A 111,251-nucleotide genomic window follows, 5' to 3' on the forward strand; every position below is an offset into this window, starting at 1 on the left:
GCCCAGGGTCTCGGCGACGAGCTCGGAGCTCTCCATGTACTCGAGAGCGTGGTCGAGGCTCGCGGGCAACGCCGCATAGCCCAGAGCGCGTCGTTCCGCATCGCTGAGGGACCAGACGTTGTCCTCGGCCTCGGGAGGGAGCTCGTACTCCTCCTCGATGCCCTTGAGACCCGCCGCGAGCATGAGCGCGTACGCGAGGTACGGGTTCGCCGCTGAGTCGAGAGCGCGGTACTCCACGCGAGACGATCCGCCCTTGTTCGGCTTGTACATCGGCACGCGCACGAGAGCCGAACGGTTGTTGTGGCCCCACGTGACGAAGCTGGGCGCTTCGTCACCGCCCCACAGACGCTTGTACGAGTTGACGAACTGGTTGGTCACGGCCGCCATCTCGTTGGCGTGGCGCAGGAGGCCGGCGATGAAGTGCCGACCGGTCTTCGACAGCTGGTACTTCGCGCCCTCCTCGTAGAAGGCGTTGCGCTCGCCCTCGAACAGCGACATGTGCGTGTGCATGCCGCTTCCGGGGTGTCCGCTCAACGGCTTGGGCATGAACGTGGCGTACACGCCCTGCTCGATCGCGACCTCTTTGATGACCGTACGGAACGTCATCACGTTGTCGGCCATCGTCAGAGCATCCGCGTACCGCAGATCGATCTCGTTCTGCCCGGGCCCACCCTCGTGGTGGCTGAACTCGACCGAGATGCCGAGGTCTTCGAGCATGCGCACCGACCGCCGACGGAAGTCGTGTGCGGTGCCGCCGGGGACGTTGTCGAAGTATCCGGCGGAGTCGACCGGGACGGGACCCTCAGGGCCGAACGACGACGACTTGAGCAGGTAGAACTCGATCTCGGGATGCGTGTAGAAGGTGAATCCGGCGTCGGCGGCCTTCGCGAGTGTGCGCTTGAGCACGTGCCGCGGGTCGGAGACGGCGGGGCGTCCGTCGGGCGTCGTGATGTCGCAGAACATGCGCGCCGTGGGGTCGATCTCGCCGCGCCACGGCAGCGTCTGGAAGGTGGTCGGGTCGGGCTGGGCGAGCAGGTCCGACTCGTAGCTGCGAGTCAGCCCCTCGATGGCCGAGCCGTCGAAGCCGATCCCCTCGGCGAATGCGCCCTCGACCTCGGCCGGAGCGATCGCGACCGACTTCAACGTTCCGATCACATCGGTGAACCACAGTCGCACGAACTTGACGCCGCGCTCTTCGATCGTCCGGAGGACGAAATCCCTCTGCTTGTCCATCGTCACTCGGCGCCCGTGCCGGTACCGGAGTCCCAGCCGTTCTCGGCGGCCTCCTCGTCGGCCCAGGCGCGGGAGCGCTCCTGCAGCTTCTCCGGCGCGTGCGCCGCCTCGGCCTCGGTGTCGAAGGGACCGACACGGTCGGCGGACGCCGAGATCATGCCGAACTCGACCTGACGGGTCTCCAGGTTGTACCAGTACTTCTCATCGCCGTTCGACATGGCCGTTCCCCTTCATACGTGTGTCATCGATCCTACTGGCGCTGGCGGCGGTCGCTAAGCTATCGACCATGGCAAAAGCGATCGGCGTCGACATCGGCGGCACGGGAATCAAGGCGGGTCTGGTCGACCTCGAACACGGCACCATGGCATCGGACCGGGTGAGGGTCCCCACCCCCGCGGGCGCATCTCCGCAGGATGTGCTCCAGGCGGTGCAGACCGTGCTGAAGACCCTCGACGTGAAGGACGCGTCGCTTCCGCTGGGCGTGGCGTTCCCCGCGATCGTCAAGCGCGGCAAGACCCTCTCCGCCGCCAACGTGTCGAAGGAATGGATCGACTTCGACGCCGAGAAGTTCTTCCGCGACGGACTCGGCCGCAACATCGTCTTCGTGAACGATGCGGATGCCGCGGGCGTCGCCGAGGCCCGGCACGGCGCTGCCCGTGACGTGCGCGGCTTCACCCTGCTCACCACGCTCGGCACCGGCATCGGCTCCGCGTTCCTGAACGACGGCGTGCTGCTTCCCAACACCGAGCTCGGGCACCTGAACTTCCGCGAGTACGAGTCGGTCGAGACCTTCGCCGCCACGTCTGCTCGCGAGCGCGAGGGCCTCAGCTGGTCGGAGTGGGCCGAGCGCCTGCAGGCCTTCTACTCGCACATCGAGTTCCTCTTCAGCCCCGACCTGTTCGTGGTCGGCGGCGGCGTCTCGAAGAACGCCGGCGACTTCCTGCCGCTGCTCGATCTCAAGACCCCGATCGTCCCGGCGATCCACCGGAACAATTCCGGCATCATCGGCGCAGCGTCGCTCGCTGGCGACTGATCCGCCACTCGGGGAACGGCCGGGTCGGGCTCCTCACGATCAGATCGCGAGGCCCTGCGAACCTCGGACTTCCCTTTAGTTAGGTAACCTAGTAACGTTCCCAGTAAGCAACCCGATCCCCCATTCGGGTGCGGGAACGATCCTTCCGACATCGCACAGCGCACGGTTCCCCAGACCGTCGTCGGACACATCGTTTACAGAGATCCGGCCCGGACCCCCCAGTGTCCGGGCCGGATCGCATTCCGAGGGAAGGCGTCTCGGACCTTCGGACTGTCGTCTCGCATCTTCGGACGCGCAGAGGATCCGTCACTCCGCCGTCGAATCGGGCCGGATGATGCGAATGGGCCGACCTGTACGCCGGGTTCTGTTCCGGGGTTCTTCGCCCCTTCGACGGCCATCTCTCTCGGCGACACGTTGCCGTGGCACTCTAGCGGTCTACCCGAGGACTCGGCGAGCCGCGTCAACATCCTCTGTCTGACCTTGCTCCGGACGAGGTTTACCTGGCGGGCCATGTCACCATGGCCCCCGGTGGTCTCTTACACCACCCTTTCACCCTTACCCCTTGCGGGGCGGTCTGCTCTCTGTGGCACTTTCTCGCGGATTGCTCCGGGTGGGCGTTACCCACCGTCCTGCCCTGAGGAGCCCGGACGTTCCTCGGTGCGGTTGCCCGCCACGCGGCCGTCCAGTCGACCCATTCGCAGCTCCAGTCTACGACCAGGCCGCGCTATTTCTCCGCCGACTCCGCGATGCGCAGGTCGAGCGGCACCTCGATCGGGAACCCTCCGAACATCCGCCGGGTGGCGACGTCGGCGGCCTCCCGCACCGCGTCGGCCGCCGCCTCCGCCTGCTCCTGCGGAACATGGAGGATCACTTCGTCGTGCAGGAAGAACGCGAGATGCGCGCGCGACCCGAAGACCCCGGATGCCGGTGCATGCCGCTGCGCCTCGGGGAGCCTCAGCAGCCGGTGTCTGATCTCCGCCAGCCAGATCAGCGACCACTCGGCGGCCGTGCCCTGCACGACGAAGTTGCGCGTGAACCTGCCCCAATCCCTCGCACGGCGACGCGCCAGGGCGACATCGGTCGGGTCGGCATCGGCATCCGTCGCTCGCGCCTGCATGTCCTCCCACTCGGTCGAGGGGCGCGGGGACGACCGTCCGAGCCAGGTCGAGACGACTCCCCCGTCCTCGCCGATCCGCGCGGCCTTGTCGACGTGCGCCATCGCCCGCGGATACACCTTGCGCAGTCGCGGCACCAACCGCCCGCTGTCCCCCGTCGTGGCGCCGTACATCGCACCGAGCACGGCATACTTCGCCTCTTCCCGCGTCGCCACCGCCCCCGAATCGACGACGCCGGCGTAGAGGTCCTTCCCCTGTGCAGCTCGGGCCATCGCCCGATCACCGGCCATCGCGGCCAGCATCCGGGGCTCCAGCTGCGCGACATCCGCGACGACCAGCGTCCATCCCTCATCCGCCCGGACCGCCGCACGCAGGTTCCTGGGCAGCTGGAGCGCTCCCCCGCCGGCCGATGCCCAGCGGCCCGTGACGACGCCGCCGGTGATGTAGATCGGACGGAACCGCCCCTCGTACACCCACTCGGCCAGCCACGCCCATCCGTTGGCGCTCAGCAGACGTGAGAGCTTCTTGTAGGCGAGCAGCGGCTCGACGACGGCGTGGTCGTGCTGCGCGAGCTCCCACCGTCCGGTGGACTCGACCTGCACTCCCACCCGGTGCAGCGCCCTCAGCAGCTTCGGCTGGCTCTCGAGGTTCAGAGTCGCATCGCCGAGGATCGAGCGGATGCGCTCCCCCTGCGCGACCATGCGGCTCGGGAGCCCGCCACCGGCCGGGCGTGCGCCGAGGATCTCGGTGAGGATCTCGTCGTGCGCGGCCTCGTTCCACGGCAGACCGGCGACGCGCATCTCCTCGGCGATCAACCCGCCGGCCGATTCCGCGGAGGCCAGCAGAGTCAGCCGGCCGTCCGTCCCCGCGCGCAGGACGCGACGCTGCTCCCGATACTGCTCCAGCAGCTCGGCCACGGGATCGTCGACCTCGCCGCCGTCGGCGAGGTCGAACAGGGCCGGAGCCTCATCGACGGGGTCTCGGCGCAGCCAGGCCGGCGACGGCGCCAGGGGCCGGGCCACCGTGTCCGTGTCGCGGAGGATCGCATGGCACAGCAGCAGATCGTGTGAACGGCCGATCTGCACGTCGGCTGCCAGGAGGACCGGGTAGATCTCGCGCGCGCTGCGGATCACCCATCGAGGTCGGGCGTCGCGCTCCTGCCGCGCGACCCAGTCGGGCATCTCCGCACCGGTCAGGACGGTGCGGCCGGCCTCGGCGTCGTCGGCGTCGAGCTCCACGGCGGCGTACTGCGACGCCCCGCCGCCGGAGCCGAGAGCGGCGAGAGCGATCCGGCGTTCGATCGGTTTCCGCGAGCTCACCGTCTACGTACGCGCGGCGCGGTGCTCACAGCCCGGTCTCGTCGGTGCGGACCAGGATGCAGCCGCACTCGGGGCACGACACGACGAGGTCGTCCGGCGCGTTGCGAATGTCGTTGATGTCGGTTCCCGGGAGCAGGATGCGGCATCCCTCGCAGGTGCCGCGGGTGAGCAGCGCGGCCCCCGCACTGTTCGAGGCCCTGCGGGTGTACTCCGCGAGGAGCGGAGCGGGCACCGCCGCCGTCACGGCGTCGCGGTCACGCGCCAACTGGGCGGCGAGATCCGTCGCCGCCTGCACGTCGGCCTTCGCCTGCGCGGTGAGCGCCGTGCCCTCCGCCGTGGTCGTGGCGAGCAGCGCCTGCTGCGCGGCGACCGCGGCATCCGCATCCTCGACACGGCCCATGACGTCGAGCTCGATGTCCTCGAGGTCGCTCTGGCGCCGGGTGAGGCTGGCGATCTCGTGCTCGAGCGCCTGCGCGTCCTTGGGGTTGGTCGATGTGGCGAGACGGTCGGCATCGCGAGCACGGCGCTGCTCGACGAGCTTCACATCGGACTCCAGACGGGTGAGCTCCGTGCGCACATCGTCGCGGGTGCCGGTCAGCGCGGTCAGCTCACGCAGCTGCTCCTGGCGGATCGCGACGAGCTCGGCGATCCGAGCGGCCTGGGAGGGCTTGGTCCGCGCGCGCTCCGCCTGCGCGATGCGCCGGTCGAGATCGGCGACGTCGAGAAGGATGCGCTGGTGTTCGGGGCTCGCGTTCACGCTCTCAAATCTAGTCGCTGACGGAGCGGCTCATCACCCGATCCGACCGTCGAGGTACAGCCAGCGTCCGTCGTCGCGGACGAAACGGCTGCGCTCCCGCAACGACCCGCGCTCGTCGCCCTCTCGCCAGAACGCCTCGAACTCGACGACCCCCTCGCGGTCGAAGGGTCCGCCCGCGACACGATCGACGATCAGCAGACGACGCCAGACGAGGGCGGGATCGAGATCCAGCTCCGCCGGCCTCGTCGACGGATGCCAGCTGGCTCGGAGATACTCGGCGTCGTGCAGCGCGAACGCCGTGTACCGCGAACGCATCAGCCGCTCCGCCGTGGGGGCGGCGGCACCGCGGAGCAGGGGCCCACAGCATCCGCCGAACACGTCGCCCGATCCGCATGGGCATCGGGCGGCATCATCGGGGATGCGGGCTTCACGCGCCATGCTCTCCGCCGGGGTCATCGCTCCAGCGTACGCTGGCGGCATGACGGCACTCGCGCACTTCACCGCACACAACGGCTTCGCCCTCCCGGCCCTCGGTCTCGGCACCTACGCCCTCGACGGCGACGCCGGAGCGGAGGCCGTCGCCGGCGCGATCGGCGCGGGGTACCGCCTGATCGACTCGGCCTTCAACTACGAGAACGAAGGGTCCGTCGGCCGCGGTGTCCGCGCATCCGGCCTCGAGGCGTCGGAGCTCATCGTGACGACGAAGCTCCCCGGCAGACACCACCGCCGCGAGAAGGCACGCACCAGCATCGAGGAGAGTCGCTCGCGACTGGGCGTCGACGCCATCGATCTGCACCTCATCCACTGGCCGAACCCGCACCAGGACGAATACCTGCAGGCCTGGGAGGCGCTGGTCGAGGCGCAGCAGCGAGGCACGGTGCGCCAGATCGGCGTGTCGAACTTCCTGCCGGAGCACCTCGAGCGCATCGAGCGAGAGACCGGCGTGCGGCCGGTCGTCAATCAGATCGAGGTGCACCCGTACTTCCCCCAGGACGAGCAGCTGGCGTACCACCGCCAGCACGGGATCCTCACCGAGGCCTGGAGTCCGTTGGGACGCGCGAAGGAACTCCTGCAGGAGCGGGTCATCGGCGAGGTCGCCTCGGCGCATGGGATCTCCCCCGCGCAGACGGTGCTCGCCTGGCATGTGGCACGCGAGACGGTCGCGATCCCCAAGGCCTCGTCGCTCGCTCACCAGCAGTCGAACCTCGAGGCGGGCGCGGTGTCGCTCACCGCCGACGAGGTCGCCGCGATCACCGCTCTCGGACGCGCGGACGGCCGCCTGTTCGATGCCGACCCGGCGACCCACGAGGAGTCCTGAGCCGCACGCTCATAGACTGGCGGGCATGCCCGTCATCGCTGGGATCCGCATCACTCCGATCACGGCACGGGTGTACTTCGCCGTCCAGGCGCTGTGCGGTGCGCTGTGGTGGGTGGCCGTCGCCCTGTCCGCAGAGGTGCGCGACGCCACGCTCGGCGGCCTCCCCGCCCCGGTCATCGCGGCGTTCGACATCCCGCTCTTCGTCGGCGGCTCGGCACTGGCCGCAGCCGGCGTGCGCGGGGCGCTGTGGGTGGTCACGCCGTGGACGGCGCTCGTCGCCCTCGGGATGGCCGTCTATGCGACGGCGACCACACTCGCCGGCTGGGGCGCCCTGCTCATGGCGATCGCCGCCGGTGCCAGCGTCGCCGCGGCGATCGTCGTCCTGTGCGGGCGCGCACCGGTCGAATGGATCGTGACCGGTCCCTTCGCATTCCGCCCCGCCGACCGCGTCGGCACCCGTGGACTGCTGGCACGCACCGGTCAGCAGACTCTGGTGTTCTGGGGGACCTTCCTCATCGTCGTCCCCCTCATCGCGGCAGTGGTCGAAGCACGGTGGGGCCTGCGCATCGACGCTCCCTCTGCGGTGCACATCGCGGGCGGCGTACTGCTCGTCGTGGCGACAGCACTCGGGGTGTGGTCGGCGGTGTCGATGTCGGTCGACGGCGAGGGGACGCCGCTGCCGTCGCAGATGGCTCGACAACTGGTCATCACCGGCCCCTACCGGTACGTGCGCAACCCCATGGCCGTCGCCGGGATCGCGCAGGGAGTCGCCGTCGGGATGCTGCTGGGGTCGTGGATGGTCGTGGCATACTCGCTCGTCGGCTCGCTGCTGTGGAACACCCTCGTCCGTCCGCTCGAGGAGGCCGACCTCGAGCAGCGGTTCGGCGCCGAATTCGTCGCCTATCGCGACCGCGTCACCTGCTGGATCCCGGCCTCGCCCGTCTCCCGACAGGTCTGAGTCTCCCGACAGGTCTGAACGGGCGTCGCGCCCCTCAGAGCGCGGAGTCGACCGCCTGCCGCGCCGTGCGGTGCGTGAACTCGAACCCCGACGCCTCCAGCACCGTCGGACGCACGTCGGCATCGGAGAGCAGCAGCGAGTCGGCGGCCTCCGTGCTCAGCGCCAGCCGCAGCGCGAAGGAGGGAGCGGGCACCCAGAACGGCCTGTGCATCTTCTCGGCCAGCGCCCGGCCGATGTCGTTCGCCGAGGCCGGCGTGGGTCCGGTGAAGTTCACGGGACCTTCGAGGCCCGCGTCGATCACGTGACGGATGCCGCGGACCTCGTCGTCGAGCGAGATCCAGGGCCAGATCTGACGACCGGGACCGATCGGACCCGCGAGTCCGAACCGGGTGAGCTGGATCAGCGGCTTCAGCACCCCTCGGCGGTGGATGATCGGTGCCGTTCGCAGCAGCGACACCCTCGTGTGCTCCCCCGCCCGCCGCGCCTCCTGTTCCCAGCGGACGCAGAGCTGAGCGAGGAAGGTGTCGCCGGGAAGCGAGTCCTCGGTCAGCGTCTCACCGGGCGCGGAGCCGTAGTATCCGACCGCGGATGCCGAGACGAGCGCCGGAGCCGCGTCTCTGAGCGCGCGCACCGCCGTCGCGATCGTGCGCGTCGTCGTCAGCCGGGACTCGACGAGTTCCCGCCGGTAGCCCCGCGTCCAGGGAAGCCGACCGACGCTGGCGCCGCCGAGCGCGACCACGGCATCCGCTCCGTCGAGCACATCGGGATCGAGCTCCCGCTCGCCCGGCGCCCACTGCACCTCGGTGGACACCCGGGGCGGGCGCCGCACCAGCGTCGTCACGTCGATGCCGTCGGCTCTCAGCGACGACGCGAGCGCCGTGCCGATCAGGCCCGATGCTCCGCTGATCACGATGCGCTGCGCCATACGAGCTCCCCTGTCCGACTGCCGTCGACGACCGTCCCCGAGATTCTGTCATGCCGGTTGCGCTTCGGCGATGTCGGCGCCCCCGCGTAGGTTCCGAGCGTGCCTGATTCCGTGCCGACGTGGTGGGCGAGACGTCAGTTCTCGCGCGGACTCGACGTGCCCTACGAGAAGGGAACCTACCGCGCCGGGTGGGCCGCCTACCCGGAGCTCATCCGCCAGTACCATCCCGAGCTCAATCACGGCATCGCGCTCTCGCAGGTGCCCCTCGCCGCCGACGTGCTGCTGTGCTGGGAGTGCCGCGTCGGACACCGCTTCGCCGCGACACCCACCGAACAGCGCGAGCGGCCGGGACGGGTCCGACGCCAGTCCGCATGGTGTCCGGAGTGCTCCTCGCTCGCCCGCCCCCAGCCGGTGGTCCTCGGCGAGGCCCGCGCGATTCCCCGTCGCGCCCGCACGCCCTCGACCCTGTGCGGCAAGACACCCGACCTCCCGACCGGCGAGGCGTTCGCGAGCGTGTGCGCGCCGACGCCGGCGTCGGCATCCGAAGCGAGGCTCCGCGCAGCGCTGCATGAGCGTCTCACCTTCGCCGCCGGTTTCAACGCGGTAAAGGTGTCGCGCCCGTTCTTCCGGCACACCGAGGTGTGGCCCGACATCCTCCTGTCCGAGCTGCGAGTCGCCATCGAGTACGACACGGTCGGGCGTCACGGGCTCGAGCACGTCGGACGACGACAGGAGGCCGACGAGCGCAAGGACCGCGCGCTCCGGGCTGCGGGTTGGGAGGTCATCCGCATCCGCACGGGTGCCCTGGAGCCGATCGGACCGCACGATCTGCCGATGTCCGGCATCGGCCGGCGGGGCGTCGACCGGATCGTGGACGAGCTCCGCGAGATCCGCGGGTCACTCCTCGTCGACGCCTACCTCGTCTGAGGGAAGGAGTCGGGCCGCTCGGCGACGGCATCCCACTCCGAACGGAGGAAGCGGGCCTCACCCGCCGCGACGATCTGCGCGTTGTCGTTCGGCCCCACCTCCGGCCGCATCGTCAGCCCGTCGACCGTGAGGCTGGGGATGCTCCGTCTGATGCACTCGATGCTGCCGCGCACGAGCAGATCGGCCGTCTGCTCCGGCGTCGTCGCCGTGGCGATCACGGCATCGTCGTGCGCGATGATCACGGCCTGCCAGATCGGCGTGCGCGCCTCGGGGTCCAGCGTGTACTGCATCAGCCCCTGCGGTGCCGCCTCGACGACCACGATGATCCCGCCGACGATCGGCTGCTCGCCCCGCTCGTGTACACCCATGCCCCGGTTCCCCTGACCCGAGCGTCCCCACGCCCGTCGTGCGAACAGGCTACTGCGGAAACTGCTCTCCCGATCGCCTTACGGTCCGTCGATCCCAACCGATATACACAACGGGGAGCGAAGGAGGAGGACTGTGACCAGCACCTACATCGAGACGGGTGGGCACGTGCGCGTCTACGACGACGCCGTCCGCACGCACCTGGAGTTCCCCCTCGGCACCTACCGGGTGCACTTCACCTCGAAAGAGGGATTCAGCCTGATCAAGATCGACGACCTCACCGTCGGCACCGAGCGGGTGTACGGAGGCCGCGACAGGAAGGTCGACAAGATCTTCCGCTCCTACGCGCTCAGCGACCGCAGTCTCGGCGTGATGCTCTCGGGCGACAAGGGGATCGGCAAGACACTGTTCCTGCGCATGGTCGCCGAAGAGGCCAGAGAGCTATGTCTGCCGGTGGTCATCGTCTCGGAGGACAACGACGGCATCGTCGAGTTCCTGGAGAGCCTGGACGAGTGCCTCATCATCTTCGACGAGTTCGAGAAGACCTTCCCCGCAGGCCGTCGCGGATCCGCCGACGGCACCAACCGTCAGAATCAGTTCCTGCCCCTGTTCGACGGGCTCTCCTCGGTCAAGCGTCTCTACTGCGTCACGGTGAACGACATCGCCGACGTCAGCACCTACATCGTCAATCGCCCCGGCCGATTCCACTACCACATGCGGTTCGAGTACCCGGGCCCCGACGAGGTGCGCCAGTACCTGATCGACCAGGCGCCGCGGGCCCACCGCGACGAGATCGAGAACGTCGCGCTTTTCTCGCGACGGGCCCGGTTGAACTACGACCACCTGCGGGCGATCGCCTTCGAACTCGACCAGCCGGACACGCTCTTCGCCGAGATCGTGGAGGACCTCAACATCAAGGCGGTGGAGCCGAGCACGTACCGCATCGAGGCCAGGTTCCCCGACGGCAAGGTGTGGGCGGAGGAGGTCGAGATGAACCTCTTCGAACGCGGCGACGTCGCACGCACGTTCGAGCTCCGCAACGCGAACCGCTCGATGTTCGCGACCTTCGTGCCGCGGGACCTCCTCTTCGAGGCGGACGGCGGCATCTTCGTGCCCATCCACAAGCTCGAGCTGATCGACGACGAGGACGAGCAGCCCGAGGTGTACCCGACGACGGTGGCGCTGATCCTCGTGGGGCAGCCGGCCTACGGGTTCGGATTCTGACGGTCGTCCGACCCGGATGCCGGGCGGCGGCGACCTTCAGGCGCTGACGGCGTGCGACACCACTGCGCGGGTGAATCGCCGTCCGCCCGCGACGACCCGGTCGACGTAGGCGTCACAGGTCGATGTGGACGAGCGCGACGCGGTCTGCGCCTCGTGCCGAGATGCATCGGTGTCGGGCCGTGGCGGGTGGGCGTCGTAGCGCGGCGTATCGGCGTCATGCCGTTCGAGTGCGTCCCTGAGCATCCGCACCGCCGCCGCTCGCTGCTGCGAGACGGCAGCATGCGAGACCCCCAGCTCGTGGGCGATCTCGGTGACCGTGCGATCCTCGAAGTAGACCGCCCGCACGATCAGCCGTTTGCGCTCGGGCAGCGCGTCGACGGCGCGCCGGAGGAACTCGTCCCGCTCCGCGGCGATGACGAGCTCCTCCGGCAGGTACCCCGTCCAGACGATCTCGGGAGCGTTCGGCGCATCGAGGCTGGTGAGCATCAGCTCCGCGTCGGCGAGCCCCTCTCTGACGTCGTCCGTGGCCACGCCCATCGCCGCGGCGATCTCGCCGACCGATGGCATCCGACCCAGCGCGGCGGCGAGAGCCTGCCGCACCCTGGTGGTCTCCTTGGCGTGCGCCCGCACAGCACGCGGTGCCCAGTCCATGGCCCTCAGCTCGTCCTTCAGTGCCCAGTCGACCCGGCCGCGGGCGAAGGCTCCGAAGGGGACGCCGAGACCGGCATCGAACTTCTCCGCGGCCCGCACCAGTGCGAACGCTCCGGCCGCGGCGAGATCCTCTCGGGACACCTGCGTGAGGCGAGCGGCGATGCGGGCTGTCGCCGCACCGACGATGTGCAGGTGATCGACCACGAGCTGATTACGCGCACGCATCGTCATGGGGGTTCCGTCTCTTCCACCGTAGGGGCGAGTCCTCCCCGATGACTCACAGCACGACCACTCCCCAGAGGTCAGGACTTCGTTTCTGACTACATGCTACGTCCGCGGAGGCACGAAAAAACCCCGGAGGCCGAAACCGTCGGGGATTCTCGTTTACGTTCAGATAACGATGACTAGTCGTTCACCTTGACGCGCCGGTTCACCTCACGCGTCGCGGAGAACTTCAGGACCGTGTAGTCGTTGACCTCGGCGTCGCCCTCACCCTTCGCGAACTGCACGCGGTGCCCCTTGTGCGTCTGCGGATAGAACTTGCCGAAGTTGGTGAGCGTGACCGTGTTCCCGCGGCCCACGAGGTCGAGCAGTTCGTCGATCATCGCGTTGTAGGCGGTCTGCGCGGCCGGAACCGAGATGCCCCCGCGTCGCGCGAACCTCTGCACGAACTCCCGCTTGCTGACCCTGTTCGTCTCGAGCGTCCTTGATGTGCTCATGTCTTCATCCGTCCCATCGAATGTCGCTCGTCACCGAGCGATGTGCGCTGTACCCCTACCAGCCATCCACGGAACGCCCAGGCCCCACTCTTCTGCGCCGTCCCCTGGATCTGCCAGTACCCCAGCCTGTGCACTCAGAGCGTAGACGATGTTCCTTGGTATATGCGGTGAATTCGCAAATATTCCGCGCAAGCGCGACGGGCGGCGTCAGGGAGCGAGCAGTGCGCGCACCGGATACGCGGGGTCGTCGAGGATGATCTGGGTCGCGCGACCGGTGTCCAGATGGATGAGGACGGGCGCCTTGAGGTTGACGCGGATGCCCTCGGACGAGGGATTCGCGATCACGAAGAGCGCGACCTCGGCATCGTCGGCGGCTCCGATCAGCGCGCGGGCATCCGCGGGGATGCTCGGGGCGTACCCGTAGGAGCCGGTGCGCGGATCGAGCAGGAACAGTCGCACATCGGCGTCGGCGGCCCTGAGCGCGTAGAGCCCGCTCCCCTCTCCGATCCGGGCCAGGGTGAACGCGGTATGCGGGGCGAGCCCGGGCATCGGCGAGACGAACTCCACCGCGCTGGTCGTCTCGACGGCAGCAGCGGGGGCGGGGGTGGCGGCAGCGGTCATCGCAGGAACTCCAGCAGGTTGGTCTGCAGCGACCGGGCGGTCACCTGCAGCGCGGATTGGAAGACGAGTTCGGCCGACTGCAGTCGCACCAGCACCTCGAGGCTGTCGACGTTCTCGACCTCGGCACGGCGAGCCTCGAGGTCGATGGACGTCGACAGGTTCTGCGACGCCGCACGCTCCAACTGCACCTGCCGCGCACCCGTCGCGCCTCGGGCGGCGACGAGACCGTCGAGTCGCGCGTCGATGTCCGCGAGTCGTGGTCCGACCTCGGCCCCGCTCCGGAGCTCCGCGGCGATGTCTCCGAGCATCGCGAACACGCTGTTCGCGCCGTCCCCGAAAGCCTGCGCGCCGTCGGCGTCGACACGCACCGTCTCGTTGTCGCTGATCCGCCTGCGCACGCCGTCTCCCGGACTGCCGTTGAAGGTGAACGTCCCCGGGTCGAAGGCCGCTCCCGCATCGCTCGTCCCGGCGAAGACGCTGCGACCGAGGACGGTGGTGTTCGCCTTCGCCAGCAGCTCGGCGCTGATCGATTCGAGCTCCTGCGCGATCGACTCGCGGGCAGCCGGACTGAGCGCGCCGGAGTTCGCCCCCTGGGCGGTGAGGTCCCTGGCGCGGTTGAGCAGATCGACGCTCGCGCCGAGGGCCGTGTCCACCGTGGTGACCCACGCCATCCCGTCGCTCAGATTGCGGGAGTACTGCGCCACCCGCGATTGATCGCCGTGCACGCCGAGCGTCGTGGCGGCGGCGGCCGGGTCCTCGCTGGGAGTCCGGAAGGCGCGCTGCGAGGCGGCCTGATTCTGCAGCCGATCGCGGTCGGCGAGGTTGGTCTGCAGCGTGCGCAGCGACTGCTGCGTCATGGTGCTGCTCGTGATGCGACCGATCATGTCACTCTCCCCAGAGTCAGCGGCCGACGAGGCCGGTGCGGTTGATCAGGATGTCCAGTGCCTCGTCGACGGCTGTCAGCACACGGGCCGCCGCCTGGTAGGCCGTCTGGTAGGTCAGGAGGTTGATCGTCTCCTCGTCGCCGTCGACCGACGCGTTCGACTGCTGCGCGGTGACCGCGGCGACAGCTCCCATGTCGGCGATGTCGGCGCGCTGCAGATCACCGGCGACGCTCACGGCGAAGCCGGTGACGAAGCTCGACCACGTCGCGCTCGGTCCGGTCGTCGACGTCGCTAGAGCGCCGATGCGGTCGGCGACGGTCGTGTCCTTCGCCCCGGCACCCGGTGCCGCGAGTGCGAGGTCGGCGAGCCCGACGGGCACCACGCGCAGGCCGAGGGCCGCGGGGCCCGTCGCCGACAGCGCGAAGAAGTCGCCCCCGGGTGCGCCGGCCGACGTGACACCGGTGCGGTGGACGTCGTTGACGGCGGTCGCCAGGGCGGTCGCCGTGCGGTTGTACGCGGCGGCGACGCCTGCCAGCGTTCCCCCGTCTGCCGCGGGCGCCAGCGCACTGATCGTCCCGCCGACGAGTCCGCCGGTGACCGTCACCGGCACGCCGGGGCGGTCCGCCCACGCGATGCCCACCCGTCCGCCGTCGGCCACGTCACGAGGGCCTGAAGCCACCAGCGACCTGCTGCTGTCGCCGGAGACGAGAGCGTTCCCGTCGACGCGCAGGGTCAGAGTGCCGTCGGCCTCGACGATGCCCGTCGCTCCGACCGCCGTGGACAGCTGCTGCGCGAGCACCGTGCGCTGATCCATCAGCTCGTTCGCGTTGCGTCCGGACTGCAGAGCCTCGCGGATCTGTCCGTTCAGCGCGGCGACCTGACCGGCGACGGCGTTCACGTCGGCGATCTGGCTGTCGACCTGACCGCGCAGGTCGCGCCACTGCGAGGCGATCGTGCCGTAGCCTGCGGCGATCTGACCGATGAGCACGCCGGCATTCGTGAGCACGACCTGTGCCGCCGCGGTGTCGGGGGTGTTGGCGAGATCGGACCATCCTGCCCAGAAACGGTCGAGGTTCGCCGCGAGCCCGTCCTTGGTGGGCTCGGCGAGGACGTCCTCGGCCTGGCTCGCGGCGGTGGCTCGCGCCACCCAGAACCCGGAGGTCGCGAGGGCGTCACGCACTCTGGCGTCGAGGATGTCGTCTCCGAGCCTGGCGATGCCGGTGACGCCCACTCCCCCGCCGACGGCGAGACCCGACGGCCACAGTCCTGTCTGTCCGGGTGCCACGATCGACGTCTGGTCGACCCGCTGCCGCGTGTATCCCGGCGTGGTCTGGTTCGCGATGTTCTGACCTGTCACGGTCATCCCCGCGCGGGCGGCGCTGAGCGCCGATTGGGCGAGCCGGAGTCCTGCGAACGACGACATCGTCCTCACACCCTGGTGTCGAGCAGTCGGGCGTCGCCGTCGCGGACGACACCGCCCTGCGGGTCGTACTCGCCGGTGGGGACGCCGAGCCCGGCGATGGTCTCCTGGGTGATGCGGATCGCGGTGCGCAGACGCTGCTCGTTGACCTTCTTCATCTCGCCGATCTCGTCGGCGAGAGTGACCATGGCCGTGAGGTGTCCCGACAGGATCTCGCGCCAGGCATCGGTCGGCGCGGCATCGATCAGGTCCTGGAGCGTGGTCGCCTCGGGGACGCCCCACTCGTCGGCGACCGAGATGACCAGCGTGTCACGGGAGAGAGCGACCGTCGGCATGGCCGCGAGGACGCGCTCGATCTCGTTCGCCGCGTGGTGGATCCAGCGATTGCGTCCCGTCGCGAGCAGCATCTGCTGTTCGTCGAGCTTGAACAGCAGCACCTCCAGCAGGTCGCGCTCTCGCATCAGTTGCATGCTCAGGTCGTGAGCGGCCACGATTGGTCACCTCGTCATGTCGCGGTTTCCGCGAGGGGGAAGCCCGTCGCACGTCCGACTATCGCGACAACCGGGAGCGCCAGTAACTCCGCAGAGGGGAGCGCGTGCGGCATCCGTGGTTCGCGCTGTGCCTTGCTCGCGCTCAGCTGCCGGAGCCCGGACGTCGCAGAACGTCGAGCAGCAGCGATTCGGCCGTCTCGTCGGCCGCGGCCTGCAGCGCTTCACGATTGGCATCGCTCACGGCGACGACGATCTCGGCGCGGTTGATGCGCTTGTCCCGCGGGGCATCGATGCCGACCCTGACACCGCTCGGAGTGACCGCGAGGATGGTGATGGTGATGTCATCGCCGATCACGATGCTCTCGTTGGCGCGTCTCGTCAGTACCAGCATGCGTCGTCTGCCTTCCATGGCTGGGCACGGTCGCGCCTCTGTGCACAAATGTATCGCACTCATCTCGTAAATGAGCAGAATTCGAGATCAGAGGGTGGCAGCGGGCAACGCCGGGTTTGTCATGCGCACCACGCCGACGACATCGGTGGCGAGCCCGCCTGACGCCGCCTCGTCGTAGGAGAGCACGGGGAGGCCCCGCACCTGCGACGCGACAAGCCGTCGCACGGCGTGACGCAGCGTCGGGGCGCACACCAGCACGGGTTCGGAACCCGACGGATCGAGCTCCTCGACGGTGCGGCGCACGTTGTCGAGGACCTGCATCGTGGTCTCGGGGGTCAGCACGATCTGCGGCTGCCCCTCGACCACTCTCATGCCCTCGAGCATCTGCTGCTCGAGGATGGGCTCGAACATCACGACCCGGATGCGCCCCTCCTCGGCGAAGCGGGCGGCGATCGCCGGTCCGAGCGCCGCGCGCGCCGCGTCGATGAGCCCCGCGGTATCGGCCGAGGCCTTGCCACGAAGGGCCAGGGCCTCGTAGATCCGGGCGAGATCGTTGATCGGCACCCTCTCGGCGAGCAGTCCGGCCAGCACGCGCTGGATGGCGGCGAGCGACAGCACGGCCGGGGTGAGCTCCTCCACCGTCGCGGGGCTCGTCTGCTTGAGGTGCTCGGTCAGCTGGCGGACGTCCTCGAGCGAGAGCAGCCGATCCGCCTGCCCCTGCACGATGTCGGAGAGGTGGGTGATGATGACGCTCGCTCGGTCGATCACCGTCGCGCCGGCCATGTCGGCCGCGTGCGACATCTCGGCCGGGACCCATTTGCCCTCCAGGCCGAAGACCGGGTCGACGACCGCCGTGCCCGGCAGCTGCTCGAGCCCGGAGCCGATCGCGAGCACGTGGCCGCGGGGAACGGATCCTCGTCCGGCCTCGACGCCGGCGATGAGGATCGCGTAGGTCTGCGCCGGCAGGTCGATGTTGTCGCGGGTGCGCACCGGCGGCATCAGGATGCCGATGTCGAGGGCGAGCTTGCGCCGCAGCGACTTCACACGGGTGAGCAGATCACCCGCGCCCCCGGACGCGAGATCCACGATGTCGGGCGAGAGCGAGATCTCCAGCGCATGCACACGCATCCGATCCATCAGCTCCTCCGGACCCTCCGCGCTCGCGTCCACCGCCTCCTGCTGCAGAGCGTCGGCCTCGAGGGCGGCATCGCGATCCTCGTTCGCCTTCACGCGCGACGCCGCGAACAGCAGTACCGAGCCGATCACGAGGAACACCAGCAGCGGCATGCCGGGGATGAACCCCATGGCGATCGCGGCCAGCCCGGTGATCACCAGCGCATTGCGGGACTGCATGAGCTGGCGTCCCGCCGCCTGACCCATCTCGGTCTCGGCGTTCTCGCGGGTGACGATCATGCCGGTCGACACCGCCATGAGCAGCGCGGGGATCTGCGTGACCAGACCATCGCCGATCGTGAGGATGCTGTATGTCTCGAGCGCATCCCCCATCTCCATGCCGTGCTGCACCATGCCGATGATGATGCCGCCGACGAAGTTGATGACGACGATGACGATGCCGGCGATGGCGTCGCCCTTCACGAACTTCGACGCCCCGTCCATCGCCCCGTAGAAGTCGGCCTCCGCGGCGACCTCGGCGCGGCGCCGGCGCGCCTCGACGTCGGTGATGAGCCCCGCGTTCAGGTCGGCGTCGATCGCCATCTGCTTGCCGGGCATCGCGTCGAGCGTGAATCGCGCGCCGACCTCCGCCACGCGCTCGGCGCCCTTGGTGACCACCACGAACTGGATGACCGTGAGGATGAGGAAGATGACGGCGCCGATCACCAGGGACCCGCTGATGGTGATCTGCCCGAACGCCTGGATGACCTGACCGGCGTGCGCTTCGCTGAGCACCAGGCGGGTCGAGGCCACGTTGAGTCCGAGTCGGAAGAGGGTGGCGACCAGCAGCAGGCTGGGGAAGACCGAGAAGTCCAGCGGCTTCTTCACGAACATCGCCGTGAGCAGGATCAGCAGCGCGAACGAGATGTTCAGCACGATGAGCACGTCGAGCAGCGGCGTGGGGATCGGCACGATGAGCAGCAGGATGATGCCCACCACACCGACGGGCACGGCGCCCTTGGACAGCAGCTGACCGAACATGTGCTTCTCGTTCTCTCTCGACGGGGGACGGGGGCTCAGAGACCGCGGTCTCGAGTGCTGGCGAACGGCATGGTGTGCGTGCCACGCGCGGTACCGCGACGCTTGAGGTGCTCGATGAACGCGAGCACCTGCGCCACCGCGGTGTACAGCTCTTCGGGGATCTCCCGGCCGAGCTCGCAGGCGGCGTGGACGGCGCGCGCCAGGGGGATGTCGCGAATCATGGGCACTCCCGCCTCCTCCGCGCGTTCGCGGATCTTCTGCGCGACGATGCCCGCGCCCTTCGCGACGACCCGCGGCGCCGACTTACCCGGTTCGTAGCGCAGCGCCACCGCGACGTGGGTGGGGTTCACGAGCACGACATCGCTCTCGCCGACCGCGGCGATCATCCGGTTCCGGCTCATCGCGAGCTGCCGCGATCGGCGCTGCGACCGCAAGAGCGGGTCGCCCTCGCTCTTCTTGTGCTCGTCCTTCGCCTCGTTCTTGGTCATGTGCGTGTGCTTGCGGTTGCGTCGCATGACGACGGCCACATCGATCGCCGCGAGCAGGATGCCCACCGCCACCGCGACCTGCAGCAGCGCCACCGCTCCCCCGGCCGCCTGCTCCAGCAGCCAGGTGATGTTGTGGCTGCCGCTCGCCATGAGCACCGGGACGAGACCCGAGACGACGATCCACAGTGCGAGTCCGATGGCGACGGTCTTGAGCAGCGCCTTCGCCCCCTCCCAGAGCGCCTGCTTGCCGAACACCCGCAGGATGCCCGAGACGATGTTGAACTGCTCCGTCCGCATCGTCACACCGCGCAGGTGGATGCCGCCCTGCGCCACCGCGGTCGCCGTGGTGGCGAGGAGCACCACGACGAGCATCGGCATCATGATGCCGCCGAGCGACGAGAGCGCCGCGCCGAGGACGTCCAGCGCGGCGCCGTCGCTCGGGTCCTTCGCCACCGGCGCCACCGCGAGGAACAGCTCGGTGAGCACCTGCGTGCCCGACGCGATCGTCGGCACCATCATGACCGCCGCCGCGGCGATGCAGACCCAGGCCGTGAAGTCCTGACTGCGCCCGATCTGCCCCTTCCTGCGCGCCTCCTTGAGGCGACGATCCGTGGCCTTCTCGGTGCGCTCCCCGCTCTCGGCCTGGCTCATCGGGTCACTCCCAGCAGCAGCCGTGCCGCATCCTCGGCGATCACGGCCACGACACTCGGCAGCGCGGCGTACACGAAGCCGACGAGCAGCAACGTGAGGCCGATCTTGATCGGGAAGCCCATCGCGAAGGCGTTCAGCGCGGGTGCCACGCGACTGACGAGCCCGAGACCCACGTCGGCGAGGAAGAGCACGATCAGCAGCGGGCCGGCGATCTGCACGGCGCTGAGCATCATCTGCCCGGCAGCGCCGACGAGGGCTTCGGCGGGGGTGCTGAGGTCGATCATCCCCGTCACCGGGACGGCGTCGAACGAGCGGAACAGCCCGCCGAGCACCAGCTGGTACCCGTCGGAGGCGAACAGCAGCATGATCGCCGTCATCTGGAACAGACGCGTGAACTGCGCCCCGTTGATGGCCATGCCGGGGTCGAACGCCTGCGCCATCTGAAAACCGCCGAAGGTGTCGACCAGGTGGCCCGCTCCCTGGATCGCACTGAAGAGCACCATGACCAGGAATCCGAGCAGAGCGCCAGTGATCGCCTGACCGACGAGCGCGAACAGGAACCCGCCGGTGTCGAGGCGTTCGTATCCTGCGGTCACGACGGGCGAGACGGCGAGGGCCAGCCCCACCCCGAGCATCGCGCGGATGCGCATCGGGATCGTGCCATGGCTGAACGGCGGGGCGAGCACGAGGAAGGCGGTGATCCGCACGCAGGCGAGTGCCGTGGCCTCCAGCCACCCGAAGTCGAGGGGGATGTTCATCATCCCCCGTTCAGGAGAGTGGGGATGCGGGCGAACATCTCGTTCGTGAACGCGATCATCTCGGCGATCATCCAGTGCCCGCTCACGAGCAGGGCGATGCCGACGGCGACGAGCTTCGGCACGAACGAGATGGTCATCTCCTGCACCTGGGTGATCGACTGCAGCAGCGAGATCGCGAAGCCGACCACGAGCGCGGTGATCAGCATCGGCGCACACAGCTTCGCGCCCACGATCAGGGCGGCCTGACCGATGTCGATGACGGCCTCGGGGTTCATCCGCCGCCCCCGTTGTAGGACTGCACGAGGGCGGTGATGACCATTCCCCAGCCGTCGATGAGCAGGAAGAGCAGGATCTTGAACGGCAGCGAGATCATCACCGGCGGCAGCATCATCATTCCCATCGACATCAGCGCGCTCGCGACGACCAGATCGATCACGAGGAACGGCACGAAGATGATGAAGCCGATGAGGAAGGCGGCGCGCAGCTCGCTGATCATGAAGGCGGGGACGAGCGTCAGCAGCGGGATGCCGGACGGATCGGACGGGTTGTCCATCTGCGCCGCCCTGTGCATCAGCGCGATGTCCTCTTCGCGCGTGTACGAGAGCATCCAGTTCCGCAGCGGCTCCTGGGCGAGCTCGAACGCGCGCCCGAACTCGATCTGCCCGTCGGTGAAGGGGCTCACCGCGACGGTGTTGATGTCGGTGAGCACCGGCCACATGATGAAAAGGGTCAGGAAGAGGCTGAGCCCCGCCAGCACCTGGTTCGGCGGGATCGAGGGCAGCGAGAGCGCGTTGCGGGTGAGCGCCAGCACCACGAAGATCTTCGTGAAGCTCGACATCATCAGCAGCAGTGCAGGGGCCACGCTGAGGACCGTGATGCCGAGCAGCGTCATGATGCTGTCGGACGGCGACCCGTTGATGCCGTTGATGGTCACGCCACCGCCGTCGCCGTCACCGGTCTCGGTCGCGAGCAGCGCAGGGGTCGCATGAGCCCCGGTCGCGTCGATCAGCACCAGCACGGCGATCAGGCAGAGGGCGACGGCGAGCATCGCCCACACCCGGCGCGCGCGGCGCGGCAGAGGCGCGGGCAGCACGGCGGCGGCGGATACGGGCACGGCGGCACTCCGAAGGTGGGTGTCGTGGCCGATCCGTAGCCAGAGGGGCGAGCTATCCGTGCTCGCTGTCGACTATCGCGACGCGGGGCCCTCCCGGTAACCCTTCGACGGCGAGGTCGTCGTCGAGGCGGTTCGACGTCAGGCGACGGACTTCAGTGCGCGATCGACGATGTCGTTCTGCAGCTCGTCCGTCTCGGCCGCGTCGCGCTCCGCCGGTTCGTGTCCGCTCGCTTCGTCGTCGAGGAGCGGAGCCTCCTGCGTGTCGACGACGTTGATCCCGTGCTCGGTCACGCCGAGCACGTAGCGGATGCCGCCGAACTCGGCCACGACGAGCTGGGCCCTGGCGCCGATGCCGGATCTCGCGACGACCGTGATCTTCTCCTGGCGGGCACGAGGCGGCGCCGTCGTGCGCGTCGGCCGCAGCTCCGCGAGTCTGCTCAGACGTTTCGGCAGGAGTCCGGACAGCGGGCTGACGCCCTTCGCCTGCGACTTCTGCAGTCGACGGCTGAGGAAGAGCAGCAGGCCGAGCACGGCTCCGAGCGCGACGATCGCGCGCAGGGCGATGAGGATGTCGTCCATCGTTCAGACGGCCTCTGCGCCGTCGAGGATGCGCTCCACGCGGATCGCGAAGTCGCCGTCGGCGACCACCACGGTGCCGTGGCCGATGAGACGGCCGTTCAGTTTGATGTCGGCGGGAGATCCCGCCGCGCGGTCGAGCTCGACGACGCGTCCGGGTTCGAGCGACAGCACGTCGCGCACCGGCATCCGTGTGCGTCCGATCTCGACGACCAGCTCCATCTCGACGCCGGCGATGCGACTCAGCCGCTGCGGTCCGGGAGCGACGTCGGCCCGCGCACCGTCGATCCGCACGGCGGCCCTGGCCACGACGCTGCCCGCGGCGTCGACCATGTCGAACACCTGGGTGCCCGCATCGGTGAACACCTCTGCGGCGTCGACCACCTCGCCCCCGCCCAGCGATCCGCTGCCCAGCACGGCCACGGCGGCCTCGAACACCGGATGCAGGCGATCGACCAGCGGCGCGCTCTTCGAGCCGTCCTCGAGCCGCGCGGGGTCGACCACCTGGATCGCCAGGCGGGCACCCGGGCTGCCGGCGAACGCGACGACGACCGCGTCTCCGGACGCACCGGGGTCGGTGGACGGCGCCGGGATGACCGGGAAGGCGAACGGCAGCCTGCCGGCTATCGCGGCGGCGACGGCGGTGGCGTGGAAGGTGCTCATCAGTGGGTCTCCTCGGAGGTGCTCGTGATCATGCAGGTGAGGCGGGAGCCCCTGCTGCCCGGTGTGGCGAGGCCGATCGGCGTCTGCCCTGCCACGAGTTCATACGGTCGCGTCTCGGGATGCGGCAGACGCAGAAGGTCTCCCGGCGCGAGATCGAGGATCTCTCCGGCACCGATCGTGAGCGGCGCGAGGCGCAGCGTGATCTCCAGCGGAGTGCTGCGGACCTGCTCGAGGGTCTGCCCGGCCGAGTGCCCCGAGTCGGCATCCGAGCCCGTGGCTGCGAGGCGGTCCACGACCGCGGAGGCCGGGAGCATGACCGTCGCACTCGTCTCGGAGTCGCCCAACCGCATCGTGAAGCGCGCGACGATGACCGCGGCCGTCGCGGCGACGACCTGGAGGTACTGCGGGTTGTAGTGCACCGCACTGAACCGCGGCGCACCGGGCAGCAGGGCGTCCAGACTCGCATGCAGGTGCTCGAAGGTGCCCTCCATGAGATTGCGCACCAGCGCGAGTTCGATCGGGGTGAAGGTGCGCGGCTCGGGCAGCGCCGTGCTGCGGCCGCCCATCATCTGCACGACCCACAGCAGTGCGCCGTCGAGGCCGAACTGCACCACGCAGGGCTCGTCGCGGTCGACGAAGGAGCCCGCGACCATCGCCGTGGTGCTGGGCAGGGTGTCGGAGTACTCCTCGTAGCTGATCAGCTCGACGCGATCGAACGCGAGGTGCGCACGCACCCGGATCTTGTCGGTCAGCTGCGACGACCACAGACGGGCGAAGGACTCGAATGCCGCTTCCAGGTGTCGGGTGCTCTCGCGCCCGAGCTGTGCAGGACGGCCGAAGTCGTACGCGGGGTGGCGCACGGAGGCCGGCTCGAGCACGGTGTGTGCGCTGACGACGGTCGACTCGGCGGTGGTGCTCATATCTCCTCAGTCCTTCGACGCGGCAGCGATGGCGGGGATCAGGGCCCGCACCTGCTCGGCCTCGGTCGATTCCACGACGATGTCGACGCGACGGTTGCTCGCCAGCGCCTGCGGGCTGTCTCCCTGCGCGATCGGGCGGGTGTCCGAGTACGCCGTCGCCTTCACCCTCGGCCCTCCGACACCCTCGTGCTCGACGAGGAACCGCGCGACCTGGGTCGCCCGCCCGCCGGACAGCTCCCAGTTGGTGGGGAACGGCAGCGCCGACACGCGATGGTCGGCATGCCCCTCGACGCTGACCTGGTTGTCGACCGTGGTCAGGACGTCGCCGATCGCGTCGAGCACCGAATCGGCCTTGGCCGAGAGCTCCGTGCTGTTGTCGGCGAAGAAGGTCTCGGCGCCCACCAGACCGACCTGCAGACCGCGATCGTCGATCACGAACTGCACCGTGTCCTGCAGGCCCTGCGTCGCCAGGGACGCGGTCATGCGGTCACGCAGCTGCTCGAGCGACTCGAACTCGGCCTCGGCCCTGGCGGTGAGATCCACCACCCCGTCGTCGTCCTGCAGTTCCTCGGGGACGACGATGCCCTCGGCGGTGTCCGCTCCCCCCTCGGTGCTCTCCTGCCCGAACCCGGTGGCCAGGCTGTTGGCGAGGAGCTCGAACTTCGTCTTGTCGACGTTCGACACCGCGAACAGGACGATGAACAGGCACATCAGCACCGTCACCATGTCGGCGTACGAGACCGCCCAGCGCTCGTCGGGCTCGTCGTGCGCGTCGTCGTCGTGCCCGCGGCCGCGTGTCCGGCGGGCCGTGCTCATCGGGCCTCCTCGGCGGCCGGTGTCTGCTCGCGCTTCGGCTTCTTCGCCTTCGGCTTGACGGTCGAGAGCGCCTCGAGCCGCTCCTGCAGCAGGTGCGGAGCGCTTCCCGCCTGGATCGCCAGCATGCCCTCGGAGACGAGGGTCATGCGCTCGAGCTCCACCGCCCCGATCCGGCCGAGGCGACCGGAGATCGGGTTCCAGATGAAGTTCGCCGACAGGAGTCCCCACAGCGTGGCGACGAACGCCGCGGCGATCATGGGCCCGAGGTGATCGGGCTCGTCGAGCTTCTCGAGCACGTGGGTGAGCGAGACGACCGTGCCGACGATCCCGATGGTCGGCGCGTAGCCGCCCAGAGAACCGAAGAACTTCGAGGCGACGCGAGTGCGCGACGCGGTCGCGGCGATCTCGTCATCCATCACCGTCTGCAGGTCCTCGGGGTCGGTGCCGTCCGCGAGCGCCTGCAGCGCCTGCCGGGTGAAGGCGTCGGGGGCGCTGTCGAGCTCCTGCTCGAGCGCGAGCAGTCCCTCGCCGCGTGCCTTCTCGGCATACCCGACCAGGAACGGGATCACGGCCTCGGGGGTCATCTTCGGACCGCGGACCATGCGTCCGAGACTCTGCACCGCGAGGATCGTGTCGCGCAGGGTGTGACTGGCGATGCCGACGCCGATCGTCGAGCCGAGCACGAGGATCATCGGGGCGGGGATGAGCAGCGCCTCGAAGCTGGCGCCCTCCATCGTGATCATCGCGACCAGGGCGCCGAACGCCAGGACGACGCCGATGAGGAATGCGGGATCCACGATCAGATCCGATCCTGCGCGGCGAGCGAGCCCGTGGTCAGGGACTGCGCGACCCCGAGCACGCGTGCGCGATACGCGACGATGCGCTCGATGACCTCGTCGAGGGACTCCACGACGACATGCACCTTGCCGTCGACCATGTGCAGGGTCGTGTCGGGAGACGAGAGGATGCGTTCGATCAGGTCCGGGTTCACCGCGAACCGCGTGCGGTCGAGGCGGGTGACGATGATCATCGAGAAGGCTCCGGGCGTCGGGCGAGTGGGAGGTCCGTCCGACTATCGCGACGCAACGCGCACCGGGTAACCAGGGCTGCCTGCAGACGGGCACCGCCTCGGGACCCGGCGACCGGGGCCCGAGGCGGTGGCACGACCTCAGCGCTTCAGCTGCGTGAGCTCCTGCAGCACCTCGTCGCTGGTGGTGATGATGCGGGCGTTCGCCTGGAACCCGCGCTGCGCGACGATGAGGTTAGTGAACTCCTGCGACAGGTCCACGTTGCTCATCTCGAGAGCGCCCGAGACCAGATCGCCGAATCCCGCATCTCCCGGCTCCCCCACGCGTGCCCCGCCCGAGTTCACCGACACCCGGTACGCCGTGCCGCCGGCCTTCTCGAGTCCCTCGGGGTTGGCGAAGGTCGCCATCGCGATCTTGCCGAGAGTCTGGGTCGCCCCGTTGCTGAAGGTGCCGACGATCGATCCGTCGCCGGTGATGCTGTACGACTTCAGTGTTCCCGCGGCAGCGCCGTTCTGCTCCGACACGGCGACGGTCGACAGCTCGGCGTAGCCCGTGACGGCACCGAGGTCGACGGTCACGGCTCCGGCGACGAGAGTGAGACCGGGAGCGGCCTGAACTCCGTTCGTGAACGCGAGTGCACCCGTGGCACCGCTGGCGGGATCCGTGACGTCCCAGCCCGCGGCCGTCCTGGTGAACGTCAGGCTCAGGGTCGAGGGTGTGCCCTGCGCGTCGTAGACCTTGACGTCGCGCACGAGCTCGTCGCCCACCGCGGCAGTCGAGGGCAGGTTGCCGGTGACCGAGGCCGCCGTCGTGGCGCGCGCCGGCGCCACCGCGTCGAGGGGAAGCACGATGTTCCCCGTCGCCTGGCCGGTGTTGACGACGCCGTTCTGCGCCGACCAGCCCTGCACGACCGCGCCGTCGGCGGTGACCATCTTGCCCGTGGGGTCGAACGAGAAGGCCCCGGCGCGGGTGTACAGGGTCTCCCCTCCCGCGCGCACCGCGAAGAATCCGTCGCCGGAGATCATCAGGTCTCCCCCACGGCCGGTCGCCTGCGCGGAACCCTGCGCGAAGTTCGTGCGGACTCCGGCGACCTGCACACCGAGTCCGACCTGGGCGGGGTTGCGGCCGCCGACCTCGTCGTCGGGGATGCCCGGATTGCCGACGAGCTGCGACAGGGAGTCCTGGAACAGCACCGAGGACCCCTTGAAGCCGGCCGTGTTGACGTTGGCGATGTTGTTGCCCGTGACATCGAGCATGGTCTGGTGCGAGCGGAGTCCGGAGATGCCGGAGTAGAGCGAGCGGAGCATGAGGGTTCTCTCTTCCTGTGGGAGACGGAGGTCAGAGGGCGGCCGGGGCGGGAGCCGCGGGGGTGGTCGGGGTGGTGACGCCGGTGATGGCGTCGAGGGAGACGGTCTTGTCGCCGATCGTCACCTGCGGGATGGGACCGTCGAACGACACCTTGGTGACGATGCCGGAGACGGTCGCGCCGTCGGCATCCTTGTAGCTGGCCTGCTGGCCGATGAGCGCGCTCGCCGCCTGGCGCATGTTCAGGGCGAACGCCTCGGCACCGCTGTCGGCGAGGGCCGTGAGCTGCTCCATCATGGCGAGCTGGGTGGTCTGCGAGATCATCTCGTTGGTGTCCATCGGACTCGACGGGTCCTGATGGGTGAGCTGGGTGACGAGCAGTTTGAGGAACACCTCGCCGTCCAGCACCTGCTTGCGTGCGGCCGGGTCGATGGTGCTGCCCGTATGGATGGCGCTCGGTGCGCCCACGGCGTCGACGGTCATGTGGTCCTCTCAGGCGAAGATGTCGAGACCCGCGCCGGCGGCGATGGTCGTGGTGGGGATGACTCCGGGTGACGTCCGACCGGGGTCGGATTCCGGATGCTGTCTCGGTCGCCCATCGCTCTCACTCGCACTCGGGTCGCCGGCCGTTCCCCCGGCTCCCGGCTGGCCTCCGCGGTCCGAGGGCGGCTCGGCCCCGGTGCCGACGCCCATGCTGAGGGTGGCGTGGGGCATGACACCGGCCAGATCCCGCCGCAGGTCCACGAGCATGGTCCGCAGAGCCTCTCGTCCGATCTCGGTCGCGCCGCTGAGCTCGACCTGCACGTCGCCGGCCGCGCTGATGTGCGCGCGGAGGGTGACGGGTCCGAGATTGTCGGGGTTCACCGTGAGGGTGAGGTGATGCGTACCCGCGGGGCGCTGGGCGATGCTCACGACGACCGGCGACACCTGGGCCGCCACGGCCCGAGTGCTCGCGTCCGCCGCATCGGGGGCGGCGAGCGGTGCGGTCGAGGGCACGGGAGCGGGTGCCGTGGCAGCGGTCGGCGTCGCCGAGGCGGAGGGCTGAGCGCGCTCGACAGCGATGGCAGGCGCGTCGTCCACCGCGGCCGACGCGCCTGGCGATGCCGCCGCATTGGGCGTGGCGTCGACGGTGTCATCGACGGCGGCAGAGGTGGAGGCCAGGGCGGCGGAGGTGGACGCAGTGTCGGGAGCCGTGACGGACGCGGAGGGTGCGACCGTGGCCGGAGCGGTGGACGACATCGTGGCCTCGGCCGATACGCGCGACGACCCTGCCGGGGTGACCGCGGTCTCGTCAGTGCCGCGCGATCCCGCCGGTCTGACCGCGGTGTCCGATCCCGACGCGGCCTGCGGGGTCCCGACGTCGCCCGCATTGGTGGTCGCCGGTGTGCCGGCCGTCGTCGGGATGCCGATCATCGTCGGTGTGCTGGTCGACGTCGACGCACCCGTCGCGGCCACGCCGGTCGGCGCAGCCGCCCCCGCCGTGCCGGTCATCGTCGGTTCGGTCATCGTCGGTTCGGTCATCGTCGGGTCGGTCATCGCCGAGTCGGTCGGCGAGAGCGGAATCACCGGCACTGACGACGCCGGCAGATCGCCGCCATCCGCCTCGGACGATTCCGGCACCGTCATCGCTTCGTCGGCAGGCGTAGAGGCACCGACCGGCGGCGTCGTCACGGCATCGGCCGACGACCCCCGTTGCGCCGCGAGCTGCAGCAGCAGCGCTCCCGTCGTGTCCGCACCGACCGGGGTCGACCCCTCGGAGTCGCTGTCGGAAGGAGCACGCGACGCGTCCTCCTCGCGGAGGCGGAAGTGCGATTCGCAGAGCCGAAGGTCCTGGTCGGAGAGCACGGATGCGAACTGCGCGACCGAGCCGCCTGTCGCACCGCGATCGACCTCCCGCTCCGGTGTGACTCCCGGCACCGGTCCCAGCAGGCTCACGGCGCTCATCCCGCCATCTCGATGATCGTCCGCAGTGAAGCCGAGGTGCCCCCGAGTGCCGCCGAGTCGGTGGACCCGGCCGCGAACAACGTCTGCAGAGCGGCGACGAGATCGGCGCTGCCGGCGGGTGTCGTCGGATCCGCAGCACCCGAGACGGCTCCCGGCGTCGCGCCCGGTGTCGTGCCGGAGACCGTGCCCGGTGCCGTCGCGCCCGGTGTCGCCGTCTGGGCACCCGATGCCGCCTGCGCCGCCTCGAGCACGCCCGCGAAGGTCGCCGCGCTCGTCTCTCCGGTCGCGGCGCTCGTCTCCGTCGGCGCCTGCGCGGCCGCGGCTCGCGCCGCCGGGTCGAGCGAGACGATTCGGCTCTCGATGACCTCGACGCGGGCGATCGCCGCGTCGATCCCGCTCACGCGGCGCTCCCCGCGTGCCGGGTGGTGCGGCCCACGGCGATCTCATCGAGGGCGGTCTGCTCCGCCGCGAGGTCGACCCTCGCGGCCTCGGTGCGATGAGCGTCCTCGAGACGCTCGAGCCCCTTGAGCTCGCGTCGCGCGTCGATGTGGGCCGATCGTGCCGACGACTCCTCGATCCTGCGCATCTCGACGAGTGCCTGCAGATCGCTCAGCGTGCTGCGACCTGCGGCACGCGCCGCGGCCATGGCCATCAGCGCGCGAGGATCCTCGATCTGCGCGCTGATCTCGGAGAGGCTCGACACGGCGTCGGTCACGGCGTCTTCGGCATCGGTGCGCTCCGCGCTCGCACGCGAGAGGTGCTCGGCGGCGACGCGCTCCTGGGCGCCGCGCACCCGAAGCAGTCCGGACAGGGTGAAGGTCATGGGGCGAGCCCTCCGAAGTCGGTGGTGAGCGCGGCGAGCTGCCGCCAGGAGTCGTCGGACGCGGTGAGGTCGTCCATCCGCTGCGTGAGAAAGCCCGAGATCGCCGACTCGTGCGCGAGAGCGGCGTCGACCAGCGGGTTCGCACCGGGCCGATAGGCGCCGATGTCGATGAGATCGTTGGCGCTGCGGCGGGCAGCGAGCACGCTCCGCAGTGTCACCGCATCCTGTCGCTGCGCCGGGGAGGTGATCTTCGACACGACGCGCGAGATCGAGCCGAGCACGTCGACGGCCGGGAAGTGCCCGCGGATCGCGAGCCCACGGTCGAGCACGACATGCCCGTCGAGGATCCCCCGCGCGGCATCAGCGATCGGCTCGTTATGATCGTCGCCGTCGACGAGCACGGTGTAGAGGCCGGTGATCGATCCGGTCGGGCCGGTGCCGGCCCGCTCCAGCAGCCGCGCGAGAACAGAGAACGTGGAGGGCGGATATCCCCGGGTCGCAGGCGGCTCCCCCGCGCTGAGGCCGATCTCGCGCTGCGCCATGGCGACACGGGTGAGCGAGTCCATCATCAGCACCACGTCGAGTGCATCGTCGCGGAAGCTCTCGGCGATCCGCGTGGCGACGAACGCCGACCGCAGACGCGCCATCGCCGGCTGATCGGATGTCGCGACGACGACGACCGAGCGCGCCAGTCCGTCAGGACCGAGATCGTCTTCGAGGAACTCGCGCACCTCGCGTCCGCGCTCTCCGACCAGCGCGATCACGGTGACATCCGCCGTCGAGCCGCGGGCCACCATCGACATCAGCGACGACTTGCCGACGCCCGACCCCGCGAAGAGTCCGAGACGCTGCCCCGTGCCCACGGGCGTCATGGTGTCGAGCACGCGTACGCCGAGTCCGAGCTGGCGGTCGATGCGCTGGCGATCCATGATGCTGGGTGCGTCGTGATCGAGCGAGACGAAGGACGCGCCGGGCCCGAGCGGGCCTTTGCCGTCGATGGGGCGGCCGAGCCCGTCGAGGACACGACCCAGCAGAGCTCTGCCGGTCGGCACCTGCAGGGGCGCTCCCCCGTGACGCACCCGAGCCCGAGCGGTGATGCCGTCGACCCTGCCGAGGGGCATGCACCGGGCGGACGTGCCGTCGATCGCGACGATCTCCGCATCGACCGCTCGCGAAGTCCCCGCGTCGATGCGCACCCGGTCGCCGACGGCGCCGTCGAGACCGGCGATCTCGACTCCGAGTCCCCGCACCGACGTCACCGTGCCGAGGCGTTCGGGCCGCGCGGCGTCGAGTGCACGCCGCCATGCTGCGGTCGCCGCGCTCATGCGATCGCCTCGAGGTCGTCGTCGCCGCGGAGCGCGGAGCTCGCACGTGCCAGCGCCCCGGCGACGCGGGTGTCGACGGCGCCGTCCTCGACGCGGACGATCGCTCCGCCGGCGTCCACCGTGTCGGAGGCCGTCGCCGGGATCCGCTGCAGGGCCGGAGGCTCGTCGTCCTGCAGCGTCTGCAGGTCGCGGGTGCTGAAGGTCACCCCGGTCCACCGGTCGACCGGGACCTCCGCGAGCGCCCGACGCAGGGCGTGGGCCGCGGATCGCGCAGCATCCGAGAGCTCGACCCCGAGGATCACCCGGGCCAGGTCCACCGCGAGCTCCTCGAGACGATCTGCCGAGAGCGCACTCACCTCGTCGACCCGTCGCAGGTATTCCGCCCGTGCCGCGTCGAGAGCGGCGAGTGCCGATCCGCGCTGGTGCAGGTAGGACTCCCGGAGCTCCTGCATCCGCTGCCACTGAAGGCCCTGCTCGTGCTCCGCCGCGTCGAGCGCGATGCGACGTCCCTCGGCGAACCCGTCGGCGTAACCGCGGGTTCGCGCCCGATCGGCCTCGCCGCGGATGTCGATCGGAGTCTCGCCCACGCGCGGAACCGCCAGAGGCGTGAAGGCGGAGTCGAGCACGATGGACACCTCGGGATCAGAAGACGAGGCCTGTCCGTGGCCCGAAGGTCGAGCAATCCGTGCTCTGTGGGAACTATCGCGACGGTCATCCGCTCCCGTAACCACGGCGGCTCGATCCGTCTCGGACGCACTCACTCGATGAGCTCGTCCTCGTCCTCGCGGGAGATCGTGATCTCCTCGGCGGCTTCGAGCTCGCGGATGACGCGGACGATCTCGGCGCGGGCTTCGTCGACCTGCCGCATCCGGACCGGCCCGAGCACGCGCGTCTCCTCGGCCAGGTTCTCCTGGTTGCGCTCGGTCATGTTGCCCTTGACCTTGTCGAGGATCTGCTCGTCCGCGCCCTTGAGCGCCAGCGCGAGCATCCGCAGGTCGATGCCGCGGAGCACGCGCTGGGCGTCGCGATCCTCGAGCCTGGCGATGTCGGCGAAGGTGACCATACGGCTGCGGATGTCCTCGGCCAATGCCAGATCACGTCCCTCGAGGCTCGCGAGCAGCGACTTCTCCAGCGCGGTGTCCGAGCGGTTGATGATCTCGACGAGCGGCTGCACCCCGCCGATCGACTCATGGTTGTCCCGCATCGCGAACACGCCGGTGCGTGCGCGCAGCGAGTCGGCCACGATGGAGATCGCCTCCTGCGTCGCGGTGCCCATCGTCGCGATCGCCTGTGCGACGTCGGTGCGCAGCGGATCCTGGAGGGCGGCGAGCACGGCGGCAGCCCTGTCGGCTCGGAGATTCGCCAGCACGACGGCCACGGTCGTCGGCAGCTCGCCCTCGACGATCGTGGCGAGCTGGGCAGGATCCGCCGCATTGAGGAAGTCGAACGACACAGAGCCCTGCGACATCACCCGGCCCACCATCCCCACCGCCTTCTCCCGCCCGAATGCGGTCTCCAGCAGCCCGGTGGCGAGCTCCTGGCCGCCGCGCGAGGGCACGGAGCCGCCGGTGGCGATCCGTCGGAATTCGCCGAGGGCGCGGGCGGTCGAGGCGAGATCCACTCCGCCGAGCTGCGTGAGCTCCGCCGCCAGCATCTCGGCGCGCTCCTCGCCGAGATGACGCAGCACCTCGGCGCTCGCCTCCCTGTCCATGTTCATCAGCACGATGGCCGCCTTGCGCAGCCCGGTCATCTGCTGCACCGGCATCGGCGCGATGGGGGGCGACGCGGTCGACACCTCCACGGTGTCGGCCTGAGCATCGAGCATCTCGGTGAGCAGGCTCATACCGTCGCCTCATCCATCAGGTCGGCGAGAGCCGTGGCGATCGCGTCGGGCTCCCGCTTGGCGAGGTCATCGATCTCGCGGCGGCGGCGCTCGACGAGCACCTTGTCGGGCTCGGGCTCGTCATCGAGATCCACCGAGGCCGAGGGCAGCAGGGTGGTCGGTGCGGGCATCGGGATCGCCTCGGCGTCTTTGAGCCCCCGGAGGGACTTGAGCTTCTGCTCCTCGCTCTCGGTGACGGTCGCGAAGTACTCGATCGGCCCGTCGTCGGTGTACATCACACGTCGCTTCATCCGGCGACGCACCACGAGATAGACGATCAGGATCACGACCGCGAGCAGGATCGAGCCGCCGATGATCGCCGACCGCAGCAGCTCCTGCTGGAACTGCTGCTCCCTCTCCGCCTCCGCGGCCGCGAGGGCGGTCTGCGCCGCCGTCGCTCCGGCCTGGGTGAACTCGACGAACTCGACCGCGATCTCATCGCCGCGTTCGACGTCGATCCCCGCCGCCGACGCGACCAGCGATTCGATCTGGTTCGCGGTGACCCCCGTCACCGCCCCGCGGTTGAGAGCGATGCTCACCGTCTGCCTGGTCACCTCGCCGGCGGGAGTGACGGTCTTCTCGGTCGACTTGTTCACCGCGTTGCTGCGAGATGTCTCCTCGAACTCGTACGCCCCCTCGCCGTCTCCCCCATTCGGCACGGCGATGTTGTCGGGCCCCAGGACGCCGGCCCCGCCGGCCTGGCCGCCGTTGTACGTCTCGGTCTTCGTCTGCTCCGAGGCGCTGAGGTCGCCCTCCGGCGCGGAATAGGTCTCATCCATCCGCTCGGAGGTGGAGTTCGCGACATCGGCAGACACGGTGACGGTGGCGTTGCCGGGGCCGACGATCGTCTCCAGCATCCGGCTGACCGAGGCCGCGACCTTCGCCTCGTGCTCGGTCGCCTGCTTCGACGAGCTGCCGGTGAGACCGGTGCCGACCGCCGAGAGCACCCGACCGTCCTGATCCGTGACCGCCACGTCCTCCGGGGTCATGCCGGGGATCGATGCGCTCGTGAGATGGACGATCGCCTCGATCTTCTCGTCGCTGAGGGACGCACCGCTGCGGGTCTTGACGAACACCGAGGCGGTGGGACTCTGCTGCTCCGAGACGAACACGCTCTGCTCGGGAATCGCCAGTTGCACGGATGCCGTCGAGATCCCCTCCATCGCACCGATCGTTCCGGCGAGCTCGCCCTCGATCGCGCGCTTGTAGGTGACCGACTGCTGGAACTCGCTCGCCGTCACGCCCATCTTGTCGAGCAGCGTGTATCCCGCGCTGGTGTCGCCGGGCAGACCGGCGGATGCGGCCGCGAGGCGTTGCGCGTAGACCTGGTCGTCCGGCACGAGGATCGTCGCCCCGCCCTCGGTGAGCTCGTATCCGACGCCGGCGGACTTCAGCTGCTCGACGACCGCCGACGCATCCCCCGCACTCAGTCCGGTGAAGAGGGGGCTCATCTGCGGCCGGGTCAGCCAGGAGCCGAGCGCGACCGCGCCCATGACCAGCAGCGCGACGCCGATGACGGCGATCGTGCGCTGGGCCAGAGAGAAGCCGCCGACGACCCGCTTCGCGCGGTCGTAGTAGCCCGTGAGCATCGTGGGCATCAGGCCTGCATCCTCATGATCTCGTTGAACGCCGAGACGCTGCGGTCTCGCACGGCGACCACCAGATCGAGGGTCACCGAGGCGCGGGTGGAGGCGATCATCGCCTGGTGGATGTCCTGCAGGTCTCCGGTCACGGCCTGCACCGCGAGCTCGTTGGAGGTCGACTGCAACTGCTGCAGACTCTCGACGGCTCCGGTGAGCGAGGTCGCGAAGGCACCGGCGGATGCCGGGGCACCGGCCGCGTCGGGACCCGTCTCGAAGCTCAGCGCCGACAGCGGCGCGACACCGGCGGCGGACACCGCGTCGATCGGACCGCTCATCAGCCGCGTCCGATCTGCAGCGCGGCCTCGTAGGTCGTCTTCGCGCGGTCAACGACCGCGGCGTTCGCCTCGTAGCCGCGCTGCGCGAGGATCAGCATGCTCATCTGATCCCCGAGCTCGACGTCGGGGTACTGCACGTAGCCGTCGTCGTTCGCGTACGGATGCTCGGGGTCGTAGACGAGTGTGCCCTCGGCCTCCGATTCGACCACGCCCGCCACGTACACCCCGGGGCTCTGCGTGCCCGCCTGCACGGCGACGTACTTCTCGCGGAACCCCTCCTGACCCGGAGGGGTCGCGGTGTTGACGTTCGCGATGTTGTCACTGAGCGCATCGAGCCATTTGCGGTGCGCGGTCAGCCCGGTGCCGGCGATGCCGATCGCATCGAACGTCATGCGGATGCCTGACCGATCGCCTTGCTGATCGACGAGGCCTGGCCGCCGATCGCCTGACTGGCGAACTGGAAACGCAGCACCGTGTCGATGTTCGAGAGGGTCTCGGTGTCGAGGTTGACGTTGTTGCCGTTCAGCCGGGTGGGCTCAAGCGACCGCTCGACCGTGGCGGCGACCGAGCCGGAGCCGTTCGCGACGGCCGTGCGCAGCTCGTCCTCGAACTGCACGCGCTGGGCCCGATAGCCGGGGGTGTTGACGTTGGCGATGTTCTCAGCGATCGAGCGTTGGCGCAGCGCCAGCCCGTCGAGGGCGCTGATCAGCGCGGAGGAGGTGACGGATTCGAGCACGGGGGCACTCCGGACGTTGGTGGAGAGGCCGATCCGTGGCCAATCGTCGAGCGATCCGTGCTCGGAGCGGACTATCGCGACACCGATGCTCCCCCGTAACCCTCGCGGTCACCCTTCGATGTCGAGGTACGCGGGACGATCCTGCCGCCCTGTCGGCACCCGACGCAGTGCGGCGATCTCCCGCGCGACATGCGCGCGCGACGCCGTCAGCGCGCCGATCATCAGCTGCTGCCGCGCGAGCACGGCCTCGGCCCGTTCTCTGAGTTCGTCGGGAACGGGTCCGGGCGGCGCGTCGAGGGGCCGATCGTCGAGCGTCTCGTCGGCGGCGTCGAGCGCACGCTCGAACCTGTCGAGCACCGCCATCCAGGCGGTCAGCGCCTCGGTCATCGCGCGTCAGCCCAGGGCCGAGACACGCGGAGCGGCCGCGGCGGTCAGCTCGGCCGCCTCGTGCCACGCCTCGCGCAGGGGCGCCACCAGCTGACGGCACTCGAGGGTGGCGGCGCGATCGCGCGAGACGTTCGCCGAGATGAGGCGCCCGGTGAGGTACGTGTAGACGCCCCGCAGCTCCGCCGCGGCATTCCAGGCGTCGGTGAGCGAGCCGTGCAGCTCCGCGACGATCGACTGGGCATGCGTGAGGTGCGTGTTCGCCGCGTTCCAGTCCCCGGCGTCCTGCGCGGATGCCGCCCGGTCGATGTCGACGAGCAGGCGGTCGTACAGCAGGGTGAGCAGGCGTTCGGGCGTCGCGGACGCGACCTGCTGCTCCAGGTACTGCTGCTTGGCCCGGTCGAGGGAGGTGAGTGCCATGATGTGCGAGCTCCGGTGGGTGGTGGTCGGAAGGACGGGTCAGTCGCCCGAGGACGGCGAGAGGCCGGCGAGCTGGCTCGTCAGCCACGAGGACTGCGACTGCAGCTTCGAGAGCTGGACCTCGAGCTGGGCGTAGGTGCGCTCCAGCGTCGCGCGGCGCTGGTCGAGACGGACATCCCAGCGCTCGACCTGGGTCTTGAGCGTCTTGACCTCGTCCTCCTGGCCGGTGATGCGACTGGTGAGCAGCCCGTCGTACTTGTCGGAGTACTGGGTGGTCACGCCCTCCAGCCGCGCAGCCACGCCGGAGAACAGCTCCTGCGTGCCCTCCGCGTCAGTGGCGAGGGCCGCGGCGAACTTCTCGGCGTCGAAGGACAGCACGCCCTTGTCGCTGACGGTGATGCCGATCGTCGAGGGAGAGATGCCGTCCACCGGATGCTGCACGGCGTTGGCCAGCGCACCCCGCAGGTTGCGTACGGTGCTGTCGCCCGTGAAGACACCGAGGGTGGTCGTCTCGCCCACCCCGCCGACCGTCGCCGTCGATCCCTTGTCGATGCGGGTCAGCAGGCTCGCGATCTCCTTGATGAAGGTCTCGGCGGTCGTGGTCTGCTTCTTCGCGTCGCGCGCCACCGTGACCGTCACGGGATCGGCGCTCACCGCGGTGACGGTGACCTCGATCCCCTCGCCCACGGTGATCGTGTTGCCGGGGTGGGTGAGCACCTGCTCGGCAGCGGTTCCCGCGAACAGCCGGATGCGGGCATCCGCTCCCTGCGTGATCAGCGCCGCACCGGGCTGGGCTCCGAGATCCGTGGAGGTGCCCGCCGCGACCTCGGCCGCAGTCCCCCGGTGCACGGTGAAGGCACCGGCCGCGCCTGTCTCGACGGAGGTGAGCTGGATGCGTGAGAGCGGTGCGCCGTCGGCATCCGTGCCCGCGGGCACGACGGTCGCGCTGACTCCTGCCTTGGAGTCGTTGATGGCCTTGGCGAGGTCCTGGGCGCCGGTGCCCAGCGGGGTGACCTCGACGGCCTCGCCGTCGGATCCGACGACGGTGAAGGGTCCACCCCAGCCTGTCGATCCGGCGGCTGCGGTGACGAGGGAGTGGGCGGTCGCGACCGCGTCGACCACGACGGCGGTCGAGAAGGCGCTGGCCTTCGCTCCCGCCGAGACCGTGACGGTCTCGGACGATGACGAGGCGGTGAACGCCGCGAGCGAGGTCGCGGATGCCGCGGTCTTCGCCTTCGTGACGAGCTCCTGCAGCGTGGTGTTCAGCGACTGGAGGTTCGTGATGATCGAGTTGCGATCGGCGATCTTGTTCGTGATCAGCGTCTTCGGGATGGCCGAGACGTCCATCATCGCCTTGATGAGCTCTTCGGTCTTGAGCCCTGATACGAGTCCGTCGAGTTTCATCCCGGTCGTCTTCCGTGCGGTGCGGTCGAAGGTGTCCTACAGGAAGGCGCCCGAGCGGAGGTGACTCCACCCGGGCGCCCTGTGCGCCTCAGGCGCAGCGACTCAACGGAGCAGCTGCAGGACGCCCTGGCCCGACTGGTTCGCCTGCGCGAGCATGGCGGTACCGGCCTGCTGCAGGATGTTCGAGGCGGTGTACCTGACCATCTCGGCGGCCATGTCGGTGTCGGCGATGCGGCTCTTCGCGGCAGAGAGGTTCTCGGCCGAGACCTGCAGCGAGTTGATCGTCGACTCGAAACGGTTCTGCACCGCACCGAGACCGGCGCGAGCCGTGGAGACGGCCGTGATCTGGGTGTCGATCGCGGCGATCGTGGTCAGCGCGTTGGCGGCGGTGTCCACAGTCAGCCCGCCGATCGTGGCACCGAGACCCGAGAAGTCCGTCAGCGTGACGGCGATCTGGTCCTCGGCCGCCTCGGAGCCTGCGCCGACCTGGAACGTCAGCGTGGCCGCGCTGTCGAGCAGCTTGATCCCGTTGAAGTTCGTGCTCGCCGCGACGCGGGTGAGCTCCTCGCCGAGCGTGTCGATCTCGGTCTTGATGGCGGTGCGCGAGTCGGCGTTGTTCGAGTCCGAACCCGCCTGGACCGCGAGGTCGCGGACGCGCTGCAGGATCGAGTGGACCTCGGTCAGGGCGCCTTCCGCGGTCTGGATGACCGAGATGCCGTCCTGCGCGTTGCGAGCGGCGACGTTCAGGCCGTTGACCTGCGAGCGCAGGCCCTCGGAGATCGCGAGGCCGGCCGCGTCATCGGCTGCACGGTTGATGCGCAGACCGCTCGAGAGCTTCTCGAGCGACTTCGACATGTCGTTCTGGTTGATGGAGAGGTTGCGGTACGCGTTGAGTGCACCGACGTTGGTTGCGATCTGAAGACCCATGAGTGTTCCTCCGTGGTTATGGGGCTGAATGCGGGTCCGTCCGTGGACCTGCACAACCGACATTCGCGACGACGGCCGCCGCGGTAACCGCGGTGGAGCAATTTTCCCGCCGCGCTCAGACGGCGGCGAGCAGGGCGCCGGCGCGCGCCGGCATCGCGATACGGACCGCCGCAGCGATCGGGGCCGGTGCCGCGGTGCGCGCGGGACCGAAGAGGGTCTCGAAGAAGCCGGCCTTCGCCTTGGTCGAGCGGTCGCCCGTGGTGCCGCCCTCCCAGGCCTCCATCGCCTCGCGCATCAGCAGCAGCCCTCGGGAGCGCAGCTTCGACACGTAGGCGTGACTGACCTCGAGCTCCTCGGCGATGTCCTTGACGGTGCGGTCCTCGAGATAGATGCCGCGCACGACGTGCTGCATCGCCGCCGGAAGGGCATCGACGACCCTGTTCACCATGTCGCGCGTCTCCGACTGCTCCACCGCGTGCTCGGGCAGGATCACGCTGTCGGCGAGATCGACGGCCTGCCGCCCCGTCTCGACGTCGAAGTGCTCGTCGAAGCTGACGGCCGAGCGCACCATCTCGTCGAGCTGCATCATCTCGGCGACGGCGTCGGCGCCGAGGCCGGACTCCTTCGCGAGCTCGGCCACGGTCGCCGTCCGACCGGTGCGCGCGAAGATCACGTCTGCGGCCACCCGCACCCGTTCGATCTTGTCGCGTCCGCGCTCGCCGGCGGGGTCGGCCCGACGCATCTCCGAGAGCATCGCCCAGTTGATCTGACTGCTCGCGAACGCGCCGAAGGGGATGCCGCGCGAGGAGTCGTAGGTCATCGCCGCGCGGGCGAGCCCGAGGCGTGCCGCGGAGAGCAGGTCGTCGAGGTCGACGTGGGTGGCCGATCGTGCCTTCTCGACGGCCAGGAAGGTCGCGAGCGGCATGTTCTCTCTGGCCAGCTTCTCCGCGGACGCAGCGGGCGCCGGGGGTGCGCTGGAGTCGGCAGAAAGTGCAGATTTGCTCAGCAATGTGACTCCGTCGCTATATCAACTGGTTTATCAGTGAAAATAGCACGAAGAACGCGTATTCAAAGAAAAAGTTCACACGGCTGACATCCCGCTCGAGGAGCGGGATCGAGGGGTCCTCGAGATCAGCTGCGCGAGTCGCGCAGTTCCGCACCGGTCAGCGCGGCCGACAGACCACGATGTCCGCGGGTGAACGGCACCGAGATCACCGCGATCGCGACCACGAGCGCACTGACGATGGCGACGATGCCCACGACGGTCTGCAGGGCGAAGGGCACCGCCTCCGGCAGCCCGTCGAGGGCGGTCGCCGCGACATACGGCAGACCGACGACGCCGGCTCGGGCGAGGCTGCGGGCGAGCGGACGTCGACCTTCCGACCACTCCGGGGTCAGCCAGACCAGGCGTTGACCGATCGAGGCGCCCGTGGACACGACCGCGGGGATCACCAGGACCAGCACGGCGGCGCCGGCCGCGACGATCGCGGCCTCGAAGGCGTCGTCCGGCACCGACGGTCCGTCTCCGCCGGAGAGCAGCAGCTTCGGCAGCACCACGACGAGGGAGACCAGGGCGATCGCGATGTTCACCGCGACGGCGTCGAGGATCATGCCGAACCATCGGCGCCAGACGGTCACCGGTCGCGGGGTCGCACGGGTGGCCCTCAGGCTGCGGGCGCTGGGCATCCAGGCCAGCAGCACCGGAGCGAGGAGCACGCCGATCGCCGCTCCTGTCGTGTTCGCGATGAGATCGTCGACGTCTGCGACGCGATAGGCGCACTCGTACAGTCCCCATGCACCCGTGAGCTGGGTGGACTCGATGGCGAGCGAGAGCAGTGCTCCCAGCACGATGGACACCCCGGGCCCGCGGTTCCAGAACCGCCGGGCGATGAGCCCGAAGGGAACGAAGAGTGCGACATTGAGCAGCACCTGCAGTGTGGCGCGACTCGTCACGGTTCCCAGGAGGGAGAGCCCCTGGGTCTCTCTGAGGATGTCGCCGACGGAGTGGCCGGGGATCAGCTCCACGCCCCCACCGCCCGCTGCGCAGTTGGCCCGCACCTCCGGCAGAGGCAGCAGGGTGTACGCCACGAGGGCGACCGCGTAGACGCTCACTCCCGCCGCACCCAGCAGACGGCGGAAGGACAGAGCACCATAACGCCGGACTTGAACCACGAGTATCGGCACCAGGACGGCTGCGAAGATCAGGCCCCCGCCGATGATCCCGACCCACGCCTGCCACGTCCACCCCGTCATTCGGTCCATCCTAGGAGCCCGTGCCCGTACCCGCCGATATACAGGCGCGTCCGTCGGTCCTAGACTCGGTGCCACACGGCGAGCGCCGGGATTCGTGGGCGAAGGAGGACGATGATGGGCGTGATCTCCCGGGGTTTCGGCGCACGGCGACGCGAGTCGGACGACCGCCTGCCACCCGGGCAGTACCTCACCGAGGACTTCCCGGTTCTCTCGGCGGGACCCACGCCTCGCGTCTCGACCGACGCGTGGGAGTTCGCCGTCGTCGGGCTCGACGGCATCCGCCGCACCTGGTCGTGGGCGCAGCTGCACGACCTTCCCCTCGAGGACATCACCACCGACATCCATTGCGTCACCCGCTGGTCGAAGCTGGGCACGCGATGGCGTGGAGTGTCGCTCGACCACCTGCTCGCAGATGCCGGTGACGGCGACTACACGCGCGTGTTCTCCTACGGCGGGTACACCACCAACGTCCCGCGCGCCGATCTCACCGGGGGCCGGGCCTGGGTCGCCGTCGAGTTCGACGGCGAGCCGCTCGCGGCCGAGCACGGCGGCCCGGCGCGTCTGCTCGTCCCGCATCTGTACTTCTGGAAGTCCGCCAAGTGGGTGCACGGACTCGACCTGCTGGAGCAGGACGAACCGGGATTCTGGGAGCAGAACGGCTACAACATGTACGGCGACCCGTGGAAAGAGGAGCGGTACTGGTGACCTCGTCGCCGATGTGGCTGCGCGCTCGAGTCACGGAGGTTCGCCGAGCCACGCCTCACGGCCGCGTGCTCTCCCTGCAGGTCGACCGCTGGCCTGGCAATCTGGCCGGGCAGCACGTCGATGTGCGTCTGACCGCAGAAGACGGATATCAGGCGGTGCGTTCGTATTCGCTCGCGTCGTCCGGTGGTGGAGACGTGCTCGAGCTGGCGGTCGACGAAGTGCCCGACGGCGAGGTCTCGCCGTACCTGGTCGAGGATGTGCGCCCCGGCGACGAGCTGGAGGTGCGCGGTCCGATCGGTGCGTATTTCGTGTGGACACCGGAGCAGCCGGAACCCGTGCAGCTCATCGCCGGTGGGTCCGGGATCGTCCCGCTCCTCGCGATGGCGAGGGAGCACGCACGCTCGGCCTCCACGGCACCGATGCGCCTGCTGTATGCGGTGCGCTCGGCAGATGACGCCTTCTACTCGGCCGAACTCGACGGTCTCGCAGACGCGACCCTCACCGTGGACTGGGCGTACAGCCGCACAGCCCCCGCGGGCTCCCCGCGACCGGCAGGCAGGGTGGATGCGGCGACCATCGCGGCCAGCACGCTCCCCGTCTCACTGCAGCCGTCGGTCTACGTCTGCGGTCCGACCGGCTTCGTCGAGGCGGTCGCAGATCTGCTCGTCGCGGCGGGCCACTCCCCCGACCGCATCCGCACCGAGCGCTTCGGAGGTGCCTGATGGACACTACTCACCCCGGCCATCGCACGAGGGTCGACGGCAATGCCGCCGGCGGGGTCCTGCTCGAGGTCTTCGGCAGAGAGATGACGGCTGCTCGAGCTGCCTGCGCGCACTGCGATCGGGAGGCCGAGCTCGGCGACGCGGTCGCGGAGCTCGATCCGGCCGGAGTCATCCTGCTCTGCCGCGGATGCGGGCGCACGCTGCTGACGTGCCTGCGGGTCGACGGGCGGCACGTTCTCGAGGTCGGTGCTCTCGCCCGCCTGGAGTGGGCGTCCGCCGACGACTAGTTCGATCTCGACACCGGACTCAGACCAGGCCTGAGTGGCACTCGACGTCGAAGGCCTCGGGCACCTCATCCGAGTCGAACGCCGTCGTCGCGGCCGGGGTGACCGCCTGCGCACGAGCACGGATCCCGGCGGCGGCGTCGTCGTCGCCGTCGATCTGCGGAGAGAGGTCCGCCGGCGAGCATTCGCGCGCGCCTGCAAGGGGCTTGCGGCGCTATGCCGACGGCGGTAGGTGTGAATCGAGGGGAGGATGTTCAGGAGGGAAGTCTGACCATGGCGAAGTTCGTCTACGAGGCTAATCAGAAGGTCGAGATCGATGACCGCGCACTGCATCATCTGCAGGTCGTGATGACGACGAAGCTGCGACGCGGCGAGCCGTTCCTCTTCACCTGGAGGGAGGATGCCAGCGTCGGCGGAGGTCGCAGCTCCGTCTGGATCCATCCGGGGTGCAACCTCGTCTTCAAGTACGCCGGCGGCAAGGTGCCCGAGCTCAACCGTCACTGGATCGAGGCCCTCGCGTTCACCGCGAACGCACCGTCGGGCCTGTATCTGGTTCGCGAACCCGAGACCGCGGCCCCGGAGCGGGCCGCCGAGCACAGCTGAGGATCGGAGACCGGATGCCGCTCGAGGCGAGACGCGACTCGCACCCGACGAACGATCTGACAGCCGTTCTCCGCAGATTGGCCGATGCGCTCGACACGGACTACGACGTCGTCGACACCATGGACCTGCTGGTCGACGCTGCGACGCGCTTCACTCCCGCGGTCGATGCAGGGATCGTTCTCGCTGACGGTGAAGGACGACTGCATGTGCTGGGTTCGACCAGTGAGCGTGCGAGCGACGTGGAGGAGGCGGAGCTGGGCATCGAGCAGGGACCCTGCCTCGACAGCTTCCGCTCCGGACACGTCGTGGAGACGGTCGATCTGCGGGCGAGCGCCGACCGCTGGCCGGAGTTCGCACCCCTCGCGGCACGACGCGGCCTCCGCGCCGGCTACGCCGTGCCGCTCGCCCTGCGCGGTCAGCGCCTCGGTGCGCTGAACCTCTTCTTCGACAGGGTCGGCGTGCTCACCGACCAGGATGCGGCCGTGGCCCAGGCGCTCAGCGAGTTCGCGACCATCGGCCTGGTGCAGCATCGCACTCTTCGCGAGCAGACCGACCTCGCGGCACAGCTTCAGCACGCGCTCGACAGCAGGATAGTGATCGAACAGGCGAAGGGCGCGCTCTCGTATCAACGCGGTGTCTCCATCGACGAGGCCTTCACGGTCCTCAGAAGACACGCACGCTCGGCCGGCGCACGCCTGCACGATGTCGCACAGCAGATCGTCGACCGACGACTCACCCTGTGAACGGGGATCTCACGGTCCGGTGCCGGCCGCTGTCGGCTCGTCGCCCTCGGTCGGGTCGATGATCTCCTCAGTGAGACACACGCCTCCGGTGCTGCTGAGCGTCTGTGAGAGAGCCTCGATCCACCGACGGTTCAGAGACGGCGATTGCGTCTCGTCGAACACGAAGCGCAGCGGAATGGACGGATGCAGCCAGATGGTCGACCGACCGGGCGCCTCTCCGTCTTTGTGGATCCACGACAGGGTGAAGCTCTAGTTGCGGCGCAGCTTCGTCGTGAGGACGATCTTGAGATGAGCCAACGCACGATCCTCGATCAGGATCGGCGGCTGAGCGGCTCCGCAGAAGAGTCTTCCCATATATCGACGGTACGCGCCTCTGCGCCGAAACGGGAGGTGACTCTCGCGAGGGGGAGCCCTTCGCAGAGCTACGCGGGCATCGGTCCGTCGGCGAGAGTGCTGAGGAAGTCTGCGGAGGGCGCGAAGAAGGTGCTTCCGGTCGTCGCCGTGGAGAAGTCCAGGAGCCGATCGTAGGCGCCGGGAGGATCGCCGACGAACATGTTCTCGAGCATCTTCTCGATCACCCAGAGGTAGCGCGAGTATCCGATGAAGTAGGTGCCGAATGCCGACGACCCCGGGCTTCCGAAGGGCATGTTGTCGCGCAGGATGTCGTGTTCGACGCCATCCACCACGATGGTCGCGAGAGTCTTGTGGGACTTCTGCCCGACGGCAGCATCGTCCAGCTCGACATTGTCGGCCTTCTTCCGGCCGATGATCGCCTCCTGCTGTTCGGTCGTCAGCTCCTGCCACTGACCGATGTCGTGCAGATACCTCTGCACGACGACGTAGCTGCCCCCGACGTTGTCGCCGTCCTCTGCGCCCACCAGGGTCGATTCGGCGACGGCGTTCCCCACGGGGTTGGCCGTGCCGTCGACGAAGCCCAGCAGGTCGCGGACGTCGAAGTAACGGAAGCCCGAGGTCTCGTCGACCACGCTCACGGCCGGTCCGAGCACGTCGAGCAGCTGCCTCTCGAACTCGAAGACCAGATCCTGACGATTCGCTCGAATGTGGAAGAGCAGATCGCCGGGTGTGCCGGGTGCGGTGTGCACGGCACCCACCACCGGCGCGAAGGGGTGCAGCTCGGCGGGCGCCCGACGCGCCGTGAGTCGTGGCCATGCGGTGGATCCGATGCCGACCGCGCAGGACAGCATCGCATCGAGGTCGCGGAATCCCACGTTCTTCACGATGTCGTCGATGCCGCTGATCGCGTCGCGGACAGTCGCCGCGGCAGCTGCGCCGTCGGCGATCCGCAGCACGAGGAAGGTCGCGCACGTCGTCAGGGGCGCGTCGACCTTCTGGGATTCGATCGGGACTCGACGAGACGGAGAGCTGCTCACATCCTCGAACGTAGGGGATGCCGACGAGCACGGCTTCGACGCCTGTCGAACGACCGGGCGCACTCCGACGGGCACCCTTGAGTACGGGCCGGAATCCCGACATCATGATCCCGCCGGTACACCGACGACAGGAGATCCAGCATGAGGGACGTCAGTGACTTCATCCGGGAGGACGTGCCGCCGTCCGGCCCGGGCTGTCTGGACTGCGAGAAGATCGGCTCGTGGTGGCTGCATCTGCGCCGATGCGCCTTGTGCGGACACGTCGGGTGCTGCGACGACTCCCTGCACAAGCACGCGACCGCGCACGCCCACGCGAGCGGGCATCGCGTGATGCAGAGTTTCGAGCCGGGCGAGGACTGGTTCTGGGATTTCGACACCGAGACCGCATTCGAAGGCCCCCTCCTCGCTCCTCCCCGCAGCCACCCGACATCGCAGACGACACCCGGTCCGGCAGATCGGGTGCCTGCGGACTGGCAGGAGCAGCTCGCCCGGAACGCATGACCGAGAACTCTGATCTCGTGCCGCCGCTGCGTCTGATCGCCGACGGTGATGGCCGACACGACTTCGCACTGCGCGACTACCTCACCCGCAGCGAGGTGCCCTTCCTCTCGATCATGGTTCCCGCGGGAGCGACCTCCGCAGCGGGCATCGACCTGAACGGCAGACGTCTGCCCGTCATCGTCCTCGCAGACGGCTCGATCCTCGAGGATCCGACGCCCGAGGCGGTGGCGTCGGCGCTGGGGTGGGTGAAGCCTCCGACGAAGTCGACGTACGACCTGATCATCTACGGCGCGGGGCCCGCGGGACTCTCGGCAGCCGTGTACGCCGCGTCCGAGGGTCTCGCTGTGGCCGTGATCGAACGAGACGCGGTCGGCGGACAGGCCGGTTTCAGCAGCCTCATCGAGAACTATCTCGGCTTTCCCGGAGGCATCTCGGGGGCGGAGCTCGCCGACCGCGCTCGTCGGCAGGCCCTCGCCTTCGGCGCCGATCTCATCGTCATGAGGTACGGGATCGCCCGCACGTTCCGCGACCATGACGTGCGGGCACTGCTCGCGGACGGCTCGGAGATCCGTGCCCGCGCGGCGCTGACCGCGACGGGCGTGCAGTGGCGCAGGCTCGGCCTCGAGGGCGAGCAGCGCTTCGAGGGCACGGGCATCTACTACGGCGCGGGCACCAGCGAAGCAGCAGCGTGCATAGGCCAGCACGTCTACGTGGTCGGCGGCGCCAACTCGGCGGGCCAGGCCGCGATGAACCTCGCCGCTCATGTCGCGCACGTCACGGTCGTGGTCCGCGGCCCGTCGCTCTCGACGACGATGTCGGCATACCTGCTCAACCGACTCGCCGCGCAGCCGAACGTCACGATCCTCGTCCACACCCGAGTCGTCGCCGTCGACGGCGACGACCACCTGCGCACGATCGTCCTCGATCAGGACGGCGCAATCACGCGCCTCCCCGCGACCCACCTCTTCGTCTGCATCGGCGGCGCCCCCAATACGGACTGGGCCGTGACCACCGATGTGATTCTCGACAGTCGTGGATACGTGCTGACCGGCGTCGACCTCGGGTCCGACGATCTGCGACGTTGGCCGCTGGCACGCCCTCCGTACCATCTCGAGACGTCGGTGCCGGGGATCTTCGCCGCCGGCGACGTCCGTGCGAACTCCGTCAAGCGGGTCGCATCAGCCGTGGGCGAAGGAGCCATGGCCGTCACTCTCATCCATCGATATCTCGCCGACGACGGAGGCTGATCCCGCACCGGCTCAGGGCAGGGGCGTGATCCCCTGTGCTCCGCGGGGAAACGTGGCGAGCACGGCGGGGTCGATGTTCAGGTGCGCGGAGACGAGCTGCGGCGGCACGTGCGCGAGCCAGTTCGCGAGCGAGATCTCCTCGTACCTGTCGGTGCGGAACACTTCGAGGAACTGCAGCACGTCGTCACCGGTGTTCTCGATGTAGTGGCCGAGGTTCTTGCGCACGACGCCCACGTCGCCGGCGCGGAAGTCGGTCGTGTTCGCGTGCGGGCCGGTGTTGAACACGGTCATCCGGGCGGAGCCGCGCAGGTAGTACTGCCATTCGTCGGCGTTCGGGTGCCAGTGCAGCTCCCGCATCGACCCCGGCTGCACCGTCACGAGTGCGGCGGCGACCGTGCCCGAGTACGCGTAGTTGGTCGAGTCGGCGATCTGGATGCTGCCTCCGGAGTTCTCATACAGCGGCTTCGATCGCGACAACCGGAAGATGACCGGCTCCATCCCCCATTCCACGCCCGCGGCGGCCTGGTCGACCTCGAGCGCGGGTGGCTCTTCGCCGGGGAAGATCCAGAGGTTGTGCAGGGGGATGTCGGAGAACACCTCCTGGGCGACGCCGAAGTTCTTCGCGAGCACCTCGGGCGGGGTGTGGGCGAACCAGTCGGTCAGCAGCAGCGTGTTCGACTCGGACTGGTCGCCGTCGTCGAACGCGAGCACGAACTCGGCCCCGTCAGGGCCGAGGCCCTGCAGGGAGTGCGGGGTGCCGGCGGGGAAGAACCACAGGTCGCCCTCCTCCACATCCTCCACCGCGGGAAGGCCCGACCGGCTGAGGGTGGTCACCCGTGCTTTGCCCCGGGTCATGACCGCCCACTCGGCGGTCTGGTGCCAGTGCAGTTCGCGGATGCCGCCGGGCTCGAGGTACATGTTCACTCCGGCGATCTCGTCGGAGATGTGGAAGTCCTGCTTGGTGAGCTCCCGCGCCCATCCGCCGCGCTGCACCCGGCGGGGTGAGATGTTGAATGACGACCAGAAGAACGGCTGCGTGCTGATGTCCGTGGCCGGTGCGTGCATCTGATTCGGGAACTGCGACTCGATGACCTCGTTCTGCGGGCCGGTCATCGTGTTGCTCTGCGGGCGGTCGGCGATGTTCACCTCCCCCTCCTGCGGAAGGTCGGGGTCGCCGAGACTGGGCGACTCCGAGCGCGAGGCGGACCGGTCATCGTGTTCCATGTGCGTTCTCTTCTCTCTTCGCAGGTTGCGGGCGGTCTACTCGTGAGCGGGGGTGGCGCGGCGGTGATGAGGAGGCCGCGGAAGCTCCAGCAGGTGCGTGATCTCGGGTGCGGTCTCGCTCATGGCTCGTGCCTTCGCGATCACGTCGGCGTCGAACTCCGTGGTGCGCCCCTCGTGCTGGCTCACGTGCTCCCGCCAGGAGCCGACCGTGTAGGCCTCGACGACCGCCCCGGTGTCGTCGACGTCTTCGTACACGTGCCATTCCCGCGCACCGGTGCGCAGACGCGTCTGCTCGACACCGTGTATGAGCGCGAGGAACTCCTGACGCTGCTCGGGGCGCACGCGATAGCGGATGAGGACCAGCACCGCCGCGTCGTCATCGTGTCCCGGGCGCGGACGGTCGTCGATCCCCGGCACCTCCACGATCCCGCGCCCCATCCCGGCTGTCGCCGGCAGCGGCCGCACGAGCAGCGACAACCCGCCGAGCGCGCACAGCACGCCGGCTCCGACGACGACGAGACCCGGATCCGTGACCGCAGCGAGCATGCCCGCTCCCGCAGAGCCGACGGCCGTGCACCCGAAAAGCACCAGCTGATAGAACGAGAGGCCCCGGGTGCGCACCCATACGGGAAGGAAGGTCTGAATGGTCCCGTTGATGGTGGCGATCACCCCGATCCACGCGAGACCGGTCGCCACGAGCGCCGGGATGGTGATCCAGAGGGTGGGTGACACCACGAGGACGACGAGACCCGCGCCGAAGACCACCGACGAGGCGAGGACGACACCGTTGACGGCACCGACCCGGCGCGCCCACGGCAGGACGAATGCGCCGATGATCGACCCCGCTCCGAGTGCGGCCAGCAGAAGCCCGTAGCCGCTCGCGGAGAACCCCAGGGAGTTCTTGGCGATCGTCGGCAGCAGCGCCCACAGCGCGTTCGCGGGGATCAGGAAGACGGCGAGGCGGAGCAGGATGGCGCGCACGATCCGCGAATGCCGCACGTAGCGGATGCCCGCGCGTGTCGCATCGCCGAAGGGCTCCGGCCGGATCGCCGGCGGCCGGTACGTCTTCCAGAAGAACAGGACGCCCAGGAAGACGAGGAATGAGAGCGCGTTGAGCAGGAACACGGCCGCGACTCCGAACTGCGAGACCACGAGCCCGGCGACCGCCGGTCCCACGGCTCGCGCGATGTTCACGCCGATCGATGAGAGGCTCGCCGCATCGATCAGGAGCTTCGCGGGAACGATGTCGGGCACCAGCGCCTGGAATGCGGGCAGTTGGATGGCGGAGATGATGCCCAGCACGAACGTCGACGCCAACAGGATCAGCGTGGTGGTCTGTCCGACCGCCGTCAGGTAGGTCAGCCCGAGCACGACCGCGAGCTGGACGCTCTGCGACCACAGCAGGACGAGGCGACGATTGAGGAACTCGCCGATGACTCCGGCGGGGATCGCGAACAGGAGCACCGGCGCCGCCGACGCCGTCTGCACGAGCGCCACCAGCAACGGCGAGCTGTCGTCCTGCACCAGCAGCCACTGCGCGCCGACCGTCTGCATCCAGCTCCCGATGTTGCTGACGATCGACGCCAACCACACCAGACGGAAGAGAGGAAGGGCCAGCGGCGCGAACCCGGAGCGCCACCCGGCACGGGCATCGTCAGCGACGACGGCCGTGCCGCTTCTGATCATGTCCCACCTCGATCGTTCGTCCGTGTGAGACGAATCTAGGAACTGCGGCCCGTCCTGCCCTCCGACAGGAGTCGGATCACCGCCGGTGCCTTTTCTGCCTGGTTTCTTCCTGGACTGCACCGGCCGATGGGCGTTGCATGGACGTACTCGACGTCGGCGAGGTGCGACCCACCATCGCCGGAGCAGAACGATCGGTGAGCCCATCCCCCCACAGGAGCGAACCCATGACGATCAGCGATGTCACAGCCGGCCCCGTGTCTCCGACGGAGCGCGAGATCGCGCGGCAGCTCGGATCCTCTCTGAACCGTCGCGTCGTGATACCCGAGTCCGGGGCCGCGCCGTCTGACGGCGCGTCGCGAGCAGAGGTGCTCTCGGTCCCGGTGTTCGATGACGGCACGGCGGTCGCGATCATCGAGATCGACCTCGGCGACGGATCATCTCTCACAGCGAACGAGTTCGAAGCCGTCGACGCGGCATCGGCACTCGTGCGGATGGCTCGTCGGCGCACCTCGGGATCCTCACGAGCGGACCGCGAGTCCGTCATGACACACCTGCTGGACGCCGACGAATCGGTGCGTCGAGAGGCGTACGCCCGTGCGCTGCGGCAGAGGTGGGTGCACCGAGACGCGGGAACCGTCGTGCGCGCCGTGCTGATCGATGCCGCCGTCACGGAGGTCGAACGCATCGCGTTCGGTCGTCACCTCGCCCATCTGCGTCCGGTCCCCGCGCACTTCATCGCGCTCGAGGCCGGCATGGTCGTCCTCGTCGGGCAGCCCTCCGACGGCGACCTCACCGACGAGCTGCTGCGCGAGGCGACCAGACGCGGGTTGCGCATTCTCGGAATCGGCTCGGCCTCCCCGGCGACCGGCGACGGAGACCTGCGCAGCGCGGCGGACGAGGCGGCGATCGCGGCGTCCCTCGCGGCCGCACTCCCCCAGTTCCACCCGTCCGTCGACGCGAGCGAACTCGGCGGATGGCGGCTGCTCGCCACCGCATCCGCCGACCCCGGCGCACTCCGGATCATCTCGCCGGCCGCGCACTTCCTCTACTCGCAGACCGACGACAGTCAGCGCCTGACGGTCGAGACGTATCTCGACGTCGGCGCCAACGTGGTCGCCGCGTGTCAGATCCTCTTCCTCCATCGCACGACCCTCTACTACCGGCTCGATCGAATGCCCCCGGTCGTGAAAGACGCGCTCGATGACGGCGTGAAACGCAGCACCCTGCACCTGGCGCTGAAGCTCATCCGTCTCTGGGAATCGACCGGCCGATTGTGAGGACGCACCCGGCTGCGCCGATCATGCCGGCGACGAGTCCGCTGCGGACGACCCCGGCGTGCCGACCAACGACACCTCCCGGCGCACTCGGGCGAAGATGAACGCCTCGCTGCTGCCGGGACCCAGAAGGCGCAGCGCTTCATCCGCCTCAGCGATCGCGGCCTCGCCCTCGCCCGCCTGGATGAGCGCTCGGATGTGCCGGCGCATCATCAGCAGAACGCGGGTGTCGTCCTTCAGCTCGCGAGCGATGGCGATGCCCAGCTCTCCGATGCGCATCGCATCCTGCAGCCGTCCGACCGCGCAGTAGGCGTCGATCAGATCCAGACACGCCGCGAACTGGGTGACGATGCTGGTGAGGGTGTCGGCGGTCTCGGTGGAACGCACCCGGCGGAGAGTGGCCTCCGTGGCCTCGATCGCCTCGAGGTACTGCCCACGCTTGCCCTTGACCATGGACGACAGCACCAGGGCATTCTCCAGACCCGTCGTCTCTCCCGCGGTGCGAAACGCCTCGGCGGCCGCGAGAGCCGCCGCATCCGCGTCGACGAGGCGATCCACGCCCATGCTCGCCCAGCCGATGTAGTACTGGGCCCAGCCCTCCTGCGCGGAGTCCCCGGCGCGCAGCGCTGCGGCCAGCGCGGCACGCGCGGTGACGACCGCCTGCTCCCGGTCCCCCACCTCGACGATCTCGGCCCAGGCGACATATCCGAGCTGTGCGGCCTCTTTGCCGGGATCCTCGAGGCGCCGCGCCGCGCTCGCCGCGAGCGAGTAGAACCGGTGCCAGTTGCCCCACGGCATCCAGATGTCCGAGTACCAGTGCAGCGCGTCGGCGACGTCGCAGACCGTCTCGTCCTCGCCGAGCTGCGCGGCCTCCGTGTAGGCCGGCCACCAGTGCTCGGCCTCGGCGCGGATCCACTCCGCCGCGGCCTCGGCATCGGCGAATCCGCGCCCCGTGCGAGCGAGCGTCGTCGGTTCCCTGTTCGGCTCGTACCACGCGCCGGCGCGTTCGAGACTGCCGAGCAGCCATGACCGCATGTGGTCGCGGCGACGCGACACCTCGTCCGCGCCCACCGAGGCATGCAGCTTGCTCCGCCCGAACAGGCGCATCAGGTCATGCAGACGGTAGCGGTCTCCGCCGCCCGCTTCGAGCATCCCGAGATCGGTGAGGTCGTCGAGCCGCGCCTCCACCTCCGAGAGATCGGAAGAGCGCACCGTCGCCGCGGCGAGGTGCGCACCGAACGTCCTCCCGTCGATCAGCGAGATCCAGCGGAACAGCGCAGCCGTGCGCGGGTCGAGCTCGTCGTAGGAGAGCGAGATGGCCGCCTCGACCGCCAGGTCACCGGCGACCAGAAGGCGCAGTCGATCCTCCGACGTCCGCAGCCGTCGGAGCAGGTCGGCGACGGTCCAGGCGGGCCGACTGGCGATGCGGTTGCCCACGACCCGCAGCGCGAGCGGCACGTCGTCGCAGAGACCCGCCACCTCGTCGAGAGCTTCATCGTCTTCGACAGCCTGCGGGATCAGGCGGTGCAGAAAGGTGATGCTCTCTGCTCGACGGAGCGGACCGAGACGCACCCGCTGCACGCCCTCGAGCCCGGCCAGGCTCCGCCGGGACGTCACGACGACGACATCGCCGGCGCAGATCGAGAGGATCGGGCGGATCTGGGCTTCGTTCGCGACGTTGTCGAGCAGCACCGAGACCGCGGAGTGGTCCACGGCGGACCGCCACCGGGTCCGGGCGTCTGCAAGATCCGCGGGCGGCCTCTGCTCGGCCCCGGGAAGCTGACGCAGCAGAGCGGTCATCACCTGCAGCGGTGTGAGGGGCGAGGCGCCGTATCCGTCGAGTCCGAGGAACACCACCGGAAGCCCGGTCGACGCTCGTGCGCGCTCGAGGATCTCGATCGCCACGGTCGTCTTGCCGATGCCCGGCGCTCCGCTGATGATCAGCGCCGGACGCTGGGTGCCCGCGGGCACCTGCCCGCAGAGGACCGCCAGCGCCTCATCGATCTCGGCGTCGCGACCCGAGAAGTCGAACACACGGTGCGGCGATATCGCTCCGTGCCCCTCGACCGGCAGCGGGGCACGCGGGCGGGCACGGGCCGCTCGCAGGAACGCGTGCCGATCCGCGGCATCGAGGCCGAGCCCGTCGGCCAGCGCGTCGACGGTGCGTCGCTGCGGAGACGCGCTCGCGCCCCGCTCGAGGTCGCCGATCGTTCGCACGCTCACCCCCGACTGGGCGGCGAGCGCTTCGAGGGTCAGGTTGTGCCCCACTCGCAACGACCGCAGCAGCCGTCCGAAGGGTGAAGGTTCGATCACGACATCCGCCTCTCGCTGGGTTCAGCTTGGCAGGTCTTTTCGGATCGGAGGCGGCGTGCCTGTCACAGTGCAGTGTCGGAGCGTATCGGCGCGACGATCACTGCGCAACGCGCGGCGCCGGATCGAGGCCAGCGCGGCGCATCACCGTCGCCGCCGAGACCGTCGCGACGAGGACGACCGAGATGAACACGAGGAGCACGGTCGTCTGGGAGGCGAAGGTGAGGATCACGCCGATCGCGAGCACCGGCAGAGCGAGCCCGCAGTACGCGATGAGAAAGATCAGAGCGAGAGTCTCGCCGCGGCGCCCCGGCTCGGCGAGTCCCGCGGCTGTGGCCACCGACGATTTGAACAGCAGCCCCACGCCGACACCCGCGACGATGCCCCCTCCGATGAAGACCGCGAGCGACGGCACCAGAGTCCCCACGGCGACGGCGACGAGGCCCAGGGCGCAGCAGACCGCCGCGATCGTGAGCTGCATTCTCAGCGGCAGACGCGCGAGCACCACCTGGCCCGTGGCCGCGGCGGCGAACACCGAGCATGCGGTCAGGCCGGCGACGAGGTGGTCGTGCTCGTCGAAGGTGCTGACGAGGATGGTCGGCGCGAGCGATGTGAACAGTCCGAAGAGCGCGAAGCCCGCGAAGGCGCCGAAACCTGCGGCGACGAACGCCGACCGCGAGCGTGGCGGCGCGGCGATGCGCTGGGGTCGATACCGTCGCGGCTCCTCTGGGGGCGTCACGGTCTCGGGCACGCAGGCGACGGCGATCGCCGCCACGAGCAGCACGATGAGGAACACCGCGTGCGGCAGCATCAGCGGCGCGGGCAGGAACTCGGCGAACAGACCGCCGACCAGGGGCCCGAATGCCAGCCCGCCGAGGTTCGCCGCACCGGCGACGGACGCCGCCACGATGACGTGCTCGTCGGGCCTCGCCTGCGCACGCAGCTCTCCCAGATGGGCGGTGGCGGTGGCGGTGAGGATGCCGACGCTCGCGCCGTTCACCAGCCGCGCTGCGAGAAGACCCGGCACGTCGTGCCACAGCAGGAACAGCACGGCGCTGAGCGCCGCGATGAGGATCGCGATCACCAGCATCCGCCGCCGCCCCATCCAGTCGCTCACGTGTCCGAGCAGGAAGAGGCTGAGGACGACGCCGACCGCGAACGCGGCGAAGATCATCGTGATGACCGAGACGGGGAACCCGTCGGCCTGCTGGTAGAGCGGATACAGCGGTGTGGGCACGGTCGCGTAAGCCATGACGAGCAGGAAGGCGCACGCGACGACCCAGAATCCCGCACCGTGCGAGATGCGAGCGTTCGACATGTGGAGACGCTACCGCGCGAGCGCCGGTCGGGCCCGAACAGATGTCGAACATCTGCGCGACGCATCCTGGACAGATGTCGAGGTGCCGGCTCGGGGCCGCGAGTTATCGTGGGCGCGCTCCCACGATGCAGACGTGGGGCGATCGACAGTCGTCCGGAGCGGTTCGGGCGACAGAAACCTGGAGGCTGATCATGGCGTTCGTGACCACGGATGATGGCGCAGAGATCTACTACAAGGACTGGGGCAGCCCCGACGCGCAGCCCATCATGTTCCACCACGGTTGGCCGCTCTCGTCGGACGACTGGGACACCCAGATGCTGTACTTCCTCGACAAGGGCTACCGCGTCGTGGCCAGCGACCGCCGCGGGCACGGTCGGTCGTCGCAGATCGGCACCGGTCACGACATGGACCACTACGCCAGTGACGCCTCGGCGGTGGTCGAGCACCTCGACCTCCACGACGCGATCCACATCGGGCACTCGACGGGTGGCGGGCAGGTCGCACGGTATGTGGCGAAGTTCGGGCAGCCGCAGGGACGCGTCGCCAAGGCCGTGCTCGTCTCTTCCGTGCCTCCGCTGATGGTGCAGACCGACGGCAACCCCGACGGCCTTCCGCTGTCGGTGTTCGACGGCTTCCGGGACGGCCTGGCGGCCAACCGCGCCGAGTTCTTCCAGGCGGTGGCGTCCGGACCCTTCTACGGATTCAACCGTGAGGGCGTGGAGCTCTCCGAACCCGTCGTCGCCAACTGGTGGCGTCAGGGGATGACGGGCAGCGCGCTCGCTCACTACGCCGGCATCAAGGCCTTCTCCGAGACCGATCAGACCGACGATCTCACGGCGATCACCGTGCCCGTGCTCGTGCTCCAGGGCGACGACGACCAGATCGTCCCGTACAAGGACGCCGCGCTGAAGCAGCACGAGCTGCTCAGCGACTCGACCCTCAAGATCTACGAGGGATTCCCGCACGGCATGCTGACCACGCATGCGGATGTCATCAACCCCGACATCCTCGCCTTCATCCAGCAGTAGCCGCGAGGCTGTCGCGTGACGGCGCACCCGACGTTCGGCGTTCGGGTGCGCCGTCACCGTGCGGCACGAGGTGCGCTACGCCGTGCGGTACGAGGTGCGCTACGACTGCTCCTCGATGGCGCGGATGACGCGAGCCGGTGAGCCGACGGCGATGACCCCGCGGGGGATGTCCTTGGTGACGACGGAGCCGGCGCCGATGACGGAGTCGTCGCCGATGGTCACCCCGGGAAGGACGGTGACGTTGGCGCCCAGCCAGACGTTGCTGCCGATGACGACCGGTGAGGGGATGAGGTCGGCTCGTCGGCTGGGCTGCAGGCCGTGCTGAAGGGTCGCGATGACGGCGTTGTGGCCGATGAGGCTGTCGTCGCCGATCGAGATGCCGCCCTGGTCCTGGAATCGGCAGCCGGAGTTGATGAAGACGCGTCTGCCGAGCGTGATGTTCTTGCCGAAGTCGGCGGTGAACGGCGGGAAGAGCGTCACCGTCTCATCGATGTCCGCGCCGGTCAGCTCTGCGAGGAGCTCTCGGACACGGGCGGGCGGGTGATAGCCGCTGTTCAGCTCACCGGCGATGCGGAGGGCTTCCTGGCTGGTCTCATGCATGACCGCGTGTCCCGGGGAGTTGCCGGTGATGGTCTCCCCCGCGTTCAGGGCGGCGAGGAGGTCGGTGAGAGTCATGGGGGTCTCCACGGTCGAGGGAACGGCGTGATCGGGTGCGGTCATTCGGGCGGCCTCACGGATGCGGGAGCCGTGGCCGACCAGCTCGCGAGCAGCTGGAGTCGTTCTGCCGAGGGCGATCCCGGTTCGGCGGTGTAGATGAGCAGGCTGAGGCCGTCATCGGCCGTGACGGTGAGCTCTTCGTACACGAGGGTGAGGTCGCCGACGATCGGGTGACGGAAGCGCTTGGTGCCTGACCCGTGCGTCCTCACGTCGTGTGCGGACCAGAGCCGGGCGAACGTGTCGCTTCGGGTGGTGAGCTCGCCGACCAGATCCTGGAGGACGCGGTCGTGCGGGTGTCGTCCGGCTTCGACGCGCATGATGCCGACGCACATCCGGGCGAACAGGTCCCAGTCGGGGTAGAAGTCGCGCGATGCGGGGTCGAGGAACTGGAAGCGCGCCAGATTCGGTGTCCTCCCGCCCGCGCCGATCACGGGTGCGTAGAACGCTGCGCCGAGCGTATTCGTGGCGACGAGGTTCTGGTGGCGGTCGCGGACGAACGCGGGGCCGCCGGTGATCGCGTGGAGGGTGTGCTGCAATGCCGGGCGGGCGGGCTGCTGCGTCGTGGCGCGCCGACGGTTGCGCCCCGACGTCGGGATGCCGTCGGCCGCGCGAGCGAGGTCGAACAGGTGCATCCGCTCGGTCTCATCGAGGAGCAGAGCCCGGGCGAGTGACTCGAGCACGGCGGAAGACGCGCCCGCGATGTCCCCGCGTTCGAGCTTGGCGTAGTAGTCGACGCTCACGTCGGCGAGCATCGCGACCTCGGATCGGCGGAGACCTGCGACGCGTCGATTCGTTCCGGCGACCATCCCGACATCGGCGGGTGAGAGCCGCGCGCGTCGCGTCATGAGGAACTCGCGCACCTCGGCTCTGTTGTCCATGCGCTCCACCGTACGACGGTCCGAGCGGGTGAAGGATGCCCCCTCAGTACACCTCTCGCCGGAGAACCCTGCTCGCCCCTGGTCGAAGACCGAGCGGTGCGCGCCTCGGTAGGGTGGTCGCATGACTGCATGGAGCCGCTACCTGCGGGGAGTCGCCCTGGTTCTCGGGATCGCCGGACTGCTGTTCGGGGAACGACTTCCCGTGTGGTGGAGCCCTGCGTCAGTGGTCTTCATGGTGCTCGCAGCCGGCGTGTTCTCGGCGTGCACCATTCGCGACCACCGACGCACGCGCTCGCGCGGGTGAACGGGAGTGAGGATCGCGATCCCGAGACTCGGTCGCGGTGGCTGACGCCCCTGGTCTTCGGGATCGCGGTGTTCCTGGGACTCTGGGTGACCGTCACGCCCGACGCTGCGAGTGGACGCGGGGCTCAGCTCGCATGGGGCGCGATCGCCGTCACCGGCCTCATGGTCGGATCGCGTCTGCCGGTCCTCGCGGTGGTCGTCACCGCAGCGGCGACCTCTTTCGCGTGGCTGGTCGGAGTGACTGCCGATCCGTTCGTGTTGACAGGATTCGCGGTGTTCAGGCTTGCCGAGATGCGTGGAGGACGCAGGTTTCCGTGGTGGATGTTCGCCGGTGCGTTCGTCGTGGTGGTCGCGTCCGCGATCCTCTCTGTCGAGGACACCGAAGATCGCGCTCGGGGGATGCTGCTGAGTGCACTGGTGCTGTCCGTCGCGTGGGTGCTGGGCGCGCGGACACGAGAGGTCCGGCGCGAGGCCGCAGCGCGGTCGCGGGCGGAGGAGCGACTTCGTCTGGCACGCGATGTGCACGATGTGCTGTCTCACTCTCTGGGTACGATCGGCGTGCATGCGGGTGTCGCCGCCCACGTCACCGCACTCGGCGCCGACGAACTGCGCGAAGCGCTCCGCGGTATCGAGAGCGATGCGCGGTCCTCGCTGTCCGAGTTGAGCACCCTCCTGAGGCGGGAGCGGTCGGACCTCGAGCCGGACGACGTGGTGTCGAGCCCCCTCTCCTCGCTGCTTGCGGGCGTTGCTCGGACGGCTGAGAAGGCCGGTCTGTCCGTGCACCTCGACGTGGGAGACGACATCGATGCGCTTCCCGCCGATGTGCGGACGACACTGCTCCGGATCGTTCAGGAGGCGCTGACGAACGTCGTCCGCCATGCCTCGGCGTCCTCTGTGACTGTGGGGCTCCGCATCTCCTCCGACGAGGTGACGATCGGCGTCGCGGATGACGGCCAGGGCGCACGGGGCGAGATCAGCCTCGGGAACGGCTTGACCGGTGTGCGCGAGAGAGCCGTGCTGCTGGGTGGCAGAGCAGATTTCACCTCCTCGACCTCCGGATTCACGGTGTCCGCGACGGTGCCGCTGCGAAGACGCTCGGCGGGAGTCCGCGGATGACGCCGATCAGGGTGCTGATCGCCGATGATGAGCCGTCGATCCGCTCTTCGCTTCGGATGCTGATCGACAGCGACACCGACATGGAGGTCGTCGGCGAGTCCGCCGACGGTGAGGCCGCGGTCGAGAGCACCGCGCGCCTGCGTCCCGATGTCGTGCTGATGGACGTGCAGATGCCGCGGATGACGGGGCTGGAAGCCACCCGCATCATGGTCGCTCACGCAGGCGGGCCGCGGGTGATCGTGCTCACGATGTTCGACCTGGACGAGTACCTGTACGAGGCCCTGCGTGCCGGCGCGTCGGGGTTCCTGTTGAAGAACAGTCCTCCCGGCGAGGTGCTGCACGCGATCCGCGTCGCACATGAGGGCAACGCGCTGCTCGCCCCGGAGGTGACGAAGCGCGTGATCGGACGCTTCGCTCCTCTGCGCGAGGACCATCGCCTCGAGCACCTCACGGCGCGGGAACGCGAGACGCTGACGCTCATCGGGCGAGGCAGATCGAATGCGGAGATCGCGGCCGAACTGTTCGTCACCGTGACGACGGTGCGCACGTACGTGAGCCGCATCCTCACGAAGCTCCAGACCCGCGACCGCGCGGGGCTCGTCGTGATCGCCTACGAGAACGGCTTGGTGACTCCCGCATCCTGATGATGTCGCCGGCACCCCCACGCATCCGATTGTCGACTCCTGCAGACTGACATCCTCGCCCGGACGCGGTGGGCTGGAGGACATGATCGACATCAGCCATCTGGTCAAACGTCACGGCTCACACACTGCCGTCGACGACGTGAGCTTCACCGCCCTCCCGGGGCGGGTCACCGGGTTCCTCGGGCCCAACGGCGCAGGAAAGAGCTCGACGCTGCGCATCCTCCTCGGGCTGGATCTCGCGACCCGCGGCACGGCGCTGATCGGCGGGAGCGCCTATCGGTCGCTGGAGCGTCCGCTGTGGAGAGTCGGTGCGATGCTCGACGGCCCCGGTGCGCACAAGGGGCGCACCGCCAGGGCGCATCTGCGGTGGGTGGCGCAGTCGAATGCGATTCCCCCGCGGCGGGTGGACGAGGTGCTGGAGCTCACCGGCCTGAGTCATGCGGCGAAGACGCGGATCGGCAGGTTCTCGCTCGGCATGGGGCAACGTCTCGGCATCGCCGCCGCGCTTCTCGGTGACCCCGACGTGCTGGTGCTGGACGAGCCGACGAACGGGCTCGATCCCGACGGCATCCGGTGGATCAGACGCTTCTTGCGCTCGCTCGCCGACGACGGCAGGACGGTGCTCGTCTCCAGCCATCTGATGAGCGAGATGCAGGACACCGCCGACGACTTCGTGGACATCGCACGAGGCCGAGTGCTCGCGGCGGGCACCGCCGCTGAGGTGACCGGCGTCCATGACACCGTGGAGGACGCGTTCTTCGCACTCACAGACGAGCACACGGAGCACCGTGCCGCAGGCGAGGAAGGGGCCTCGGCATGAGCGGTCTTCTGCGAAGCGCGCTCCCTCTCGCACGTTCGGAGTCCGTGAAGCTCTTCACCGCTCGCGCCACCGGCTCGCTCGCGGCCGTGGCGATTCTCGGCACGTGGCCGATGGCATGGACCAACGCCGCATCCGCCGTGGGCGTCGCCCCTGACGACCCGCGACTGTTCTCCTCCGAACCGGTCCCCCTCGAGTACCAGGGTTTCGAGATGGCCGGCATCGGATACGTCCTCGTCGTCGCCCTCGCCGCGGTGTGGGCCGGAAGCGAGTACGGCGGCGGCACACAGATCCGCACGACTCTGCTGTCCACCCCGCACAGACTGCGTGTGTTCCTGATGAAGGCGCTGCTGCTCGCGATCACGGTCGCGGTGATCGCGTTCCTCACGATGTGGGGCACGCTGGTGATCACGCACGCGGCGGGCGACACCGGCATCGATCCCTGGGCTTTGAATCCTGCGATCTGGGCGCACCTCGGCGGCGTCACGATCGCATGGACGCTCACCGCCCTGATCGCGTTCGCCATCGGCGTGCTCGGACGCACGGCCATCCTGCCGCTCATCCTCGTCGTGCCGCTCGTGATCGGCATCGGCGACTTCCTCGCCGGCTTATGGGGCGGCGCGAAGTATCTCCCGACTGCGGCGGGGGCGGCCCTCTTCTCCGATCCCGCCTCCGGCATCTATCTCGACCCGCTCGCCGGCGGCCTCATCCACACGGCATGGGCAGTGGTTCTGCTCACCGCGGCAGCGGTCGCCTTCGTCCGCCGAGACCTGTGAGGCATCGATGATCCGCTCCCTCCGCGGCGAGTGGACGAAGGCGCTCACCCTGCGCAGTGTTCAGGGAACCCTCGCCGCCGCGCTCCTCGTGCCACCTGCTCTGGCTCTCGCCTCCGGTCTCGCGTTCGACGGCGCGACGGCCGCGGCGCGCTCGTTCCCCGTCGAGTCGCACGGATTCGAGACTGCCGGATTCGGGCAACCGCTGATCATCCTGCTGGCCGCGCTCATCGCCGGATCCGAGTACGCCGATGGACAGCTCCGAACCACCTTGACCGCCACGCCCCGGCGGGGCCGCGTGATCGCCGCGAAGTTCACCGTGATCGCGACGACGGCAGTGCTCATCGGCATCCTCGCCACGAGCGCGGCTGTCCTCCTCGCACACGCGGCACTCGGTGAACAGGGGCTCTCGATCGGCGAGTTCTCCGCGGGAATGGGATGGAACGTGGTCGGCGTCGCCGTGAACTACACGCTGATCGGCGTGATCTCCGCAGCGATCACAGTCCTCGCCCGCACGCCCGTCGTGGCACTCGTCGTACTCGTGCCCGTGGTGCTCGGGCTCTCCCTCTCCCTGCTGGGAGTCCTCCCCTGGGTCAAGTTCCTCCCTGATCTCGCGGGAATCCAGCTCCTGACGGGCTATCCGGGAATCGGTCTCCTCGACCCGATACCCGGAGGACTCATCATGGCGACCTGGGCGCTGCTGCTTGCGGCCGCATCCTGGCTCGTCTTCCGCACCCGCGACACCGATGGGTGAGAACGGGTGTGACCGCAGAGTCCCGGTTCCATGCGCACCGGTGCTCTCGCCGGCGACTCTCGCGTCCGCGAGCGGCACCCGGGAGGTGAGTGGATTCAGGAGATCCCGGTGATTCTTAGGTGGGCCCTGCCGGGATCGAACCGACGACATCCACGGTGTAAACGTGGCGCTCTACCAGCTGAGCTAAAGGCCCTGGTGACTACATCCTACAGACGACGCGATGCGCACCGATGTCGTAGAAGGGGGATAGGCTGAGGGCGGCACGCGTTGTGCACAGCCGACAAGGCTGCCCGCGTCGCTTCCCGTTTCATTGGCATGACCTGCCAGCTTGACGAAAGGCTCCCCGTGACTGTGCACGACCAGGATCCGTATTCCCAGGGCCCCCTCGACAGCGATCCGGAGGAGACCGGCGAGTGGCAGCAGTCGCTCGACGAGCTCGTCGACGCGAAGGGCCACGGTCGTGGCCGCGAGATCATGCTCAGCCTGCTCAAGCGCTCGAAGGAGCTGCACCTGGGCGTGCCGATGGTTCCGACCACCGACTACATCAACACGATCGCTGCCGAGAACGAGCCCGAGTTCCCCGGTGACGAAGAGATCGAGCGCCGCTACCGCGCATGGATCCGCTGGAACGCGGCCATCACGGTGCACCGTGCGCAGCGCCCCGGCATCGGCGTCGGCGGGCACATCTCGACGTACGCGTCGTCTGCGGCCCTCTACGAGGTCGGCTTCAACCACTTCTTCAAGGGCGCCGACAACGCCGGCGGCGCCGACCAGATCTTCATCCAGGGCCACGCCTCGCCCGGAACCTACGCGCGCTCCTTCCTCGAGGGACGCCTGAGCGAAGACCAGCTCGACGGGTTCCGTCAGGAGAAGTCGCACGCACCGCACGGCATCCCCTCCTACCCGCACCCGCGTCTGATGCCGGAGTACTGGCAGTTCCCGACCGTCTCCATGGGCCTCGGTCCGATCAACGCCATCTACCAGGCGATGTCGAACAAGTACCTCGAGAACCGCGGCATCAAAGACACGTCGCAGTCGCACGTGTGGGCCTTCCTCGGCGACGGCGAGATGGACGAGGTCGAGAGCCGCGGACAACTGCAGGTCGCCGCCAACGAGGGTCTCGACAACCTCACGTTCATCGTCAACTGCAACCTGCAGCGCCTCGACGGCCCTGTGCGCGGCAACGGCAAGATCGTCCAGGAGCTCGAGTCGTTCTTCCGCGGAGCGGGCTGGAACGTCATCAAGGTCGTCTGGGGCCGCGAGTGGGACGACCTGCTCGCCCGCGACACCGAGGGCGCACTGCTCAACCTGATGAACGTCACCCCCGACGGCGACTACCAGACGTACAAGGCCGAGTCCGGCGCGTACGTCCGCGAGCACTTCTTCGGCCGCGACGAGCGTGCCGCCGCCCTCGTCAAGGACTACTCCGACGACGACATCTGGAACCTCAAGCGCGGTGGCCACGACTACCGCAAGGTCTACGCCGCATTCAAGGCCGCGACCGAGCACAAGGGCAAGCCCACCGTCATCCTCGCCAAGACCGTCAAGGGCTACGGCCTGGGTCCGCACTTCGAGGGCCGCAACGCGACCCACCAGATGAAGAAGATGACGCTGGACAACCTCAAGACGTTCCGCGACGCCATGCACATCCCGATCACGGATGCGCAGCTCGAGGAGAACCCGTACCTGCCCCCGTACTACAACCCGGGGCCCCAGGACGAGACGATCCAGTACATGCTCGAGCGCCGCCAGGCTCTCGGCGGATTCCTGCCGGAACGCCGCTCGACCCACGTGGGCCTCGAGCTCCCCGGCGACGCGGCCTACGCGCTGCCGAAGAAGGGGTCCGGCACGCAGGAGATCGCCACCACCATGGCGTTCGTGCGTCTGCTGAAGGACCTGCTGCGCTCGAAGGACTTCGGTCACCGCATCGTGCCGATCATCCCCGACGAGGCCCGCACGTTCGGAATGGACGCGTACTTCCCGACGGCCAAGATCTACAACCCGAACGGCCAGCACTACACCTCGGTCGATCGTGAGCTGCTCCTCGCCTACAAGGAGAGCCCGCAGGGTCAGATCGTGCACGTCGGCATCAACGAGGCGGGTGCCCTGGCGGCGTTCACCGCGGCCGGCACCTCGTACGCCACGCACGGCGAGCCGCTGATCCCGGTCTACCTCTTCTACTCGATGTTCGGATTCCAGCGCACGGGCGACGCCCAGTGGGCGGCCGGCGACCAGATGGCACGCGGCTTCATCATGGGTGCCACGGCGGGCCGTACGACCCTCACGGGTGAAGGTCTGCAGCACGCCGACGGTCACTCGCACCTGCTGGCCGCGACCAACCCGGCGACGGTCTCGTACGACCCCGCGTACGGCTACGAGATCGCCCACATCATGCGCTCCGGTATCGAGCGCATGTACGGCGGCGCGCACGAAGACCCGAACGTCATGTACTACATCACGCTCTACAACGAGCCGATCGTCATGCCGGCAGAGCCGGAGGATGTCGACGTCGACGGCATCGTGCGCGGTATCCACCGCATCTCGGTCGGAGAGGGCGAGGGCCCTCGTGCCCAGCTGTTCGCCTCGGGCGTCGGACTCCCCTGGGCCCTCGAGGCGCAGGAGCTGCTGAAGAACGACTGGGGCGTGATCGCCGATGTCTGGTCGGTCACCTCATGGACCGAGCTGCGCCGCGACGGCCTCGCCGCCGACGAGCACAACTTCCTGCACCCTGAGGAAGAGCCGCGCACGGCCTACCTCACGCAGAAGCTGCAGGGCGCCGAAGGTCCGGTCGTCGCCGTGAGCGACTTCATGCACGCCGTCCAGGACCAGATCCGGCCGTGGGTGCCTCAGCGTTTCGCGACGCTCGGCGCAGACGGCTTCGGGTTCTCGGACACGCGTGCCGCGGCGCGTCGCTTCTTCAAGATCGACGGCCCGTCGATCGTCGTCCGCACACTGCAGTCGCTCGCCGAAGACGGCGTCGTCGATCGCTCGCTCGCCGCGCAGGCCATCCAGAAGTACAGCCTGCACGATGTCAACGCGGGCACCAGCGGCAACGCGGGTGGCGAGAGCTGACCATCGGTGACAGGATCCTCTTCGCGCGGTATGGATAAGACCGCGACGCTCACCTGGTTGCGCCGCATCTCCGGCGACATCGCCTCGGTGACGATCAAGCGACTCGAGGACACCCTCCCCTGGTATGCCGTGATGCCACCAGCCCGCCGCTCTGCGGTCGGGCTGGTGGCTCAGGCCGGCATCACCTCTTTCATCCAGTGGTACGAGGATCCGACCTCGACGCCGTGGATCGCCGCCGACATCTTCGCCGCGGCCCCGCGGGAGCTGCTGCGCAGCGTGAGCCTGCAGCAGACGCTGCAGCTCATCCGCGTCACCGTCGAGGTGACCGAGGAGCGCGTCGCGGGCAAGGGCGCAGATCTGCGCGAGGCGATCCTGCTCTACTCGCGCGATGTCGCTTTCGCCGCAGCCGACGTCTACGCGAGGGCCGCCGAAGCCCGAGGGCTCTGGGACGCCCGTCTCGAGGCCCTCGTGGTGGACTCCATCCTGACCGGCGAGGCGGACGAAGAGCTTCCGAGCCGGATCGCCGCGCTCGGCTGGCACGGTCACGGCGAGGTCGCAGTGCTCGTGGGCACGACACCGCCGCAGTTCGACGTCGACCTCGTGCGGCGCACCGCCCGCAAGCTCGCGGTCGACGTGCTCATCGGCGTCCAGGGCTCCCGACTCGTGCTCGTGATCGGCCGCGCGCGCATCGAGGGCCAGGAGGCCCCCGAGAACGAGGAGGAGGAACTCGGCTTCGAGGAGATCGCGGCGAGACTCGAGCCGTCGTTCGGCCCGGGATACGTCGTGCTCGGCCCCGCGGTCGCCGCCCTCGTCGACGCCAGCCAGAGTGCACGCGCGGCCCTCGCAGGTTTCGCCGTCGCACGCGCGTGGCGCAGCGCCCCGCGGCCCGTCGACGCAGACGATCTGCTGCCGGAGCGCGCCCTCGCCGGCGACCCGCTCGCCAAGCAGACCCTGATCGAACGCATCTACCGTCCCCTGCAGGCACATTCGACCGATCTCGTCACGACGCTGTGGAGCTACCTCGACAACGGTCGATCGCTCGAGGCCACGGCGCGCGAGCTCTTCGTGCACCCGAACACGGTGCGCTACCGACTCAAGCGCGTCAGCGAGGTCATCGGCTGGGACGCCACCGGGCCCCGCGAAGCGCTGATCCTGCAGACGGCCCTGATCCTCGGGTCGATCGGTGCCGCCGAGAACGTGCGTCGCCGGCCTCCGTTGCGTCGCACCCCGCGCTGAATCCGACGGGCCGCGGCCGTTCCGCTGTTCGCCACACACAAGGGATCTTCGGAATCTTGTGATGGATCATCCACCACTTCGGGCTGATCGTTGGCAGACTGGGGATGTGATTGTCGTCGTATGCCCTGGACAGGGCTCGCAGACCCCCGGTTTCCTCTCCCCCTGGCTCGAGCTGGACGGGGTGGCCGAGAAACTCGCCACCTACTCCGCCGCCGCCGAGGTCGACCTCCAGCAGCACGGAACGGTGTCGGATGCCGACACGATCCGCGACACGCAGATCGCGCAGCCGCTCATCGTCGCCGCATCCCTCATCGCCGCCGATGCTCTCGCGGCGCGCGCCGGGCGCAGGGCTGATGGCATCGCCGGCCACTCCGTGGGCGAGATCGCCGCGCTGGTCGGCAGCGGTGTGATCGAAGCCGAGGCCGGCATGCGACTCGTCGGCATCCGTGGCCGCGCGATGGCCGAAGCCGCCGCGCAGACTCCGACGGGCATGAGCGCCGTGCTCGGCGGCGACGAGGAGACGATCCTCACCCGCCTCAGCGAGCTCGGGCTCTCCCCCGCCAACTACAACGGGGGCGGGCAGCTCGTCGTCGCCGGAGAGCTGGCAGGGCTCGACGCGCTGTCGACCGAGCCGGTCAAGGGCACCCGGGTCATCCCGCTGCAGGTGGCGGGCGCATTCCACACCTCGTACATGGCCTCGGCCGTGACCGCTCTGCGCGACGCCGTCTCGACGATCACCCCGTCCGACCCCGACCTCACGCTGTGGACCAACCGTGACGGATCCGTCGTCACGGATGGCGGGCAGGCGCTGGACTATCTCGTCGACCAGGTCTCCTCCCCCGTGCGCTGGGACCTGTGCATGGCCTCGTTCGCCGATCAGGGCATCACCGGACTCATCGAGCTCGCGCCCGCCGGCGCTCTCACCGGTCTCGCCAAGCGCGGCCTGCGCGGCATCCCCGCCGTCGCCGTCAAGACCCCCGATGACCTCGATGCGGCCGTCGCGCTGCTGAACGGAGACGCCGCATGAGCGCCACGCTGAACCAGATCTCAGGCCCCGCGTACACGCGCATCTACTCGTACGGCGCGGCGCGCGGCGAGAACGCGGTGCCGAACGACGATCTGATCGGTCCGATCGACTCGAGCGACGAGTGGATCCGCCAGCGCACCGGCATCGTGACCCGCGTGCGTGCCGACAAGGGCACCGATGCGATCGACCTCGCCACCACCGCCGCCGCCGAGGCCATCGAGAAGTCGGGGATCTCCGCCGACCAGGTGGATCTCGTCATCGTCGCCACGATCAGCAACCCGAAGCAGTCCCCCTCGGTCTCCGCCATCGTCGCCGACCGCGTGGGCGCCAACCCCGCCGCGGCGTACGACATCAACGCCGCCTGCGCGGGCTACGCGTACGCCGTCACTCAGGCCGACGCGCTGATCAAGTCGGGTGCCGCCCACTACGCGCTCGTCATCGGCACCGAGAAGCTCTCCGACATCGTCGATCCCGCGGACCGCAGCATCTCGTTCCTCCTGGGTGACGGGGCGGGCGCCGCGCTCATCGGCCCGAGCGACACGCCCGGCATCGCACCGGCGGTGTGGGGTTCCGACGGCTCCAAGGCAGACGCCGTGGGCATGAACGGCACCCTGACCGAGTTCCGCGACGGCGAGGTGCCGTGGCCGACTCTCCGCCAGGAAGGCCAGACGGTGTTCCGCTGGGCGGTGTGGGAGATGGCGAAGGTCGCACGTGAGGCTCTCGACCGTGCCGGCGTCGAGCCGGCCGACATCGCCGCGTTCATCCCGCACCAGGCGAACATGCGCATCATCGACGAGTTCGCGAAGCAGCTCAAGCTGCCCGAGTCCACGGTGATCGCCCGCGACATCGAGACCACGGGCAACACCTCGGCCGCCTCGATCCCGCTCGCCAGCCACCGACTGATGGCTGAACACCCCGAGCTCTCCGGCGGCCTGGCGCTGCAGATCGGCTTCGGCGCGGGCCTCGTGTTCGCCGCCCAGGTCGTCGTCCTCCCCTGACAACGCCCTGACTGTCCCTAGACTGTTCCACGGTTCCGAATACAACCCGTAAGAAAGAGGAAGACCACATGGCTTTCACCAACGATGAGGTCCTCGCAGGCCTCGCAGAGCTGATCACCGATGAGACCGGCATCAACGCTTCCGAGGTCGCCCTCGAGAAGTCGTTCACCGACGACCTCGACATCGACTCGATCTCGATGATGACGATCGTCGTCAACGCCGAGGAGAAGTTCGGCGTCACCATCCCCGACGACGAGGTCAAGAACCTCAAGACCGTCGGCGACGCCGTCTCCTTCATCGTCGCAGGCCAGGAGTAATCCACGCAGGATGCCACCCCCGCATCCGCGGGGTGTGGCATCCTCCGCCTTGCCCTCTCCCTGCTCGACCCGCCCGTTAAGGAACCACTCATGACCAAGCGCATCGTCGTCACCGGCATCGGCGCCACGTCCGCCATCGGCGGGACAGCACCCGAGAACTGGACCAACCTGCTCGCAGGGCAGTCCGGAACCCGCACCCTCGAGCACGACTGGGTGCAGCAGTACGAGCTTCCCGTCACCTTCGCCGCCGAGGCGATCGTGCGGCCGGAGGAGGTCCTGCCCCGCCACGAGGCGAAGCGGCTCGACCCCTCATCGCAGTTCGCCCTCATCGCGGCCCGTGAGGCCTGGGCGGATGCGGGTGAGCCCGAGGTCGCCCCCGAGCGACTCGGCGTCGATTTCGCCACCGGCATCGGCGGCCTCTGGACGCTCCTCGACGCCTGGGACACCCTGCGCGAGAAGGGTCCGCGTCGGGTGATGCCCCTGACCGTTCCGATGCTGATGCCGAACGCGGCGGCGGGCAACCTCTCGCTGCAGTTCCAGGCGCGCGCGTACGCGCAGACCGTGGTGAGCGCCTGCGCCTCCAGCACCGAGTCGATCATCCATGCGTTCCACCACCTGCAGGACGGCCTGGCCGACGTCGTGATCGCCGGTGGCACCGAATCGGCCATCCACCCGATCACCATGGCGTCCTTCGCCTCGGCGCAGGCGCTCTCGCGGCGCAACGACGACCCCGCGACCGCATCACGCCCCGGCGCGATCGACCGTGACGGCTTCGTCATGGGCGAAGGCGCTGCGGCCCTCATCCTCGAGACCGAGGAGCACGCCAAGGCGCGCGGCGCGAAGATCTACGGCTACGTGCTCGGCGGCGGCGTCACGGCCGACGCGTACCACATCACCGGCAATGACCCCGAGGGGACCGGAGCCGCGCGTGCGGTCACGCAGGCGCTCGACGAGGCCGGGATCACGGCCGACCAGGTCGCGCACATCAACGCGCACGCGACGTCGACCCCGGTGGGCGACCCCAACGAGTACGTCGCGCTCCGCAAGGTGTTCGGCGAGCGGATCGACGAGATTCCCGTCTCGGCGACCAAGGCCTCCACCGGCCACCTGCTCGGTGGCACCGGAGCACTCGAGGCGATCTTCGCGCTCCTCGCGCTGCGCGACCGCGTCGCTCCTCCGACCATCAACATGACCGAGCCCGACCCGGCCGTGCCGTTCAGGCTGTCGGGTGAGGCGCAGCCTCTCGGCGAGGGCACGCTGTACGCGATCAGCAACTCCTTCGGCTTCGGCGGCCACAACGCGGTCGCCGTGTTCTCCAACGCCGACTGACACCGCGGCACGACAGACGTCGATGCACGAGAGCGGCCCCCGGGGATTCCCGGGGGCCGCTCTCGTGCGTCAGTGCGTCGGTGCGTCAGTGTGCGTGCGTCAGGCTCGCGCCAGCTGGCGCGACCGCGTCTGGCGGAGCCGCGTCGTCCAGGGCAGGAACCAGCCGACCAACGGCCCGACGCCGAAGGCGAAGAGCACGGTGCCGACACCCACCGGGCCGCCGAGCAGGAACCCGATGGCCAGCACGCTCCCCTCGATGAGGGTGCGGACGAGCCACACCGGCCACCCCGTCCGGCGGACGAGACCCGTCATGAGCCCGTCGCGCGGACCCGGACCGAAGTCCGCGGCGATGTACAGTCCCGTCGCGAACGCGAGGAGCACGAGACCGGCCACGAACATGGGCGCGCCGACCCAGACCGACGGCGGCTCGGGGATCAGCGCGAGCGCGAGATCGGCGCTCGGCCCCACGAGCAGGGCGTTGAGGAGTGTGCCGAGCCCGACACGCTGCCGCAGCGGGATCCACAGCACCAGCACGAGGATCGACACGAGCACGGTGACAGCCCCGTATCCGATTCCGGTCTGGCCGGCCACGCCGAGGGCGAGGACGTCCCAGGGTGCCACCCCGATGCCGCCGTGCACCATCAGCCCCAGCGCGACGCCGTAGAGGAAGAGACCGACCAGCAGCTGCACGACGCGCTCGACGAGGTCGCGTCGACTGGTCGCGGAGATCGGCAGGAAGAGGGAACGGAGCTGCATCGTTCCATCGTGGCCTGTCGCGACGCGCACGAGTCCAGACCACTCGAAGGAAAGTGGCCTGCGAACACCAGTCCACTTTGCGGCATCATGGGAGTATGGCCTCACGACTCGTCGAGCAGCTGGGTGGGCAGCACGCCGCCGGCGCCACCGCCGCATCCCTGGCGGAGCAGATCCGCGCGTTGATCCTCGACGGCCGGTTGACCGTCGGGGAGCGGCTGCCCAGCGAACGGGCCCTGGCGCTCGAACTGCGCCGCTCCCGATCGACGACGACCCGCGTCTACGGGCTCCTCGAGGGCGACGGCTACGTGGTGCGTCGACACGGCGGGAGCACGCGGGTCGCGCTGCCGCATACGGCGCACCGCCTCGCCGACCCCGACGATGACGACGCGATCGACCTCTCCATCGCCTCGATGGATTCGACTCCGGGGCTCTATGACGCGACGGTGAGGTCGCTGCCTCGCCTCGCGGCGTTGCGCGGGACCAGCGGATACTCGCTGCGTGGTCTGCCCGAGCTGCGCGACGCCGTCGCCGCCCGGTTCACCGATCGCGGCGTCGAGACCGATCCCGATGAGATCATCATCACCTCCGGCGCGGTCAACGCCTTCAACCTGATCCTCGCCACGATCGGACGCCGCGGTGAACGCGCCCTGGTCGAGCAGCCCACCTTTCCGCACGCACTCGAGGCGCTGCACCGGTACGGCTACCGGATGCTCCCCACGCCCGTCGAGGTCACCGGCTGGGACGAGCGCCATGTCACCGACACCCTCCTGCGGAGCCGCCCGCACGTCGCCTATCTGATCCCCGACTTCCACAATCCGACCGGGGCGACCATGAGCGACGCCGAGCGCTCCCGCATCGCGACGACGGCGCGGAGCACGGGGACGCATGTGATCGTCGACGAGACGACCGCCGAGCTCGACATCGATCGCGGCTGGACTCCCCTGCCCATGTCCGCCCACAGCCCACAGGTGATCACGGTGGGGTCCATGTCGAAGATCGCCTGGGGCGGTCTGCGGATCGGCTGGATCCGCGCGGACCGCGCGCTCATCTCCCGACTGCTCGCCACCCGCCCCTCGTTCGAACTCGGCACAGCGCTGCTCGAGCAGTGCATCGCCGTCGAGCTGCTGCAGGACATGCCGGCTCTCACCGCCCATGTGGCGTCGCGCCTTCGCGCAGGCAGGGCGGCCGTGGCGTCCGGCCTCGGGGCGCTCGGCGGCGTCGCGATGCCGCCCACGAGAGGCGGACTCTCGACCTGGCTCGATCTCGGCGCCCCCGTATCGACCGAGCTGTCGCTCGCGGCACGGCGGCACGGGCTGATCGTGCCGCCAGGGCCGCGCTTCACCACCGGCGGAGTGCTGGAACGCCGACTGCGGATCCCCATCACGCTCTCTCCCGAACGCACGACGGAGGCGATGGAGCGTCTGGGCCGCGCCTGGTCCCACGTGATGAGCGGAGGGGCGACGTCCGACGAGGAAGCGCCCCGCGCGGCCGTCATCTGAGTACAGACGAGGACCCCGTCCCTGGATCAGGGACGGGGTCTTCGTCATGTGGAGCGGGGATTCGCATTCTCGGCGTCCGGGACATGTCACCGGCATCCGATACTCGCGCCTTCCCGCTCCAGGTCTGTGTCGGGCTCTAGCCCACCTTGTGCAGCCAGACGACGCGCGCATCGTCGCTGGCGTGACGGAACGGCTCCAGCTCCTCGTCCCAGGCAGAGCCCAGCGCGATGTCGAGCTCGCGCTGCAGCTCGGTCGCACTGCCCGCGGCGATCTCCATCGCGTAGCGGATGCGGTCTTCGCCGATCACAATGTTGCCCGCCGCATCGGTCTGCGCATAGTGGATGCCGAGATCGGGCGTGTGCAGCCATCGGCCACCGTCGCTGCGGGGCGTCGGGTCCTCGGTCACCTCGAAGCGCAGGTGCTCCCAGCCGCGGATCGCCGTCGCCAGAGCGGCTCCCGTGCCGACCGGGCCGTCCCAGTAGAACTCCGCGCGTCGAGCACCGTCGAGCACCGGCTGTTCGCTCCAGTCGAAGTTCACAGCACGACCGATAGCGCGTCCGACCGCCCATTCCAGGTGCGGGCAGAGCGCGCGAGGGGCAGAGTGGACGAAAACCACTCCGCGTGCGTAAGCCGTCGCCATGATCTCTCCGTTTCATCAGGTGCGTCTTCCCCAACGACCTGAAACACCGAGAACTGGCGTGAATATGCGGTTATGCGCCTATTCTCGCCCAGACCAGTCGAAATCACAAGCATGTGATTCGACGACGAAGGCCCCGGTCACGGGGACCGGGGCCTTCGCGCCTGACTGCACGGAGTCAGACGAGAATCACGCCTCGCTCATGGCCTGCTTGACCTGCTGGCCCTTCGCCGCGTAGTACGCGGCGCGGGCGGCGTCGCGACGGGCCTGCTCGGCGTATCCGGCCTCGAGGACGTCCTGCGGGACCTCGACGTTCGGCACGTCGTCGGTGCCGTTGTACTTCTCGATGTACGCGTCGAGCTCGGGGCCCGAGGTCCACGACGTGATGAGGCAGTACCGCGGCTCGCTGCCCACGTGGGTCGCCGCGTGCCACAGACGCTGCGTGTCGACGATGAGCTGCGCTCCTGCCGGCAGCGCGATGCGGTATTCGACGCTCGGGTCGGTGCGGTTCTCGCGCAGGACGAAGAAGCTGTCCTTGTCGTCGCTGAGGTTGAAGAAGCCGCGGACGACCCATCCGGTGCCGTCCGGGTTCAGACGGTTGTTGTCATCCTGGTGGAGGTTGTACAGGCACTCGCCGTAGGGCGTGGGCTGCAGCTCGATGACACGGCAGCGACCGACGTTCGCACCGGGCTCCTGCGCGCGACGCGTCAGGTTCGGGGCCTTGGCGGTCTGGGAGTCGATCCAGACGCCGTCCTTGTCGGTGCGCGGCGGCTTGTGATTCCAGAAGCCGTTGCACTCGATCTCACCCTTGGCGCTCGCGAGCGGCGCGAAGCGGGTGTCGCCCGACGACTTCCAGTCGTTGTACTCGATGTCGAGCCACTCCTTGGGGTCGAGCTCCTGGTCGTAGCTGTCGAGAACGACGAAGCCCTTGTCTTCGAGGGCGGCGGACTTGATGTATCCCATGATCTGAACCAGATCCTCTCATCGGGGGCCAGCACGTTTTAACAGGCCCTGATAAGGCAAGCCTAACAGGGCGCCTCTGGAGCGCCGCCGAAGCCCGCCGTGAATAAGCGAATAGACTGAATCGGGCGCCTGGCGACTCCTCGGCGCCGCGCGTTACGGGAGGACGAGACACCAGCATGAGCACTGCGACGAACGTCGAGGCGACAGCTGTCAATACGATCGAGTGGCTCGCAGAGGACTCCACGACCATCGTCGTCCCGGTGTATCAGCGGCAGTATCGGTGGGACATCGGCGGCTGCGAGCAGTTGCTCTCCGATGTGCGTGCCGTCGCCCGCGAGAACTCGTCGCACCGCCACTTCATCGGCTCGATCCTCTCGGCCGCCGACGATTCCGACGCCGACACCGAGCTCGTGCTGATCGACGGTCAGCAGCGGATCACCACGATCATGCTGCTCGTGGCCGCCCTGCAGCACGCGGTGCGCGACAGCGCTCCCGAGCTCGCCGCGGAACTGGACCGCGTCCTGGTGCGCCCCGACGATCCCCGCAGGACGAAGCTGCGTCCGCACGACGAATGGGCCGAGCTCTACGAGTCGGTGGTGCTGGATCGGGGCGACCACGCCGATCGCGAGTCGCGTTTCGACGACAACTACGCCTTCTTCCGCAGCCAGGTGCATGCCGATGAGGCGGCGACGATCTGGCAGGGCCTGCAGCGCCTCGAGCACGTGTCCATCACGCTCGGCGCAGGTGCGAACGCTCAGCAGATCTTCGAGAGCCTGAACTCGACGGGCGAACCGCTGCGCGATCACGAGCTCATCCACAACTACATCCTGATGGGCCTCACGCACACCGAGCAGCTCGACGTCGAGGCCCGGTTCTGGCTTCCCATCGAACGCCACGCGGGCGAGAACATCGCCGCGTTCTGGCGGCACTACCTCGTGATGACGACGGGACGCGAGGTCGCCGCGAACGGCGAGCACGGGGTGTACAGCGCGTTCCGACAGTCGTTCCCGCGCGTCGACGTGGACCATCTGCAGGCGGATGCCGAGGTGTGGCGGCACTACGCGGAGATCTACGGCATCCTGCTGGATCCCTCTCTCGAGAAGGACTCCGAGATCGCGCGGCAGCTGCGATTCGTGAACACCTTCGGTCGTGCCTCCTATCCGCTCGTCCTGAGCGTCTACAGCGACCACGCCAAGGGGCTCATCCCGCGTGACGAGCTGATCCGCACCCTGGAGCGGATCCAGGCGATGTACCTGCGACGGACGCTCGTCAACCTGCCCAATGAACGTCTCGTCGCCCGGCTCTGCCGTGCGCGCGTCGACGGACCCGACGCGCTCGAGAGGGCCTTCGCACGCATCACCCCCTCGGACGAGCGGGTCAGCGCGGTGCTCAAGTACAGCGAGCTCCCCCACCCGGCGTACGTTCTCGGTCGCCTGGAGGGCGTCGAGGACACGGACGGATTCGACGTCGAGCACATCGTCCCGACCGTTCCCAGCGACAGCTGGTCGGGCGACGGAGCGCGCGAATGGATCGACTACTCCGACGACGAGCGAAACGCCCACCGTGCGCTGGCGCCCACGCTCGGCAACCTGACGCTGCTGGAGCAGAGCCTGTCGGAGCGGTACTTCGGGGAGCCGTACGCCGTGAAGCGCACCTCGGCGTATGCGCGCAGCGCGGTTCCCGAGACCGCGGCGCTGCAGTCGACCGAGACCTGGGGAACGGCCATGATCTCGCAGCGCACCGTGCGGCTCACGGCCGAGCTCCTGCGCATCTGGGCGCGGCCCGCGCTCACCGAGATCGACGACGACGGTCTGACCCCGATCCTCGACGCCGTGCGGCGCCGTGGCTGGCCCGCGGGCTGGGAGCGCGAGTTCGAGTACGTCGAATACCGCGGAGAGCGCTGGGAGGTCTACGACGTCCGGCATCTGTTCAACCGCGTCTTCCGACGTGCGTGGACCGACACCCGCGCTGCGGCGGTCTCGTACTGCGCCGCGCACGGCGGACCGATCTACGACGGGACCGCGTGGAAGGGGCAGTGGGACCGGCTCGACGACACCCATCACCTGTACATGGGGTGGGATTCCACGTACATGATGAGCGCTGTGCAGGGCGTGCTCCAGGAGGCGGACATCGCCTCGGAGGTCTTCGTGAAGTACTCCTACATCGGGAATGTGATGTGACATGACCACGACCATCCATCGTCTGCTCGACCTCGCCGTCGAAGAGCACACTCTGACCGTCCCGCTCGTGTGGGACGACCCCGCCGACACCCGCACGATCGAGATCTTCGCGCGCGTCGTGACCCGCGACGGAGGCGACTCGCTGCCCTTCCTCGTCTACCTCCAGGGCGGACCGGGCCACGAGGCGCCCCGCCCGTTCCATTCGTCGACAGCACCGCCCTGGCTCGACGAGGCTCTCGCCCACTACCGCGTGGTCATGCTGGACCAGCGCGGCACCGGCCTGTCGACTCCGGTCGGAGACGACGACCTGGCCGAGGGCTCGGCCGCCGTCGCCGAGTATCTGACCCACCTGCGCGCCGATGCCATCGTGCGCGACTGCGAGGCGATGCGCGAGCACCTCGGTGCGATCACCTGGAGCGTGCTGGGTCAGTCGTTCGGCGGATTCACATCGCTCGCATATCTGTCGACCCATGCCGCCTCGCTGGCCGATGTCTTCATCACGGGCGGCCTGAGTGCGATCGGCCGACACCCGGACGACGTCTACGCCCTCTGCTACAGCAAGATGCGCGACGCCTCCGAGCGCTACTACCGTCGGTTCCCCGAGCACCGCGATCGCATGCGCAGACTGGTGGATCACGCGGATGCCGGCGACATCGTCCTGCCGGACGGTGAAGTGGTGTCCCGCTCGCGTCTGCGATCGGTGGGGTCCGCCCTCGGCATGAACGAGGGGTGGCAGACGCTGTGGTCGCTTCTCGAGCGCGACCACAGGTCGAACGCCTTCCGTCACGACCTCATGCACGCGATGCCGTACAGCGGCCGCAATCCGCTCTACTTCGCCTTCCACGAGTCGAGCTATGCCGACGGCCACGCGACGCGGTGGTCGGCCGAGCGTGTCGAGCCCGACGACTTCCGCGAGGACGTCACCCTCTTCACCGGCGAGCACATCCGTCGCGAGTGGACCGAGACGGTTCCCGCATTCCGACCCTGGCGCGAGGTGACACTGGAGCTCGCCGAGTTCGAGTGGCCGCGCCTCTACGACCGGGTGGCGATCGAGGCGTCCGGGGCGACCGGAGCCGCGGCGGTCTACGCGAACGACGTCTACGTCCCCCTGGAGTACTCGCTCGAGACCGCGGGGCTGCTCCCGGGAATCGCACTGTGGGTGACGAGCGAGCACGAGCACAACGGTCTCCGCTCCGGCCCCGTCCTCAGTCGTCTGATCGACCTCGCTCACGGACGGCGCATCCGCTGAGGATCATCCCGTGGGCGGATGCCGGCGGCGGAAGAGTCTTCTAGCCTGGACACATGGCTGAGACGGTGGGGATGCTTCTGACCGTGGCGATCATGCTCCTGGTCGTGATCGCGGTCGTGATCGTGATCGTGGCCGTGTATTCGCGCGTGCCCCTCGAGCGGAAGTACGAGAGCTCCGGCGGTGGACTGGGCGGATCGTTCGACGCGATCTGGATGCCGTCGGCCCATGGCGCCGGCATCGAGCGCGATCGTCAGACGAAGCGCATGGCTCCTGCCCCGGTGGCGGGCGACCCGCCCCACAGCATCCGCGGCGACCGCATCACGATCGACCTCTGAGTCCGTCCGGCCCGGCCGCCGGATACGACGAGGGCCCCGGTTCCGAGAACCGGGGCCTTCGTGGTGGCGATGTCCTTACTTGGACGAGCCGCCGAAGCCCTTGAAGCGCTGGTTGAACTTCTCGACGCGGCCGGCCGAGTCCATGATGCGCTGCTTGCCCGTGTAGAACGGGTGCGAGGCCGACGAGATCTCGACGTCGATGACGGGGTACTCGACACCGTCGAGCTCGATCGTCTTGTCGCTGGACACCGTCGAGCGGGTGCGGAACGTCTCGCCCGAGCCGAGGTCGCGGAACACGACGTCCTTGTACACGGGGTGAATGTCAGTCTTCATGGGATTCCTTAGTTGCTGCCCTGGATTGTGCCAGGGACGAGGGAAGTCTGCGGTGCACGACGCACCAAGGATCGATCCTACCAGATGCTCGTCAGGATGCTGCGCGAGCGGCGTAGCGGCCGTCTTCGCTGCTGAGCACGATCGGCATGCCGAACGCCTCGGTCAGCGCGTCGGCGGTGAGGGTCTCGGCGATCGGGCCCGCGGCCACGATCCGTCCCTCGCGCATGAGGAGCACATGGGTGAACCCGACGGGGATCTCCTCGACGTGGTGGGTGACCATCAGCATGGCCGGAGTCGTCGGCGACGACGCGTACCCGCTCAGCAGGGCCAGCAGTTCTTCCCTCGAACCGAGGTCGAGCGACGCGGTCGGCTCGTCGAGCAGCAGCAGCTCGGGGTCCGTCATCACCGCGCGGGCGATCTGGACGCGCTTCTGCTCTCCGTCGCTCAGCGTTCCGAACGTGCGCTCGGCGAGGTGATCGAGGCGCCAGTCCGCGAGGACACGCAGCGCGCGACGCTCGTCGATGTCCTCGTAGCCCTCGTTCCACCGTCCGAGCACCGAGAAGGCCGCCGTGAGCACGGTGTTCAGAACCGTCTCGTCGCGCGGAACGCGCTTGGCCATCGCCGAAGAGGCGAAGCCGATCCGCGGGCGCAGCTCGAACACGTCGGTCCGGCCGAGGGTCTCCCCCAGCACGGTGACGGTTCCCGAGGTCGGATGCATCAGCGTGTCGGCGAGCTGGAGCAGCGTGGTCTTGCCTGCGCCGTTGGGGCCGAGGATCACCCACCGCTGATCATCGTCGACCTGCCAGGTCACGTGATCGATGATGTCGCGCCCCTCGCGGCGCACGACGACGTCGGTGAATTCCAGGGCGCTCGACATGCCTCCAGCCTATCGGCTCAGGCGGTGAGCTCCGCGTACAGCGCGCGCGTGGTGTCGGCGATCGCTCCCCAGCTGAACTCGTCGCGAGCCCTCTCCCGACCGGCCTCGCCGTACGCGCGTGCACGCTCGGGATCGGAGGTCACCTCTGTCAGCACCCGCGCGAGATCCGCGACGTAGCGCTCGGGGTCGACCGGCGTGCCGGTGCCGTCCTGCACCTGCTCGATCGGCACCAGGCGCCCCGTCACGCCGTCGGCGACGACCTCGGGGATTCCACCGGTCGCGGTCCCGACGACGGCGGCGCCGCACGCCATGGCCTCGAGGTTGACGATCCCGAGCGGCTCGTAGACGGAGGGGCAGACGAACGTGGTGGCGGCGGTGAGGATGGCGGAGAGCTCGTCGCGCGGCAGCATCCGCTCGATCCAGACCACTCCCTCCCTGGTCTGCTGCAGGAGCTTCACCCCCTCCTGCACCTCCGCCATGATCTCGGCGGTGTCGGGCGCACCCGCGCACAGGATCAGCTGCACCTCCGGGGGAAGCAGTCGCGCCGCCTGCAGCAGGTACGGCAGGCCCTTCTGACGGGTGATCCTGCCGACGAAGACGACGGACGGACGCGACGGGTCGATTCCCACGGACTCGAGGAACGCGGGGTTCTGCACCGGACGCCACCGCTCCACGTCGATGCCGTTGTGGATCACCCGGACCTTCGCCGGGTCCACCGACGGGTAGCTGCGCAGGATGTCCGCGCGCATGCCCGCGCTCACCGCGATGACCGCGGCGGCGTTCTCGTACGCCAGCTTCTCGATCCCGCTGGAGACCGCGTAGCCGCCTCCGAGCTGCTCGGCCTTCCAGGGCCGCAGTGGCTCGAGACTGTGGGCGGTGAGCACGTGCGGGATGCCGTGCAGCTGCGACGCGAGGTGACCCGCGAAGTTCGCGTACCAGGTGTGGCTGTGCACGAGGTCGGCGTCGGAGATCGCCGCGACGATCTCGAGATCCGTGCCCAGCGTCTGCAGCGCGGCGTTCGCGGAGGCGAGTTCGGAGGGGGTCCGGTAGGCGGACGTACCCGCCTCATCTCGGGGCGAACCGAAAGCCCGCACCTGCACGTCGATGCTGTGTCGCAGCGCCGTGACGAGCTCCGCGACGTGCACTCCGGCACCTCCGTAGATCTCCGGCGGGTATTCCTTCGTGATCATCTCGACGCGCATGGTTAGACGGTAGTGACTCACTTGTCCAGATGCTAGTTCGGCGGGTCGATTCGCCTCTATGGTAGGTGCATGTCCGCTCCAAAGAAGATCTTCGGCATCATCCTCGCCGGCGGCGAGGGTAAGCGTCTCATGCCCCTCACGGGTGACCGTGCCAAACCTGCCGTGCCTTTCGGTGGACAGTACCGCCTGATAGATTTCGCGATCTCGAACCTCATCAACTCCGGTCTCCGGCAGATCGTCGTGCTCACCCAGTACAAGTCGCACAGCCTCGACCGGCACATCTCCCAGACCTGGCGGATGTCCGCGCTGCTCGACTCGTACGTCGCGTCCGTGCCCGCCCAGCAGCGCCTGGGCAAGCGCTGGTTCTCGGGCTCGGCCGACGCGATCCTGCAGAGCATGAACCTGATCAACGACGAGAAGCCCGACATCGTCGTGGTGATCGGCGCCGACCACGTGTACCGCATGGACTTCCGCCAGATGCTCGACGCGCACATCGAGTCCGGCGCGAAGGCCACCGTCGCCGGCATCCGTCAGCCCATCTCGATGGCATCGCAGTTCGGCGTGATCGACGCGGACACGCAGTCGGGTCGCATCAAGCAGTTCCTCGAGAAGCCCACCGATGCCACGGGACTCGAGGACTCTCCGCACGAGGTCCTCGCATCCATGGGCAACTACATCTTCGACGCCGACGCGCTGATCGCTGCGGTCGAGGCCGATGGGGAGTCTCCCACCTCGGGGCACGACATGGGCGGCGACATCGTGCCGTACTTCGTCGACCGCGGCGAGGCCGGCTACTACGACATGAAGCAGAACGACGTCCCCGGGTCGTCGCCGCGAGACCGCTCCTACTGGCGCGATGTGGGTACGATCGATTCCTTCTTCGACGCCCACATGGACCTGATCTCGACCCTGCCGATCTTCAACCTGTACAACATGGAGTGGCCGATCCACTCGCAGGCGGTCAACTCCCCGCCTGCGAAGTTCGTGCGCGACTCCGTGGGGCGCATCGGCAATGCGATCGACTCGATCGTGTCGCTCGGGTCCGTGCTGTCCGGAACGCACCTCGAACGCAGCGTGGTCGGGCCGTGGACCCTTGCGGGCGGCGGTTCCACCATCACCGACTCCGTCGTCTTCGACGGCGTGCGGGTCGGTGCGGGCTCCCGCGTGCACCGCGCGATCCTCGACAAGAACGTCGTGCTCGCCGACGGGGCGACGGTCGGTGTCGATCGCGAGCGAGACCTCGCTCGGGGCTTCACGGTCACCGAATCGGGGATCACGGTCGTGGGCAAGGGACTCTTCATCGAACGCTGAGCCCGAAAGCTCCTCCGACGCCGCCCGGCGGACGATCACGGCATCCCGTGGTCGTCCGCCGGGCGGTGTCGCTGTCGCTAGGCTCGAAGCCGTGACCTCTGCGCGCTTCCTCGTCGTCCTCGATGCCGATTCCACCCTGATCCGCAACGAGGTGATCGAACTGATCGCCGACGAAGCGGGGCGCCGCGCCGAGGTGCAGGCCGCGACCGAGGCGGCGATGCGCGGCGAGATCGACTTCGCGACGAGTCTGCGCTCGCGGGTCGCCGCCCTCGAGGGGGTCCCGGTCTCCGCATTCCCGCGAGTGCTCGCCCGGATCGAGCCGACCCCGGGGGTGCGCGAGCTGACCTCCGCCGTGCATGCACGGGGCGGAGTCGTCGGCGTCGTCTCCGGAGGTTTCCACGAGATCCTCGACGACGTGGCTCCGGGTCTGGGCGTCGACCGGTGGCGCGCGAATCGGCTCGACGTCGTCGACGGCGCCCTGTCCGGTCGCGTCGACGGCGCCATCGTCGACGCCGCGGCCAAGGCGGCGTCGTTGCGCGAGTGGGCGGACGAGCTGGGAGTCCCCCGCCACGCGACCATCGCCATCGGAGACGGCGCCAACGATCTGCAGATGATGGCCGCGGCGGGCCTCGGCGTGGCCTTCAACGCCAAGCCCGCGGTGCGTGCGGCCGCCAGCATCGTCGTCGGCCCTCAGGACCTGTCCGAGGTCATCGCGCTGCTTCCGTAGCGGATGTCGGCGGCTCGGTCTATCGTCGCCGCATGGACATCATCCTCATCCCCGGACTCTGGCTCGACGCGTCGAGCTGGAGCGACGTCACATCCGATCTCGAACGGGCGGGGCACGCGGTGCATCCGCTCACGATGCCTGGGGTGGGTGAACCCGCGGATCAGTCCTCGGAGATCGGCATCTCGGACTGGGTCGAGGCCGCCGTCGCGGCGGTCGACGCGGTCGTCGACACGGCGGGCGGCCCGGTCGTGGTCGTCGGTCACAGCGGCGGCGGCAACGTGGCGTGGGGCGTCGCCGACGCTCGTCCCGACGCCGTGTCGCGCGTGGTCTTCGTCGACACGGTGCCGCCACCGTCCGGCATGGGCATCAGCGAGTTCGAGGTCGTCGACGGCGTCATACCGTTTCCGGGCTGGAACCACTTCCCCGCTGAAGACGTCGACGACCTCGATGAGGCGACACGCGCCCGCACCGCACCCCTCACCGCCAGCGTCCCCGCTCGGGTGCCCACCGATCCGATCGAGCTCGCCTCAGGCGGCCGGCACCGTGTTCCGGTCACCATGCTCATGGGCGGCTTCGACCAGGAGACCCTCGAGTCCGAGCTCGCCGAGTGGGGGCCCTACGCCGACGAGTTCCGTGCGATCGACGACGTCGAGGTCGTGCGGATCGGGTCCGGCCATTGGCCGCAGTTCTCGGTTCCGAGTCGTCTGGCGACCCTCATCGATGCGGCGGTCGTCCGGCGCTGAGGTCAGTGCCCCATCCCGAGACCGCCGTCGACCGGGATGACCGCCCCCGAGATGTAGCCGGCGTCGTCGCCCGCCAGCCAGGTCACGACGCCGGCCACCTCGTCGGCCGTCGCGAAACGGCCGGCGGGGATGTTCGCCTTGTACTGCTTCTGCGTCTCCTCCGGCAGTTCCGCCGTCATGTCCGTCTCGATGAACCCCGGCGCGACGACGTTCGCCGTGATGCCACGTCCGCCGAGCTCACGCGTGAGCGAACGCGCGAATCCGACGAGCGCGCTCTTGGACGCCGAGTAGTTCACCTGTCCCGCGGACCCGTACAGTCCCACGACGCTGGAGATCAGGATGACGCGTCCGAACCGAGCGCGCAGCATGCCCTTGGACGCGCGCTTGACCACCCGGAACGTGCCGCCGAGATTGGTGGCCACGACGCTGTCGAAGTCGTCTTCGCTCATGCGCAGCAGCAGAGTGTCCTTGGTGATTCCGGCGTTGGCGACGACGATCTCGATCGGTCCGAGCTGCTGCTCGACCTCGCTGAACGCCGCGTCGATCGCGGCGGCGTCGGTGACGTCGGCGCGCACGGTCAGCGTGCCTTCCGGACCCTCGCCGCTGCGAGCCGTGACCGCGACACGGAAACCTTCGCTGACGAATCGTTCGGCGATCGCACGGCCGATGCCGCGGTTGCCGCCTGTGACGAGGACGACGCGAGAACTCATTTCCACTCCTGATCTGGCCACTGCGGGTCGGGCCTGGTCGAGGACGATTCTATCGAGGATGCTCCCCCGCGACCGCGGCACGTTTGACAGGGGACCTCGGTGCTGGAACGCTGAGCCTGACGAAAGGCACCACGTGAGCGACAACAGCATCCCCACTTCCTCGGGAGACCCGCAGCAGACCCCGCCTCCCGCGCAGCCGTTCGCCCCGGCACCGCCCGCTCCCCCGTATCCGGCGGACACGACGGGCCAGCCGACTCAGGCCTACCCCGGTGCTGCGCCGTCGATCCCCGGTCCGCCGCAGCCGTACGGAGCGCCTTCCTCGCAGCCCTACGCCGTCGCCCCGACCTACCCCGCACCCCCGCAGCAGCCGTACGGCTCGGCCGCTCCCGGGTATCAGACCTACGCCCCCGCGTACCCGGCGGCTCGTCCCGCCAGCGGACTCGCGATCACGTCGCTGATCTGCGGAATCGCGGGCGTCGTCCTCTTCTGGGCGGTCGTGCCGCTGCTCGCGTCGATCATCGCCGTGATCACGGGCCACATGGCGCTGAAGCAGACCAAGCAGAACCCTGCGATCGGCGGACGCGGCATGGCTTTCGCCGGCCTCATCATGGGCTACATCATGGTCGCCTTCCTCGTCATCGGCATCGTGATGACGATCATCAGCATCGTCTTCTTCGGCGCCTTCACACTGCCCTTCATCTTCTCGTCCTGAGCCGCATGAAGGGGCGCCAGAGCGTCCGCACCGGCGTAGGCTTGACTCATCGTGAAGAGCAAGTCGCAGGTCCCGGCTGTCACCTCACTGCCGCAGTCGCCGCAGGCCGAGGCGGACCACCGCGTGCGCCGCTACGCGCTCACGATGACGATCCGCATCATCTGCTTCGCGCTGATGATGTTCGTGCAGCCGTACGGCTGGTACACGTGGGTCTTCGCCGCAGGCGCAGCGGTTCTCCCCTACATCGCCGTCGTGTTCGCCAATGCGGGAAGCGACAGCACCGAGACCGCCGCGGAGTCCCCGGTGCAGCAGATCGAGGCGGCACCGCCCGCCAGTCCTGCTCCCGTGGTCGAGGCATCGGATCCCGGCGTCTTCCTGATCCGCGAGACGCGTCGGGACGACGAGTGAGCGAACTGCAGTGCTCGCGCGCCGGCTGCCGGAGCGCGGCCTCGAAGCAGGTGGTGTGGCGCAACCCTCGCATCCACTCCGCCGATCGGGAGAAGATCTGGCTCGCGTGCGGTGAGCACGTCGAGTTCCTCCACGACTACCTGTCAGCTCGGGACTTCCCCGTGACCGTGAGAGATGGTGTCCCCTCATGAGCACCCGGCTCGGCCGATGGACCGTCTACGTGCTGATCGCGATCGGATTCGCGATCGCCTGCGCGTTCCTGTCGAACTGGCAGTTCGAACGCAACGTGACCCGTGCGGAGCAGATCGCTCTCGTCGAGAAGAACTACGATGCGGACCCCGTGCCCCTCGTCGACCTCATCGGCGCCGACGGATCGCTCGACCCCGGAGACGTCTGGCACCCGGTGGTGCTGAACGGCGAGTACCTCCCCGACGAGCAGCTGCTGGTGCGCAACCGACCGCACGGCGGTACGAGCGCCTTCGAGGTGCTGGTGCCTTTCCGTGATGCAGACGGGCGGGTGTTCATCGTCGACAGGGGGTGGGTGCCGCCGGGCGAGGGCGATGCTCCCGATGCCGTGCCTCTCCCGCCGTCCGGTGAGGTCGAGGTCATCGTCCGCCTGCGCCCTGGCGAGCAGCTCCCGGCATCCGGTCGCGGTGCTCCCGAGGGCCAGGTCCCCACGATCAACCTCCCTGCGATCGCCGGGATGGTGGGGGGAGATGTGGTCACCAGCGCCTACGGTCAGATCGTCAGCGAGGACCCGAGCGGAGAGGGAACCCTCGGCGGGTTCGACTCCCCCACCGACGATCCGGGCCCGCATCTCTCGTACGCGATCCAGTGGATCCTGTTCGCCTTGATGGGCTTCGTGTTCATCGGATACATCATCCGCACCGAGATCGTGAAGCATCGCGAGGAGGTCGAGGGCGCACCTGCCCCCGTCAAGACGCCGCGTCGACGCGACAAGGACGCCGACGTCGAGGACGAGCTGCTCGACGCGAACGTCTGACCCGTCCGTACGTCTGAGCCGTGCGTGTGAGCGGCCGAGTCGATCGTGCCGCTCCGTCGACGCTGACGCTCAGTCGACCGTGACGCTCCGGGACCAGCCGGCACCGTCGGGGACGTACACCACCCGCGTGTGTCGGCGATCGCGGGAGCCCTGCCAGAATTCGATGCGCTCGGGGACGATGCGCCAGAGAACCCAGTCGCCGTCGGCCACGCCCGCGCGCGCGGCCGGAGATCGGGCGGCGAGGTCGGCGGCGCTCTCCTCCGCGCTCGCCTCCTCGACCCGACCACGCACCCGTACGGCACGGACCTGAGGCTGCCACCAGAAGTTCAGCGCCGCTGCGGGAGCAGCGCTCAGCTGCGCGCCCTTGCGCGACGACCGGGTGCTCGCGATCGCCCACCCGCGCTCGTCCACGCGTTTGAGGATGAGCGTGCGCGCATCGGGGACGCCCGCCGCGTCGACCGTCGCGAGCGTGGCGGTGTGCGGCTCCGGCACGCCCGCCGCATCCGCCGCGTGCAGCCACTCGCCGAAGAGAACCGTCGGATCGTCCGGCAGCGCCTCCGGATCCCACTGCGGAGCAGTCCCGGTGAGCGCGTGCCGCCCTCGCAGCCAGTCGTTCAACGGGAGGGCGTCGGAGTCAGAGCCGTCATGCGTCACGGTTCGACCCTACGACACTCGGCGCCGGATCAGGCGAGCTCGATGAGGTCCTGGTAGTCCTGGCTCCAGATGTCCTCGACACCGTCGGGCAGGATGAGCACGCGCTCGGGGTTGAGCGACTGCACCGCGCCCGGGTCGTGCGAGACGAGAACCACGGCGCCCTCGTAGTGCGCGAGCGCTCCGAGGATCTCCTCGCGCGATGCGGGGTCGAGGTTGTTCGTCGGCTCGTCGAGCAGGAGCAGATTCGCCGACGACACGACGAGAGTCGCGAGCGAGAGTCGGGTCTTCTCCCCACCCGAGAGGACACCCGCCGGCTTCAGCACGTCGTCGCCCGTGAAGAGGAAGGACCCGAGCACCTTGCGGGCTTCCATCTCGGTGATGTGCGGCGCCGCCGAGACCATGTTCTCGAGCACAGAGCGGTTGACGTCGAGGTTCTCGTGCTCCTGTGCGTAGTAGCCGACCTTGAGGCCGTGTCCGGGCTCGAGCTGCCCGGTGTCCGGCTCGTCGACGCCCGCGAGCATGCGCAGCAGCGTGGTCTTGCCCGCACCGTTGAGTCCGAGCACCACCACCTTGGATCCCCGGTCGATCGCGAGATCGACGTCGGTGAAGATCTCCAGCGAGCCGTAGGACTTCGACAGCCCGGTCGCCATCATCGGGGTCTTGCCGCAGGGGGCCGGCTTCGGGAAGCGCAGCTTCGCCACGCGGTCTTCCTGGCGCACGTCGTCGAGTCCGGCGAGCAGCTTCTCCGCGCGGGCGATCATCTGATGCGCCGCGGCGGCCTTGGACGCCTTCGCCCCGAAACGCGCCGCCTGCAGCTGCAGTGTCGTCGCCTTCTTCTCGGCGTTGGCGCGCTCCTTCTTGCGGCGCTCCTCGTCGGCCACCCGCTGGCGCAGGTAGTTCTTCCAGTTCATGTTGTACGTGTCGATGATCTGACGGTTCGCATCGAGGTAGAACACGCGGTTGACCGTCTCGCCGACGAGCTCGACGTCGTGGCTGATCACGATCAGCCCGCCCTTGTAGTTCTTCAGGAACTCCCGCAGCCACACGACGCTGTCGGCGTCGAGGTGGTTGGTGGGCTCGTCGAGGATCATCGTCTCGGCGTCGGAGAACAGGATCCGCGCGAGCTCGATGCGGCGACGCTGTCCACCCGACAGGGTCGACAGCGGCTGGTCCAGGATGCGGTCGGGCAGAGACAGGTTGTTGGCGATCGACGCGGCTTCGGCTTCGGCCGCGTAGCCGCCCTGCCCCTCGAACTCCTCCGTGAGGCGCGCGTAGCGCTTCATCGCCTTGTCGGCCACGACGGGATCGTCCGATCCCATGGCGAGAGCCGCTTCCGTCATGCCGAGGTTGAGCTGCCCGAGACCGCGCGCATCGAGGATGCGGGTGCGGGCGAGGTCCTCGGGATTGCCCGAGCGGGGGTCCTGCGGAAGATAACCCAGCTCCCCGGATCGGGTGACACTGCCCCCGGCCGGAAGCACGTCGCCGGCGAGCACCTTCGTGAGGGTGGTCTTGCCCGCGCCGTTGCGGCCGACGAGACCGATCTTGTCTCCGTCGCTCACACGGAACGACACGTTCTCCATCAGGAGGCGTGCGCCCACGCGGATCTCGAGTTCGTGCACGGCAAGCACAGCGGGATGTCCGTTCATTCAGGGGGAATCGGCCGAGCGGCCAAACTCCCAGTATAGATCGCTCCGCTGAGTGTTCCGTCGATGCGTCGCCGCACATCTACCTCCGTGGGGGGATGCGGTCGATACCCCAGGGTGATGACCCGCCGCCCCTCTGATTCCTAACCTTCTGAGGTGGACGTCATCAACGAGCTCATCCTGCAGACCGTCGCCTCCCCCTGGCTCTACGCCGTGCTGTTCGCGGTGACCGTCATCGACGGGTTCTTCCCCCCTGTGCCGAGCGAGACCGTCCTCGTGGCGGCGGCCGCGGTGCTCGCCTCCGCGGGCGACGTGTGGGCTCTGCTGCCGCTCGGTCTGGTCGCCGCCCTCGGCGCCGCCGTGGGCGACAACATCGCATTCGGGCTCGGTCGCAGGCTCGGCACGACGAGATGGTCGTGGATGCGGCGTCCCCGCGTCGTCGCGACCTTCGCCCATGCCGAGCAGGCGCTGTCGCAGCGGTCCGCAGCGCTGATCCTCGGCGCCCGCTACATCCCGGTCGGGCGCGTCGCCGTCAACATGTCGGCAGGGGCTCTGCGCTTCCCCTGGCGACGGTTCGTGCCACTGAGTCTCGTGGCCGGTGCGAGCTGGAGTGCGCTCAGCCTGACGATCGGGCTCCTCGCGGGCTCGTGGGTGCAGGAGCAGCCCCTGGTCAGCGCCGGGGTGGGTGTCGTCGTCGCGCTCGCCCTCGGTGTCGTCATCGATCGAGTCGCGGCCGCCCGACGCCGGCGCGCCCCGGTCGCGCAGCTGGCAGGATGACAGTCATGGCACGTCGACGGCCGCGCATCGCGCGCGCTCCCCGCATCGCACGTCGCACCGTCGTCCTGGCCGTCATCGGAGCAGCCGGCATCGTTCTCTTCTCGGTGCTCGTGCCGATCCAGACGGCGTTGTACGGCACGCCTCTCCCCCTCTCGTTCATCCTCGCCGCCGCTGTGTGCACGGCGCCGCTGCTGTCCGTCATGCACCCCCGCTGGGCCATCGGGATGTTCTGCGCGGCCTCGTTCACCCTCCCGCTCCTGGTGGTCCCGACGCGCGCGACCGAGTCCCCCTGGCCGTGGTCGGTCCCCGCTCTCCTCGCTTTCGTGCTCCTCGTCGGGGTCACCACCTACGTCCACGGCGCGCGGGTCGGAGCGTTCCCTCTGGCGATCGGAGCGGTCCTGTCGCTCACCGCTCCACTGCTGCGTCCGGAGATCGTCGCGACGCCCGAGACGGCGGGCACCGCGACCGCGGACCTCATCGTCACGGTGTCCGTCGCCGCGGCGGTGTTCCTGGTGGCGATCCTCGTCGCGGGACGGATGCGGGTGTCGGCCGAGCTCGTCCGGGAGCGCGAGCATTCCGCACTCGAGGAGTCCCGGCGCTCCCTCGTCGAGGAGCGCACCCGCATCGCCCGCGAGCTGCACGACGTCATCGCGCACAGCATGTCGGTGATCCAGGTACAGGCCTCGACGGCACGGTACCGGCTGCCGGAGATCGGCGATACCGCATCAGCGGAGTTCGACAGCATCGCGGCCACAGCGCGCGCCTCACTGACCGAGATGAGACGCATGCTCGGCGTGCTGCGCACCGAGGATCAGACCGCCGAGCTCGCACCGCAGCAGGGCATCGACGACATACCGGCTCTGGTGGACACCCTGCGCCGCGCGGGCGTGACGATCGGTCTGGAGATCACCGGGGCGGTGACCGAGGCACCGCCGTCCGTCCAGATCGCCGTCTTCCGCATCGCGCAGGAAGCGCTGAGCAACGCGGTGCGGCATGCCGCGGGCGCACCGGCGACCGTGCGGGTGCAGTCCGACGCCGACACCGTCCGCATCCGCGTCCGCAACGGGGCTGCGGCAGTCCCGGTGAACCCGACAGGCGGCGGGTACGGGCTGCGCGGCATGCGCGAGCGCGTCGAGCTGCTCGGCGGCGACTTCGCGGCGGGGCCGCAGTCCGACGGGGGCTGGGAGGTCGCGGCCACGCTTCCGGTCCTGCTCCCGCCCTCGAATCCCCCCGCGCCTCTCGAACGAACTCAGGAGATCCCGTGACCATCAGCGTCCTCATCGCCGACGACCAGGCCATGGTCCGTGCGGGCTTCGCCGCCCTTCTCGATGCCCACGACGGCATCCGGGTCACCGGACAGGCCGCCGACGGCGCCGAGGCCGTCACCCTCGCCGCGAGGCTCGACCCCGATGTGATCCTCATGGACGTCCGGATGCCGCAGGTGGACGGCATCGAGGCCACGCGCCGCATCCTGGCCCCGGGCTATCCTGCGGCGCATGTGCCCCGGATCCTGATGCTGACGACCTTCGACATCGACGACTACGTCTACGACGCGCTCGAGGCGGGGGCCAGCGGCTTCCTGCTGAAAGACGCGCTGCCCGAGGAGCTCGTGCACGCGGTGCGAGTGGTCGCCGGCGGTGACGCGCTCCTCGCACCGAGCGTCACTCGACGGATGATCGAGCAGTTCGCGGGACGACGTCCGCGCACGCCCCGGGCGGCGACCGCGCTCGCGGAGTTGACCGACCGCGAGCGCGAGGTGCTCGTGCTCATCGGCCGCGGACGCTCGAACGGAGAGATCGCCACCGACCTCTTCATCGCCGAGCAGACGGTCAAGACGCACGTCGGCAAGGTGCTCGCGAAACTGGGCCTGCGCGACCGCGTGCACGCCGTGATCCTCGCGTACGACGCCGGGCTGGTCGAACCCGCGGCCTGAGCACCGGTGCCGACATCACACCACGGTAGGGGTGCGAACAGCCCCGCAGGGTGATCCGCTGCGGGCCACCGGGTTCATACGCTCCTCGGACACCCATCCGAGGAGGACACCATGGCCATCGTCGACACACCGCGGGTCACCGCCGCGCCGTCTCGGCTCCCTGCGGGCCGGGACACCGGGATCGACCTGCTTCGGGCGGTCTGCGTGGTCGGGGTCGTGCTCCTGCACGCGATCATGATCGGCGTCACCGTCGTCGACGGTGCCCCGGTCTTCGCCAACGCGAGCGAGGGCACCCGATGGATCGTCCCGGTGAGCTGGCTTCTGCAGGTCATGCCGCTGTTCTTCATCATCGGCGGATTCGCCGGTGTGCTCGCGTACCGCCGTCAGCGCGACCGCGGCGCGTCTGCATCCGCCTTCATCGCAGGCCGGGTGCACCGGCTGCTGCGTCCGGCCGTGGTGACGATCGGCGTCGTGGGGATCGCACTCGGCGTGCTGAGCGCGATCGGCGTGCCGGCGGAGGTGATCATGATCGCGGGGTTCCGCTACAGCCAGCCGCTGTGGTTCCTCGCGGTCTTCCTGCTCTGCCAGGCCCTGCTCCCGACTCTCGCGCGTGCCCACGAGTCGATGCCGAAGACGACGCTGGGCGCGCTCGCTCTGGCGGCGCTGGTCGTCGACGCCGTGCGCGCGCAGACGGGACTCGAGGGCGTGGGCTTCTTCAACCTCGCCTTCGTCTGGCTCGCCCTGCAGCAGATCGGCTTCTTCCTCGCAGACGGGACTCTCGACCGCCTGCGCGGACGCACGAGGGCCCTGGGCGGTGCGGCCGCTCTGATCGCGCTGGTCTGCTCGTTCGTCGGCGGCGTCCACTCCCCCGATCTGATCGCCAACATCAACCCGCCCACCACCGCCCTGCTGCTCGTCGGGGTCGTGCATCTGAGCGCCGTCTCCCTCCTCGGCGACCGGATCAGAACCCTCAGCCGGCGTCCGGCTGTTGCGGCCTTCTCCTCGTTCGTCAACCGCCGCACCATGACGATCTACCTGTGGCACATGCCCGTGCTGCTCGCCATGGCGGGCATGTCTGCCGTATGGGCAGCGACCTCGGGCATCGCACTCCCCGCGCCGAGCAGCACGCTGTGGTGGGCGAGCAGACCGCTGTGGCTCGCATCGGCGCTGGTCCTCACCGCTCTGATCGCCGTCGTCTTCACCCGCGTGGAGACGCGCCCCTCGCCGTCGCCCACGGAATCGCGCACGCGCGTCTGGGCGGCGACCGCTCTCGGACTCGGCGGCGTCCTGCTGCTGCTGGTCGCCGGCACCTCCGTGCTCACCGCGACGATCACGGTGGGAGCACTGTTGTTCGCCGGGCGCCTCGCCGGCAGCTCAGGTCAGTCCGCGCGCCGCGAGCGCGTCACCCACATCGTCGGCATGGCGTAGCGTGCGCACCAGCAGCGGCACCACCCCTCGTGCATCGATCCGGATCCCCCTGGCCCGGTGTGCGTCCCTGACGTCGGACGCGAACGAGGCGACCACGGGGATCATGGTGAGCGCGAGCGACATGGTCATCGCCACGGCATCGGGGTTCACGCCGTACCGCCGCAGGGGCACGAGGAGGCGGTGCAGAACAGCCACCAGCTGCTCCATGGGCGTCGTGATCGTCAGCAGCGACGCCGCCAGCAGGAGGGCGACGACTCTCCCCGTGTTGATCCACGCCGTCAGCGGGGACACGAAGATCCACAGCGCCGTGCCGAGCACCAGCACGAGCCACCGCAGACGCCAGATCTCCGTGCCGAGGATCCGTACCGGCAGTCGCGCCAGCAGATACAGAACACCGACCGCGAGCAGCGCGAGGATGATGCTCATCACACCGCGCGGAACCGCCGACAGCGTCAGCGCGAGCACGGCGAGCACAGTGAGCTTCGCGCCGGCCGGCATCCGGTGCACGACGCTCGTGCCATGGCGATACGTCTGGATCATGCGCACAGATCTCGGTACGCGGCGATCACCTCGGCCGGTGCACCGGAGGCGTGGATCGCGCCATGCTCGAAGAGCACGGCGTGGTCGCAGCGCGACGCCAGTTCCAGGTCGTGGGTCACGATGACCAGCTGCGCCGCGCACGCGAGCAGCAGGTCGCCCACTCTGCGGGCATTGCGCAGATCGAGGAGCGTCGTCGGCTCGTCGGCGATCACCAGTCTCGGCTGCGTGATGAGCACCGAGGCGAGTGCGAGCATCTGCTTCTGACCGCCGGAGAGGTCGGATGCCGCGACCTGCGCGTGGTCGGACAGACCGTGCTCGGCCAGGGCCGCCGACACCCGCGACGCCACCTCCGCGCGCGGCAGACCGCGCAGCGAGAGCGCGAGGTCCTCGGCCGGAGTCGGCATGAGGATCTGCGCCTGCGGATCCGTGAACACGAAGCCCACCCGGCGCCGCAGTGCGACGGTGTCGCGCCTGCTGTCCAGACCGTGCACCCGCACCGTTCCCGTCGAGGGGAGCACGAGTCCGTTGAGCAGGCGAGCGAACGTCGATTTGCCCGAACCGTTGGCGCCGATGATCGCCGTCGTCGCCGCGGTGAGCTCGACGCTGATGTCGCGGAGGATGGCCCGCCCCTCGCGCTCGACGCTCACGTCGTCGAGCGCGATGGGGGCAACAGCCGTCTCAGGCCGCACGGACCGAGGCCGACGCGCGCGGAACCCGCGCTCCGAAAGCGCGCGGATAGGCGCGGCGCAGGGCGACCGTGAGCACCGTCGCACAGGCCGCCTTGATCAGGTCGCCGGGAAGGAACACCAGGCTCGACAGTGCGGTCGGAACGAGATCGGTGCCGAGCACGAGTGCCTGCACGGGGATCCCGAATGCGTAGACCGCCAGTATTCCCCCCAGCACCGCGCCCGACGCGACCCGCCACCAGGTGATGCGTCCGCCATGCACGAGCAGGCCGACGACGACCACCCCGACCACCCAGCCGAGGAGGTATCCCGCGGTGGGCCCGACGAAGACGCCGAGCCCCCCGCGTCCTCCGGCGAGGACCGGGAGTCCGACCGCTGCGAGGACGAGGACGAGCAGCACCGACAGCGGCGCGAGACGAGGACCCAGTACCGCCCCGGCGAGCATCACTCCCAGAGTCTGCGCGGTGATCGGCACGCCTCCGGGGACAGGCACCGTCACCGTGCCGAGCACGACGATCAGAGCCGCGAAGACGGCGATGCGAGCGAGATCCCGTCCGGCCTCACCATGGTGTCGAGTCATGCGCATGATCCTTCCTGAACACTGTTCACCTGAACGGTGTTCACTATAGTGAGGTCATGAGCCCCGAGCACAACTCGACGCGTCACGATCGCGCCGGCGTCGCACGCACCGCCCTCGCCCTCCTCGACGAGGTGGGGCTGGCCGATCTGTCGATGCGGCGCATCGCCGCGAAGCTCGAGGTGCAGCCGAGCGCTCTCTACTGGCATTTCTCCAGCAAACAGGAGCTCCTCGCCGAGCTCGCCGATCGGATCACCGCGACCATTCCCCGCGACGACGCCGATGTGCTGACGACGGCGCGCAGCATTCGGGACGCACTGTTCCGTCACCGCGACGGTGCAGAGCTGGTGCTCAGCACCTATGCACTGCAACTCGGATCGTCATCCGCCCAGTCCGCGCTCGAGGCGTCATTGCAGCGCCGAGGCGCGACGCACGCCGAGGAGCGATCGGTCGCCCTGCTGCATTTCATCCTCGGTCACGCGACGCTCGTACAGCAGCGCATGCACGCGGACAGCCACGGTGCACTCCCCTCGGCAGACACCGTCGACGTGACCGCCGGTCTCGACCGTGTCTTCGATCTCGGAGTGGCCGCGCTGAGCGGCGAGACGGCACCCGCCGGACTCAGCGCGTCGCGTCCTCCGCGGCGTGACCGAGCCTGAGCCCGGGAAGCGACGCCACGAGCACGAGCGCAAGACAGAACGCGAATACCACGGCGAATGCTGCGACCTGGCCGCCGAGACTCGCGACGGCCAGACCGGCCAGAGCGATCACCACCGCAGCCCCCGTGGAGTCGGAGATCGACAGCGCCGACGAATTGAAGCCCTGATCCCCCTCGACGGAATAGGCGATCATGAGCACCGTCAGCCGCGGGTACAGAAGTCCCATTCCGCCGCCCGCGAAGCCCCAACCCACCACGACCAGCAGCGCCGGCGCGGCTCCGAGTGCGGCGAGGAGCACGAACACCAGCGCCGTGAGCAGCAGCGAGAGGCTGATGAGCGTGATGCGGGTGTTGCCGAGACGCTCTCCGAAGCGGCCCTGCAGCTGCGACGCACCGGCCCAGGCGAGGGCCGCCAGCATCAGTGCGACGCCGGCCCACGTCGCGGTGAAGCCGAAGCGCTCCATCAGCAGGTAGGGGATGTACGCCTCCGCGGCGAAGAACGCCCCCGCCACGACACCGCGCATGAGCACGACGCTGGGCAGTCCTCGCCCGGCGCGCAGCGTTCCTCGTGGCAGCAGCGGGAGAAGCGCGACGGAGATGACCACGAGCGCGCCGATGGCCACCGGCCAGCCGACCCGCACGGCCATCTCTGCGCTGATGCCGATCAGGACCGCGCACACCGCCACGACGAACGCCAGTCCGAGGCGGATGACGAGGGAACGGGCATCCTGAGGCTCCCCGCGTCCGAGGTCGACGCCTCGCAACCGCGCCGCGATCGTCAGGAAGGCGACGGCCGTGAGCACGGCGACCCCGAGGAAGGCCCAGCGCCAGTCGAGGTACTCCGCGACGGCGCCCGCGAGGAACGGACCGATCATCGAGGGAACCACCCAGGCCGCGGCGAACGCCGCGAACACTCTGCCGTGCAGCTGCGGCGGGTAGAGCCGGGCCACGACGACGTAGAGCGCCACCGTCTGGCCGCCCGTCCCGAGCCCCTGCACGAGACGACCGATCAGGAACTGCTCCATCGTGCTCGCGAGACCCGACAGGATCAGCCCGGCGATGAACAGCGTCACCGCGACGTACAGCGCGCCTCGCGGCCCGCGGGCATCCGACCACGCTCCGGCGGCGACCATGCCGATGACGCTGGTCGCCAGCGTCCCCGCGAAGGCGACCGCATACAGTGCACGACCGTCGAGGGCGTCGCTGACGATCGGCATGACCGTGGTCACCGCCAGCGCCTCGATCGCCGCGAAGAAGATCAGGGCGACCGCGCCGGCCGTGACCCAGCGGCGCTGACGATCCCAGATCGAGACGGTCGAGGTGACCGCGGTCATCGATCCACGAGCGTCGCGATGCGCTCGACGGCCTCGGTGAGGATCTCCGGGCTCGTGCCGAAGTTCAGCCGGACGTGACCACGACCCTCCTCGCCGAAGGCGGGACCGAAGTGCAGGGCGACCCTGGCCTCCTTGAGGATGCGCCGCGCGGGGTTGTCCCCCCATCCGAGAGCGGTGAGATCGATCCAGGCCAGGTACCCGGCATCCGGGATCCGATAGCGCGCGGCGGGCAGACGCGCGGCGAGCAGGTCATGGAGAAGCACCCGATTCGCGTCGAGCGTGCGCAGCAGCCCGTCGAGCCAGGGGTCGCTCTCCTCCGTGAAAGCCGCGACGGCGGCGAGCAGGCCGAACTGGCCCGTGCGCCACTCGACCTCGACGGGCAGACCCCGCACGACCGCAGTCGTGGCGTCCGATGCGGTCACCATGAGAGCGCACTTGAGCCCCGCCAGGTTGAACGCCTTGCTCGCACTCACCACCGCATAGCCGACGGCGGCGGCCGCGGCTCCGGTGTGCAGGAACGGCGTGAAGCCCGCACCGGGCTGGGCGAGCGGCGCGTGGATCTCATCCGAGATCACCGAGACGCCGAACTCCTCGGCCAGCTCCGCCAGCGCCGTGAGCGCGTCGCGGTCGTGGACGGTGCCGGTGGGGTTGTGCGGGTTGCAGAGGAGTATGGCGGTGGCACCGCTCTCGAAGGCCGCGCGGATGCCGTCGAGATCGAGCTCCCAGGACGAGCCGGTGTCGCGCAGCGGGACCCGCTCCACCTCGGCGCTGGCCTCGGACACGAGGTCGTAGAACGGCGGATAGACAGGGGGCGTGACGACGACGCGCTCGCCCGGTCGCGTCACGCGCCGCAGGATCTCGACGATCCCCATGCTCACGTCAGCGGTGCTGCGCATTCGCGCGGGATCGGGCTGCCAGCCGAATCGCCGCAGCGCGAAGTCGCTGTACGTCGACGCGAGCGGGGTGCGGGAGGCGACGTAGCCGGTGTCCCCTCTGTCGACCGCCCGGCGCAGAGCCGAGGAGATCGTCGGAGCGAGCGGGAAGTCCGTCTCCGCGACGAACAGCGGCAGCACGTCGGCGGGATACTCCCGCCACTTCTCGCTGGTGCGCGCGCGGAGCTCCGCCAAGGGCAGAGCCCTGACCTCGAGCATCCTCAGATCGCGAAGCCGAGTGCGCGCATCATGTCGCGGCCGTCGTCACTGATCCGCTCGGGACCCCACGGCGGCATCCACACCCAGTTGATGCGGAAGCGATCCACCACGCTCTCCAGAGCCTGAGCAGTCTGATCCTCGAGCACGTCGGTGAGGGGGCAGCCAGCGCTGGTCAGCGTCATGTGGATGACGAGGGCGTCGTTCTCGTCGTCCCACGCGAGATCGTAGATGAGTCCGAGGTCGACGACGTTGATCCCGAGTTCGGGATCCATGACGTCCTTGAGAGCCTCGGTGACCTCGTCGTACTTCGCGTCGGTGAGCGTCGCTGTCATGCCGATCAGCCTACGCCTCGATGGGGGCGGCGGGGTCGAGGAAGCGGTCGTATCCCTCGTCCTCGAGCCGGTCGGCGAGCTCGGGGCCACCCTCTTCGACGATCTTGCCGGCGACGACCACGTGCACGAAGTCGGGGCGGATGTAGCGGAGGATGCGCGTGTAGTGCGTGATCAGGAGCACGCCGAGACCGGTGGACTCCTTAGCACGGTTGACGCCCTCGGAGACGATCTTCAGCGCGTCGACGTCGAGGCCGGAGTCGGTCTCGTCGAGGATCGCGAACTGCGGCTTGAGGACCTCGAGCTGCAGGATCTCGTGGCGCTTCTTCTCGCCGCCCGAGAAGCCCTCGTTGACGTTGCGCTGAGCGAACTTCGGGTCCATGCGCAGGTTGGCCATGGCCGCCTTGACGTCCTTGGTCCAGCCGCGGATCGCGGGAGCCTCACCGTCGAGAGCCGTCTTGGCCGTGCGGAGGAAGTTCGTCACCGTCACGCCGGGGATCTCGACCGGGTACTGCATGGCGAGGAACAGTCCGGCACGGGCGCGCTCGTCGACGGACATCGCGAGGACGTCGTTGCCGTCGAACGTGATGGACCCCGACGTCACGGTGTACTTGGGGTGACCGGCGATCGTGTACGCGAGCGTCGACTTGCCGGAGCCGTTGGGCCCCATGATCGCGTGCGTCTCGCCGGTGTTCATGGTCAGCGTGATTCCGTTGAGGATCGGGGTGGTCCCCGCATCGGTCTCGACCGTCACATGGAGGTCGCGGATTTCGAGAACAGACATCAGATTTCCTTCGTCACAGTCGGGTCGATGAGCACGTCGTCACCGTCGATCTTGACGATGTAGACGGGAACCGGCTCATAAGCGGGGAGGTTGCCGGGCTTGCCGGTGAGGAGCGAGAACGCCGAGCCGTGGGCCCAGCATTCCACCGTGTCGCCCTCGACGAAGCCCTCGGACAGCGAGATCTCGCCGTGGGTGCAGGTGTCGCCGATGGCGTGGATCACGCCCTCCGCGTCCTTGATCACGGTGATCGGGACACCGCTCGGCTCGACGCGGATCGGCATGTCCTGCTCGAGTTCCGAGACGCCGCACACGCGCTCCGCGCTCACGCGCTCACCTCGGAGAGTTCGGTCTCGATGGCGGCGAGCAGCTCGGATTCCAGCTCGGGAATTCCGAGGCGCTGCACGATGTCGGTGAGGAAGCCGAGCACCACGAGGCGGCGCGCTTCCTCCTCACTGATCCCCCGAGCCTGCAGGTAGAACAGCTGCTCGTCGTCGAAACGACCCGTCGCGCTGGCGTGACCTGCACCGAGGATGTCCCCGGTCTCGATCTCGAGGTTCGGGATCGAGTCGGCGCGAGCGCCTTCGGTGAGCACCAGGTTGCGGTTGGCCTCGTACGAGTCGGTGCCCGTCGCATCGGCGCCGATCAGCACGTCGCCGATCCAGACGCTGTGCGCGCTCTCGCCCTGCAGAGCACCCTTGTAGAGGACGTCGCCCTTCGTGTGCGGTCCCTTGTGGTGCAGGTAGACCTGGCTCTCGAGGTGCTGGCCGGCGTCGGCATAGGACAGACCGTAGAGGTACCCCTCGGAACCGGCTCCGGCGAGCTCCACGCTCGGGTTGACGCGCACGACGCCTCCGCCGAAGCTGATCACGAAGTGCTTGAGCGTGGCATCCGCGTCGACCCGTGCCTGATGCGCGGACGCATGCACGGCCTCGTCCTGCCACTGCTGCAGGCTGATGACGGTGAGCGTGGCGCCGTCGCGCACGATGATCTCGACGTTCTGCGAGTACTGGGCGGCACCCGTGTGCTGCAGCACTACCGTGGCGGAGCTGTGCTCGAGCGCCTCGATCACGATGTGGGCGTCGGCGCGCAGTTCGGCCCCGAGTCCCTCGACGGAGACGAGGATCGGCTCAGCGACCTCCTCCTCGCGAGGGATACGGATGTGCAACGCGTCGGTCGCCCCCTGCCACGCGACGGCGGCTGTGACGTCCTCAGCGAGGAAGACCTCACCACGAGGCGCGGTGCCCGCGGTCAGGGGTGCCGAGACGTACTGCTCGCCGGAGCGGAACGAGTAGCCCACGCCCTCGGCCGTCGCCGCGACCGCGAACAGCGCGGAGAGCTTGGACACCGGAGTGTGCTTCCAGTTCACCTCACGGCCCGTGGGCGAACCGAAGTCCGCCGGGTCGAACGAGTGGGGGCGCTCCGAGCGGGTCTGCACGGGAACGAACCCGGCATCCGAGACCTGTGCTGCGGGGTCGATGTGCGCGTTCGTATGCTGCGCCTCGCTGGGCGCCGTCGTCGAGGCCGCCATTTAGCCGACCGATCCTTCCATGCCCATTTCGATGAGCTTGTTGAGTTCCATCGCGTACTCCATCGGCAGCTCACGCGCGATCGGCTCGATGAAACCGCGCACGATCATGGCCATGGCCTCGTCCTCGGGCATGCCGCGGGACTGCAGGTAGAAGAGCTGCTCCTCGCTGACCTTCGACACCGTGGCCTCGTGACCGAGCTGCACGTCGTCGACGCGGATGTCGATCGCCGGGTAGGTGTCGGAGCGCGACTTGGTGTCGACCAGCAGAGCGTCGCATCGCACGGTGTTGGCGGAGTGGTGCGCGTTCGCGTCCACCCGCACCTCACCGCGGTAACCGGCACGTCCACCGCCACGGGCGATCGACTTCGACACGATCGACGACTGCGTGTACGGCGCCATGTGGATCATCTTGGCGCCCGCATCCTGGTGCTGGCCGGGTCCGGCGAAGGCGACCGAGAGCGTCTCGCCCTTGGCGTGCTCGCCCATCAGATAGATCGACGGGTACTTCATCGTCACCTTGGAGCCGATGTTGCCGTCGACCCACTCCATCGTCGCGCCCTCGTGCGCGACCGCACGCTTGGTGACGAGGTTGTAGACGTTGTTCGACCAGTTCTGGATCGTCGTGTACCGAACGCGGGCGTTCTTCTTCACGATGATCTCGACGACCGCCGAGTGCAGCGAGTCCGACTTGTAGATCGGCGCCGTGCAGCCCTCGATGTAGTGCACGTAGCTGTCTTCGTCGGCGATGATCAGGGTCCGCTCGAACTGGCCCATGTTCTCGGTGTTGATGCGGAAGTAGGCCTGCAGCGGGATCTCGACGTGGACGCCCTTGGGGACGTAGACGAACGATCCGCCCGACCAGACGGCCGTGTTCAGCGCGGCGAACTTGTTGTCGCCGGCGGGGATCACCGATCCGAAGTACTCCTCGAAGAACTCGGGGTGCTCGCGCAGCGCGGTGTCGGTGTCCATGAAGATGACGCCCTGCTCCTCCAGGTCCTCGCGGATCTGGTGATAGACGACCTCGGACTCGTACTGCGCCGCGACACCGGCGACCAGGCGCTGACGCTCGGCCTCGGGGATGCCGAGACGCTCGTAGGTCTCCCGGATCTCGGCAGGCAGGTCCTCCCAGGACTGCGCCTGCTTCTCCGTGGAGCGCACGAAGTACTTGATGTTGTCGAAATCGATCTCACTGAGGTCGGCGCCCCAGGTGGGCATCGGCTTGCGTCCGAAGAGCTGGTACCCCTTGAGACGGGTGTTCAGCATCCATTCGGGTTCCTGCTTGAGCGCCGAGATCCCGCGGACCACCTCTTCCGAGATGCCTCGCTTGGCGATCGCTCCGGCGGCGTCCGCGTCGTGCCATCCGAATTCATACACCCCCAGGCCGTCAAGCTCCGGGCGGTCGATCAGCACATCCGACATCACACACTCTCCTCACAGGTCCCAAACGGTGTAATCCGCCCCGACACACCTGATCCCCGTCGAGTCTGCGGGAGCGGGTGCCGTTGGTGGGCCCTCATCACCGGCGCATCCATCGCGCCTAAACTGTTGACGATGCATCAGCGCGGTCAGCGCTCATCGCAACAATCCGATTCTACAGGTTCCGCCTGAAGACAGGGCCGCTCGCCGTGTCCGGCGCGGTTCGGAGAGACTTATGCCCCAGCCCACGATCGCCTCCTCCACGAACTCCCCCGGCGCGCCGTCGACGCACGCAGTCCTCTGGGGACGTGCGCTGCGGGTCTTCGCCTGGTTGTCCTTCCTCGCGCAGACGATCATCATCGGCACCGGCGGCGCCGTGCGCCTCACGGGCTCGGGGCTCGGATGCTCGGAATGGCCACTGTGCACGCCGGAGTCCCTCGTGCCGATCTATGCCGATCAGGGAATCCACGGCATCATCGAGTTCGGCAACCGCGTCATGACCGGCGTCGTCGGCGTCATCGCCCTCGCGGTGCTGCTGCTCGTGCTCGCACGCGTCGGCGGTCGTCGCCTGGTCTTCTCGGCTCTGCTGTTCGCCGCCGCCGGTATCGTCGCGGCCGGAATCGTCTTCGGAGTCATGTCGTTCTTCTCGCTGCCTGCGACGCCGTTCGCGATGGCGGCACTGCTGGCCATCGTGATCGCGGCGACCGTGAGATCCGTCAGGCTGACCACAGACAGACGCGACCTCGTGATCCTCGCCTGGATCGTCCTGATCGGCGTCGTCGCGCAGGCGCTGGTGGGCGGCATCACCGTGCTCACCGGCCTGAACCCCTTCATCGTCGGCTTCCACTACGTGTCGTCGCTGCTCCTGGTGTGCGTGACCGCAGCGTTCCTCGTGCGGCTGTACGCCGTGCCGGGACCCCGCGTGAGCGCTGTGCCGAAGTGGTTCACCATCCTGAGCCACGTCACGGGTCTCGCCCTCGCGGTCACCATCGTGTTCGGAGTGCTCACCACCGGCTCCGGCCCGCACTCGGGTGACGCCGACGTCTTCCGCCACGGCTTCGACGCGACCGTCCTCGCGCACGTGCACTCGTGGCCCGGGTACATCCTCGCCGCGCTCGTCGCCGCGCTGACGATCTCGGCCTGGGTGCTGCGTCTGGAGCCGCGTCGGTGGCTGCTCGTGCTGGTGGTCGCGATCCTCGTCCAGGTCGGCGTCGGCATCTGGCAGGCGCGCGAGGGTCTTCCGCCGCTGCTCGTCGGCATCCACATGGTCCTCGCCTCGCTGTCGGCCGCGGCCTACACGGTGGTCGTGCTGCACCTGAAGACGCCGGTCACCACAGAGGACTGACGGGCGCGATCGGTCACGGCCCGCACAGTGGATGCATAGCTGCGGCATCGGCGGCTCATCAGTTCGTCGTGCAACGTGGCCCGCATGAACAAGTCACTGACACGCAGCATCGGCTTCTGGCTCCTCCTCGTGCTCTCGCTCGCGTCTGCGGCCGTCGGCGGGTGGATCATCGCCGGGCAGCTCGGCACGATGACCAGCACCCTGCTCGCCGGCACCGCGACGGGCATCGAGGTCTACGTCGGACAGTCGCTCGTCGTGGTCGGCGCCGCGCTCCTCGGCGCGGGCGTCATCGGCCTTCTGATCGCCGTCGCTCTCGTCGCGGTGCAGGCCCTGCTCCCGACGCCGGCACCGGTGGTCGTCGAACCGATCGACTGGACCGCGGACGCAGATGACGAGACGGAGCCGACCGAGCGGACGGATCTCCCCTCAGCCGACACCACCGAGACGGAGTCGGAAGGCGACGAAGGTCAGAACGGAAGCAGCGGGTCGACCGCCACGGCCACGAAGATCAGCGTCAAGTAGGTGATCGAGGCGTGGAAGACCCTCATCGGCCGCGCCTCGTTCCCCCTCACCGCCTGGTTGTACAGGCGGTGCGATTCGTAGATGAACCAGCCGCCGAAGACCGCGGCGGACACACCGTAGACGAGGCCCATGCCGGCGATCGGGATCAGCAGCAGCGAGCAGGCGACGGTCGCCCACGCGTAGAGGATGACCTGGAGTCCGACCTGCGAGGCGTTGCGCGTGACGCCGAGCATGGGCACGTCGACGTCTTCGTAGTCGTCCTTGTACTTCATCGAGAGGGGCCAGTAGTGCGGCGGCGTCCAGAGGAAGATGAGGAGGAAGAGGATGAACGCGGGCCAGTCGAGCGACTCGGTGACCGCGGCCCAGCCGATGAGCACGGGGAAGCATCCGGCGATACCGCCCCAGATGATGTTCTGCTCCGTGCGGCGCTTGAGGATCATCGTGTAGATCACGACGTAGAAGAAGATGGCGGATGCCGACAGCGTGGCCGCGAGCCAGTTGGTCGTGAACCACAGCCATACGGTCGAGAGCACGGCGAGTGTCCAGGAGAAGATCAGCGCTCCGCGCGGAGTGATCTCTCCCGTCACGAGCGGACGGTTCTCGGTGCGGTGCATGTGCGCGTCGATGTCGCGATCGAGGTACATGTTGAACGCCGCGGCGGATCCGGCGCTCAGGGAGCCGCCGATCACCGTGGCGATCACGAGCCACATGTCGGGGAGCCCGCCCTGGGCGAGGAACATCACCGGAACGGTGGACACCAGCAGCAGTTCGAGGACGCGCGGTTTGGTGAGGGCGACGTAGGCCTTCACGGTACGACCGATGGACTTCTTCACAACGGTCTGATCAGACATCGTCGAGATCTCGATCCCCTCCTCCACACGCGTCACGACAGCTTTTCCAGTCTAGGGCACGTGAGAGGGCAGGCCCGCCCTGCTGCGGGGACTCTCCCGATCCTCGTGAGACCGCATCCCGTTCACGTCGACCCCCGGTCTCAAGCGGGTGCGACACGCCCCTCCCGCCATGGAATTCCTGAGCCGGCGACGCGTTGTAAGAAGGGGTAACGGGTCACACCACGGCGCTATGCTGAAATGACTCGCGCGACCGGCGCACATCACACACCCCCTCATCAGAGTTGCGGTCTGCGATCGTGCTCTCCGGTCGCTCTCGAACAGGTGCAGAAGGGCTTCACAGTGTCGGAATTGCAGTGGGATGAGATCGACCGGCGCGCGGTGGACACCGCGCGCGTGCTGGCAGCGGATGCCGTGGAGAAGGTCGGGAACGGCCACCCCGGTACCGCGATGAGCCTGGCTCCGGCCGCGTATCTTCTCTACCAGCGTGTGCTGCGCCACGATCCGACCGACACCGACTGGCTCGGCCGTGACCGCTTCATCCTCTCGGTCGGACACTCGTCGCTCACCCAGTACGTGCAGCTCTACCTCGGCGGCTTCGGTCTCGAGCTCGACGACCTCAAGGCGCTGCGCACCTGGGGCTCGCTGACCCCCGGACACCCCGAGTACGGACACACCAAGGGCGTCGAGATCACGACCGGTCCGCTCGGCCAGGGTCTCGCCTCCGCCGTCGGCTTCGCCTACGCCGCACGCTACGAGCGCGGCCTGTTCGACCCCGAAGCGCAGCCGGGCACGAGCCCGTTCGACCACTTCGTCTACGTCATCGCGGGTGACGGCGACCTCCAGGAGGGCGTGACGAGCGAGGCCTCCTCCCTCGCGGGCCACCAGGAGCTCGGCAACCTCATCGCGATCTACGACTCCAACCAGATCTCGATCGAGGACGACACCAACGTCGCCTTCACCGAAGACGTGGCCAAGCGCTACGAGGCGTACGGCTGGCAGGTGCAGATCGTCGACTGGAAGAAGACCGGCGAATACGTCGAGGACGTCGCAGAGCTCAACGCAGCGATCGACACCGCCAAGGGCGAGACCTCGAAGCCGTCCCTCATCATCCTCCGCACGATCATCGGATGGCCGTCGCCCGGAAAGCAGAACTCCGGCAAGATCCATGGCTCCGCCCTCGGTGGCGACGAGCTGGCCGCGACGAAGAAGGTCCTCGGGTTCGACCCTGAGGAGCACTTCGTCGTCGCCGACGACGTTCTCGCACGCACCCGCGGACTGGCGGACCGCGCCGCCGAGGCACGCGCCGCCTGGCAGACCTCGTTCGACGGATGGGCCGCCGCGAACCCCGAGCGCAAGGCGCTCCTCGACCGCCTCGAGGCGAAGGAGCTCCCCGCGGACATCGCCTCGGCGCTCCCGGTGTTCGAGAGCGGTAAGGACGTGTCGACGCGAGCGGCGTCGGGCCAGGTCATCAACGCACTCGCCGCCGAGCTCCCCGAGCTCTGGGGCGGTTCGGCCGATCTCGCCGAGTCCAACCTCACGACGATCAAGGATGCGAAGTCCTTCATCCCGGCCGAGTGGTCGACCCATGAATGGTCGGGCGACCCCTACGGCCGCGTGCTGCACTTCGGCATCCGCGAGCACGCCATGGGCGCGATCGTGAACGGCATCGTGCTGCACGGCCCGACACGGGCCTTCGGCGGCACGTTCCTCATCTTCAGCGACTACATGCGTCCGCCGGTGCGTCTCGCCGCGCTGATGAACGTCCCGAGCATCTTCGTCTGGACGCACGACTCCGTCGCCCTGGGCGAGGACGGCCCGACCCACCAGCCGGTCGAGCAGATCGCGACGCTCCGCGCCATCCCGAACTTCACCCTGGTGCGCCCCGCCGACGCCAACGAGACCTCGGCCGCCTGGCTCGAGATCCTGCGCCGCCACGAGGGCCCGGCAGGCATCGCCCTGACCCGTCAGAACATCCCGGTGTTCGAGCGCGGCCAGAGCGACGCGTCCGGTGACGTGTTCGCGTCCACCGACGGTGTCGCCAAGGGCGCGTACGTGCTCGCCGAGGCTCCGAACGGCACGCCCGACGTGATCATCATCGCGACCGGCTCCGAGGTGCAGCTCGCCGTCGACGCCCGCGCGGCCCTGGCGGACGAGGGCATCAACGTGCGCGTCGTCTCCGCTCCCTCGCTGGAGTGGTTCGACGAGCAGGACGAGGCGTACCGCGAGTCGGTCCTGCCGAAGGCCGTCACCGCCCGCGTCTCGGTCGAGGCGGGTTCCGTCCTCAGCTGGCGCGGCATCGTGGGCGACCGCGGCCGCTCGGTCGGCATCGACCACTTCGGCGCCTCCGCCGACTACAAGACCCTGTTCGAGAAGTTCGGCATCACCACCGAGGCCGTCATCGCGGCCGCACGCGAGACCATCAAGGAGAACGCATGAGCACCCCCACCGCAGACCTCGCCGCAGCCGGTGTCAGCATCTGGCTCGACGACCTGTCCCGCACCCGCATCTCCTCCGGCAACCTCGCCGAGCTGATCGAGACCCGCAACGTCGTCGGCGTCACCACCAACCCGACGATCTTCGCGAACGCGATCACCGACAAGAACAACACGTCGTACGACGCGCAGGTCGCCGAGCTCGCCGCATCCGGCGCGACCGCCGAAGAGGCCGTCTTCGCCGCGACCACGCAGGACGTCGCGGCAGCGCTCGACGTCTTCCGCCCCGTGTGGGAGAAGTCCGGTCACGTCGACGGCCGCGTGTCCATCGAGGTCTCCCCCGACCTCGCACACGACACCGAGGGCACCGTGGCTTCCGCCAAGGAGCTGTGGGCCAAGGTCGACCGCCCGAACCTGCTCGTCAAGATCCCCGCGACGAAGGCCGGCCTCCCGGCCATCACCGAAGCCATCGCGTCCGGCATCAGCGTCAACGTCACGCTGATCTTCAGCCTGGAGCGCTACGCCGAGGTCATCGATGCGTACCTCACCGGTCTCGAGCGGGCGCACAGCGCCGACTTCGACCTGTCTAGCATCCACTCGGTCGCGTCGTTCTTCGTGTCGCGTGTCGACACCGAGACCGACAAGCGTCTGTCCGCGATCGGCACCGACGAGGCCGAGGCTCTGAAGAGCAAGGCCGGGCTCGCGAACGCCCGTCTCGCCTACGAGCTCTTCGAGCAGAAGTTCGCGGAGAAGCGCGCTCAGGACCTCGTCAAGCTCGGCGCCAACGCGCAGCGTCCGCTCTGGGCATCGACCGGCGTCAAGGACCCGGCTCTGCCCGACACCCTCTACGTCACCGAGCTCGTCGCGAAGGACGTCGTCAACACGATGCCCGAGAAGACGCTCGAGGCGACCTTCGACCACGGTGTCGTCACGGGCGACACCATCACGGGTGGCTACGAGGAGGCTCGCGAGGTCTTCGCCGGCCTGGCCGCGCTCGGAATCGACTTCACCGATGTCACCCAGGTCCTGGAGGACGAAGGCGTCGCGAAGTTCATCGACTCGTGGCACGATCTGCTGACGCAGGTGGCCGAGGGCCTCGAGGCCCAGCGATGACTTTCGCGATCCACGCCTCCGGGGCGGCTCGGGTCGCGATCGATGACACGGTGCCCGCACTGGTCCACGACCTGATCGCGTCGCGCGTCACCGGCGCGGACTCCGCCCTCTGGGGTCCCGCCGCAGAGTCCGAGGCATCGATCCGGCTCGGCTGGGTCGAGGCTGTGTCGGTGTCTCGCCCCCTCGTCGCCGAGATCGAGGCGCTGCGCGCCGATCTGCGCGCGAAGGGTGTGACGCGGGTCGTGCTCGCCGGGATGGGCGGATCCTCGCTCGCCCCCGAAGTGATCGCCCAGACCGCCGGGGTACCGCTGACGATCCTCGATTCGACCGCTCCCGGCCAGGTGCTGGCGGCGCTCGACGAGGGTCTGGAGTCGACCGTCCTCGTCGTCTCCTCGAAGTCCGGCTCCACCGTCGAGACGGATTCGCAGCGTCGGACCTTCGAAGCGGCCTTCCGCGACGTGGGCATCGACCCCGTCGATCGGATCGTCGTGGTCACCGACCCCGGCTCCCCGCTCGACGGCTCGGCCAGGGATGCGGGATACCGCGTCTTCACCGCCGACCCGAACGTCGGAGGGCGCTACTCTGCCCTCACCGCGTTCGGACTGGTCCCGGCGGGTCTCGCCGGTGCCGACATCGACGAGCTCCTGAACGAGGCCGAGGCCTCGCTGCTCGAGGTCGCGATCGATTCGGCCGACAACCCCGCTCTCCGTCTCGCGGCGGCCATCGCCGCGACGACTCCCCGACGCGACAAGCTCGGCCTGATCACCGACGGCACGCACATCAAGGGGCTGCCGGACTGGATCGAACAGCTGATCGCCGAATCCACCGGCAAGGACGGCACCGGCATCCTGCCCGTGGTGCTGCTTCCCGTGTCACCGGAGCTGGATGCGAAGCCTGCCGACCTGCAGGTCGTCCGTCTGGTCGACGACGCGAACGAGTTCCACCTCCGCGAGCGACACGAGGGAGAGATCCTCGTCAGCGGCTCGCTCGGCGCTCAGATCATCGTGTGGGAGTACGCCACCGCGATCGCCGGCTATCTGCTCGGCATCAATCCGTTCGACCAGCCCGACGTCGAGTCGGCCAAGGTCGCCGCTCGCGGACTGCTCGACGCGCGCCCCGCGCCGACCGAGCCCTCGTTCGTCGAGAACGGCGTCGAGGTCCGCGTCTCCGACCCCGCACTCGCGGTCTCCGGAACCGTCGAGGGTGTGCTCGACGCACTCTGGGCACGGCTCGCCGATGACGGATACGTCTCCATCCAGGCCTACGTCAACCGTCTCGACGTGCCGCAGCTGCAGGGGCTCCGCGAACTCGTCGCCGCCGACTCCGGTCGACCGACCACGTTCGGCTGGGGTCCGCGCTTCCTGCACTCCACCGGTCAGTATCACAAGGGCGGTCCCGCACAGGGCGTGTACGTCCAGATCCTGGAGCGCACGGATGTCGATCTCGAGATCCCGGAGCGCCCGTACACGTTCGGTCAGCTCCTCGAGGCTCAGGCCGCCGGCGATGCCGGTGTCCTCGCCGAGCACGGCCGTCCGGTCGTCTCACTGACGATCACCGATACCTCGGCCGACGTCCTCACCCTCTTCGAAGCAGCTCAGAAGTAACAGCCAGGAGAACCTCCCACCGATGTCTGTTCCCATCTCGCGCGGGCACAACCCGCTGCGTGACCCCGATGATCGCCGCCTCAACCGGATCGCGGGGCCCAGCGCCCTCGTGATCTTCGGCGTCACCGGAGACCTGTCACGCAAGAAGCTCATGCCCGCGGTCTACGACCTCGCCAACCGCGGACTCCTGCCGCCCGGATTCGCCCTCGTCGGGTTCGCCCGCCGCGATTGGGAGGACCAGGACTTCGCGCAGGTCGTCTACGACGCCGTCAAGGAGCACGCGCGCACGCCGTTCCGTGAGGAGACATGGGCTCAGCTGCTGCAGGGCATCCGGTTCGTGTCCGGCGAGTTCGACAACCCCGATTCGTTCCGCAAGCTCCGCGAGACGGTCGATCAGCTCGATGTCGAACGCGGCACGATGGGCAACCACGCGTTCTACCTGTCGATCCCGCCGAAGTCGTTCGCCGTCGTCGCGCAGCAGCTCAAGGACTCGGGTCTCGTCGGTGCGAACGACGATGACGACGAGCGCTGGCGTCGGGTCGTCATCGAGAAGCCCTTCGGGCATGATCTCGAATCCGCGCGCGAGCTGAACGCCGCCCTCGAGGTCGCGTTCTCACCGGATTCGATCTTCCGCATCGACCACTACCTCGGCAAGGAGACCGTCCAGAACATCCTGGCGCTCCGCTTCGCCAATGAGCTCTACGAGCCGATCTGGAACCGCAACTACGTCGACCACGTGCAGATCACGATGGCCGAGGACATCGGCGTCGGCGGACGCGCGGGGTACTACGACGGAGTCGGAGCCGCGCGCGACGTCATCCAGAACCACCTTCTGCAGCTTCTCGCGCTCACCGCGATGGAAGAGCCGATCAGCCTCTCCGCGGAGCACCTTCGCGCCGAGAAGGAGAAGGTGCTCGCCGCGGTGCATGTGCCGGACGACCTCTCGCTCTCGACCGCTCGCGGACAGTACGCCGGCGGATGGCAGGGCGGCGAGCAGGTCACCGGCTTCCTCGACGAAGACGGCATGAACCCCGAGTCGGCCACCGAGACCTACGCGGCCATCAAGCTCGAGATCGACACCCGGCGCTGGTCGGGCGTCCCGTTCTACCTGCGCACGGGCAAGCGTCTCGGCCGCCGTGTGACCGAGGTCGCCGTGGTGTTCAAGAAGGCGCCCGAGCACCTCTTCGGACGCTCGAACACAGCGGAGCTGGGGCAGAACGCCCTTGTCATCCGCGTGCAGCCCGACGAGGGCGTCACGATCCGTTTCGGCTCCAAGGTGCCCGGCAACGGCACCAACGTGCGCGACGTCACGATGGACTTCGGCTACGGACACGCCTTCACAGAGGCGAGCCCCGAGGCGTACGAGCGTCTGATCCTCGACGTCCTTCTGGGCGATCCGCCCCTGTTCCCGCGACACGAGGAGGTCGAGCTCTCCTGGAAGATCCTCGACCCCGTGGAGGAGTTCTGGGCCGCCGAGGGCGGTCCGGTCGACCAGTACGCACCCGGCTCCTGGGGTCCGGCATCCGCCGATGACCTTCTGGCCCGCGACGGACGAGTGTGGAGACGCCCATGATCATCGATCTTCCCGACACGACCGTGAGCCAGGTCGCCAAGCAGCTCGTCAAGGTGCGCGAAGAGGGCGGCGCGGTCGCTCTCGGCCGCGTGCTCACGCTCATCATCTCGGCCCGCAACGGCGTGGCCGAGGCGGCCATCGACGCGGCGAACGATGCGTCGCGCGAGCACCCCATGCGCGTGATCGTCGTCACCACCGGTGACGGCGACGCACACCTCGACGCCCAGATCCGCGTCGGCGGCGACGCCGGCGCCAGCGAGGTCGTGGTGCTCCACGCCTACGGTGACGCGGCGAGCAACGAGGAGAGCCTGGTCACCGGGCTGCTGCTGCCCGACGCTCCCGTCGTCGCCTGGTGGCCGGAGGAAGCACCGGCCGCTCCCTCGGAGTCCCCGCTGGGCAGGATCGCACAGCGACGCATCACGGATGCCGCGACCGCCCCCGACGTCCGCGATCGGCTCGCGCTCCTCGGGGAGACGCACGCCCCCGGTGACACCGACCTCGCCTGGACGCGTCTGACGTACTGGCGTGAGCAGCTGGCCGCCGTGCTCGACCAGCCCCCGTACGAAGAGGTCACGGCTGTCGAGGTCCGAGGCGGTTCCGCCTCTCCGTCGACAGCTCTGCTCGCGGCGTGGCTGCAGATGGCGCTCGACGTCCCGGTCACCTGGTCGTACGAGGATCCGGAGCACTGGCAGGAGGGCATCAAGGGTGTGCGTCTGCACCGCGAGTCGGGCGACATCCTGCTCGAGCGCCCGACGCCGGGTGCTGCCGTCCTCACCCAGCCGGATCAGCCGGACCACGACCTGCATCTCCCCCGACGCACCCTCCGCGAGTGTCTCGCCGAGGAGCTGCGCAGGCTCGACCCCGACGTCC

At 69.0% G+C, this 111,251-nt stretch carries 118 protein-coding genes, 1 tRNA gene, 1 other RNA gene and 1 pseudogene (2 of these 121 running past the window's edge); 48 read left to right on the forward strand and 73 right to left on the reverse strand.

Annotated features, from left to right (window positions below; all coding sequences use genetic code 11):
- Window positions 1-1,233: the 5' portion of a type I glutamate--ammonia ligase gene (glnA, locus tag ASD43_RS12180; protein ID WP_045253017.1), read on the reverse strand. It extends 105 nt beyond the left edge of the window; the window shows 1,233 of its 1,338 coding nt (coding positions 1-1,233); it begins with the start codon at window positions 1,231-1,233; its stop codon lies beyond the left edge, outside the window.
- A gap of 2 nt (window positions 1,234-1,235) precedes the next feature.
- Window positions 1,236-1,451, reverse strand: a complete 216-nt coding sequence (locus ASD43_RS12185) for a hypothetical protein (protein WP_056417869.1) — start codon at window positions 1,449-1,451, stop codon at window positions 1,236-1,238.
- A gap of 68 nt (window positions 1,452-1,519) precedes the next feature.
- On the opposite strand from ASD43_RS12185, the gene ppgK reads away from it, so the two are divergent.
- Complete coding sequence (gene ppgK, locus ASD43_RS12190; RefSeq protein ID WP_045253019.1) at window positions 1,520-2,266, forward strand: polyphosphate--glucose phosphotransferase; 747 nt, start codon at window positions 1,520-1,522, stop codon at window positions 2,264-2,266.
- 337 nt (window positions 2,267-2,603) lie between these two features.
- Here the strand turns inward: ppgK and rnpB are convergent.
- The 4 genes from rnpB to ASD43_RS12205 form a co-directional block, all read right to left on the reverse strand.
- Window positions 2,604-2,960, reverse strand: an RNA gene (rnpB, locus tag ASD43_RS14055) — RNase P RNA component class A.
- Between the two features lie 30 nt (window positions 2,961-2,990).
- Window positions 2,991-4,700 (reverse strand): bifunctional 3'-5' exonuclease/DNA polymerase, encoded by a 1,710-nt coding sequence (locus ASD43_RS12195; RefSeq protein ID WP_235564123.1) that lies wholly within the window; start codon window positions 4,698-4,700, stop codon window positions 2,991-2,993.
- A gap of 25 nt (window positions 4,701-4,725) precedes the next feature.
- The gene (locus tag ASD43_RS12200) at window positions 4,726-5,457 is read right to left on the reverse strand and encodes a zinc ribbon domain-containing protein (RefSeq protein ID WP_056417872.1); all 732 of its coding nucleotides are present in this window, start codon (window positions 5,455-5,457) and stop codon (window positions 4,726-4,728) included.
- Window positions 5,458-5,490: 33 nt separating this feature from the next.
- Complete coding sequence (locus ASD43_RS12205) at window positions 5,491-5,913, reverse strand: YchJ family protein (protein WP_082539377.1); 423 nt, start codon at window positions 5,911-5,913, stop codon at window positions 5,491-5,493.
- Window positions 5,914-5,935: 22 nt separating this feature from the next.
- Between ASD43_RS12205 and ASD43_RS12210 the strand changes: the two genes are divergently transcribed.
- Entirely contained in the window at window positions 5,936-6,775 is an 840-nt protein-coding gene (locus ASD43_RS12210; protein WP_056419597.1) for an aldo/keto reductase, read from the forward strand.
- 25 nt (window positions 6,776-6,800) lie between these two features.
- Entirely contained in the window at window positions 6,801-7,733 is a 933-nt protein-coding gene (locus tag ASD43_RS12215; RefSeq protein ID WP_056417876.1) for a methyltransferase family protein, read from the forward strand.
- A 34-nt stretch (window positions 7,734-7,767) separates the two neighbouring features.
- Here ASD43_RS12215 and ASD43_RS12220 read toward each other — a convergent pair whose 3' ends face one another.
- Window positions 7,768-8,658, reverse strand: a complete 891-nt coding sequence (locus ASD43_RS12220; RefSeq protein WP_056417880.1) for a TIGR01777 family oxidoreductase — start codon at window positions 8,656-8,658, stop codon at window positions 7,768-7,770.
- 99 nt (window positions 8,659-8,757) lie between these two features.
- On the opposite strand from ASD43_RS12220, the gene ASD43_RS12225 reads away from it, so the two are divergent.
- Window positions 8,758-9,585 (forward strand): zinc-ribbon domain-containing protein, encoded by an 828-nt coding sequence (locus ASD43_RS12225; protein WP_056417884.1) that lies wholly within the window; start codon window positions 8,758-8,760, stop codon window positions 9,583-9,585.
- Here the strand turns inward: ASD43_RS12225 and ASD43_RS12230 are convergent.
- Complete coding sequence (locus ASD43_RS12230; RefSeq protein WP_056417887.1) at window positions 9,573-9,953, reverse strand: hypothetical protein; 381 nt, start codon at window positions 9,951-9,953, stop codon at window positions 9,573-9,575. The genes ASD43_RS12225 and ASD43_RS12230 overlap by 13 nt on opposite strands.
- 133 nt (window positions 9,954-10,086) lie before the next feature.
- Here ASD43_RS12230 and ASD43_RS12235 point away from each other — a divergent pair, with 133 nt between their 5' ends.
- Window positions 10,087-11,175, forward strand: coding sequence for an AAA family ATPase (locus ASD43_RS12235; protein ID WP_056417890.1), 1,089 nt, complete (start codon window positions 10,087-10,089; stop codon window positions 11,173-11,175).
- Between the two features lie 36 nt (window positions 11,176-11,211).
- Here the strand turns inward: ASD43_RS12235 and ASD43_RS12240 are convergent, their stop codons facing one another.
- The 36 genes from ASD43_RS12240 to ASD43_RS12415 form a co-directional block, all read right to left on the reverse strand.
- Complete coding sequence (locus ASD43_RS12240; protein ID WP_056417893.1) at window positions 11,212-12,057, reverse strand: sigma-70 family RNA polymerase sigma factor; 846 nt, start codon at window positions 12,055-12,057, stop codon at window positions 11,212-11,214.
- A 173-nt stretch (window positions 12,058-12,230) separates the two neighbouring features.
- Entirely contained in the window at window positions 12,231-12,545 is a 315-nt protein-coding gene (locus ASD43_RS12245) for an HU family DNA-binding protein (protein ID WP_056417896.1), read from the reverse strand.
- A 207-nt stretch (window positions 12,546-12,752) separates the two neighbouring features.
- Window positions 12,753-13,166 (reverse strand): flagellar assembly protein FliW, encoded by a 414-nt coding sequence (fliW, locus tag ASD43_RS12250; protein ID WP_056417899.1) that lies wholly within the window; start codon window positions 13,164-13,166, stop codon window positions 12,753-12,755.
- Window positions 13,163-14,050: a flagellar hook-associated protein FlgL gene (gene flgL, locus ASD43_RS12255; protein WP_082539378.1), complete on the reverse strand. Its 888-nt coding sequence runs from the start codon at window positions 14,048-14,050 to the stop codon at window positions 13,163-13,165. Before flgL ends, fliW begins: the two co-directional genes overlap by 4 nt.
- A 16-nt stretch (window positions 14,051-14,066) precedes the next feature.
- Window positions 14,067-15,473: a flagellar hook-associated protein FlgK gene (flgK, locus tag ASD43_RS12260; protein ID WP_056417904.1), complete on the reverse strand. Its 1,407-nt coding sequence runs from the start codon at window positions 15,471-15,473 to the stop codon at window positions 14,067-14,069.
- Between the two features lie 5 nt (window positions 15,474-15,478).
- Window positions 15,479-15,961, reverse strand: a complete 483-nt coding sequence (gene flgN, locus ASD43_RS12265; protein WP_056417907.1) for a flagellar export chaperone FlgN — start codon at window positions 15,959-15,961, stop codon at window positions 15,479-15,481.
- 142 nt (window positions 15,962-16,103) lie between these two features.
- Window positions 16,104-16,352 carry a carbon storage regulator CsrA gene (csrA, locus tag ASD43_RS12270; RefSeq protein WP_056417911.1) on the reverse strand — a complete coding sequence of 83 codons (249 nt, stop codon included), beginning with the start codon at window positions 16,350-16,352 and terminating at the stop codon, window positions 16,104-16,106.
- Between the two features lie 87 nt (window positions 16,353-16,439).
- A complete protein-coding gene (locus ASD43_RS12275; RefSeq protein ID WP_056417914.1) occupies window positions 16,440-18,506 on the reverse strand; it encodes a flagellar biosynthesis protein FlhA in 2,067 nt (688 codons plus the stop codon).
- 35 nt (window positions 18,507-18,541) lie between these two features.
- Entirely contained in the window at window positions 18,542-19,645 is a 1,104-nt protein-coding gene (locus ASD43_RS12280; protein WP_056417917.1) for an EscU/YscU/HrcU family type III secretion system export apparatus switch protein, read from the reverse strand.
- Window positions 19,642-20,403 carry a flagellar biosynthetic protein FliR gene (locus ASD43_RS12285; protein ID WP_056419603.1) on the reverse strand — a complete coding sequence of 254 codons (762 nt, stop codon included), beginning with the start codon at window positions 20,401-20,403 and terminating at the stop codon, window positions 19,642-19,644. The genes ASD43_RS12280 and ASD43_RS12285 overlap by 4 nt, the downstream gene beginning before the upstream one ends.
- On the reverse strand, window positions 20,403-20,678 hold the full coding sequence (fliQ, locus tag ASD43_RS12290) for a flagellar biosynthesis protein FliQ (RefSeq protein ID WP_045253034.1): 276 nt from the start codon (window positions 20,676-20,678) through the stop codon (window positions 20,403-20,405). Before fliQ ends, ASD43_RS12285 begins: the two co-directional genes overlap by 1 nt.
- Window positions 20,675-21,451, reverse strand: a complete 777-nt coding sequence (gene fliP, locus ASD43_RS12295; protein ID WP_056419606.1) for a flagellar type III secretion system pore protein FliP — start codon at window positions 21,449-21,451, stop codon at window positions 20,675-20,677. The genes fliQ and fliP overlap by 4 nt, the downstream gene beginning before the upstream one ends.
- A gap of 204 nt (window positions 21,452-21,655) precedes the next feature.
- Entirely contained in the window at window positions 21,656-22,096 is a 441-nt protein-coding gene (locus ASD43_RS12300; RefSeq protein WP_056417920.1) for a flagellar biosynthetic protein FliO, read from the reverse strand.
- 3 nt (window positions 22,097-22,099) lie between these two features.
- Window positions 22,100-22,756, reverse strand: a complete 657-nt coding sequence (locus ASD43_RS12305; protein WP_056417924.1) for a FliM/FliN family flagellar motor switch protein — start codon at window positions 22,754-22,756, stop codon at window positions 22,100-22,102.
- Window positions 22,756-23,676, reverse strand: a complete 921-nt coding sequence (locus ASD43_RS12310) for a flagellar motor switch protein FliM (RefSeq protein ID WP_056417927.1) — start codon at window positions 23,674-23,676, stop codon at window positions 22,756-22,758. Before ASD43_RS12310 ends, ASD43_RS12305 begins: the two co-directional genes overlap by 1 nt.
- Window positions 23,677-23,682: 6 nt before the next feature.
- A complete protein-coding gene (locus ASD43_RS12315; protein WP_056417930.1) occupies window positions 23,683-24,492 on the reverse strand; it encodes an OmpA/MotB family protein in 810 nt (269 codons plus the stop codon).
- Window positions 24,489-25,289, reverse strand: a complete 801-nt coding sequence (locus ASD43_RS12320) for a motility protein A (protein WP_056417935.1) — start codon at window positions 25,287-25,289, stop codon at window positions 24,489-24,491. The genes ASD43_RS12315 and ASD43_RS12320 overlap by 4 nt, the downstream gene beginning before the upstream one ends.
- Window positions 25,290-25,291: 2 nt before the next feature.
- The gene (locus ASD43_RS12325) at window positions 25,292-25,522 is read right to left on the reverse strand and encodes a flagellar FlbD family protein (protein ID WP_056417938.1); all 231 of its coding nucleotides are present in this window, start codon (window positions 25,520-25,522) and stop codon (window positions 25,292-25,294) included.
- A gap of 138 nt (window positions 25,523-25,660) precedes the next feature.
- On the reverse strand, window positions 25,661-26,827 hold the full coding sequence (locus tag ASD43_RS12330; RefSeq protein ID WP_056417941.1) for a flagellar hook protein FlgE: 1,167 nt from the start codon (window positions 26,825-26,827) through the stop codon (window positions 25,661-25,663).
- 31 nt (window positions 26,828-26,858) lie between these two features.
- Window positions 26,859-27,308: a flagellar hook capping FlgD N-terminal domain-containing protein gene (locus tag ASD43_RS12335; RefSeq protein ID WP_056417944.1), complete on the reverse strand. Its 450-nt coding sequence runs from the start codon at window positions 27,306-27,308 to the stop codon at window positions 26,859-26,861.
- A 9-nt stretch (window positions 27,309-27,317) separates the two neighbouring features.
- Window positions 27,318-28,769 (reverse strand): flagellar hook-length control protein FliK, encoded by a 1,452-nt coding sequence (locus ASD43_RS12340; protein ID WP_056417947.1) that lies wholly within the window; start codon window positions 28,767-28,769, stop codon window positions 27,318-27,320.
- Window positions 28,766-29,170: a hypothetical protein gene (locus tag ASD43_RS12345; RefSeq protein ID WP_056417951.1), complete on the reverse strand. Its 405-nt coding sequence runs from the start codon at window positions 29,168-29,170 to the stop codon at window positions 28,766-28,768. Before ASD43_RS12345 ends, ASD43_RS12340 begins: the two co-directional genes overlap by 4 nt.
- Entirely contained in the window at window positions 29,167-29,592 is a 426-nt protein-coding gene (locus ASD43_RS12350) for a flagellar FliJ family protein (protein WP_056417955.1), read from the reverse strand. The genes ASD43_RS12345 and ASD43_RS12350 overlap by 4 nt, the downstream gene beginning before the upstream one ends.
- Window positions 29,589-30,917 (reverse strand): FliI/YscN family ATPase, encoded by a 1,329-nt coding sequence (locus tag ASD43_RS12355; RefSeq protein ID WP_056417958.1) that lies wholly within the window; start codon window positions 30,915-30,917, stop codon window positions 29,589-29,591. The genes ASD43_RS12350 and ASD43_RS12355 overlap by 4 nt, the downstream gene beginning before the upstream one ends.
- Window positions 30,914-31,552, reverse strand: coding sequence for a FliH/SctL family protein (locus tag ASD43_RS12360; protein ID WP_056417961.1), 639 nt, complete (start codon window positions 31,550-31,552; stop codon window positions 30,914-30,916). The genes ASD43_RS12355 and ASD43_RS12360 overlap by 4 nt, the downstream gene beginning before the upstream one ends.
- 122 nt (window positions 31,553-31,674) lie before the next feature.
- A complete protein-coding gene (gene fliG / locus ASD43_RS12365; protein ID WP_235564125.1) occupies window positions 31,675-32,760 on the reverse strand; it encodes a flagellar motor switch protein FliG in 1,086 nt (361 codons plus the stop codon).
- Window positions 32,757-34,397, reverse strand: coding sequence for a flagellar basal-body MS-ring/collar protein FliF (gene fliF / locus ASD43_RS12370; RefSeq protein WP_056417964.1), 1,641 nt, complete (start codon window positions 34,395-34,397; stop codon window positions 32,757-32,759). The genes fliG and fliF overlap by 4 nt, the downstream gene beginning before the upstream one ends.
- Window positions 34,397-34,717: a flagellar hook-basal body complex protein FliE gene (fliE, locus tag ASD43_RS12375; protein WP_056417967.1), complete on the reverse strand. Its 321-nt coding sequence runs from the start codon at window positions 34,715-34,717 to the stop codon at window positions 34,397-34,399. Before fliE ends, fliF begins: the two co-directional genes overlap by 1 nt.
- Window positions 34,717-35,109, reverse strand: coding sequence for a flagellar basal body rod protein FlgC (locus tag ASD43_RS12380; protein WP_056417970.1), 393 nt, complete (start codon window positions 35,107-35,109; stop codon window positions 34,717-34,719). The genes fliE and ASD43_RS12380 overlap by 1 nt, the downstream gene beginning before the upstream one ends.
- Window positions 35,106-35,453: a flagellar basal body rod protein FlgB gene (locus ASD43_RS12385; RefSeq protein WP_056417973.1), complete on the reverse strand. Its 348-nt coding sequence runs from the start codon at window positions 35,451-35,453 to the stop codon at window positions 35,106-35,108. The genes ASD43_RS12380 and ASD43_RS12385 overlap by 4 nt, the downstream gene beginning before the upstream one ends.
- Before the next feature lie 108 nt (window positions 35,454-35,561).
- On the reverse strand, window positions 35,562-35,840 hold the full coding sequence (locus ASD43_RS12390) for a hypothetical protein (protein ID WP_056417976.1): 279 nt from the start codon (window positions 35,838-35,840) through the stop codon (window positions 35,562-35,564).
- Between the two features lie 6 nt (window positions 35,841-35,846).
- Window positions 35,847-36,257, reverse strand: a complete 411-nt coding sequence (gene fliS / locus ASD43_RS12395) for a flagellar export chaperone FliS (protein WP_056417979.1) — start codon at window positions 36,255-36,257, stop codon at window positions 35,847-35,849.
- 39 nt (window positions 36,258-36,296) lie between these two features.
- Entirely contained in the window at window positions 36,297-37,661 is a 1,365-nt protein-coding gene (gene fliD, locus ASD43_RS12400) for a flagellar filament capping protein FliD (RefSeq protein WP_056417982.1), read from the reverse strand.
- A 102-nt stretch (window positions 37,662-37,763) separates the two neighbouring features.
- Window positions 37,764-38,588: a flagellin N-terminal helical domain-containing protein gene (locus tag ASD43_RS12405; RefSeq protein ID WP_056417985.1), complete on the reverse strand. Its 825-nt coding sequence runs from the start codon at window positions 38,586-38,588 to the stop codon at window positions 37,764-37,766.
- Between the two features lie 115 nt (window positions 38,589-38,703).
- Complete coding sequence (locus ASD43_RS12410) at window positions 38,704-39,597, reverse strand: sigma-70 family RNA polymerase sigma factor (protein WP_268776165.1); 894 nt, start codon at window positions 39,595-39,597, stop codon at window positions 38,704-38,706.
- A gap of 122 nt (window positions 39,598-39,719) precedes the next feature.
- Complete coding sequence (locus tag ASD43_RS12415; protein ID WP_056417991.1) at window positions 39,720-40,841, reverse strand: VanZ family protein; 1,122 nt, start codon at window positions 40,839-40,841, stop codon at window positions 39,720-39,722.
- A 114-nt stretch (window positions 40,842-40,955) separates the two neighbouring features.
- Between ASD43_RS12415 and ASD43_RS12420 the strand changes: the two genes are divergently transcribed.
- The 5 genes from ASD43_RS12420 to ASD43_RS12440 all read left to right on the forward strand — a co-directional run bounded on the left by ASD43_RS12420 (window position 40,956) and on the right by ASD43_RS12440 (window position 43,898).
- Window positions 40,956-41,546: a molybdopterin-dependent oxidoreductase gene (locus ASD43_RS12420; RefSeq protein ID WP_056417994.1), complete on the forward strand. Its 591-nt coding sequence runs from the start codon at window positions 40,956-40,958 to the stop codon at window positions 41,544-41,546.
- Entirely contained in the window at window positions 41,543-42,268 is a 726-nt protein-coding gene (locus ASD43_RS12425; RefSeq protein WP_235564127.1) for a ferredoxin reductase, read from the forward strand. The genes ASD43_RS12420 and ASD43_RS12425 overlap by 4 nt, the downstream gene beginning before the upstream one ends.
- Window positions 42,268-42,555 (forward strand): DUF6510 family protein, encoded by a 288-nt coding sequence (locus ASD43_RS12430; RefSeq protein ID WP_056417997.1) that lies wholly within the window; start codon window positions 42,268-42,270, stop codon window positions 42,553-42,555. Before ASD43_RS12425 ends, ASD43_RS12430 begins: the two co-directional genes overlap by 1 nt.
- A 270-nt stretch (window positions 42,556-42,825) precedes the next feature.
- Window positions 42,826-43,155: a DUF7882 family protein gene (locus ASD43_RS12435; protein WP_045254521.1), complete on the forward strand. Its 330-nt coding sequence runs from the start codon at window positions 42,826-42,828 to the stop codon at window positions 43,153-43,155.
- A gap of 14 nt (window positions 43,156-43,169) precedes the next feature.
- Entirely contained in the window at window positions 43,170-43,898 is a 729-nt protein-coding gene (locus ASD43_RS12440; protein ID WP_056418000.1) for a GAF and ANTAR domain-containing protein, read from the forward strand.
- Window positions 43,899-43,907: 9 nt separating this feature from the next.
- Here the strand turns inward: ASD43_RS12440 and ASD43_RS17700 are convergent.
- Window positions 43,908-44,252: pseudogene (locus tag ASD43_RS17700) on the reverse strand (DUF7882 family protein).
- 68 nt (window positions 44,253-44,320) lie between these two features.
- On the reverse strand, window positions 44,321-45,289 hold the full coding sequence (locus tag ASD43_RS12450) for a Dyp-type peroxidase (RefSeq protein WP_056418003.1): 969 nt from the start codon (window positions 45,287-45,289) through the stop codon (window positions 44,321-44,323).
- Between the two features lie 141 nt (window positions 45,290-45,430).
- Here ASD43_RS12450 and ASD43_RS12455 point away from each other — a divergent pair, with 141 nt between their 5' ends.
- Both ASD43_RS12455 and ASD43_RS12460 read left to right on the forward strand, forming a co-directional pair.
- The gene (locus ASD43_RS12455) at window positions 45,431-45,790 is read left to right on the forward strand and encodes a UBP-type zinc finger domain-containing protein (protein WP_056418006.1); all 360 of its coding nucleotides are present in this window, start codon (window positions 45,431-45,433) and stop codon (window positions 45,788-45,790) included.
- On the forward strand, window positions 45,787-47,037 hold the full coding sequence (locus ASD43_RS12460) for an NAD(P)/FAD-dependent oxidoreductase (protein ID WP_056418009.1): 1,251 nt from the start codon (window positions 45,787-45,789) through the stop codon (window positions 47,035-47,037). Before ASD43_RS12455 ends, ASD43_RS12460 begins: the two co-directional genes overlap by 4 nt.
- Window positions 47,038-47,049: 12 nt before the next feature.
- Here the strand turns inward: ASD43_RS12460 and ASD43_RS12465 are convergent, their stop codons facing one another.
- Complete coding sequence (locus ASD43_RS12465) at window positions 47,050-48,261, reverse strand: cupin domain-containing protein (RefSeq protein WP_045254527.1); 1,212 nt, start codon at window positions 48,259-48,261, stop codon at window positions 47,050-47,052.
- 36 nt (window positions 48,262-48,297) lie between these two features.
- Window positions 48,298-49,947: an MFS transporter gene (locus ASD43_RS12470; protein WP_056418010.1), complete on the reverse strand. Its 1,650-nt coding sequence runs from the start codon at window positions 49,945-49,947 to the stop codon at window positions 48,298-48,300.
- 224 nt (window positions 49,948-50,171) lie between these two features.
- On the opposite strand from ASD43_RS12470, the gene ASD43_RS12475 reads away from it, so the two are divergent.
- Entirely contained in the window at window positions 50,172-51,224 is a 1,053-nt protein-coding gene (locus ASD43_RS12475) for a helix-turn-helix domain-containing protein (protein ID WP_056418013.1), read from the forward strand.
- A gap of 21 nt (window positions 51,225-51,245) precedes the next feature.
- Here ASD43_RS12475 and ASD43_RS12480 read toward each other — a convergent pair whose 3' ends face one another.
- Window positions 51,246-53,534, reverse strand: a complete 2,289-nt coding sequence (locus ASD43_RS12480; RefSeq protein ID WP_056418015.1) for a helix-turn-helix domain-containing protein — start codon at window positions 53,532-53,534, stop codon at window positions 51,246-51,248.
- 97 nt (window positions 53,535-53,631) lie between these two features.
- Complete coding sequence (locus ASD43_RS12485) at window positions 53,632-54,849, reverse strand: MFS transporter (RefSeq protein WP_056418020.1); 1,218 nt, start codon at window positions 54,847-54,849, stop codon at window positions 53,632-53,634.
- A gap of 191 nt (window positions 54,850-55,040) precedes the next feature.
- On the opposite strand from ASD43_RS12485, the gene ASD43_RS12490 reads away from it, so the two are divergent.
- Complete coding sequence (locus ASD43_RS12490; protein WP_056418023.1) at window positions 55,041-55,877, forward strand: alpha/beta fold hydrolase; 837 nt, start codon at window positions 55,041-55,043, stop codon at window positions 55,875-55,877.
- Window positions 55,878-55,976: 99 nt separating this feature from the next.
- Here the strand turns inward: ASD43_RS12490 and ASD43_RS12495 are convergent, their stop codons facing one another.
- Together ASD43_RS12495 and ASD43_RS12500 are read right to left on the reverse strand one after the other, a co-directional pair.
- On the reverse strand, window positions 55,977-56,552 hold the full coding sequence (locus ASD43_RS12495; RefSeq protein WP_056419613.1) for a sugar O-acetyltransferase: 576 nt from the start codon (window positions 56,550-56,552) through the stop codon (window positions 55,977-55,979).
- Window positions 56,553-56,593: 41 nt separating this feature from the next.
- On the reverse strand, window positions 56,594-57,472 hold the full coding sequence (locus tag ASD43_RS12500; RefSeq protein ID WP_056418026.1) for a helix-turn-helix transcriptional regulator: 879 nt from the start codon (window positions 57,470-57,472) through the stop codon (window positions 56,594-56,596).
- 121 nt (window positions 57,473-57,593) lie between these two features.
- Here ASD43_RS12500 and ASD43_RS17320 point away from each other — a divergent pair, with 121 nt between their 5' ends.
- The 6 genes from ASD43_RS17320 (at window position 57,594) to ASD43_RS12530 (ending at window position 61,879) form a co-directional block, all read left to right on the forward strand.
- Window positions 57,594-57,776 carry a hypothetical protein gene (locus tag ASD43_RS17320; protein ID WP_056418029.1) on the forward strand — a complete coding sequence of 61 codons (183 nt, stop codon included), beginning with the start codon at window positions 57,594-57,596 and terminating at the stop codon, window positions 57,774-57,776.
- Window positions 57,773-58,891 carry a sensor histidine kinase gene (locus ASD43_RS12510; RefSeq protein ID WP_056418032.1) on the forward strand — a complete coding sequence of 373 codons (1,119 nt, stop codon included), beginning with the start codon at window positions 57,773-57,775 and terminating at the stop codon, window positions 58,889-58,891. The genes ASD43_RS17320 and ASD43_RS12510 overlap by 4 nt, the downstream gene beginning before the upstream one ends.
- Window positions 58,888-59,535 carry a response regulator transcription factor gene (locus ASD43_RS12515; RefSeq protein ID WP_056418036.1) on the forward strand — a complete coding sequence of 216 codons (648 nt, stop codon included), beginning with the start codon at window positions 58,888-58,890 and terminating at the stop codon, window positions 59,533-59,535. Before ASD43_RS12510 ends, ASD43_RS12515 begins: the two co-directional genes overlap by 4 nt.
- Window positions 59,536-59,617: 82 nt before the next feature.
- The gene (locus ASD43_RS12520) at window positions 59,618-60,355 is read left to right on the forward strand and encodes an ABC transporter ATP-binding protein (protein WP_056418038.1); all 738 of its coding nucleotides are present in this window, start codon (window positions 59,618-59,620) and stop codon (window positions 60,353-60,355) included.
- Window positions 60,352-61,128: an ABC transporter permease gene (locus ASD43_RS12525; RefSeq protein ID WP_056418041.1), complete on the forward strand. Its 777-nt coding sequence runs from the start codon at window positions 60,352-60,354 to the stop codon at window positions 61,126-61,128. Before ASD43_RS12520 ends, ASD43_RS12525 begins: the two co-directional genes overlap by 4 nt.
- 7 nt (window positions 61,129-61,135) lie before the next feature.
- On the forward strand, window positions 61,136-61,879 hold the full coding sequence (locus ASD43_RS12530; RefSeq protein ID WP_056418044.1) for an ABC transporter permease: 744 nt from the start codon (window positions 61,136-61,138) through the stop codon (window positions 61,877-61,879).
- 120 nt (window positions 61,880-61,999) lie between these two features.
- Here the strand turns inward: ASD43_RS12530 and ASD43_RS12535 are convergent.
- Window positions 62,000-62,072: transfer RNA gene (locus ASD43_RS12535), tRNA-Val, on the reverse strand.
- Window positions 62,073-62,224: 152 nt separating this feature from the next.
- On the opposite strand from ASD43_RS12535, the gene aceE reads away from it, so the two are divergent.
- The 6 genes from aceE (at window position 62,225) to ASD43_RS12565 (ending at window position 69,858) form a co-directional block, all read left to right on the forward strand.
- Complete coding sequence (gene aceE, locus ASD43_RS12540; RefSeq protein WP_056418045.1) at window positions 62,225-64,951, forward strand: pyruvate dehydrogenase (acetyl-transferring), homodimeric type; 2,727 nt, start codon at window positions 62,225-62,227, stop codon at window positions 64,949-64,951.
- A gap of 30 nt (window positions 64,952-64,981) precedes the next feature.
- Complete coding sequence (locus tag ASD43_RS12545) at window positions 64,982-66,187, forward strand: PucR family transcriptional regulator (protein WP_056418048.1); 1,206 nt, start codon at window positions 64,982-64,984, stop codon at window positions 66,185-66,187.
- Between the two features lie 106 nt (window positions 66,188-66,293).
- Window positions 66,294-67,214: an ACP S-malonyltransferase gene (locus tag ASD43_RS12550; protein ID WP_056418051.1), complete on the forward strand. Its 921-nt coding sequence runs from the start codon at window positions 66,294-66,296 to the stop codon at window positions 67,212-67,214.
- A complete protein-coding gene (locus ASD43_RS12555) occupies window positions 67,211-68,212 on the forward strand; it encodes a beta-ketoacyl-ACP synthase III (RefSeq protein ID WP_056418054.1) in 1,002 nt (333 codons plus the stop codon). Before ASD43_RS12550 ends, ASD43_RS12555 begins: the two co-directional genes overlap by 4 nt.
- 68 nt (window positions 68,213-68,280) lie before the next feature.
- Window positions 68,281-68,529 carry an acyl carrier protein gene (locus ASD43_RS12560; RefSeq protein ID WP_017830435.1) on the forward strand — a complete coding sequence of 83 codons (249 nt, stop codon included), beginning with the start codon at window positions 68,281-68,283 and terminating at the stop codon, window positions 68,527-68,529.
- A 90-nt stretch (window positions 68,530-68,619) separates the two neighbouring features.
- Window positions 68,620-69,858: a beta-ketoacyl-[acyl-carrier-protein] synthase family protein gene (locus tag ASD43_RS12565; protein WP_056418057.1), complete on the forward strand. Its 1,239-nt coding sequence runs from the start codon at window positions 68,620-68,622 to the stop codon at window positions 69,856-69,858.
- Window positions 69,859-69,957: 99 nt separating this feature from the next.
- Here ASD43_RS12565 and yczE read toward each other — a convergent pair whose 3' ends face one another.
- Window positions 69,958-70,614 carry a membrane protein YczE gene (gene yczE, locus ASD43_RS12570; RefSeq protein ID WP_056418060.1) on the reverse strand — a complete coding sequence of 219 codons (657 nt, stop codon included), beginning with the start codon at window positions 70,612-70,614 and terminating at the stop codon, window positions 69,958-69,960.
- 95 nt (window positions 70,615-70,709) lie between these two features.
- Here yczE and yczR point away from each other — a divergent pair, with 95 nt between their 5' ends.
- Window positions 70,710-72,113 (forward strand): MocR-like transcription factor YczR, encoded by a 1,404-nt coding sequence (gene yczR, locus ASD43_RS12575; protein WP_056418063.1) that lies wholly within the window; start codon window positions 70,710-70,712, stop codon window positions 72,111-72,113.
- A gap of 136 nt (window positions 72,114-72,249) precedes the next feature.
- Here yczR and ASD43_RS12580 read toward each other — a convergent pair whose 3' ends face one another.
- Both ASD43_RS12580 and ASD43_RS12585 read right to left on the reverse strand, forming a co-directional pair.
- A complete protein-coding gene (locus ASD43_RS12580; RefSeq protein WP_056418067.1) occupies window positions 72,250-72,753 on the reverse strand; it encodes a DUF3145 domain-containing protein in 504 nt (167 codons plus the stop codon).
- 186 nt (window positions 72,754-72,939) lie between these two features.
- Complete coding sequence (locus ASD43_RS12585) at window positions 72,940-73,713, reverse strand: hypothetical protein (RefSeq protein WP_056418068.1); 774 nt, start codon at window positions 73,711-73,713, stop codon at window positions 72,940-72,942.
- A gap of 176 nt (window positions 73,714-73,889) precedes the next feature.
- Between ASD43_RS12585 and ASD43_RS12590 the strand changes: the two genes are divergently transcribed.
- The 3 genes from ASD43_RS12590 to ASD43_RS17240 are packed head-to-tail and all read left to right on the forward strand — an operon-like array spanning window position 73,890 to window position 77,477.
- Window positions 73,890-75,893: a DUF262 domain-containing protein gene (locus ASD43_RS12590; protein WP_056418072.1), complete on the forward strand. Its 2,004-nt coding sequence runs from the start codon at window positions 73,890-73,892 to the stop codon at window positions 75,891-75,893.
- Window position 75,894: 1 nt separating this feature from the next.
- On the forward strand, window positions 75,895-77,142 hold the full coding sequence (locus ASD43_RS12595; protein WP_056418075.1) for an alpha/beta fold hydrolase: 1,248 nt from the start codon (window positions 75,895-75,897) through the stop codon (window positions 77,140-77,142).
- A 53-nt stretch (window positions 77,143-77,195) separates the two neighbouring features.
- Complete coding sequence (locus ASD43_RS17240; RefSeq protein ID WP_056418078.1) at window positions 77,196-77,477, forward strand: hypothetical protein; 282 nt, start codon at window positions 77,196-77,198, stop codon at window positions 77,475-77,477.
- Window positions 77,478-77,552: 75 nt separating this feature from the next.
- Here the strand turns inward: ASD43_RS17240 and ASD43_RS12605 are convergent, their stop codons facing one another.
- The 3 genes from ASD43_RS12605 to glgA all read right to left on the reverse strand — a co-directional run bounded on the left by ASD43_RS12605 (window position 77,553) and on the right by glgA (window position 79,889).
- Window positions 77,553-77,810, reverse strand: a complete 258-nt coding sequence (locus ASD43_RS12605) for a type B 50S ribosomal protein L31 (protein WP_045254549.1) — start codon at window positions 77,808-77,810, stop codon at window positions 77,553-77,555.
- A gap of 91 nt (window positions 77,811-77,901) precedes the next feature.
- Window positions 77,902-78,687 (reverse strand): ABC transporter ATP-binding protein, encoded by a 786-nt coding sequence (locus tag ASD43_RS12610; protein ID WP_056418082.1) that lies wholly within the window; start codon window positions 78,685-78,687, stop codon window positions 77,902-77,904.
- 17 nt (window positions 78,688-78,704) lie between these two features.
- Window positions 78,705-79,889 (reverse strand): glycogen synthase, encoded by a 1,185-nt coding sequence (glgA, locus tag ASD43_RS12615; protein WP_056418085.1) that lies wholly within the window; start codon window positions 79,887-79,889, stop codon window positions 78,705-78,707.
- A gap of 69 nt (window positions 79,890-79,958) precedes the next feature.
- On the opposite strand from glgA, the gene glgC reads away from it, so the two are divergent.
- The 3 genes from glgC to ASD43_RS12630 are packed head-to-tail and all read left to right on the forward strand — an operon-like array spanning window position 79,959 to window position 82,670.
- Complete coding sequence (gene glgC / locus ASD43_RS12620) at window positions 79,959-81,200, forward strand: glucose-1-phosphate adenylyltransferase (RefSeq protein ID WP_056418088.1); 1,242 nt, start codon at window positions 79,959-79,961, stop codon at window positions 81,198-81,200.
- A gap of 34 nt (window positions 81,201-81,234) precedes the next feature.
- Entirely contained in the window at window positions 81,235-81,927 is a 693-nt protein-coding gene (gene serB / locus ASD43_RS12625; RefSeq protein WP_082539470.1) for a phosphoserine phosphatase SerB, read from the forward strand.
- Between the two features lie 32 nt (window positions 81,928-81,959).
- Window positions 81,960-82,670, forward strand: a complete 711-nt coding sequence (locus ASD43_RS12630; protein WP_056418094.1) for an alpha/beta fold hydrolase — start codon at window positions 81,960-81,962, stop codon at window positions 82,668-82,670.
- A 2-nt stretch (window positions 82,671-82,672) separates the two neighbouring features.
- On the opposite strand, the gene ASD43_RS12635 is transcribed toward ASD43_RS12630, so the two are convergent.
- The gene (locus ASD43_RS12635; protein WP_056418097.1) at window positions 82,673-83,380 is read right to left on the reverse strand and encodes a beta-ketoacyl-ACP reductase; all 708 of its coding nucleotides are present in this window, start codon (window positions 83,378-83,380) and stop codon (window positions 82,673-82,675) included.
- A gap of 133 nt (window positions 83,381-83,513) precedes the next feature.
- Here ASD43_RS12635 and ASD43_RS12640 point away from each other — a divergent pair, with 133 nt between their 5' ends.
- The 3 genes from ASD43_RS12640 (at window position 83,514) to ASD43_RS12655 (ending at window position 85,503) form a co-directional block, all read left to right on the forward strand.
- On the forward strand, window positions 83,514-84,092 hold the full coding sequence (locus tag ASD43_RS12640) for a DUF4190 domain-containing protein (protein ID WP_056418098.1): 579 nt from the start codon (window positions 83,514-83,516) through the stop codon (window positions 84,090-84,092).
- A gap of 51 nt (window positions 84,093-84,143) precedes the next feature.
- On the forward strand, window positions 84,144-84,500 hold the full coding sequence (locus tag ASD43_RS12645) for a DUF3099 domain-containing protein (protein WP_082539384.1): 357 nt from the start codon (window positions 84,144-84,146) through the stop codon (window positions 84,498-84,500).
- A gap of 187 nt (window positions 84,501-84,687) precedes the next feature.
- Window positions 84,688-85,503, forward strand: coding sequence for an SURF1 family cytochrome oxidase biogenesis protein (locus ASD43_RS12655; RefSeq protein ID WP_056418104.1), 816 nt, complete (start codon window positions 84,688-84,690; stop codon window positions 85,501-85,503).
- 69 nt (window positions 85,504-85,572) lie between these two features.
- Here the strand turns inward: ASD43_RS12655 and ASD43_RS12660 are convergent, their stop codons facing one another.
- Window positions 85,573-86,157, reverse strand: coding sequence for a pyridoxamine 5'-phosphate oxidase family protein (locus tag ASD43_RS12660; protein WP_235564129.1), 585 nt, complete (start codon window positions 86,155-86,157; stop codon window positions 85,573-85,575).
- Between the two features lie 29 nt (window positions 86,158-86,186).
- A complete protein-coding gene (locus ASD43_RS12665) occupies window positions 86,187-87,785 on the reverse strand; it encodes an ABC-F family ATP-binding cassette domain-containing protein (RefSeq protein WP_056419623.1) in 1,599 nt (532 codons plus the stop codon).
- 171 nt (window positions 87,786-87,956) lie between these two features.
- Here ASD43_RS12665 and ASD43_RS12670 point away from each other — a divergent pair, with 171 nt between their 5' ends.
- From ASD43_RS12670 to ASD43_RS12685, 4 genes are all read left to right on the forward strand, one after another.
- Entirely contained in the window at window positions 87,957-88,577 is a 621-nt protein-coding gene (locus tag ASD43_RS12670) for a DedA family protein (protein WP_056418106.1), read from the forward strand.
- Between the two features lie 5 nt (window positions 88,578-88,582).
- Window positions 88,583-89,842, forward strand: coding sequence for a sensor histidine kinase (locus ASD43_RS12675; protein ID WP_056418109.1), 1,260 nt, complete (start codon window positions 88,583-88,585; stop codon window positions 89,840-89,842).
- The gene (locus tag ASD43_RS12680; protein WP_056418112.1) at window positions 89,839-90,510 is read left to right on the forward strand and encodes a response regulator; all 672 of its coding nucleotides are present in this window, start codon (window positions 89,839-89,841) and stop codon (window positions 90,508-90,510) included. The genes ASD43_RS12675 and ASD43_RS12680 overlap by 4 nt, the downstream gene beginning before the upstream one ends.
- Window positions 90,511-90,621: 111 nt before the next feature.
- A complete protein-coding gene (locus tag ASD43_RS12685) occupies window positions 90,622-91,938 on the forward strand; it encodes an acyltransferase family protein (RefSeq protein ID WP_056418115.1) in 1,317 nt (438 codons plus the stop codon).
- Here ASD43_RS12685 and ASD43_RS12690 read toward each other — a convergent pair.
- From ASD43_RS12690 to ASD43_RS12700, 3 genes are read right to left on the reverse strand one after another with little or no spacing between them, the layout of a single operon-like run.
- Window positions 91,885-92,478: an energy-coupling factor transporter transmembrane component T family protein gene (locus tag ASD43_RS12690; RefSeq protein ID WP_056419626.1), complete on the reverse strand. Its 594-nt coding sequence runs from the start codon at window positions 92,476-92,478 to the stop codon at window positions 91,885-91,887. The two genes, ASD43_RS12685 and ASD43_RS12690, sit on opposite strands and share 54 nt — an antisense overlap.
- Window positions 92,475-93,167, reverse strand: coding sequence for an energy-coupling factor ABC transporter ATP-binding protein (locus ASD43_RS12695; protein WP_082539385.1), 693 nt, complete (start codon window positions 93,165-93,167; stop codon window positions 92,475-92,477). Before ASD43_RS12695 ends, ASD43_RS12690 begins: the two co-directional genes overlap by 4 nt.
- Window positions 93,157-93,750: a biotin transporter BioY gene (locus ASD43_RS12700; RefSeq protein WP_157550963.1), complete on the reverse strand. Its 594-nt coding sequence runs from the start codon at window positions 93,748-93,750 to the stop codon at window positions 93,157-93,159. The genes ASD43_RS12695 and ASD43_RS12700 overlap by 11 nt, the downstream gene beginning before the upstream one ends.
- A 50-nt stretch (window positions 93,751-93,800) precedes the next feature.
- Between ASD43_RS12700 and ASD43_RS12705 the strand changes: the two genes are divergently transcribed.
- Window positions 93,801-94,400: a TetR family transcriptional regulator gene (locus tag ASD43_RS12705; RefSeq protein WP_056418121.1), complete on the forward strand. Its 600-nt coding sequence runs from the start codon at window positions 93,801-93,803 to the stop codon at window positions 94,398-94,400.
- Here the strand turns inward: ASD43_RS12705 and ASD43_RS12710 are convergent.
- The 7 genes from ASD43_RS12710 to sufB are packed head-to-tail and all read right to left on the reverse strand — an operon-like array spanning window position 94,363 to window position 100,944.
- Complete coding sequence (locus ASD43_RS12710; RefSeq protein WP_056418123.1) at window positions 94,363-95,733, reverse strand: MFS transporter; 1,371 nt, start codon at window positions 95,731-95,733, stop codon at window positions 94,363-94,365. The two genes, ASD43_RS12705 and ASD43_RS12710, sit on opposite strands and share 38 nt — an antisense overlap.
- Window positions 95,730-96,884 (reverse strand): MalY/PatB family protein, encoded by a 1,155-nt coding sequence (locus ASD43_RS12715; RefSeq protein WP_056418126.1) that lies wholly within the window; start codon window positions 96,882-96,884, stop codon window positions 95,730-95,732. Before ASD43_RS12715 ends, ASD43_RS12710 begins: the two co-directional genes overlap by 4 nt.
- 2 nt (window positions 96,885-96,886) lie before the next feature.
- Window positions 96,887-97,216, reverse strand: a complete 330-nt coding sequence (locus tag ASD43_RS12720) for a metal-sulfur cluster assembly factor (protein ID WP_045254566.1) — start codon at window positions 97,214-97,216, stop codon at window positions 96,887-96,889.
- A gap of 10 nt (window positions 97,217-97,226) precedes the next feature.
- Window positions 97,227-97,997 carry a Fe-S cluster assembly ATPase SufC gene (gene sufC / locus ASD43_RS12725; RefSeq protein WP_056418129.1) on the reverse strand — a complete coding sequence of 257 codons (771 nt, stop codon included), beginning with the start codon at window positions 97,995-97,997 and terminating at the stop codon, window positions 97,227-97,229.
- Window positions 97,997-98,323: a non-heme iron oxygenase ferredoxin subunit gene (locus ASD43_RS12730; RefSeq protein WP_056418132.1), complete on the reverse strand. Its 327-nt coding sequence runs from the start codon at window positions 98,321-98,323 to the stop codon at window positions 97,997-97,999. Before ASD43_RS12730 ends, sufC begins: the two co-directional genes overlap by 1 nt.
- Window positions 98,320-99,525 carry a Fe-S cluster assembly protein SufD gene (gene sufD, locus ASD43_RS12735; RefSeq protein WP_056418135.1) on the reverse strand — a complete coding sequence of 402 codons (1,206 nt, stop codon included), beginning with the start codon at window positions 99,523-99,525 and terminating at the stop codon, window positions 98,320-98,322. The genes ASD43_RS12730 and sufD overlap by 4 nt, the downstream gene beginning before the upstream one ends.
- Window positions 99,526-100,944: a Fe-S cluster assembly protein SufB gene (gene sufB / locus ASD43_RS12740; RefSeq protein WP_056418138.1), complete on the reverse strand. Its 1,419-nt coding sequence runs from the start codon at window positions 100,942-100,944 to the stop codon at window positions 99,526-99,528.
- A gap of 232 nt (window positions 100,945-101,176) precedes the next feature.
- On the opposite strand from sufB, the gene ASD43_RS12745 reads away from it, so the two are divergent.
- Window positions 101,177-102,286: a COX15/CtaA family protein gene (locus ASD43_RS12745; protein WP_056418141.1), complete on the forward strand. Its 1,110-nt coding sequence runs from the start codon at window positions 101,177-101,179 to the stop codon at window positions 102,284-102,286.
- 84 nt (window positions 102,287-102,370) lie between these two features.
- Complete coding sequence (locus ASD43_RS12750; protein WP_200946589.1) at window positions 102,371-102,808, forward strand: hypothetical protein; 438 nt, start codon at window positions 102,371-102,373, stop codon at window positions 102,806-102,808.
- Here the strand turns inward: ASD43_RS12750 and ASD43_RS12755 are convergent.
- Complete coding sequence (locus tag ASD43_RS12755; protein ID WP_056419632.1) at window positions 102,754-103,659, reverse strand: heme o synthase; 906 nt, start codon at window positions 103,657-103,659, stop codon at window positions 102,754-102,756. The two genes, ASD43_RS12750 and ASD43_RS12755, sit on opposite strands and share 55 nt — an antisense overlap.
- A gap of 339 nt (window positions 103,660-103,998) precedes the next feature.
- Here ASD43_RS12755 and tkt point away from each other — a divergent pair, with 339 nt between their 5' ends.
- The 5 genes in view from tkt to ASD43_RS12780 are tightly spaced (at most 22 nt apart) and all read left to right on the forward strand, a layout consistent with a single transcriptional unit that may run on beyond the window.
- On the forward strand, window positions 103,999-106,095 hold the full coding sequence (gene tkt, locus ASD43_RS12760) for a transketolase (protein WP_056419634.1): 2,097 nt from the start codon (window positions 103,999-104,001) through the stop codon (window positions 106,093-106,095).
- Window positions 106,092-107,204, forward strand: coding sequence for a transaldolase (gene tal, locus ASD43_RS12765; RefSeq protein ID WP_056418143.1), 1,113 nt, complete (start codon window positions 106,092-106,094; stop codon window positions 107,202-107,204). The genes tkt and tal overlap by 4 nt, the downstream gene beginning before the upstream one ends.
- Window positions 107,201-108,808, forward strand: a complete 1,608-nt coding sequence (locus ASD43_RS12770; RefSeq protein WP_056418147.1) for a glucose-6-phosphate isomerase — start codon at window positions 107,201-107,203, stop codon at window positions 108,806-108,808. The genes tal and ASD43_RS12770 overlap by 4 nt, the downstream gene beginning before the upstream one ends.
- 22 nt (window positions 108,809-108,830) lie before the next feature.
- Window positions 108,831-110,381 carry a glucose-6-phosphate dehydrogenase gene (gene zwf, locus ASD43_RS12775; RefSeq protein ID WP_056418150.1) on the forward strand — a complete coding sequence of 517 codons (1,551 nt, stop codon included), beginning with the start codon at window positions 108,831-108,833 and terminating at the stop codon, window positions 110,379-110,381.
- Window positions 110,378-111,251, forward strand: partial view of a glucose-6-phosphate dehydrogenase assembly protein OpcA gene (locus ASD43_RS12780; protein WP_045254575.1) — the 5' portion only. Its footprint extends 62 nt past the window's final position; 874 of the gene's 936 nt are visible here — the first part of the coding sequence; it begins with the start codon at window positions 110,378-110,380; its stop codon lies beyond the right edge, outside the window. Before zwf ends, ASD43_RS12780 begins: the two co-directional genes overlap by 4 nt.

Origin of the sequence: Microbacterium sp. Root553 (genome assembly GCF_001426995.1) — a bacterium.
Classification (GTDB): domain Bacteria; phylum Actinomycetota; class Actinomycetes; order Actinomycetales; family Microbacteriaceae; genus Microbacterium.

Bases quoted from the DNA above. Each gene is read 5' to 3' on its own strand.
- ASD43_RS12185 (WP_056417869.1), bottom strand. From the start codon at position 1,451: ATGTCGAACGGCGATGAGAAGTACTGGTACAACCTGGAGACCCGTCAG.
- ppgK (WP_045253019.1), top strand. From the start codon at position 1,520: ATGGCAAAAGCGATCGGCGTCGACATCGGCGGCACGGGAATCAAGGCG.
- ASD43_RS12205 (WP_082539377.1), bottom strand. From the start codon at position 5,913: ATGACCCCGGCGGAGAGCATGGCGCGTGAAGCCCGCATCCCCGATGAT.
- ASD43_RS12210 (WP_056419597.1), top strand. From the start codon at position 5,936: ATGACGGCACTCGCGCACTTCACCGCACACAACGGCTTCGCCCTCCCG.
- ASD43_RS12215 (WP_056417876.1), top strand. From the start codon at position 6,801: ATGCCCGTCATCGCTGGGATCCGCATCACTCCGATCACGGCACGGGTG.
- ASD43_RS12220 (WP_056417880.1), bottom strand. From the start codon at position 8,658: ATGGCGCAGCGCATCGTGATCAGCGGAGCATCGGGCCTGATCGGCACG.
- ASD43_RS12230 (WP_056417887.1), bottom strand. From the start codon at position 9,953: ATGGGTGTACACGAGCGGGGCGAGCAGCCGATCGTCGGCGGGATCATC.
- ASD43_RS12240 (WP_056417893.1), bottom strand. From the start codon at position 12,057: ATGACGATGCGTGCGCGTAATCAGCTCGTGGTCGATCACCTGCACATC.
- ASD43_RS12245 (WP_056417896.1), bottom strand. From the start codon at position 12,545: ATGAGCACATCAAGGACGCTCGAGACGAACAGGGTCAGCAAGCGGGAG.
- fliW (WP_056417899.1), bottom strand. From the start codon at position 13,166: ATGACCGCTGCCGCCACCCCCGCCCCCGCTGCTGCCGTCGAGACGACC.
- flgL (WP_082539378.1), bottom strand. From the start codon at position 14,050: ATGATCGGTCGCATCACGAGCAGCACCATGACGCAGCAGTCGCTGCGC.
- flgK (WP_056417904.1), bottom strand. From the start codon at position 15,473: ATGTCGTCGTTCGCAGGACTCCGGCTCGCCCAATCGGCGCTCAGCGCC.
- csrA (WP_056417911.1), bottom strand. From the start codon at position 16,352: ATGCTGGTACTGACGAGACGCGCCAACGAGAGCATCGTGATCGGCGAT.
- ASD43_RS12275 (WP_056417914.1), bottom strand. From the start codon at position 18,506: ATGTTCGGTCAGCTGCTGTCCAAGGGCGCCGTGCCCGTCGGTGTGGTG.
- ASD43_RS12280 (WP_056417917.1), bottom strand. From the start codon at position 19,645: ATGAGCCAGGCCGAGAGCGGGGAGCGCACCGAGAAGGCCACGGATCGT.
- ASD43_RS12285 (WP_056419603.1), bottom strand. From the start codon at position 20,403: ATGAACATCCCCCTCGACTTCGGGTGGCTGGAGGCCACGGCACTCGCC.
- fliQ (WP_045253034.1), bottom strand. From the start codon at position 20,678: ATGAACCCCGAGGCCGTCATCGACATCGGTCAGGCCGCCCTGATCGTG.
- fliP (WP_056419606.1), bottom strand. From the start codon at position 21,451: ATGCTCGCCGTCGCCCTCTGCCTGATCGCCGTGCTGGTGCTGATCGAC.
- ASD43_RS12300 (WP_056417920.1), bottom strand. From the start codon at position 22,096: ATGGACGACATCCTCATCGCCCTGCGCGCGATCGTCGCGCTCGGAGCC.
- ASD43_RS12305 (WP_056417924.1), bottom strand. From the start codon at position 22,756: ATGAGCACCTTCCACGCCACCGCCGTCGCCGCCGCGATAGCCGGCAGG.
- ASD43_RS12310 (WP_056417927.1), bottom strand. From the start codon at position 23,676: ATGAGCACCACCGCCGAGTCGACCGTCGTCAGCGCACACACCGTGCTC.
- ASD43_RS12315 (WP_056417930.1), bottom strand. From the start codon at position 24,492: ATGAGCACGGCCCGCCGGACACGCGGCCGCGGGCACGACGACGACGCG.
- ASD43_RS12325 (WP_056417938.1), bottom strand. From the start codon at position 25,522: ATGATCATCGTCACCCGCCTCGACCGCACGCGGTTCGCGGTGAACCCG.
- ASD43_RS12330 (WP_056417941.1), bottom strand. From the start codon at position 26,827: ATGCTCCGCTCGCTCTACTCCGGCATCTCCGGACTCCGCTCGCACCAG.
- ASD43_RS12335 (WP_056417944.1), bottom strand. From the start codon at position 27,308: ATGACCGTCGACGCCGTGGGCGCACCGAGCGCCATCCATACGGGCAGC.
- ASD43_RS12340 (WP_056417947.1), bottom strand. From the start codon at position 28,769: ATGAGCGCCGTGAGCCTGCTGGGACCGGTGCCGGGAGTCACACCGGAG.
- ASD43_RS12350 (WP_056417955.1), bottom strand. From the start codon at position 29,592: ATGACCTTCACCCTGTCCGGACTGCTTCGGGTGCGCGGCGCCCAGGAG.
- ASD43_RS12355 (WP_056417958.1), bottom strand. From the start codon at position 30,917: ATGAGCGCGGCGACCGCAGCATGGCGGCGTGCACTCGACGCCGCGCGG.
- fliG (WP_235564125.1), bottom strand. From the start codon at position 32,760: ATGAGCCTGCTCACCGAGATGCTCGATGCTCAGGCCGACACCGTGGAG.
- fliF (WP_056417964.1), bottom strand. From the start codon at position 34,397: ATGCCCACGATGCTCACGGGCTACTACGACCGCGCGAAGCGGGTCGTC.
- fliE (WP_056417967.1), bottom strand. From the start codon at position 34,717: ATGAGCGGTCCGATCGACGCGGTGTCCGCCGCCGGTGTCGCGCCGCTG.
- ASD43_RS12380 (WP_056417970.1), bottom strand. From the start codon at position 35,109: ATGACGTTCGATGCGATCGGCATCGCCGGCACCGGGCTGACCGCGCAC.
- ASD43_RS12390 (WP_056417976.1), bottom strand. From the start codon at position 35,840: ATGACCGAGGCGCTGACCGCCTGGATGGCGGTGCTCGACAGGTTCGAG.
- fliS (WP_056417979.1), bottom strand. From the start codon at position 36,257: ATGGCACTCACCTCCCTCGACCGGGCCAAGCAGCAGTACCTGGAGCAG.
- fliD (WP_056417982.1), bottom strand. From the start codon at position 37,661: ATGAAACTCGACGGACTCGTATCAGGGCTCAAGACCGAAGAGCTCATC.
- ASD43_RS12405 (WP_056417985.1), bottom strand. From the start codon at position 38,588: ATGGGTCTTCAGATCGCAACCAACGTCGGTGCACTCAACGCGTACCGC.
- ASD43_RS12415 (WP_056417991.1), bottom strand. From the start codon at position 40,841: ATGACGGGGTGGACGTGGCAGGCGTGGGTCGGGATCATCGGCGGGGGC.
- ASD43_RS12420 (WP_056417994.1), top strand. From the start codon at position 40,956: ATGGGCGTGATCTCCCGGGGTTTCGGCGCACGGCGACGCGAGTCGGAC.
- ASD43_RS12430 (WP_056417997.1), top strand. From the start codon at position 42,268: ATGGACACTACTCACCCCGGCCATCGCACGAGGGTCGACGGCAATGCC.
- ASD43_RS12435 (WP_045254521.1), top strand. From the start codon at position 42,826: ATGGCGAAGTTCGTCTACGAGGCTAATCAGAAGGTCGAGATCGATGAC.
- ASD43_RS12440 (WP_056418000.1), top strand. From the start codon at position 43,170: ATGCCGCTCGAGGCGAGACGCGACTCGCACCCGACGAACGATCTGACA.
- ASD43_RS12455 (WP_056418006.1), top strand. From the start codon at position 45,431: ATGAGGGACGTCAGTGACTTCATCCGGGAGGACGTGCCGCCGTCCGGC.
- ASD43_RS12460 (WP_056418009.1), top strand. From the start codon at position 45,787: ATGACCGAGAACTCTGATCTCGTGCCGCCGCTGCGTCTGATCGCCGAC.
- ASD43_RS12465 (WP_045254527.1), bottom strand. From the start codon at position 48,261: ATGGAACACGATGACCGGTCCGCCTCGCGCTCGGAGTCGCCCAGTCTC.
- ASD43_RS12470 (WP_056418010.1), bottom strand. From the start codon at position 49,947: ATGATCAGAAGCGGCACGGCCGTCGTCGCTGACGATGCCCGTGCCGGG.
- ASD43_RS12475 (WP_056418013.1), top strand. From the start codon at position 50,172: ATGACGATCAGCGATGTCACAGCCGGCCCCGTGTCTCCGACGGAGCGC.
- ASD43_RS12485 (WP_056418020.1), bottom strand. From the start codon at position 54,849: ATGTCGAACGCTCGCATCTCGCACGGTGCGGGATTCTGGGTCGTCGCG.
- ASD43_RS12490 (WP_056418023.1), top strand. From the start codon at position 55,041: ATGGCGTTCGTGACCACGGATGATGGCGCAGAGATCTACTACAAGGAC.
- ASD43_RS12495 (WP_056419613.1), bottom strand. From the start codon at position 56,552: ATGACTCTCACCGACCTCCTCGCCGCCCTGAACGCGGGGGAGACCATC.
- ASD43_RS12500 (WP_056418026.1), bottom strand. From the start codon at position 57,472: ATGGACAACAGAGCCGAGGTGCGCGAGTTCCTCATGACGCGACGCGCG.
- ASD43_RS17320 (WP_056418029.1), top strand. From the start codon at position 57,594: ATGACTGCATGGAGCCGCTACCTGCGGGGAGTCGCCCTGGTTCTCGGG.
- ASD43_RS12515 (WP_056418036.1), top strand. From the start codon at position 58,888: ATGACGCCGATCAGGGTGCTGATCGCCGATGATGAGCCGTCGATCCGC.
- ASD43_RS12520 (WP_056418038.1), top strand. From the start codon at position 59,618: ATGATCGACATCAGCCATCTGGTCAAACGTCACGGCTCACACACTGCC.
- ASD43_RS12525 (WP_056418041.1), top strand. From the start codon at position 60,352: ATGAGCGGTCTTCTGCGAAGCGCGCTCCCTCTCGCACGTTCGGAGTCC.
- ASD43_RS12530 (WP_056418044.1), top strand. From the start codon at position 61,136: ATGATCCGCTCCCTCCGCGGCGAGTGGACGAAGGCGCTCACCCTGCGC.
- ASD43_RS12545 (WP_056418048.1), top strand. From the start codon at position 64,982: ATGGATAAGACCGCGACGCTCACCTGGTTGCGCCGCATCTCCGGCGAC.
- ASD43_RS12555 (WP_056418054.1), top strand. From the start codon at position 67,211: ATGAGCGCCACGCTGAACCAGATCTCAGGCCCCGCGTACACGCGCATC.
- ASD43_RS12560 (WP_017830435.1), top strand. From the start codon at position 68,281: ATGGCTTTCACCAACGATGAGGTCCTCGCAGGCCTCGCAGAGCTGATC.
- ASD43_RS12565 (WP_056418057.1), top strand. From the start codon at position 68,620: ATGACCAAGCGCATCGTCGTCACCGGCATCGGCGCCACGTCCGCCATC.
- yczE (WP_056418060.1), bottom strand. From the start codon at position 70,614: ATGCAGCTCCGTTCCCTCTTCCTGCCGATCTCCGCGACCAGTCGACGC.
- yczR (WP_056418063.1), top strand. From the start codon at position 70,710: ATGGCCTCACGACTCGTCGAGCAGCTGGGTGGGCAGCACGCCGCCGGC.
- ASD43_RS12580 (WP_056418067.1), bottom strand. From the start codon at position 72,753: ATGGCGACGGCTTACGCACGCGGAGTGGTTTTCGTCCACTCTGCCCCT.
- ASD43_RS12585 (WP_056418068.1), bottom strand. From the start codon at position 73,713: ATGGGATACATCAAGTCCGCCGCCCTCGAAGACAAGGGCTTCGTCGTT.
- ASD43_RS12590 (WP_056418072.1), top strand. From the start codon at position 73,890: ATGAGCACTGCGACGAACGTCGAGGCGACAGCTGTCAATACGATCGAG.
- ASD43_RS12595 (WP_056418075.1), top strand. From the start codon at position 75,895: ATGACCACGACCATCCATCGTCTGCTCGACCTCGCCGTCGAAGAGCAC.
- ASD43_RS17240 (WP_056418078.1), top strand. From the start codon at position 77,196: ATGGCTGAGACGGTGGGGATGCTTCTGACCGTGGCGATCATGCTCCTG.
- ASD43_RS12605 (WP_045254549.1), bottom strand. From the start codon at position 77,810: ATGAAGACTGACATTCACCCCGTGTACAAGGACGTCGTGTTCCGCGAC.
- ASD43_RS12610 (WP_056418082.1), bottom strand. From the start codon at position 78,687: ATGTCGAGCGCCCTGGAATTCACCGACGTCGTCGTGCGCCGCGAGGGG.
- glgA (WP_056418085.1), bottom strand. From the start codon at position 79,889: ATGCGCGTCGAGATGATCACGAAGGAATACCCGCCGGAGATCTACGGA.
- glgC (WP_056418088.1), top strand. From the start codon at position 79,959: ATGTCCGCTCCAAAGAAGATCTTCGGCATCATCCTCGCCGGCGGCGAG.
- ASD43_RS12630 (WP_056418094.1), top strand. From the start codon at position 81,960: ATGGACATCATCCTCATCCCCGGACTCTGGCTCGACGCGTCGAGCTGG.
- ASD43_RS12635 (WP_056418097.1), bottom strand. From the start codon at position 83,380: ATGAGTTCTCGCGTCGTCCTCGTCACAGGCGGCAACCGCGGCATCGGC.
- ASD43_RS12655 (WP_056418104.1), top strand. From the start codon at position 84,688: ATGAGCACCCGGCTCGGCCGATGGACCGTCTACGTGCTGATCGCGATC.
- ASD43_RS12675 (WP_056418109.1), top strand. From the start codon at position 88,583: ATGGCACGTCGACGGCCGCGCATCGCGCGCGCTCCCCGCATCGCACGT.
- ASD43_RS12685 (WP_056418115.1), top strand. From the start codon at position 90,622: ATGGCCATCGTCGACACACCGCGGGTCACCGCCGCGCCGTCTCGGCTC.
- ASD43_RS12690 (WP_056419626.1), bottom strand. From the start codon at position 92,478: ATGATCCAGACGTATCGCCATGGCACGAGCGTCGTGCACCGGATGCCG.
- ASD43_RS12700 (WP_157550963.1), bottom strand. From the start codon at position 93,750: ATGCGCATGACTCGACACCATGGTGAGGCCGGACGGGATCTCGCTCGC.
- ASD43_RS12705 (WP_056418121.1), top strand. From the start codon at position 93,801: ATGAGCCCCGAGCACAACTCGACGCGTCACGATCGCGCCGGCGTCGCA.
- ASD43_RS12710 (WP_056418123.1), bottom strand. From the start codon at position 95,733: ATGACCGCGGTCACCTCGACCGTCTCGATCTGGGATCGTCAGCGCCGC.
- ASD43_RS12715 (WP_056418126.1), bottom strand. From the start codon at position 96,884: ATGCTCGAGGTCAGGGCTCTGCCCTTGGCGGAGCTCCGCGCGCGCACC.
- ASD43_RS12720 (WP_045254566.1), bottom strand. From the start codon at position 97,216: ATGACAGCGACGCTCACCGACGCGAAGTACGACGAGGTCACCGAGGCT.
- sufC (WP_056418129.1), bottom strand. From the start codon at position 97,997: ATGTCTGTTCTCGAAATCCGCGACCTCCATGTGACGGTCGAGACCGAT.
- sufD (WP_056418135.1), bottom strand. From the start codon at position 99,525: ATGGCGGCCTCGACGACGGCGCCCAGCGAGGCGCAGCATACGAACGCG.
- sufB (WP_056418138.1), bottom strand. From the start codon at position 100,944: ATGTCGGATGTGCTGATCGACCGCCCGGAGCTTGACGGCCTGGGGGTG.
- ASD43_RS12745 (WP_056418141.1), top strand. From the start codon at position 101,177: ATGCCCCAGCCCACGATCGCCTCCTCCACGAACTCCCCCGGCGCGCCG.
- ASD43_RS12750 (WP_200946589.1), top strand. From the start codon at position 102,371: ATGAACAAGTCACTGACACGCAGCATCGGCTTCTGGCTCCTCCTCGTG.
- ASD43_RS12755 (WP_056419632.1), bottom strand. From the start codon at position 103,659: ATGTCTGATCAGACCGTTGTGAAGAAGTCCATCGGTCGTACCGTGAAG.
- tal (WP_056418143.1), top strand. From the start codon at position 106,092: ATGAGCACCCCCACCGCAGACCTCGCCGCAGCCGGTGTCAGCATCTGG.
- ASD43_RS12770 (WP_056418147.1), top strand. From the start codon at position 107,201: ATGACTTTCGCGATCCACGCCTCCGGGGCGGCTCGGGTCGCGATCGAT.
- zwf (WP_056418150.1), top strand. From the start codon at position 108,831: ATGTCTGTTCCCATCTCGCGCGGGCACAACCCGCTGCGTGACCCCGAT.